Source organism: Gordonia sp. 34D, from assembly GCF_056682775.1.
The window spans coordinates 1,617,568-1,732,057 of sequence record NZ_CM155293.1 but is presented as its reverse complement, the minus strand read 5'-3'; the positions used below and the strand labels follow the sequence as shown (position 1 = coordinate 1,732,057).

The following is a 114,490-nucleotide window of genomic DNA, read 5'->3' as shown; positions in this document are numbered from 1 at the left end:
GCCCCCGAACCAGCAATGGTTCGGGGGCTTGACTCATTTGCAGCCAAAGTAGCCGTGCCTGCACTTCCCGCCGTATTCCGCGAATGACGGCTAGGCTGCCAAGATGACGGAACTCGACGAGGCGGACCTCGGTGGACAGGGGAGCGCGTCGACCCTCGAGTTGTTTTTCGACCTTGTCTTCGTCTTCACCATCACCCAGCTAACACATTCATTCAGCGTCGCTCCCAGTTGGAAGACCGCTGGAGAAGTTTCGTTGATCTTCATGATCGCCTGGTGGATGTATAGCGGTTACGTGTGGCTGACAAACGAGATCGCACCGTCGACCACAGGGCGGCGCTCGGCCCTCATGGTGGGGATGTTCGGGTTCTTTATCGTTGCGCTAGCGGTGCCAGATGCTGTGGAAGGCCGCGGACTTGTGTTCGGGTGGGCGTTCCTGGGGGTCACGTTAATCCACGGACTCCTCTTCCGGGTATCGGGAGGGCCATCGTCAGCTCAAGCCGTAATGCAGATCTTGCCGCTCAATCTCGGGGCTTCGCTTCTGGTGGTTGCCGGCGGATACGCAAGTTCGCCACTCAGCTATCTCCTGTGGGCGACGGCGGTACTCGTTCTCATCATCGGGCCGTCTCGACGTTCACGATCGGTCGACGGATTCGTTGTCCGACCCGGGCATTACAGTGAGCGACACGGCGGGGTTCTTATCATCGCCATCGGCGAGTCGATCGTGGCGATCGGTGCCAGTCTCGCAGGGATGGAGATGGACCTAGCCTTCTTCATCGACGTCGGGCTGGGTCTGGCAATCTGCTATGTGCTGTGGTGGTCATTCTTCGGCGTCGACGACGAGCAGGGCCGCCACGCGTTGGAATCGCTTCCTGTCGTGCAGCGAAACCGACCGGCACTGCTTGCCTATGGTTATGCCTTCGTGCCAATGCTGCTGGGTGTCCTGTTCACTGCTGCCGGCCTCGGCATGACGATCTCGCACTCCGGTAGCCACGCTTCCTGGCCCCAAGCCGTCGCACTGTCTGGTGGTGTTGCCCTCTACATGATGGGTCAAACGCTGTTCCGGATAGTTTTACGTCTACCCCGACCTTGGACCAGGCTCCTCGCCGCGGCGATAGCTGCCTTCACAATTCCGATCGGCGTCTATGGTGGCGTCTGGATGCAACTCGTCAGCATTCTGATCTTTGTCTATGCCATCATCATTGCCGACGACGTCATTGGCGTCAGGGCCGGCCAACACGGGCAATACCTGTAGCGGCGACTAAACGGGCGGGAGCGCCACGTACTTCGTATTCAAGTATTCGCCGATCCCCTCAGACCCGCCTTCGGAGCCGAGGCCTGATTGCTTGATGCCGCCGAACGGCGCAGCGGGATCGGACACCACACCACGATTAACTCCGACCATGCCAGCTTGAAGCCTGCTTGAGACTCGTTGAACTCGGGACAGATCGGTGGAATAGAAGTACGCCGCCAGCCCATACTCGGTGTCGTTCGCAAGTCGCAGTGCTTCCTCTTCGGTGTCGAAACTGACGATGGTGGCGATGGGGCCGAAGATTTCCTGCGTCAAGATGTCAGACCCCTGCGGAATGCGGTCGATGACGGTAGGAGCGTAGTAGAAACCATCGCCCGGCAGCGATGTACCGCCAGTATGGACTTGCGCGCCCTTGGCGACGGCGTCCTCGACCAGGGCGGCCATCCGCGTGCGCTGACGGTCGTTGATGATGGGGCCAAGTTGCGACGCCTCGTCCCAGCCCGGGCCAACCTTCATCGCGGCAATCCGGGCGGTGAGCTTACGGGTGAATTCTTCGCGCACCGACTCTTGGACCAAGAGCCGATTGGCGGCCGTGCAGGCCTCACCGCCATTGCGGAGTTTCGCGCTCATCGCGCCTTCAACTGCGGCATCGAGGTCGGCGTCCTCGAACACCAGGAAGGGCGCATTTCCCCCGAGTTCCATAGATGTTCGCAACACATGCTTCGCGGCCTGCGCGAGCAAAGCGCTGCCGACCTGTGTGGAACCGGTGAACGAGACCTTACGTAGGCGCGGGTCGTCCATCACTGCCGCGACGACCTCCGGTGCCCGCACCGTTGGGATAGCCGCGAGGACACCCGCCGGTAGGCCCGCCTCGGCCATGATTTTCATAAGCAGCATGGTGGTGAGGGGAGTGTCCTCGGACGGCTTGACGACCATCGTGCAGCCAGCAGCCAAGGCGGCACCAATCTTCCTGGTTCCCATCGCGAGGGGGAAGTTCCACGGAGTAATTGCCAAGCAGATTCCCACCGGCTGCTTGGTAACCACGATCTGTCCGTTACCTGCCGGGGCAGTGGTGACACGGCCGTTAATCCGGGCCGCCTCCTCGGAAAACCATCGGAAGAACTCGGCGCCGTACGAAACTTCCGCGAGGCTCTCCGGGATGGTTTTACCCATCTCGAGGGTCATGAGGAGAGCAAAGTCGTCGCGCCTCGCGGTGATCAGGTCGAAGGTGCGCCGAAGGATCTCGCCGCGCTCGCGTGGAGGGGTGTTGGCCCAAGTCTCGGCAGCCGCCTCGGCAGCGTCGAGAGCTGCGATTCCGTCGTCGACGGTGGCATTGCTAACGGTCGCTAGAACACTGCCGGTAGCGGGATTGATGACGTCGAACGTCGAGCCATCCGAAGCCGGGCGTTCGACGCCAGCCACCCACAATTGGGTCGGCACATCGGCCAGCAAAGTTGCAGCAGCGTCGGGTAGTTCAGTCTGAGATACGGTGCGCTCGCTCATGAGTCCCGAGGGTAGTCCCGTATCAAGGGTGCCGGGGCCCCGCGGACGGACTGGCCGAGGAAACTGTCGGAGGGCTCCACTAGACTCGCGGTGTGCGTCTCGTAATTGCTGATTGCAAAGTCGACTATGTTGGTCGCCTCACCTCACACCTGCCGATGGCCAAGCGCCTGCTGCTGGTGAAATCCGACGGGTCCGTCAGTATCCATGCCGACGACCGTGCCTACAAGCCGCTGAACTGGATGAGTCCACCGTGCTGGCTCGCCGAGGAACCAGCGCCAGAAGGCAAAGACGACGTCAAGGCCGTGTGGGTCGTGGAGAACAAGGCCGGTGAACAACTGCGCATCACGATCGCGGAGTTCCACCTCGATTCGAGCCACGAACTGGGGTTAGATCCCGGGCTTGTGAAAGACGGTGTTGAGGCACACCTGCAGGAACTGCTCGCCGAACACATTGAGACGCTCGGTGCGGGCTACACGTTGATTCGACGTGAATACATGACGGCCATCGGACCGGTCGATATCCTGTGCCGCGACGCCGATGGGCAGACTGTCGCCGTCGAAATTAAACGTCGCGGCGAAATCGATGGTGTGGAACAGCTGACCCGCTACCTGGAGCTCCTGAACCGTGACGCCACAATTGCCCCGGTCGCTGGGATCTTCGCCGCACAAGCAATCAAACCGCAGGCCAAAACCCTCGCCAACGACCGCGGAATTCGGTGCGTCACTCTCGATTACGAGAAGCTTCGCGGCACCGAGAACAACGAATTTAAGCTGTTTTAGCGGACCTGAATTGTTCCTGGCGGGCCCTGCGGGGCCTTGTTAGGCGGTCGCTTGATCGTCGTCTTCTTTTTTCGCCGCCGAGCCGAACAGGCCGCCCAAGAACTTGTCGTCCCCAAAGCTGTCGTCCCCGTACTCGTTGTCGATGGCGTCGAGGACGTCGGTCTGCTCTGATGCTTCACCCGAGGAAGAATCATCAGTCGTGGTAAATCGATCGCGACCAACCAAGTTGCGATTGAGAAGAGCAAGATCGTCGCTCTCGGTGAGAGACACCAGGTCGAGTTCCTCGTCCGACAGCGCTAGGGCATCGGGGAGATTGGTGATGTGTTCGCGCAGTGCTGCGAGATGATCCAAGATCTGGGTGTGCGCGTCTTTCGCCGACGATGCGAGTTCGCGGGATCGTCCCAATCGGGCCATCGCGATGCTGTGGGCCGACCCCCGCAGGCTGGCAGCATCGCGTTCGGCAGCGGCGATAATTTCGTTGGCGCGTTCACGGGCAGACTCTTGATCGCGTTGGGACTGCTGCTCGCGTTGCTTGGCTTCGGCGTCGATTTTCGCGGCGCGCTCTTCGGCGTCCGTGATGATGGCGTCGGCGTGATCCTGCGCCAATTCCTTGGTCCGAACGGACGCCGCGGCGGCCTCGGATCGAATGTCTTCGGCTTCTTGCCGAGCTACCGAGAGGCGCTCATCGGCCTCATCGCGGGCGTTCGCCCGAACTTCGCTGGCTTCGTCGGTCGCCAATTGCAACATGCGGGAGACGCGATCGGTCATCCCGGCGACCGTCGTCGGCGGAACAGACAAGACGTTCACTTCGTCTTGCAGATCACGGATCCGGTGCCGTGCGTCGTCGAGCCGACCCTGCAAATCCTCGGCACTGGCGTGTGCAGAATCACGGTCGGAGGCCATCATGCGCAATTCGGCATCGAGCCGCCGCAAGTGATCGGTGACCTGATCGCGGTCGTAACCGCGCATGACGATGGGGAAGGGGCTTTGGCGATGTCCAGGGGCTGACATGCGAGCCAGTCTAGGGCGAGTGAGCCGGATTACTCAGGACCTGGCGCGGGGTGTTGGCTGCAGATTGATAACGAACCGATCAGGATGCGGGCGACCAATCCGTGGAAACCGCCCGCATCCTGCGATGAAATCAGTGACCAGCGGCAGGCTCAACCAGTTCCAGGAGGACGCCGCCAGCATCCTTCGGGTGCACAAAGTTGATCCGCGAATCGGCCGTGCCACGCTTGGCCGCCGGGTACAGCAGGCGCACACCCGCCGAGGTCAGACGCTTGGCGACCTCGTCGAGGTCGGTCACGCGCACCGCCAGTTGCTGCAGGCCGGGGCCGCTGCGATCGATGAACTTGGCGATCGTCGACGCCTCATTGAGTGGCGCCAGCAGTTGGATCATCGTTTCGCCGCCAGCGGGGCCAATCATGGCCTCCCGCACGCCTTGCTCCTCGTTGATCTCCTCGTGCTGATTAACGAAACCAAGGTTGTCGAGCCACCAGGCGGCTGCCACGTCAAGGTCGGGAACAGCGATGCCGACATGGTCGACGGTGGTCACAAGGTCACCGATCGCTGCCATCGGTCCGCTCGCGGTGGGGTTTGTCACGTCATTTGATGCGGAGTTGCTCATGCCATAACGGTAGCGTTATTAGCAGGCGGGGCGCTCATTACGGCTGCCCCGAGTAAGACAGCAGCGTCTGCGTCGTAGTTCGATTGGATGGACGCTGCCAACGCCAAGGAGCTGATTCATGTCCGACAACACCACTGTGATCGTATCCGGCGCGCGCACCGCGCAGGGACGACTGATGGGGTCTCTGAAAGACTTCTCCGCCGTTGATCTCGGCGCGATCGCCATCAAGGGGGCCCTCGAACGGGGCGGTGTTGACCCGGCCGTCGTCGATTACGTCATCATGGGCCAGGTTCTGACCGCCGGCGCCGGACAAATGCCTGCGCGTCAGGCTGCCGTCAAGGCTGGCGTCCCGTGGGACGTGCCTGCGCTGTCAATCAACAAGATGTGCCTTTCGGGCATCGACTCGATCGCCCTCGCCGACCAGTTGATCCGCGCAGGCGAGTTCGACGTCGTCGTTGCTGGCGGTATGGAATCCATGACGCAGGCACCGCACGTGCTGCCCGGAAGCCGTGGCGGTTTCAAGTACGGCAACACTGAACTCGTCGACCACATGGCGTTCGACGGGCTGCACGATGCGTTCACCGATCAGCCGATGGGTGGCCTCACCGAGCAGGGCAACGACGACAACGGCTTCACCCGCGAGCAGCAGGATGAGTTCTCGGCCCGTAGCCACCGACTCGCCGCCGAGGCCATCGCCAACGGGACTTTCGACAATGAGATCGTTCCCGTGCCGGTTCCGCAGCGCAAGGGTGACCCGGTGAACTTCGTCGCCGATGAAGGTGTTCGCGCCGACACGACCGCAGAGTCGCTGTCCGGGCTGCGGGCAGCGTTCCGCAAGGGCGGCACCATCACCGCAGGCAACTCGTCGCAGATCTCTGACGGTGCCGCAGCCGTGGTCGTGATGAGCAAGGCCAAGGCTGAAGAGCTTGGGTTGACCTGGCTGGCCGAGATCGGCTCGCACGGTGTTGTCGCAGGCCCCGACTCCTCGCTGCAGTTGCAGCCCGCCAACGCCATCAAGAAGGCGTGTGAGCGTGAGGGAATTGCCCCGACCGACCTCGATCTGCTCGAAATCAACGAGGCGTTCGCTGTCGTCGGTCTGGCATCGACTCGTGATCTCGGTGTCGACCCGGAAAAGGTGAACGTTAACGGTGGTGGCATTGCGCTCGGCCACCCGATCGGCACTTCCGGCGCCCGCATCACGTTGCATCTCGCGCTCGAACTGGCCCGCCGCGGAGGCGGCGTCGGCGTTGCCGCACTGTGCGGTGCCGGTGGCCAGGGCGACGCACTCATCATCCGAGTCCCGAAGGCGTGAACTTCTCAATGAACAGCTTTTTTGATCTCTCCACCCCGGCCAAGCGATTCCGCTTCATTGCTGTCATCGAAGCGATCACCTGGGGCCTTTTGCTGATCGGCATGGGCATCAAGTACGGCGCAGGCATCGATTCGGCGACCATGGTCCCCGGCATGCTGCACGGTGTCGCGTTCATCGCTTACGTCATTCTCGCCCTGCTCGCTGCTCGCGCACTGAACTGGGACGTGAAGGTCTTGGGCCTGGCGCTGATTGCGTCGCTGCCACCGTTCTTCAGCATCATCTTCGAATGGTGGGCCAAAAAGAATGGGCATCTGGGCGAACTGTCCAGTACCGAGTTCAGCGTGCCGGAGGATCGTGACACACTGAATGTGTGAGTAGACCTTCGCGACTTCCCATGTCCGGAAGCGCCGCAATGGCGATGACCGGAGCAGTAGATTTGCAAGTGCTCAAGGAGCGGGCCGAAGCGCAGCGTGCAGCTGCGACGCGGCCCGCTCCTTCGTCGGTTCCGGGCCGAAGTGCCCCGGCCGTCATCGACGTTGTCGAGTCCAATTTCGAAAGCGACATCGTCGAACGGTCGATGAGCCAGCTCGTCGTCGTTGATCTTTGGGCGGCGTGGGCTGAGCCGTCGGCGCAGTTGTCGCCAGTGCTTGCTCGGTTGGCCACCGCTGCTGGAGGGCAGTGGACGCTGGCCCGAGTTGATGTGGACGCCAGCCCCGGCATCGCCCAGGCGTTTGGTGTGCAGTCAGTACCGATGGTGATCGCCATGGTTGCCGGGCAGCCGGTGACCGCGTTCAATGGCGCGCAACCGGAAGAGCAGATCCGCGCCTGGATTGACGACATCATCGCCAAGACCGCACACATGCTGCCCGACGGCGGTGGTGCGGGTGCGGCCGCCGAGCCTGACGACGATCCGCGGATGGTGGCTGCCGAAGGGTTGATGGACGCTGGCGATATGGATGGTGCGCTTAATGCCTACCGTGCGATCGTCGCTGAGGAGCCTGGCAATGTGGAGGCCGCGGCGGCGGTCCGAAACCTGGAGTTCGTCATGCGGGCGCAGGCACACGATCCGTCAATTGTGGGTAGCGCGGAAGCTGGCGACGTCGACGGTCAGTTGGCGGCTGCCGACGTACTGCTCCTGGGTCAGCGGCCAGAGGCAGCGTTCGACCGAATCATCGACCTCATCAAGGTCACCCGCGACGACGACCGCACCAAGGCGCGAGCACGTCTGTTAGAACTTTTCGAATTGTTCGACCCCGCCGAGCCCTTCGTCGTGGCAGCACGGCGCAAGCTCGCGACCGCCCTGTACTAGGGCACCCCGTACCGGTGAGCCCCGCGCTCTCGCATGATGCGTCGATTCCCGCACTATGTCAGACATAGTGCGGGAATCGACGCATCATGCGAGAACAGCGGCCGGGGGTGTTGCTGGGGTGAAGAACACGGCCGAGGCGGCGGGAAGGGTGAGGGCCGCACTGTAGGGGCGGCCATGGCTGGGGACTTCGTCGACGACGATGCGACCCAGGTTCCCGACGCCGTGGCCACCGTATTCGAGGGCCCCGGTATTGAGGATTTCACGCCACGGCCCGGCGACTGGAAAGCCCAGACGGTAGTCGTACAGGTCACGGTCGGAGAAGTTGAACACGCACGCCACCACCTGGCCGTCAGTGTTCGCATGCTCGTCAGCTCGGCGTAGAAATCCGATGACAGTGTTCCGGGTGTCGGTGGCGTCGAGCCACGCGAAACCGCGGGCGTCGGTGTCCATCGCGTGCAGCGCAGGCAACTCCGCGTGAAGGCGAGCGAGATCGCCGACCGCTAGCGCGAGTCCGCGGTCGGCAGCGTCCCAATCGAGGCAGCGATCGTCGGCCCATTCGCGGACCTGGCCGAACTCCTGACCCATGAACAACAGCTTCTTCCCCGGATGTGCCCACTGGAAGGCCAAGGTGAGCCTGACGTGCGCGGCACGGTCGACGCCGGTCGGCATGCGAGAGATCAAGGTGCCCTTGCCGTGCACCACCTCGTCGTGGCTGATCGGCAGAATGTAGCGCTCCGCGCTGGCATGAGTTAGACCGAACGCGACGTGCTCTTGGAGTTGTGACCGCTGGTCGGGGGCGAGCGCGACAAACGACAGCAGGTCGTGCATCCAGCCCAGATTCCACTTGAAATCGAATCCGAGCCCGCCACGGTTCGTCGGCGTCGTCACGCCCGGCCACGTGGTGGATTCCTCGGCGATCATGATGGCGCCGGGGCAGGCGTCTCGGACAGCGTCGTTGAGGTCTCGGAGAAAGTCGACGGCCTCGTCGTTCTCGTGGGTGCCCCGTGAATTAGGTCGCCACTGGCCGTCACCGCGCGAGTAGTCGAGGTACAGCATCGAGGCGACGGCGTCGACGCGCAGGCCATCGAGGTGGAACTCCCGACACCAGTAGACGGCGCTCGCGATCAGGAAGTCGCGCACCTCGGACCGCCCGAGGTTGAACGCATAAGTGCCCCAATCAGGCTGTTCACGGCGCAGCGGATCGGCGTGCTCGTAGAGTGGCGTGCCGTCGAATTCACCGAGCGCGAACGGATCCTTCGGGAAGTGGGCGGGTACCCAGTCAAGCAGGACACCGATGCCGCTGGCATGCAGATGGTCGACGAGGAAACGGAAGTCGTCCGCCGACCCCCAGCGGCCGCTGCACGCAAAGTAGGAACCCACTTGATATCCCCACGACCCGCCGTAGGGGTGTTCGGTGATTGGCATCAACTGCACATGCGTGAACCCGTGACTGTGCAGGTAGTCGGCAAGCGGAACAGCGATGTCGCGGTAGCCGAGGCTGCCGAACTGGTCGCCGATCCGCCACGACCCCAAGTGCATTTCATAGATCGACATGGGCTCGGCTTCGGGACGGCGCGTTGGACGTGCCACAGTCCACGCTGCGTCAGTCCAGGTGAACGCCGATTCGCCTGCGATAACCGACGCCGTCTCGGGAGGCAACTGGGCGGCGCGAGCGAGGGGGTCCGCCTTGTCCCGCACCAGGCCGTCGGCTCCGACAATCCGGAACTTATATGCCATTCCTTGACGTGCCTGCTCGATCACCGCGGTCCACACGCCGTCCGGCCCACGATCCATGGGGTAGTCGACGGCCACCCAGTCGTCGAAATCACCGAAGACGGTGACCGCACGAGCATTGGGTGCCCATACCGAGAAGACGGTCCCGGCCGGGCCAACGTGCGCACCGAGCCGTTCCCACAGTGGAGTCACGACTGCGCGGCCCCGGTGGTGAGTCGTGACAGGGCCGAACGCACGGCCTTCGGGTCTGTGGTCCGCCAGAAGGGCGGCAGACTCGCCAGCAGGTAGCCGCCGTAGCGGGCCGTGGCCAGTCGCGAATCGAGAACGGCGACGACGCCGCGGTCGCTGGTGGAGCGCAGCAGGCGTCCAGCGCCCTGCGCCAGCAGCAGTGCGGCATGGTTCGCCGACACCGTGAGGAAACCGTTTCCACCGTTTGCGTCGACCTCGCGCTGTCGTGCCGAAAGCAACGGGTCGTCGGGCCGGGGGAACGGAATTCGGTCGATCATCACTAAGCGCAACGATGGGCCGGGTACGTCCACGCCCTGCCACAGTGACAGGGTGCCGAACAGGCAGGTTGCCTCGTCGGCAGCAAATTTCTCCACCAGTGCTGACGTCGCATCGTCGCCCTGGCAGAGGATGGGGAACCCAACGCGCTCGCGGAGTTTCTCGGTCGCCTCTTTGGCAGCACGCATGGAGGAAAAGAGCCCGAGGGTACGACCGCCGGCGGCGTTCATCAGGTCGACCATTTCGTCAAGCGTGCTGTCGGCGATGCCGTCGCGGCCGGGCGGTCGAAGGTGCTTGCCGACGTACAGGATCGCAGATTTCGGGTAGTCGAAAGGGCTGCCAGCGTCCATACCGCGCCAACCGGCGGCTTCGACGTCTTTCTTATCCCCACCGTGTGCGGGTAGGCCCCAGGTGCGGGCGAGGGCGTCGAAGTTGCCACCGATCGTCAGGGTGGCTGAGGTCAGGATGACGGTGGAATCGGTGAAGAGGGAGGTCCGCAGCAGTCCGGCCACCGATAGGGGCGCGATCCGCAGGACTCGCCGGGTGGTGTTGCGGAGGCGATCCTCCGACAGCCACACCACGTCGTGACGCTTGGGGATGTCGCGTTGCTCAAACATGGTGAGGATGCGGACGACGGTGTCGTGCAGCGAGTCGGTCGCCGACAGTGCCATTTGGCGGGCGGCCGCTGCCTCGGGGTCGGCCGCCGCGGACGGTGCTGGTCCGACGGCGTTGCGCGCATTCCACAGGCGGTCGCGGAGCGATGCGAGGATCTCCGGTGCTCCGCTTGGCAGACGAATCCATTCACCTTCGGCGGAATCGTCGAGCAGCAGTTCCAACTGCTCGCCCGCGGTAACGAGGGCACTGGCGGTGTCGTCGTCGATCAGCTTGCCGAGCCTGCGCGATACCTGCGAGACGTTGGCGGCCGACACCTCCTCGGTGGTGACCGACGTGATCCGATCGACCAACTCGTGTGCTTCGTCAATCACGACGACTCTGTGCTCGGGCAGGATCGTCGCCGGGCTCATCGCGTCGATGGCGAGCATCGCGTGATTGGTGACGATGATGTCAGAATCGCCAGCTTTCTTACGGGCCAGCTCAGCAAAGCAGTCTTCACCGTAGGGACAGGTCGCGGCACCGATGCATTCACGGGACGAAACCGACACCTGGCGCCACGATTGGTCGCTGACACCGGGGGAAAGGTCGTCGCGGTCGCCAGTTTCGGTGTCCGACGACCATTCTCGCAGGCGAGTGACTTCGCGACCCATCCGTGACAGGTCGAAGGCATCGAACAATTCGGTGTTCGGATCGTCGTCGGCGACACCGGCATGCAGTTTGTTGAGGCACAGGTAGTTGGCGCGGCCTTTGAGGATCGCGAAGGTCGGTTCGGACTTCAGCGGTTTGGTCAACGCGGACGCGAGACGAGGGAGGTCCCGCTCGGTGAGCTGACGTTGCAGGGCAATGGTCGCGGTAGAGACGACTACTGTCTCGCCCGAGTCGACGGCGTGCCGCAATGAAGGCACCAGGTATGCCAACGATTTTCCGGTGCCCGTGCCAGCCTGGACCGCGAGGTGATGGTTGTTCGCGATGGCTTCGCCGACAGCTTCGGCCATCGCGAGTTGGCCCTCTCGCGGCGCACCGCCAAGCGCGGTGACGGCGTCGGAGAGGAGTTCAGGAACGTCAGGGAGGCTCACTCTGCGGGAGCATCCGTCGTCGACGCCCCACCGGGTACCGACCCGATCAGCTCCACACCGGCCGCGTGTAGTTGGGCGAGTGCGGTCTTGGTGGTCGGTTCGGCCACGGCGGCCGTGTACGACAAAAGCACACGGGTGGTGAAGCCTGCGGCGGCAGCGTCGACGGCAGTTGCACGGACACAGTGGTCAGTGGCGATCCCGACCACATCGACGTCGGTGGCACCCTGCTCGTTGAGCCAGTCCGCGAGAGATGTTCCCGCTTCGTTGACCCCTTCAAAGCCGGAGTAGGCAGCGGTGTATTCGCCCTTTGAGAAGATCGCCTGGACCGGGGCGGTGCTCAAATTCGGATGAAAGTCCGCGCCGACAGTTCCAACGCGGCAGTGCGGCGGCCAGGTATCGACGAAATCAGGATTGTCGGAGAAGTGTGCGCCGGGGTCGACGTGGTAGTCGCGAGTGGCGACCACCAGCGGATAGTCGCCGGGCAACGCATTAACTGCGGCCGCAACGGCGGCACCGCCAGCGACGGCAAGCGACCCGCCCTCGCAGAAATCGTTTTGAACGTCGACGACGATCAGCGCGCATTTGCGAGCAGCGGACTGCTGGTCGGTCATCGAGACTCCGGTTCGTTCAAGTAGCGGGTGGGGATCGCCGGGTCGCCGTGGCTGAGCCCGAGACCTTCCCACGGCAAGGTCACGAGACCGCGTGCGAGGTACCGGCGAGACTCCTCCAGTGTAGGCAATCCAGGTACGCGTTCGCCGTCACGGACCAGCGGGATCTGCATCTCAGTGACGTCGAGCCCGGCAGTGCCGGACACGGGCGCTTGGGAGTTGCTGGCGCGGACCAAGATTTCTTCGACGATGGTGCCGGTGGAGCGGGCCGCACGGACCGCTCGTTTTTCCCCGCCGTGGCTTTCTTTGCGGCTCGACCGCTTCGCGACGGGAACGCCGTCGACCTCGACCAGTTTGTAAACCATGCCCGCGGTGGGGGAACCGCTACCGGTGACGACGGAGGTACCGACGCCGTACAGGTCGACGGGCTCGGCGCGCAGCGAGGCGATCGCGTATTCGTCGAGATCGCCCGAGACGACGATCTGCGTTTTGTGTGCGCCAAGGTCGTCGAGTTGCTGGCGGACCTGCCGGGCGAGCACGCCGAGATCTCCGGAGTCGATGCGCACGGCACCGAGTTCGGTACCGGCTACTTCGATAGCGTTCTTGACTCCGGTGGTGATGTCGTAGGTATCGACGAGCAGGGTCGTTTCGGTGCCGAGTGCCTCTACCTGGGCGGCGAAGGCGGCACGCTCGTCGCTCCCGTCCGGCTGTGCAAACAGCAGGGTGAACGAGTGTGCCGCGGTGCCCGCGCTCGGGACGCCGTACGTCCGGGCCGCCTCCAGGTTGCTGGTGGCGTTGACGCCCGCGAGGTAAGCAGCGCGCGAGGCGGCGACCGCAGCCTGTTCGTGGGTGCGTCGGCTGCCCATCTCGATGATGGGGCGACCCGCGGCCGCATTGACCATGCGAGCGGCGGCGGAAGCGATCGCGCTGTCGTGGTTGAGGATCGACAAGACCACTGTCTCCAAGATCACCGCCTCGGCAAAGCCGCCGCGCACGGTCAAGATCGGTGATCCGGGGAAGTACAGTTCACCTTCGCGGTAGCCGTCGATCTCACCGCGAAAGCGGTAGTCGGCGAGCCATCCAATGGTGTCGGAGTCGACGATTCCATCCAGGGCGGCGAGTTCTGCGTCGCCGAACCGGAACTTCTCCACGGCGTCGAGAACTCGGCCAGTACCTGCGACGACGCCGTAGCGACGGCCGTCGGGTAGGCGCCTGGCGAAGGCCTCGAACACACAGGAGCGATTTGCGGTTCCGGCACGGAGTGCCGCCGACACCATGGTCAGTTCGTATTGGTCGGTCAGCAGCGCAGTAGTGGTCACTTCGCTACCCTATTACTCATGGCGCTCGAAGAGGCGACACCAGGTACAAGCACCGGTACCGCGGTGGCTGAGCCGGAGACGGTGCAAGACCGTCCATGGGTAACTTTGGTCTGGGATGACCCGGTAAATCTGATGAATTACGTGGCCTACGTCTTCCAGAAGATTTTCGGTTATTCGGAGGAGAAGTCGAAAGCCTTGATGATGCAGGTGCATACCGAAGGCAAGGCCGTCGTCTCCAGCGGCGACCGCACCGCCATGGAAGGTGACGTCCGCAAACTGCATGCGGCCGGACTGTGGGCGACAATGCAGCACGATTCCTGATGCGGACTTGGCGACGAACGGGTGCGGGCGATGACGTCCGCATCTGCTCAAACCTCGAAGTTTACGAATGCCAGTTGCTGGCATCGATGGTCGAATCGATTACCGACCTGCTCACCGAGCGAGCCGAAACGGCACCGCGCGACGAACTGTCGACGTTAACGGGGATCGTCACCGGTCACACCGATGCACCCGACGACGTGACGTTGGGCCGCCTACTGCCGGACTTTCACCGACCCGACCAGGAGTCCGAACTTACCGCCGGACCCATTGCCTCCGACCTCAACGGCGGCTTACGAAGTGTCAATGAGCCGAAGATTATCGATGCCAAACTCGAGGCGGCGCGCACCGTGCTTGAGACACTGCCCGCCGAGGGCGGCGATGTGGCCCTCACCGAAGCGCAAGCAGATCGCTGGCTCGCAGCGCTCACCGACATCCGACTGGCGTTGGGCGCGATGCTCGGCATCTCTGACCATCCGTCGAACATTCCGCCAGATCACCCGCACGCAGCACACCAAGACGTCTATGACTGGCTGTCGGTGGTGCAGGGACTGCTGGTGGACGCGTTGATGTCCGCAGAGTGGACTCAGCCGGAAGATCCAACACAGGAATGGGGCGCCTGGTAGCCATGACGGGATCGCACGCGGGCAATCGGATCACCGATGTCAACGGGATTGCCGTGGGGCACCATCATCGCCTGGACGATGACGTCACTCTCGCGACGTCCGCCGAACCCGGCAGCGGTTGGGCCACCGGCACCACGGTGGTGACCCTGCCGCGCGGCGCTACGACCGCCGTCGACGTGCGCGGCGGGGGCCCAGGAACCCGCGAAACTGACCTGTTAGATCCGGTGAATACGGTGCGCGGTGCCGACGCGATCGTCCTGACCGGCGGCAGCGCCTACGGTCTCGCCGCGGCCGACGGAGTGATGCTGGGACTGGAATCAGCGGGCATCGGATTGCCGATGGACCTGCAAGGCCACGTGGTGCCGATCGTCCCGGCAGCGGTCATCTTCGACCTTCCCGTCGGGCGGTGGGAAAACCGACCGACCGCGGACTTTGGTGCGCTGGCGTTGGCTGATGCCCGACGCGACTTCACGGTCGGGTCCGTGGGAGCGGGGGTGGGGGCCCGTGCCGGAGCGCTAAAGGGCGGCGTCGGGACCGCGTCGATCACCATCGGTGACGGTCCGGCGCGCGGACTCACGGTCGGTGCCCTGGTCGTCGCCAACCCGGTCGGGGGTGTCGTCGACCCCACGACCGGATTGCCGTGGGGCGCCGACGACCTCGATGTGCACCGCCTCCATGCGCCGAAACAGTTGGAGATCAAGAAGCTTGCCGAGCTGACCGCCAAGGGCACCGTCCTCAACACGACCATTGGCGTCATCGCGACCGACGCGACGCTCTCTGTCGCCAGTACTGCACGCCTAGCCATGTCTGGACACGACGGACTGGCACGAGCGATTCGGCCTGCGCACTCACCACTCGACGGTGACACACTGTTTGCCGTGGCCACGGGGGAGAAGAGCGCCGATCCGGAGGCCGCGGTGGTCGTGCCGCCGGGCATGGACCCCGACACAGCTATCGTCGCAGCACTGGCCGAGGTGTCGGCGACAGTGGTGCAACGCGCGATCGTGTCGGCGGTTGTCGCGGCAACGAGTGTTGCAGGCATCCCCGCTTACCGGGACATCTTGTTCTCTGCTTTCGGGGAGTAGAACTTTCCCGGACTGCCTTCAGAAAGGGCACCTATGACCAGCGGCTTCCCGCTGCCGACCAACCCCGGCGATCCCGTCCCGTCCGGAGGTCACTCGATCGACAACAAGCCGATGCCGCGATGGCAGCGGTCGGGCATCATCATGGCCGGGATTGCTGTCCTGCTCGTGGTGATCGAGTCTGTCGATGCGGTGATGAACTACGACCTCAACCAGGACGGCATCGTTCCGCGGCAGGTGTCCGGACTCGACGGCATTCTCTGGGCGCCGTTCTTGCATACCGACTTTGCGCACCTGTTCGGCAACTTGCTTCCCGGCGTGATTCTCGGTTTCCTGCTGCTGATGGCGCGTCGTTTTGTGGTGGTGACGGTCATCGTGTGGGTGATCAGTGGTTTCGGTGTCTGGTTGACGGCACCATCGGGGTCGGTCACGATCGGCGCATCCGGGATCATCTTCGGCTGGCTCGCCTACCTGCTGGTGCGGGGGTTGTTCAACCGCAATGTCTGGCAGGTGCTGGGAGGCGTCGTCTTGTTCGCCGTTTACGGCGGAATCTTGTGGGGCATACTGCCCCAAGGTGGGGGCGTTTCGTGGCAGGGCCACCTGTTTGGCGCGGCCGGTGGCGTGCTGGCAGCTTGGCTGATGAGACCCAAGAAGCCGCAGCCAAACGCGGCATAGTCCCAGCTTACGGGCCGTTCCGGGCAGATTTGCCCGTGATATAGTCGCCAGGTGGATTCTGCTCACGCATTCTCCCCGACTGAATACAATTCATTGATTCTGTCCGGGTACGAGATTCAAAATCGAGTGCTCCTGGTGAGTTACACCCTCGCGAGTATCAACCCGGGGTCGGACATCTCGTTTACCGAGACTTTCGATTTCAGTGAGATCGGCGACGGTTCCGACCCCGATCGGGTCATCGACGATCGACTCGCCCAACTCCTGGCGATCACCGCGTGCGTCAGCTACTACAAGTTGGCGGCCCCGCCTCGGATCGTGGTGGACTTCCCCGTGGCGCCCTTCGAGGTTGAGTACCTTCGCCAGGTAATTGAGGGGGGATTGGGCGAGTTTGCGTACGTCAACGACCTTCCCGCCGCGTTGACCCCGGTCATCGAGGTCCGATCGGAGCGGGCACCTGCCGAACGGGTCATCGACTCGTGGAACGGGACGGCGCAACCGCTCGTGGCCGTTGGTGGCGGCAAAGACTCGGTCGTAACCATCGAGGCGCTGAAGTCCGGCGGTTGGACCCCGGTCCTGTTCAGCGTCAACCGGTATCAGCCGATTGATGACTGCATCGCGGTGAGTGGTCTGGGATCGATCCACGTCCGCCGTCGCATTGATGCCGCCATGACGGACTTGAACAAGGCTGGTGCGTACAACGGGCATATTCCAGTCACGGCCATCAATAGTTGCGTGGCGCTCGTCGCCGCCGATCTACTTGGGCTCGGATCGGTCATTATGTCGAATGAGCAGTCGGCCGACATTGAGAACCTTGTGTGGCACGGGTTCAACGTCAATCACCAGTGGTCCAAGAGCATCGTTTACGAAGATCTCCTCCGGGCGACGCTGGCCGGCTACGGCTTCGATAGCAACCGCTATTTCTCACTTCTCCGTGCCCTCCCGGAATCGGAAATTGCGAATCGGTTCAGTGAGTGCGTCGAATACTTCGACGTCTTTGTGAGCTGTAACCGTTCGTTTGCGCTGGATCCGTCTCGCCGTCGCTCACGATGGTGTGGCGAGTGTCCAAAGTGCCTCTTCGTCTTTGTCATTCTCGCGCCGCGAATTCCTAAAGAACGGCTCGTCGGAATCTTCGCCGCGAACCTGCTCGATACCTCGGCCAATCTCGACCTGTATCGAGAACTCGCCGGGCTTGAAAAGCACAAGCCATTCGAGTGCGTCGGTGACTACTCCGAGGTCGCCGAGGCATTTGTCGATCTCTTGGATTCGGCCGACTGGGCGTCGGATTCGGTAGTTGCAGCCCTGGCGACCGAACGGACGAGCCTGGAAACAATCGCCGCCCGCAGGACCTCGATCATCGGATCGGGAAATGTGCCGGACGAGTTCGCGGGAGTATTTAATGCCCTCTTACCGTGAGGTCCTGGAAGGACGTCATGTTGGAGTCTGGGGGTTCGGCCGTGAAGGGCGAGCAGTCGCGGCCGCAGCTGTGGCCGCCGGTGCGTCGGCAGTAACGGTCGTTGACGCGAAAGCCGGGCCCGACACGTCCCTGGATGAGACGGTCTGTCTGCTGGTTGGCGACGAGTACCTCGATCGGTTGACCACCTGCGACATCGTCTTTGTGAGCCCGGGAATCCCGTGGCTGCACCCGGTCCTGCGGTCACTGCGGTCGTCGCAAGTTGCGGTGACCTCGGCTACCGACCTCTTCCTGTCGTCGGAGTGGTCGCGGACGATAGGAATCACCGGCACAAAGGGGAAGAGCACCACAGCGACGTTCCTCGCCCACGTACTTACCCGGCTGGGATCGCAGGCCGACCTGGCCGGAAACATCGGTGTGCCACTGCTCGACGTGCCGGACTCGGACCGATTTGTGGTCGCCGAGGTCTCAAGTCAGCAGTGTGCAGTCATCAATCGATCGCCGCGCGTGGCGGTCGTGACCAACCTTGGTGAGGACCACCTTGATTGGCACGGTGACGTGCACGAATATCACCGTGCGAAGGCGCGGCTGTTCGATGCGGGCGCGGCGGTTTTGGTCTGCGAAAGTGCCGCACTCGACACCCTGCGGCGCATCGACGGACCGCCACTGGCATTCCCCGAAGTGATCGTGACCGAGGAAGCCGTTGTGGACCGGTGGCCCACGTCGGAGTCCATCAGCCCGTATTCGCCGTTCCAGCATCGGCACAACCGTCGAAACGGTCAATTAGCTGTGCTGGCCGCCGAGTCCGTACTTGGCCGGCGCCTATCGACGGACGAAATTCGCGATGCCATCGAAACCTTTGCTGCGCTTCCGCACCGGTTGGAGCGGGTGCGAGAAGCAGGTGGGCGGGTGTGGATCGACGACACGCTAGCCACGACTGCCGATAGCGTTGTCGCGGCGCTGTCGGCAATGCCGGACGACGCGGAGGTCGCCCTCATCGTCGGTGGGCTGGATCGCGGCATCTCCTACGAACTGCTCGACGAATACCTGCTGTCGGAGGCGCGGAAGGTCGAGCTCATCCAAATCCCGTCCAATGGGGCCAAGATTGGCGAGAAGTTCGCGGCGCAATTCCCGTCGCGAGTCCACCCGGTGTCGGACCTGGAGGCCGCGGTTCAGTTCGCGGCCCAGGCGGACGTCGACGTGGTCCTGCTTTCTCCCGGCGCGCCGAGCTACGACGCGTATGCCAACTACGAACAGAAGTCTGCGGAGTACGTTGCCGCCATCGACTCCCTCCGCTGAACCCGCGGCCGGCACCGTCGGATAGTCGGAATAGATTGCGACAGTAGCGAAGTCGTCATCTTTGTGTCGTCTCATCGTCGTGTGCCGAGACTGGGGACGGCTATGCCGGTGCCGACAACGGGAGGTTTAATGACGAGGAGCGATTGCGACATGGCAGAGTGTGTGCCATGCGGTTGACGGTACTCGGTTGTTCGGGAAGCGTGAATGGTCCCGGTGCGGCTTGCTCGGGGTATCTCGTTCAAGCAGATGGCTACCCTCCGGTCCTGCTCGACTGCGGGCACGGCGTATTCGGAGAGCTTCTCACGCACGCCAACCCCAACGAGGTCGCCGTGCTGCTTAGCCATTTGCATGCCGATCACTGCCTCGACATTCCGGCAATGCTGGTGTGGCGCCGGTGGTCGCCAGTCCCCGCGACCGAACGGTCGCTGCTGTATGGCCCCACCGGTACGGCTCTGCGCTTGGGTGCCGCCTCGTCGGAATATGCTGGCGAAATTGACGATCTGTCGGACACGTACGACATTCGCGAGTGGACCGACCGGGAGGTCGTCGAAGTTCACGGACTGATCGTCGAGCCTTTCAAGCTGATGCATCCACCGTGCACGTTCGGTTTCCGGATCACCGGCCCCGACGGGGAAGTCCTTGTCTATAGCGGTGACACCGGGATTTGCGATGCGGCGGTCGAATTGGCTCGCGACGCCGACCTCTTCCTGTGCGAGGCATCGTGGACGCATGCACCCGGAGTTCGGCCTGAGGGACTGCACCTGTCCGGTCTGGAGGCCGGTCAAATCGCTACGCGGGCGAAAGTCCGATCCCTGGCGTTGACACACATCGTCCCCTGGACCGACGCCGACGCCATTTTGGACGAAGCTTCCGCCGCCTACGCGGGCCCCCTGCAGTTGGTCCACCAGGGCCAGGTCATCGAGGTCCGCAAGCCGATCTAGGCACCGAACGCGGGTGAACGACGAGTTCGGGCTGTCCCTCACCAGTCGAAAGGCTGGGCTTCGGATAAGGTCGAGGCGTGACTTTACGAGCAGACGGCAGGACCGACGACCAGCTTCGACCGATCAAGTTCACTCGCGGCTTCACCTCTCATCCGGCAGGTTCGGTGCTGGTTGAGTTCGGTAACACCCGGGTGATGTGTACGGCCAGCGTCACCGAAGGCGTGCCGTCGTGGCGTCGCGGTTCGGGCCTCGGCTGGCTCACCGCCGAGTACTCGATGCTTCCGGCCGCCACGCACGAGCGCTCCAAGCGTGAATCGGTGCGCGGCAAGATTGGTGGCCGCACCCATGAGATCAGCCGCCTCATCGGCCGCTCACTCCGCGCCTGCATCGACCTCGCCGCCCTCGGCGAGAACACCATCGCCATCGACTGTGATGTGCTGCAGGCCGACGGCGGAACCCGCACCGCAGCCATCACCGGTGCGTACGTGGCCCTTGCTGACGCCGTCACCTACCTCGGTGCGGCAGGCAAGCTCGCCGACCCGCAGCCACTCTCGACCGTCATTGCCGCGGTCAGCGTGGGTGTCGTCGACGGTCGTGTGCGCCTCGACCTTCCGTATGAAGAAGATTCGCGCGCCGAGGTCGACATGAACGTTGTCGCCACCGATGCCGGAACCCTCGTCGAGGTTCAAGGCACCGGCGAAGGCGCCACGTACTCGCGTGCCACCCTCGACAAGATGCTCGACGTTGCCGCTGCCGGTATTGAGCAGATCGTCTCCGCGCAGAACGAAGTGTTGGCGCAGCCGTACCCGGGAACCCTTCCGGGTAGCGAGAAGTGACCGCGCAGATCCTCCTCGCTTCCGGCAACGCCAAGAAGCTTGCGGAATTGCGGCGCGTCGTCGAGGCAGCGGGGATTACCGGTCTCGAGGTCTTGGGTCTCGGCGACGTCGCACCGTACCCGGAGCCGGTTGAAGATGGCGCAACGTTTGAAGAGAATGCGCTGATCAAAGCCCGGAAAGCCGTCGAGATGACGGGGCTGCCGTCGCTGGCCGACGACTCGGGTCTGGCTGTTGATGCGCTTAACGGGATGCCCGGGGTGTTGTCGGCGCGGTGGAGTGGCGGCAAGGGCGACGCTGCTAACAACGAATTGCTGTTGGCTCAGCTCGGAGACGTGCCCGATGGTCGTCGTGGGGCGGCCTTCGTCTCCATCTGCGCTCTTGCGCTCCCGCGTGGCGAAGAGACGGTGGTGCGAGGGGAGTGGCGCGGAACCATCCTCCGCGATCCTCGCGGCGTCAACGGGTTCGGCTACGACCCCCTGTTTATCCCGGACGACGAAATGGCCGCCGGACGCTCTTCGGCGGAACTGCCCGCCGAGCAGAAAGACGCGTTGAGCCACCGCGGCAAGGCCCTCGCGCAGTTGGTTCCCGCATTGCGCAAGCTCGCCGACCGCGGCTAGCCACCCCGTCCCTGCTCGTTCTCGCATGATGCGTCGATTCCCGCACTACGTCAGACGTAGTGCGGGAATCGACGCATCATGCGAGAACGAGCAGAGGGGCGCGTGCGTCCCTAGTCGAGTTTGAAGGTGCTCTTCACGTCCTGGGTGCGGATGTGCTCGAACCAGAACGACAGGAACGGGATGGTTCCGGCAATAGCGGTGGTGATGATCTTCGAGACGGGCCAGCGGACCTTGATAGCCAAGTCGACGGTGCAGATCAGGTAGATGAAGTAGATCCAGCCGTGGGCGATACCGACCCAACCGAAACCATCGACGTCAAAGCCGTACTTCGCGATCATTTCAGCGACCAGCAGCAATAGCCAGACGCCGGTGATCCAGGCGAGCAGGCGGTACCGGAACAGTGCAGTTTTGATCTGCGGGATGGTCGCGGTAACGGTGCCCTCGGGCTGTGCGTCGTTCGGCTTGGTGGTTTCGGTCACGTCGGGGTCCTTCATCACTTGCGCTTGGGGTTCTTATCGAGTTCAGCGAGGTATTGGTTGTACGCGGCGAGGTCCGAGTCGGGGGCGGCGTCGACGATCGCGGATACCGACGGATCGTTGGCCGTTGGACGCTCCGGCAGGATGCCCTCCGGGATCTCCGTCAACTCGCCGCGCCGTTCCACCTCGGGGTCGGCCTCCATCACCACAAACCGCCGGTAGGCGTACACGAAAGCGGCCGCGAATGCCGGCCACTGAAGGGCGTATCCGAGGTTCTGTCCGGTGCCGCCAGCTGACTCGTATCGACTCCACTGCCACCACGCGAGTGCCAAGCAGGTTATGGCCGCGACGGTAACGAGCGCGATCAACGCAGGGCGATGGCGTCGTTTGCCGGGCGACGTCGGGGAGTAGTTCACATAATCGACGGTACCCGGTCGCGTGGGACGAACCCACTTCGGCGACGGTCCTAAGCTGTGCCATCCGACACCACTCTGGTACAAATTAGCCAAGCCTAAACTTACTTAACGACGAGATGATGGGATTCGCATGGGCAAGGGACTGCAAGGGGCAATGCTGCGCGCCCTCGGGGCAAAGAATCATCCGGCGACGGTCGTGGGCGTCCGGTGGGTCACCGAGCACGTCGTTCGGATCGATTTCCAGTGCGACGAAATCCTCCACGCCGGCGGCGAAAAGCCGTCCGCGTGGATCCGCGCGTGGTTCCCGGACCTCGACGGCGGACCCAAATACCACCAACGCGGGTACACCCTGATCGACGCCGACCCGGCCGCAGGTACGTTCGGGATCTTTTTCCTCGTCCACGACCCCGTTGGACCAGCGTCGAAGTGGGCGCAGAGTGCGACCGTCGGCGATGAACTTCTGGTGACCAGGCTCGGTGGCAACGGCTACGACCTCGCAACCGGCGACGAAGCACCGCTCGGCTACCTCCTCCTGGGCGACGTGGCAGCCTGGCCGGCAATCTGCACTGTCGCCGAGAACGTGGCCGACGGGATTCCGGTCAAAATTGTCATCGAGTATCTCAACGACGACGACCGTGACCTGGCGATTCCCCATCGTTCCGGGCTCACGGTCGATTGGGTCCCTTCGACGCCGGATCGGCGTGCCTTGGCGCAAGCAATCGACCCGCACGACTACCGCGGCTGGCACACCTGGGTCACCGCGGAGTCAAAGGCGACGCGACTGGCGAAGAAGGTGCTCACACAGCATCACGAACAGAACAAGCGCACTCTGCACACGCAGGCCTATTGGATGGCGGGACGAGCGATGGGGAAGCAGGTCGACGGCTAACGCGAGTCGGCTACTTTTTCATCGCAAAAAGTTCGAGCGCAATATTGTCAGGGTCGCGGAACTCGAGTATCCAAGCGGTCCCGATGTCTTTGATTGGCTCGTGGGGAATGCCGCGCCCATCCAGTGTGACGACGGCATCGTCGAGCGCCGCCCGGTCGGCGACGTTCAACGATAGGTGGTCGAGGCCGACGCGATTCTCGCTGAAGCGGTCGTTTGCGGGGCTCCCCGCCGGGGCCGGTCGGAGTCCGAGGAGATTGTCGCCCACCTGGTACAGCACTCCGCCGAACAGGAACGACAGTTTCTCCCTGGTCGCCGCATCAGCGTCGGCCGGCACCTCGGCGTAGATGGGCAAGCCGAACACAGCGTCGTAGAAGGCACGCGAGCGGTGAATGTCGGTGACGGTGAGGCGGACGTGCGAGAGGCCAAGCGGGGTGAAAGGCATGCCCCGATTATGCTCCCGGTGACCAATTGTGACCCGAGCTTCGGAAGCGACGCGAACTGCGCAGCGAAGTCCGACGGGCAACTGCACGGTGATCTGTACCGAGAGGTTGAAACGAGAAGAGCCGCGACATTGCCTGGGCAATGTCGCGGCTCGTCACCGTGGTGCGCAAGAAGGGACTTGAACCCTCACGTCCGAAGACACTGGAACCTAAATCCAGCGCGTCTGCCAGTTCCGCCACTCGCGCGTGCACTGCCACTCTACCGGTACGCTCAGGCGGTGAATCGCTACCCTCTGGACTCGCCGGAATTCGTTGACGCGCTGGGCGCTGGCCTGCGTGCCGCAGGCTATTCCTCGGACGGGATTGACGCCTTGCTCGGCGACGACGCCAGTCGTGCGCTCGTATCCGGCGTGTGGTGGCCAGCCCTGCGTCAGACACGTCGGGCAGTTGCGGATCAGGCTCGGCTCGCGACGCTGATCCGACTGTTCCTGCTGGGGGCCACCGAGACCTCGGACGATGTGGCGGCGGCGCTACCCGAGGTCGACGTCGAGGCACTCCTAGACCAGCAGGTCATTGAGTCCACCGAGGGCGGTGTCCGTGCGGTGCTCGATATTCGGCCGCATGGCAGCGACTCGGGCGATTACCTCGTCGTTGCCGACCAGGATGCCTCGATGCGGCCGGGGCCGGTCGCGCACGACCACGTCCTCGGAATTGGAGGCGCTTCGATGTCGTTGGCGCAAGCGGTGATTCGCACTCCGTTCGGGTCGGCCCTCGATCTCGGAACCGGGTGTGGAGTGCAGGCGCTGCACATGTCGTCGCATTGCGACCGCATCGTCGCCACCGACACCAACGAGCGAGCTTTGGCGCTCGCCGCTGCCACCGCTCGCCTCAACGGGTTCGACTGGGACCTGCGGAACGGGAGCCTGTTTGATCCGGTGGCCGGTGACACCTTCGACCTCATCGTCTCCAACCCGCCCTTCGTGGTGGGTACCGGTGCGCAGGATTACATTTACCGCGACTCCGGCATGGTCGGCGACGACATCAGCCGCCAGCTCATCGAGCAGATCGGCGACCACCTAAACCCCGGCGGTATCGCTCAGATTCTCGCGAACTGGGTGGTGCGCGACGTCGACGCATGGGACGAACGCGTGCGGTCGTGGGTGGAGTCGACCGGTCTGGATGCATGGGTGGTGCAGCGTGAGCTGGCCGATCCGATCAGTTATGTGTCGCTGTGGGTTTCCGACGCCGGGGAGTCGGTCGTCGACGCCGCCGAGCGCGGTGCGCGTTGGCTCGACTGGTTTGAGGCAGAGGGCATCGTCGCGATCGGGATGGGGTCGATTATGTTCCGCAAGCCCATCGAGAGCCGCCCTGCCGATGTCGTTATCGAAGAGATCACGGCGGCCGGTCAGGAGGTGACCGGCTTCGAGGCCCAAGCGTTCTTTGCTCGCCGCGACTTTCTGCGCATCAACTCCGATGCCGACCTTCTCGCGGCGCGACTGTCGACGTCGCCGGTGTTCCTCGAAACTCAAGCCTTGCCGGGGGATGAGGGTTGGCAGCAAGTCGGTGCCGCTGTTACTCGCCCCGGCGGTCCGGGCGCGGTGTTGCCCGTCGACGAGGTTTTGACCTCGCTACTCGCTGGCTGTCGTGGGGTAGTGCCACTCGCCGCATTGATTTCCTTGCTTGCCGACTTCCACGGCGTCGCACCGGAGGCGCTCGCCGAAGCTGCGATGCCGTCGATCCGCGAGGCGATCGGCCGCGGAATTCTGTACCGCGCCGACTGACGCGGGCCCCGCTACTCGGTGGCCAACCGAATGCCGAAGCCGATTAGGACGCTGCCGGTCACCAGGTCAATGCGTCGACGGATTCGGGGCGCGGCCATCCAGGTACTGATCTGGTTAGCGGCAAGAACTAGCGCCGCGAAGTAGATGGCGGTGAGGGCAAGGAAGATGACGCCAAAGGCCAGCGTGGTCCAGGTCGCGGAGTAGCCCGACGGTACAAAGCCCGGCAGAAGCGTAATGAACATGACACCGATCTTCGGATTCAAGATGTCGGTCAGGAAGCCGGTGAGGAAACCTGCCGGGCGTGTCGCGCCGGTGTCCGCATTGGTGGCCTCGTCGGTGGCGTCGTTCCGGATTTTGCGGATGGACCGCAGTGTCTGGACACCGAGAAGCACGAGGTAGCAGGCTCCGACGACCTTGAGGATTTCGTAGCCGATCTCGCTCATCTGCAGAATCGCGGACAGGCCGAGTGCGGCGGCGACGATCCAAACGAGCAGTCCGCAGAGCACACCGAGTGAGGTCCGGATCCCGCCAGCCTTGCCGCCCTTGGCAATCCCGCGCATCACGACCAGCGAGTCAGGTCCCGGAAGGAGAACCAACAGCGCGGATGCGACGGTAAACGACGCGACAGACGACAACATTCGGCCATCGTAAGTGGTGCGACAGCATCGTCGAAATTCGTCCCTCGCACCCCAGTTTTCGCGTTCTCGCATGATGCGTCGATTCCCGCACTACGTCTGACATAGTGCGGGAATCGACGCATCATGCGAGAACGCGCCGGTGCCGGGGCCGGGGCCGGGGGTGGGGGTTGGGGGGCTAACGCCCGGTGGCGGAGTCGAGGGCGGCGGCGAGGTCGGCTTTCAGGTCTTCGACGTCCTCTAGGCCGACGGAGAAGCGCAAGTGGCCATAGGTGCGGAAACCTTCGGGGTAGGCAGCGACGCGGGGACCAGTGGTACCGACGTGCACAATCAGCGACTCGTCGTGTCCGACGGATACCGCCGAGGTGATGACCTTCAAGTCGTTGACGAAGCGGTTCTGCAGCGCGGGATCGCCCTTCAGCGCAAACGCCATGATGCCGCCGTAGCCACCCATGCCGCGCGAACCGTCGCCAAACTGGCGTTTGGCCAACTCGTGCTGTGGATGCGACTCCAGTCCCGGATAGGCGACGTACGCGATTCGGTCGTCAGCCTCCAAGAATCGAGCCAACTCCAACGCCGACTCCTGGTGCTGCCGCAAGCGTAGGGGGAGAGTCACCGAACCGCGCATAATCAGCCACGCATTGAACGGCGAAATCACGCCGCCGACGTCGACCATCGCCTCCGACCGGATCGGATCGACGAGCTTGGCGCTACCGATTACCGCGCCGCCCATCGCGTCGCCGTGACCGTTGATGTACTTCGTCAACGAATGCACGACGAGGCCCGCGCCGTCGTCGAGCGGGCGGTACAGGGGAGGAGGGGTAAATGTTGAGTCGACCATCAAGATGATGTTGTGCTCATCGGCGATCGCGGCCAGTGCCGCAATGTCGGCGACCTTCGTGGTCGGATTCGCAATCACCTCGGTGGCAATGAGTGCGGTGTTGGGACGAATAGCGGCGACCACCGCCTCGTGGTCGGTGATGTCGACGAACGTTGCCTCGATCCCATATTTGCGCGGCAGCAGGGACGTCCACAACTTGTAGGTCGCTTCGTAAGTGGTGTCAGAGACCACCACGTGATCGCCGACCGACACATGCCCGAAAAACACCGCGTGCAATCCGGCCACCCCGGATGCCAACGCCACCGCGTCCTCACCGTGCTCGAGGGCGCATAGTTTGTCCTGCAATGCGATCTGATTGATCCCGGTGTTTCGGGTGTACGTCAGGTGCTCGGGATTCGACCAGTCCATCGTCGACGGGTCCGGCGGCAGGTGATAGGAGTTCGCCATGATGATCGGCACTCGGATCGCCGCGCCTTCACCCTCGGCGTGATTCCCGCCGTGAACGCTCAACGTCCGTTCGCCGATCGATTCCGGCCTGAGCTTGTCCGGCCGGTTCATCTCGCTGCTCGCCATCTTTAAGGCCTCCGTTCCGGGACGATACCCACGCGTGTTGGACGGACGCGGCCAGCAGCATCGGCGCGCGATGCAACTTGTCGACGCCCAGCCGGGTTCGGATCTCCGCCCACACCCAGCACGCCGCGAACACTGCCACCGCTATGGCAACGGCCAGAGACGGCTTCCACGGGCGGTCGACGATCAACGTCGGGACGGCGAGCAAGCACAGCGCCTGCAACACGTAGGAGTCGAGACTGCGGGCACCGGTGGCTACCAGCGGCCGCAGCAGGTCGCGACGTAACCAGCGTAGGACGACCCGGAAGACGCCGTACACGCAGGTCACCACCAGGAATGCCAGCACGGCGCGAACGGGCCCGAGGTCGACCTTGTCGACCAGCAGCACCAAGTGCGGTCGGAGCGACGGCATCATCATCAGATCCTCGACGGTGATACCGACGATGAGGGTGACCATCAGCAACGGGGCGAGGAAGCGATCGATGCGTTCAGGGACGCGCCACGCATCCCATTTCCAGCCGATGACGAGCGCAGGAATGAACAGCACCTGCCAGGCCGCCCAATTCTGAATTGGCGGTCCGCCCGGAAATGACTGGATGGTTGTTGGGCCGGTCCCGTGGGTGCCGGTCGGCCAGATCATCGTCGCGGCGAACAGGACCAACGACGCACCGAGGACCAACGGCCACAGCCGTCGAGCCATGATCGGCAAAATCAGCGCAGCCAGACCCATCAGGATCAGATACAGCAGCAGAATGTTGCCGCCGCTGGGCAGGTACCGGAGCGTGAACGACCACTCGAGTTTGGTCCCCAAGTGATGGGCCCGGCGGCAAGATGGCGAGCCGACGAAATGTCCGGGCATCGACGAGGTATGACGCCGCCACCGCGGCCAGCGAAATCAGAAGCTGACACAGGTACAGGACAAACAGCCGCTTTCCGATCCGGCGATAGGCGTAGCCGAGTCCGAACCGACCGATCCACCGCTGGTAGACGATCCCAAGAACCAGCCCCGACAGCAGCACAAAGGCGCTCATGCCGTCGACATACGGAAAGAGATGAGTTGGCCGGGCGGCGATGGTGCCCGCCGAAAAATGCAGGCTGATCATGCTCCAGATGGCGACACCGCGAGTGGCGTCGACCGCGAGGTCGCGACCCCCCGACAGCGCCCCCGTTGGCCTCCGCGGAGCTAAACGAGAACGACGGCGCACCGAACCGAGGTCCGATGCGCCGTCGTAGGAGAGATGCGAAGGAATGATTGCCTTCTCACCTCCCGGGGCCTTACGTGTACAGGCTGGCGATTGCCTGCTGGTACGTCTCGTGAATCACGTTTCGCTTCAGCTTCAACGTCGGCGTCAGTTCACCAGTTTCAATCGTGAAGTCGGTATCGAGGATTTCATACTTCTTGATTGCCTCGGCCTTCGACACGGTCGCATTGGCACCCGCAATTGCCTCGTCGATCTCGGCCCGCAACTCCGCGTTGTTGAGCAACTCCGAAATTGGGGTGGAAGCAGGCAGCGAATGACGCTCCAACCAGCCCGGGACAGCTTCGGCGTCGATCGTGATGAGCGCGGCGATGAATGGCTTCTTGTCGCCGACAACCAGGCACTGGCTGACCATTGGGTGCGCACGGATGGTGTCTTCGAGCTGCGAAGGCGACACGTTCTTGCCGCCCGCCGTCACGATGATTTCCTTCTTGCGCCCGGTGATGAACAGGAATCCATCCTCAAGGCGACCTATGTCGCCCGTGTGGAACCATCCATCGCGGATGGAATCGACAGTCGCCGCTTCGTTCTGCCAGTACCCGCTAAAGATCATCGGGCCCTTGAGGAGAACCTCGCCGTCGTCGGCGATTCGGATGGTGACGCCGGGAACCGGCTGACCGACCGAGCCGATACGACTGTGCTGCTCGTTGTTCGCAGTGACGGCAGCAGTCGTCTCCGACAGGCCGTAGCCCTCGAAGATCGGGATGCCCGCGCCGCGGAAGAAATGGCCCAAGCGCGCACCGAGCGGTGCGCCACCGGAGATGGCGCCTTCGCAGTTGCCGCCGAGTGCCGCACGCAGCTTCGTGTAGACGAGCTTGTCGAACACGAAGTGCTTCAGCTTCAGGCCCAAACCGATGTTGCCGGACTCGATACCTTGGCTGTACGCGATGGACGTTTCGACCGCCTTCGCGAAGATCTTGCCCTTGCCGCCGTCGCTCGCGTTCTGTTCGGCAGTGTTGTAAACCTTTTCGAACACGCGCGGGACCGACAGGACATAGTTCGGCTTAAACACAGCCAGGTCGGGGATCAGGTTCGCGATGTCGTTGGTGTGTCCGAGGATCACGCCTGTCTCAATGCAACCGACGGCGACGACGCGCGCAAACACGTGTGCCAGCGGCAGGAACAGCAGCGTCGACTTGCCTTCCTCCAGGCCGTTGCCGACGGCGACTGCACTGGCGATGGTCTCGGCCAGGAAGTTCTCGTGCGTCAGGACCACACCCTTCGGGCGGCCGGTGGTGCCCGAGGTGTAAATCAGCGTTGCCGGGTCACTTGCTCGCGAATTGGCCTCGCGCTCGTCGAGAGCCGAATCCGGAACGTCCGCGCCGCGCTTGCGGAGCTCGTTTACCGCGCCATCTTCGATTGCCAGCGTCTCTTTGAGCGCCGGTGCGTTCGAAATCACTTCGGCGTGCGTCGCCGCGTTTGCCGGGGTTTCGACGATGAGCATCGTCGCGCCGGAATCGGTGAGGATCCACTCCACCTGATCAGGGGAGGAGGTCTCGTAGATCGCGACGGTGACAGCCCCCGCCCGCCAGATTGCGTAGTCGAACATCGTCCACTCGTAGCGCGTGGACGACAGGAGGCCAACGCGGTCGCCTGGATTGACTCCCGACGCGATTAGCCCCTTGGCCAGCGCATCGATCTCTTCGGCGAAGGTTGCGGCGGTGACGTTGACCCATTGACCGGATTCCGTGCGACGGCGCAATAGCGGCATCGTTGGACGGTTTTTCCGATAATTTTGAACCGCCGTGATGGTGGTGGCGTTCTCGTCGACGGACTTGACTGATGGAGTCGTGAACTCCTGCATGGTGCGGCCCCTTTAGATACGGATTCCCAGATTCGTCTAACTGCCCGGGCTATCGAAACCCTACCCCACGGTTCAGTGAGCAGCATCACAGGGCCTAAACGGGGTACTATCTACAGCCGATGACTATGAATGTTCGCCGATGAGCGAATCAGACAACAGCAGTTCCGCCGAGAATTCCGTCGACGTTCCGGGATTCGACGGTCTCGGAATCGATTCTCGAGTGCTCAAGGCGATTGATGGCCTGGGCTACGAATCGCCTTCGCCCATCCAGGCGGCCACGATTCCTCCCTTGATGGAAGGCCGCGACGTCGTCGGCCTGGCGCAGACCGGCACCGGTAAGACGGCCGCGTTTGCCATCCCGATCTTGACCAGGCTCAACACCAAAGCGCGAAAGCCTCAGGCACTCGTGCTGGCTCCGACTCGTGAGCTGGCACTGCAGGTCGCCGAAGCTTTTGGAAGCTACTCGGTGCACATGCCAGAGGTGAAGGTCCTGCCGATCTACGGTGGCCAGAGCTACGGAATTCAGCTCAACGGACTGCGTCGCGGTGCGCAGGTGATCGTGGGTACTCCGGGTCGCGTGATCGACCACCTCGACAAGGGCACCCTCGACCTGTCAGAACTGGAATACCTTGTCCTTGACGAGGCGGACGAGATGCTGACCATGGGCTTCGCCGAGGATGTCGAGCGGATTCTCGCCGACACCCCGGATGAAAAGCAGGTCGCACTGTTCTCGGCGACGATGCCTGCGGCGATTGGCCGTCTGGCACGTAAGTACCTGAATAACCCGCAAGAAGTCACCGTTAAGGCCAAGACGGCGACCGCGCAGAACATCACCCAGAAGTACCTGCAGGTTTCGCACCAGCGGAAGCTTGATGCGCTGACGCGCGTCCTTGAGGTTGAAGACTTCGACGGGATGATCGTTTTCGTCCGGACCAAGTCGGCCACCGAAGAGCTGGCCGAGAAGTTGCGTTCGCGCGGTCTCAGCGCGATGGCCATCAACGGCGACATGGTGCAGGCCCAGCGTGAGCGGACCATCAACCAGCTCAAGGACGGCTCGCTCGACATCCTCGTCGCTACCGACGTCGCCGCTCGTGGCCTCGATGTCGATCGCATCAGCCATGTCGTGAACTACGACATTCCCCACGACGTCGAGTCGTACGTTCACCGCATCGGCCGTACCGGTCGCGCTGGCCGCTCGGGAACCGCGCTGCTGTTTGTCTCACCGCGTGAGCGGCACCTCCTGCGATCGATCGAGCGTCATAACCGCCAGGACCTCACCGAGATCGACCTGCCGAGCGTCGACGACGTCAACGCCCAGCGCGTGGCCAAATTTGCCGATTCGATCACCTCGAACCTGGCGTCGGACAACCTGGACCTGTTCCGCGGCCTGGTGGAGAGCTACGCCCGGGAGAACGACGTCGCGATGGCCGATATTGCCGCGGCACTCGCACTCGAGACGCGCGATGGCGGCTTCCTAATGTCGCCCGATCCGCCAGCCGGCGCACGACGTGAACGCGATGACCATCGCGAGCGCGCACCGCGCGGAAGCAAGGGCGGACACTTTGCGACCTACCGAATTGCAGTTGGTCGCAAGCACAAGGTGTCGCCGGGAGCGATCGTTGGCGCGATTGCCAACGAAGGTGGCCTTTCACGAGGCGACTTCGGTAACATCAGCATCCGCGACGAGTTCAGCCTCGTCGAACTGCCCAACGATCTTGATGCAGGCACCCTCGCGATGCTCAAGCACACCAAGATCGGTCGCAATCCGATCGACTTGCGCCCCGACCTGGGCTCACCGCGCGGTCGTGGCGGGAGCAACCGGACCGACGAGCGTCGGAAGGGCGGCTACCGCAAGAGTGGTGGCGACAACTTCGGTAAGCGCTCCTCGCGCGTTGCCGGTCGCGGACGCGACGGTCGCTAGAAATCGCACAAGGAATGGCTCCCGATGCTTCGGTATCGGGAGCCGTTCTACTCTCTGGCGGCACTACCGCTCCGGGACGGCTGTTCCAAGTCGACGAGCGAGCCAAGCGTTGGCAGTTCGTTAACTGCCGAGTTCGGTGCGTGGTCAGATGATGTCGGGAAGTGCGGCGGCGGCGGTGGAAGGCAAATGTACGGTCGCCAGGTCGGTCAGTGCTGAACGGACGGGATTCACTTCAACGATGGGGGTTCCGGCGTCGGCCGCGAGCATCGGCAGCCCTGCCGCCGGATGAACGACACCGCTGGTTCCGATGATCACCAGCAGGGAGCAGCCTTCGATTGCGGCGGACGCGGCAGTCCATTCGTTCTCGGGCAGCACTTCGCCAAACCACACCACGTTCGGGCGCAGACTGCTTGAGCACTTGGGGCACGAGGGTCGCACGGCAGCGAGCGACAGGTCTGGCTCGCCGCGGTAGGGGCAGAATTCACAGCGCGGTCCGAGAAGGCTGCCGTGCAAATGTGCATCAACCATTGACCCGGCACGCTCGTGGAGGTCATCGACATTCTGGGTGACAATGCTGACCCGGCGGCCGTCGGCCCTCATCCGGCGCCCAAGTTCGGCGATCGCTTGATGGCCAGCATTCGGCTGCACGGTTCGGAGGCGGGTAGCGCGATCGCGGTACCAACCCCACACCAGGTCCGGGTCGCGGTGCCAGCCTTCGGGGGTGGCGAGGTCTTCGGGACGGTAGTTTTCCCAGAGCCCGGTGAGGCCATCGCGAAAGGTGGGGATGCCGCTCTCGGCGGACATCCCAGCACCCGAAAAGAAGCAGACATGCTCGGCGTCGCGAATCAGTTCTGCGGCGCGGGCGACGTCGGCGCGGCTCGGGCGGACTGTCACGGCTGCGACTCAACGGCCTCGCGAAGGCTCGCGGCCACCGTCTCGAGGTCGCGGGCGCGTCGGGTCAGGAAGCCCTTCACAAAACTAACCTTGTCACCAGTGTGGCGAGGAACCACATGCAGATGCGAATGAAAAACGCTCTGAAAGGCCGCACGACCATCGTTCATCGCGAGGTTGACCCCGTCGGCACCGATGGCCCCCGACCGCATCGCCGCAGCGATCCGCTGTCCTACGGCAAACACCTTGCCGCCAATGGCGGGGTCCAAGTCCGCTAATCCCGAGGAATGGCGACGGGGCACCACGAGGGTATGGCCGCTCGTGACGGGGGAGATGTCGAGGAACGCGACGACGTCGTCGTCGGAGTACACGATGTGGGCGGGACCGGTGCCCTCGACGATGGCGCAGAAGATGCAGTCGGACATGACTCAAGAGCCTAATACGCGACGCAACAAGAACGCCGGGTCACCTTTCGGTGACCCGGCGTTCCGGTTCTGGTTGCCGCTGGCCTACTGGTGGCCGGAGGTGCAAGCCCAGTCGTAGACGTAGCCGCCGCCCGAGTAGTACAGGGCGTTGGACTGCGCGGTGTACAGGTCCGCGGCCCACCCGTAACCCCAGTATGCGGAACCCTTGGCGATAGCGCCGCAGGCATTGCGCATCTGTACGACCACCTTGCAGTCGGTGTAGCCGCACCACGACAGTGCTGCGTTAGATGCACTCGAGTAGTCGGGGTAGTCGAGTGCGCGGCCGGTTGCGCCGGTGCTCGGCGACAGGGCGATCGCACCGTAATAGTTGGCGGCATTGGCCGGGGCCGGGGAAATCGCCGACGGGACCGTCAATGCGGCTCCGAGGCCCGCGCCCACCAGTGCAATGGTCGCGAGAGAGCGTCGAATTCGGTTAGCGCCGTTCTTGCTTGAACGAATCTTCATGGTCTTCTCTTCTCTGATGGGTGGCGACTTAGCCGACCGGGTTGCGGGTCGGTTCGCCGGACTTCGGTGCCTGCGACGGCTTCTGGCTCGGCGACTTAATGTCGGCCGGCTTCTTAACGGTCACGGTCTTGCCCCACTCGCTGAGGTTGATCGTGAGCGACGCACCTTCGGCGGGTTCCGAGGAAACCCGGGCGACGTTGTTTTTGCCGTCCTTCGTGATCCAGACGGTCACCGGGATTTCCGAGTCCAGGCCCTTGGCCTGCGGTGAGGTGCCGGTCAGGCCGGAGAGATCCTTGGCCTCGATGGTGCCGGTAATTTTGGTGGTGTCAGTACCGTCGATGTTTTCCGAACCGGCTTCCTTGGCGCCCTTGATGTTGCGCAAGATGAACGGAACACCTGATTCGGCGTCGAGAACCTTGGAGATGTCGTAGATCGAACGGCCTTCGCCATAGTCGAGGAAGCCCTTGTCGTCGACGTTGGCGTACATGTGGCCATCGACGAAGACGAACGGTGCGTCGACCTTCTTGTTGCCCATGTTGAGAACGGCGGTGCCCTCGCCGACGAGTTCGGGCTTGGTCGAGATATCGGCGGTCACTTCCGAGGCGTTGAGTCCCTGAAGCGAACCTTCGACGTTAATGACCAGATGGGCTCCGGTCAGGTTGGCCGTGGCATCGGCCGCGGCATTCAAGGTGCTGGTGGCACCGGAGTCGGATGCCGGGGTACCGGTGCTGCTGTCGTCGCTGCTGGAGCATCCCGTCAGGGCGACGGCGGCGGCGACGACAGCGGCTGCTGAGGCGATCGCGAATCGCTTTGAACGTTTCATGAAAAGGGTTCCTCCTGGTTGTCCTCGCTCCAGTGCTGCTTCGGGGTATGCCCGAAATTTACTGTCGCGTTTTCCCTGGTCGGAAACTTACCGTGGAATCCGAGATATGCGTGGAAATCGTCGATTAAGTAGATGACGAGCCCTCCGTGAAAACACTGTGACGACCCTCACGAAAAATTCTTTCACCGCTGGCTGGGGCTGTTACCTCCTGGTCTACCAGCGGGTATACCCGGGCGTCAGGGTAAACATGAGGGAAGCCTCACGTTTCTGTGTCAGAATTGGCTAGTTCCAGCGACGGTCTCGACCGACGCGACGCATCGACAGGAGAGCATGTGACCCTCGACCAGCACCGCACCGGCCAAAAGACAGACACGAACGATTCCGGCAGTTTGCTCGACAGCCTCGCGGCTGGCGAAAGCTACGCAATTTGCTTCGGCGGCCAGGGTGGCGCATGGTTGCCGACCCTCACCGAATTGGTGACCGACGCAGATCTCAGTCAGTCGATCGCGGCAATCGTCTCGCGCGCACAGGAGACGCTGGCTCCGGTTTCAGATGAGCTCGCCGCCGCAGGCAGCGACCGCTTCGCGCCGCTGGAGTGGATCCGCGCGTACGACGAAGACCTCGAAACCCCCAGTGAGGCCGCGCTCGCCGACGCGCTGGTATCGCTGCCCGGCATCCTGCTGACCCAGCTCGCCGCCGTCGCTAACCTCGGCAAGCAGGGGCTAGACACCACGGTTCTGCCGCCGAGCGCCGTGATCGGTCACTCGCAGGGCATCATCGCCTCCGAAGCTGTCGCCTGCGATGGTCAGTTCCCGACCGTTGCTGAAGCGGACCTCGTCGCCGTCGCCCAACTGATCGGCGCCGCCGCGACTGTCGTTGCCCGTCGCGGTGGCCTTCTCGGCACCCGTGACGCGTCACCCATGATCTCGGTCTCCGGTGCCAGTGTTGCGGCCGTCGCCGACCTGGTCGCCGAGTACAACGCCGCGCGCCCGGCAGACGCCACGGGCCTGCCGACCGTCGCGATCATCAACTCTCGCCGTAGCGTTGTCGTTTCCGGTTCGCCCCGTCACCTGGCTGGCTTCGCCGCTCTCGCCGAACTGCGTGCCGCAGCCGAGGCCGATGAGCGCAAGCGCAAGGTCACCGGCGGCAGCCCCTTCTCCCCGGTCATCGAAGACCTCAATGTCACCATCCCGTTCCACCACCCCGACTTGGCACCGGCCGTTGAACTCGCCGCCGACTGGGCGCAGCGTTGCGGACTCGACGTCGAGTTTGTTCGCCGCTACGCCTCAGCCACCCTCGTTGACCCGGTGAACTGGGTGGAGTACGTGGGTGACGTCGTCAGCTCGGGTGCCCGCTGGCTCATCGATCTCGGCCCCTCCGACCTGTCTTCCCGCTTGTCGGCCCCGACTCTCCGCGGCCAGGGCGTCGGCATGATTGCCGCTGCGACCCGTGGCGGTCAGCGCAACCTGTTCGTCCCCGGGTCGACACCTGACGTGCCGCGCCCGTGGTCGGTCTTCGCTCCTCGACTGGTTAGTCTGCCCAACGGTCGTACCGTGGTCGACACTGCCTTTACTCGTCTCACCGGCCGCTCGCCGATGTTGCTGGCAGGCATGACGCCGACCACCGTCGATCCCGCGATTGTCGCGGCTGCAGCCAATGCCGGCCACTGGGCCGAGTTGGCTGGCGGCGGTCAGGTCACCGAGGAAATCTTCGCCGACAATATCGCCCGACTGGAGGAACTCCTCGACGCTGGCCGCCAGGTGCAGTTCAACTCCCTGTTCCTGGATCCGTACCTGTGGAAACTGCAGCTCGGCGGCAAGAAGCTGGTGCAGAAGGCCCGCGCCAAGGGTGCGCCGTTCGATGGCGTCATCATCACCGCAGGCATCCCCGAACTCGATGAGGCCGTCGACCTGGTCCATGAATTCACCGAGGCCGGTCTGCACTACGTGGCCTTCAAGCCCGGCACGGTCGATCAGATCCGCCAGGTAGTGCGCATTGCCCTGCAGGTCCCGGACTTCCCGGTCATCGTGCAGGTTGAAGGCGGTCGCGCAGGCGGCCACCACTCGTGGGAAGACCTCGATGACCTGCTGCTGGCTACCTACGCCGAGCTGCGCGATCGCCCGAACGTCGTGCTGTGCGTTGGTGGCGGTATCGGCACTCCCGAGCGCGCCAGCGAATACCTGATCGGTGGATGGGCCACCAAGCACGGCTACCCACTCATGCCCCTTGACGGCATCCTGGTCGGCACCGCAGCCATGGCCACCCTCGAAGCGACCACGGCTCCCGAGGTAAAGCAGATGCTGGTCGACACCGAGGGCTGCGATACCTGGATTGGTGCCGGTCACGCCGAGGCGGGCATGGCCTCGGGCCGCAGCCAGCTGGGTGCCGACATCCACGAGATCGACAACACCGCATCCCGTACCGGTCGCCTCCTCGACGAGGTCGCGGGCGACGCGGAGGCTGTCGCTGAACGTCGCGACGAAATCATCGCCGCATTGGATGGCACCGCCAAGCCCTACTTCGGCGATGTCGCCACCATGACCTACCGTGCATGGCTTGATCGCTTCGCCGACCTGTCCGTCGGTGAGGAGCAGGCTCCGCTGCCGTGGGCCGACATCACCTGGGAGCAGCGTTTCGTCGAACTTCTGCGCCGCACTGAAGCCCGCATGAATGATCTCGACTCAGGTGATTTCACGTCCGCATTCGGCGTCGACTTCCCGAACCCGCACGCCACGATCGCCGAATTGGCGGAGCTCTATCCCGCCATCGAGGTCGACATCCTGCACCCGGCAGACGTCGCCTTCTTCCTCGACCAGTGCCGCACGCCCGGCAAGCCGGTCAACTTTGTCCCCGTCATCGACAAGGACGTTCGTCGTTGGTACCGCAGCGATTCGCTGTGGCAGGCGCATGACTCGCGCTACACCGCCGATCAGGTGTGCATTATTCCGGGCACCGTGGCCGTCGCGGGAATCACCGAGGTCGACGAACCGGTCGGCGATCTGCTGAATCGCTTCGAAGCCAAGGTCACTTCCGATCTGCGCGCCGCCGGCGAGCAGGCACAGGTGGTCGCTGCGCGTCGCAACCGCGACCTGGTGCCTTCCGCCGGACCGCTGAGCGTCCTCATTGAGGCCGAAGACGTGCTCTGGGCTGGCCGCCAGGTCCGCAATCCGATCGCACTGTTGGGTGATCGCGATGCCTGGAACATCTTCGACGGCGAGTACGCCGAGCATTCCAGCGGCGCGATGATCGCGTTCGTTCCGGAGGCCGAGACGGCCGACGACGAAATCCGGCTCGACCTGGTTGTTCCGGTTTCGGGATCGATCCTCCGCATTCCGTTCACCGGTGACCTCCGCGCCGTCGACGGCGGTAGCCCGCGGATCACGACTGCCGGTGCTGCCGATGCAATGCGTGAGCTCCTCACCGTCGCTGCTGGCGGTGCGCTCGCCGAGCCCGTCGAAGGTGTCGTGACCTCGACCGTTGCCTGGAAGGCCGACTCGGTCGCCGACCACAGCGGTGCCACCGCCGCCGGTCTGCCCGGTTCGCTGATCGCGACCACCCCCGCCTCGCCGAACGGTTTTGCCATTCCCGACACGCTCGTCGTGGCGTGCTGGCCCAGCGTCTTCAGCGTCATCGGTGCCGCTCGTACCGCCGATGGTTTGCCCGTCGTCGAGGGACTTCTGGACCTCGTCCACCTCGATCACGCTGTCGAATTGCTCGGCACCATCCCCGCCACCGACACCGAACTCACGGTGACGGCACGTCTGATGGGTGTTACCGACGCCGACGTGGGTCGCGTTGTCGACGTTGAGGTTCAGGTCAACTCGGCAGAGACCGCCATCGCTGTGCTCCGCGAACGCTTCGCTATCCGTGGCCGCACCGGCAGCGCCTCGCTGACCGATCCGAGCCGCGCCGGCGGTGCCGCTGCCAACGAGCACGCCGGAACTCGTAAGTTCCTGCGCGCCGCCACCATCACCGCGCCCGCACGGATGAACGGCTTCGCCGTTGTCTCCGGCGACCGCAACCCCATTCACACCGACGCGATGGCCGCCCGTCTCGCTGGCCTCGGCGACCCGATCGTCCACGGCATGTGGCTCTCAGCCGCCGCCCAGCAGATCGTCGCTGCCGCAGACGCGGAGAACCCGGTGCCCGCACCGCGTGCCATCATCGGCTGGACCGCTCGATACCTCGGCATGGTGCGCCTCGGCGACACCGTCGACATTCGCATCGATCGCGTTGGTATGGATAACGGTCGTGAGACCGTCGAACTGACCGCCAAGGTCGATGGCGAACTGGTCATGGCTGCAACGGCATTGCTTGCCGCACCGCGGACCGTGTACGCGTTCCCAGGTCAGGGTATCCAGCACAAGGGGATGGGCCTGGAGGCCAGGTCGCGTTCAGCGGCCGCCCGCGAGATCTGGGACCGCGCTGACAAGCACACCCGTGAGGCTCTCGGCTTCTCGATTCTGGCTGTCGTGCGCGACAACCCGACCACGCTGATCGCCGACGGCGTCACCTATCACCACCCGGACGGGGTGCTGTTCCTGACACAGTTCACCCAGGTCGCGATGGCGACGCTCGGCGTCGCGCAGGTCGCCGAACTTCGCGAATCCGGTTCGTTTGTTGAAGACTCCATCACCTGTGGCCACTCGGTCGGTGAGTACAACGCCCTCGCTGCTTGCGCTGGAGTGCTGCCATTGGAAGCCGTCCTCGAGGTCGTCTTCCAGCGCGGTTCGGCCATGCACCACCTGGTCCCGCGTGACAGCAACGGACGCTCCGACTACCGCCTGGCCGCAATCCGGCCGAGTCAGTTCGGACTCAAAGACGCCGACGTCGAGGATTTCGTCGGCGGGATTATGGCCGAGTCGGGCGAGTTCCTGGAGGTCGTCAACCTGAACCTCCTCGGCTCGCAGTACGCCATCGCAGGCACCGTCCGCGGCCTTGAACTCCTCGAAGCCGAGATCGTCGAACGCGTCGCCGCATTTGGTGGCAAGCGCGCCTTCATCGTGATCCCGGGCATCGACGTGCCGTTCCACTCCACCGTTCTGCGTGCAGGCGTGCCGGAGTTCCGCGGCAAGCTCGAAGACCTGTTGCCCGCCGATATCGACCCCGAAATTTTGGTCGGCCGCTACATTCCCAACCTGGTCCCGCGCCTGTTCAATCTCAGCCGTGACTTCGTCGCCGAGATCGCCGGCCTCGTGCCCTCCGATCCGCTCGACGCGGTTCTGGCCGAATGGGACGCCTGGGCGGCACGACCGTCCGAGCTGACCCGCGTTCTCCTCATCGAGCTCTTGGCCTGGCAGTTCGCCAGCCCGGTCCGCTGGATCGAGACGCAGGACCTGCTGTTCACGCCGGTCGCCGACGGCGGTTTGGGCATGGACCGGTTCGTGGAAGTGGGTGTCAAGAACGCGCCGACCCTGTGCGGTCTGGCTCGCAACACACTGAAACTGCCCAACTACGAGGCGGCCGCAGCCGAGGTGCTGAACGTCGAGTCCGATGCCGCGGTGCTGCGCGCAGAAGACTCCGCACCCGAGCCGGTCGAGGATGACGTCGTCGAGGAAGCGCCCGCAGCAGCCGATCAGGCCGCAGCCCAGGCAGCCCCCGTCGCCGCCGCCCCGGCCCCGGCAGCGGCCGCCGGCCCACGCCCGGATGACATCGCCTTCGGCCCGGCCGACGCGGTCCGCGCAGTCATCTCCCTGTGGACCAAGATGACGCCCGCGCAGATCGGCCCCGCCGACACCATCGAGTCGCTGTGCGACGGCGTGTCCTCACGCCGCAACCAGCTGTTGCTCGACGTCGGTACCGAACTCGGATTGGGTGCCATCGACGGTGCAGCCGAAGCTGACATGGGTGCCCTCGCCGGAACCGTCAACACGCTGGCACGCGGCTACAAGCCCTTCGGCGAGGTGCTCACCGACGCCGTCAGCGACCAGATTCGCAAGGTCGTCGGACCAATCGGCAAGCGCGCTTCGTACATCACCGATCGCGTCACCGACGCGTGGCAACTCGGTGACGGCTGGGCCAAGCACACGCTGGTCGCGGTGGCCCTCGGGTCCCGCGAAGGCGTCAGCGTTCGCGGCGGTGACCTCGGTGACCTCCTCGACGGTGGCGTTGGCTCGGCAGCCGATTTCGATGCTTTGATTGACCGCGCTGTCCGCAGCGTCGGTGGAGCCCGCGGTATCGCCGTGGAACTGCCCGCTGCCGCCTCGGCGGCCGGCGGCACTGTCGATGCTGCCGCGCTCGGCGAATTCACCGACCAGATCACCGGCCCCGATGGTGTGTTGGCGCAGGCCGCGCACACCATCCTCGGCAAGCTCGGCCTCACCGACATCGTCGACGCCTCCGGCGTGGACGAGGACCCGAACGCCGCCCTGGCGGACCTGGTCAGCAGTGAACTCGGCTCGGACTGGCAGCGGACCGTAGCACCGGCCTTCGACGAGGAACGCGCAGTGCTGCTCGACGACCGGTGGGCCAGCGCCCGCGAAGACTTGGCACGGCTGTGGCTCGAGGCGGAAGACGACGTTCACGCACGCCACGAGGAACTGTCCACGATGATGGCCGGTGCGGGAGAGCAAGTTGCTGAGCACGCCACCTGGTGGCAGGGCAAGGCACTCGCGCTCGGGATGCACCAGCACGCAGGTGTCTACGCGGCGATCGCGCACTCGGCGCAGCAGCCCGAGCCCGGCGAGTTCGCCGACGACATCGCTGTCGTCACCGGTGCCTCCAAGGGCTCGATCGCCGCATCGGTGGTCGGTCGACTGCTGGCTGGCGGTGCGACCGTCGTCGCGACCACGTCGCGTCTGAATGACGACCGCCTCGCGTTCTACAAGGAGCTTTACCGCACGCACGCTCGGCATGACGCCGCACTCTGGGTGATCCCGGCCAACCTCGCCTCCTACGGCGACGTTGACGGCATCGTCGACTGGCTCGGTAGCGAGCAGACCGAAAACCTCGGTGCCAGCACCGCGGTGGTGAAGCCGGTCATGCGGCCGACCATCCTCTTCCCGTTCGCTGCACCCCGCGTCGCCGGTGACCTCACCGACGCCGGTTCGCGCGCTGAACTGGAAATGAAGGTGCTGCTGTGGTCGGTGGAGCGGTTGATCGCCGGTCTTTCAGGTATCGGTGCCGATCACGACATTGCCGCCCGCCTGCACGTGGTGCTGCCCGGTTCGCCGAACCGCGGCATGTTCGGCGGCGACGGTGCCTACGGCGAAGCGAAGGCCGCGCTCGACGCCCTCGTCACCCGCTGGGGTGCCGAGGAGTCGTGGAACCAGCGCACCACCCTCGCCCACGCACTCATCGGATGGGTGCGCGGTACCGGTCTCATGGGCCACAACGACGGTCTCGTCGACGCGGTTGAGGCTGCAGGCGTCAAGACGTGGAGCACCCCCGAGATGGCCGAGGCACTGGTCAACCTCTGCTCTAACGACGCTCGAGCCGCTGCGGTGAGTGAACCGTTGATTGCTGACCTGACGGCAGGGCTGGACCCGGAGACCATCGACCTGCGTGCGCTGGCTGCCGAGGCGGCCGCTGCTGCGGAAGCCTTGGAGGTTGTCGAAGAGGCCGAGGAGATTCTCGAGGCCGCAGACGGCGTCACCGTCGCCGCGCTGCCTGCCCCGGCCCGCGCCGATGTTGCCCTCGCACACGCATGGCCCGAGCTGGATTCGCGTCCCGAAGACCTCGTTGTCATCGTCGGTGCGGGTGAGGTGGGCCCCTACGGTTCATCGCGCACCCGCTTCGAGATGGAGGTCGACGAGAAGCTTTCGGCCGCAGGTGTGCTGGAGCTCGCATGGAGCATCGGCCTGATCACTTGGGAAGAGACGCCCAAGGCAGGCTGGTACGACGTTGAGTCCGGTGACCCCGTCGCCGAATCGGAGATCGCCGACCGCTACCACGACACCGTCGTCGAACGCTGCGGCATCCGCCGCTATGCCGACGAGGGCGCCATGGTTGAGGCCACGTCGCCGCTGCTGGAGTCGGTGTTCCTGGACAAGGACCTCACCTTCACCGTGCCGAACGAGGCCGCCGCCCGCGAGTTCATCTCGTCGGACCCGGACCGCACCCGGATCGCACCGAACGCCGAAACCGGCGATTGGACGGTCACCCGTCTGGCGGGCACCGAGATCCGCGTCCCGCGCCGCTTTAGCCTCTCGCGCACCGTCGGTGGCCAGATTCCGACCGGCTTCGACCCCGTCCGCTGGGGTGTCTCGCCCGACATGGCCGAGTCCGTCGACCGCGTCGCGCTCTGGAACCTGGTCGCCACCGTTGACGCCTTCGTCACCGCCGGCTTCTCGCCGTCGGAGCTTATGCGCTGGGTGCACCCCGGTCTGGTTGCCAACACGCAGGGCACCGGCATGGGTGGCATGACGTCCATGCGGTCCCTGTACGTCGACACGCTGCTCGGCGAGTCGAAGGCCAACGACATCCTGCAGGAAGCCCTGCCGAATGTGGTTGCCGCGCACGTCGTGCAGTCGTACATCGGTAGCTACGGCGCCATGATTCACCCGGTCGCCGCTTGCGCAACCGCCGCCGTTTCGGTGGAGGAGGGCGTCGACAAGATCCGTCTCGGCAAGGCACTGTTCGCAGTGGCTGGCGGCTTCGACGACCTCGGCATCGAAGGCATCGTCGGCTTCGGCGACATGTCGGCCACTGCCGACTCGGCGAAGATGACGGCCAAGGGGATCGACGACCGTCGCTTCTCCCGCGCCAACGATCGTCGTCGTGGTGGCTTCGTCGAATCGGCCGGTGGCGGCACCGTGCTGCTGGCTCGCGGCGATGTCGCCGCGGAACTGGGCTTGCCCGTTCTCGGCGTGGTCGCATGGGCCCAGAGCTTCGGCGACGGCGTCCACACGTCCATCCCGGCACCGGGTCTGGGTGCCCTGGGCGCGGCTCGCGGTCAGAAGGCATCGCCGCTGGCTACCTCGCTGTCGGCGCTGGGTGTGAGCCCCGACGACGTCGCCGTGGTTTCCAAGCACGACACTTCGACGCGCGCCAACGACCCGAACGAGTCGGAACTGCACGAGCGTCTTGCTGAGGCGATTGGACGCAACACGGGTGCCCCGTTGTTCGTTGTCTCGCAGAAGTCGTTGACCGGTCACGCTAAGGGTGGTGCCGCTGCCTTCCAGCTGATTGGCCTGTGCCAGGTGCTCCGCGATGGCGTGATTCCGCCGAACCGCAGCCTCGATTGTGTCGATGAGAAGATGCGCGAGTACCCGCACCTGGTGTGGCCGCGTGAAACCCTGCGGATGGGGGAGCGGTTCCCGCTCAAGGCCGGTCTGCTGACGTCGCTGGGCTTCGGTCACGTGTCGGGTCTCATCGCCGTGGTCCACCCGGAGGCGTTCATCGCAACGCTCAGCGAGTCCGAGCGTGAGATCTACCGTGAGCGCAGCGCGACGCGTCTGCGTGATGGCCGCCAGCGTCTGCTGGAGGCCATGTGCGGTGGCGACGCCGTGTACCAGCGTCCGGCAGATCGTCGTCTGGGTGACGGCGACGAGCACGATGTCGAGGCTGGTCTGCTGCTGGATCCGAACAGCCGCTTGGGTGTCAACGGTGAGTATCGGGCGAACGGTTGCGCTCTGTGAGCGTTGTCGGAGTCGGGATTGATTTGGTGTCGGTGACTGAGTTCGCCGAGCAGCTCCGCACCCCGGGCTCGACGTTTGGCGCGCACTTCAGTGTGGGCGAGCGTCGGGACTCGGCGGAGCGGACCGGCGATGAGGCCAGGCACCTTGCGGCCCGCTGGGCGGCCCGTGAAGCGGTGATTAAGGCATGGTCGTCGAGCCGGTTCGGTTTGGCGCCGCTACTGCCGGAGACGGCCGTTCACGACGTCGAAGTCCAGACCGACGCACACGGTCGGCCACGGATTAGGCTGCACGGCGACATAGCCCAGGCCTTGTCCGGCCTGGACATCCATGTCTCCCTCACCCACGACGGCGACATGGCCGCGGCCGTCGCCATCCTCGAGGACCGAAACTAGGTCCGCCCAAGTTCCCCTTTTCTGTCACGATTCGACCAGACCGTCACCGATCACTGCGATCGGTGACGGTCTGGTCGACGTTCGACGACGCTTTGTGACAGAAAAGTGGCGATCCGACGAGCAAAAGATGCCACTTTAGGGCCGACCGTCCTGGGCGACTGTTAAGGTCCTTCGACCGACGGGTGCGTCCGGGGTGTCTCTTCAAGGAGCAAATACCGGCCGAGCATGCGCTTGAGTTCTTGGACGATCTCGTCATGATCGTGACCATCTTGCACGGAGAAACTGAGCAGTGAGAACGCCGTGTGGACCAGGAACTGCGCCATCATGGCCCGACGTTCCCGCTGATCCGGCGTCAGCGGCGCCAGCACCCGGCCCACCTGTTCGGCGAGGATCCGTTCGTTGATCGACGCTGTCGCACGTGTGGCTGGCGTTGACTGCACGGCCAGCCACACGGCACGACGAGACGGGTCGTTCTGCCACAGTTCGGCCAAGTGATCGAGAAACTTCTCAAGCAACTGCGGCCATTCGAGCGACGGAATCTCCGACGCGAACGCCGTTAACTCATCGCGAACCGTGCTGGAATCCTGCCGATCCAATTCGCACACGACGACGTACTTGTTGGCGAAGTACTGATAGATCGTGCCGATGGGCAATTCGGCGCGCGTCGCGATCTGCTCGCACGTCAGCGATTCAAATCCGACGTCGATCAGCACCTCGCGTGCCGCGTTCAAAATCGAGTCGAAGGTTCGCCGACTGCGTTCCTGCGTGGGACGCTTGCGCGGAACGAGTGGCTCGGCCGAATTGGTATCGGTCATGTGCGGGTGAGGTATCTACCGGGTCAGATCGACAAGTCGCGGCGCAGCTTGGCCACGTGACCGGTGGCGCGCACGTTGTATTGCGCGGCACCGATGGTGCCGTCCTCGTTCACCAGGAACGTCGACCGGATGACGCCGTTAACGATCTTCCCGTACAGCTTCTTTTCGCCGAACGCTCCCCACGCGGTGAGGACTTCCTTGTCCGGGTCGGAAAGGAGCGGAAAGGTCAGTTCGTCGCGCTCGACAAACTTGGTCAGCTTGGCGGGCTTATCGGGGGAGATGCCGATGACATCGATGCCTTGCCCGTTGAGTTCGGCGAGGTTGTCGCGGAAGTCGCACGCCTGCTTGGTGCAGCCGGGCGTCATCGCGGCGGGGTAGAAGTACACGATCACCTTGCGGCCCGCATAGTCAGCGAGCGACACGGGATTGCCCGATGCATCGGGAAGGGTGAATGAGGGGGCCTTGTCTCCGACCGAAAGTCGTCCATCTGCAGACATATGGCCAGGCTATCGGATTCGGAACCCGTCGCGACTCTGTAGGCTCAGACCGTTGTGTTGTGTCCGGTGCTTTAGCGGTGCCGCACGCACGTAAGTGACCGCCTGTGGACAGGCTGGACGAAGACGGAGGACTTGCAGTGGCTAATGAAACCGATCGCATCGAGCAGGAAATCGCGAAGGCTCGCGAAGAGCTGGCGGGAACGCTTGATCAGCTGGTTGATCGGGCAAACCCGCAGCGGTTGGCCGACGACGCCAAGGTCAAGGCTGTCGCTCTCGTTAGTACGCCGCCGGTGAAGTACAGCTTGGTGGGAGTTGGCGTACTCGTCGCGCTGGTGGTGGTTCGCAAGATCTTCCGCTGACGGACGCCTGTCTGCTTAGCGGGACCAGCAAAAGCGCCTGCGACCAGCCGATTTTTCATCTCGGTCAACTTGGTGTTAATGTTTTCCCCGCAAGGCCGCAGCGACCACGTCGCCGCGGCATGCAGCAAGGCCAGGCGCCATTAGCTCAATTGGCAGAGCAGCTGACTCTTAATCAGCGGGTTCGGGGTTCGAGTCCCTGATGGCGCACAAGAGAAATCCCCTCCCGATAATTCGGGAGGGGATTTTTCGTCGCTGGAGCGCTTGATGTCAACAATCTGGGAGTTCCCAGAACGCATGATTGCGTGCGCCGGAGATTGGCCTAGGTGGTACGGCCCTTGACTGCCTTGTAAATCCAGAGGAGCAGGATTGCGCCTAGCAAGCACGTGACGAAGCTAAAGATCCAGCCTCCGGAATTGACGTCCAAGAGCAAGCCCAAGATCATGCCGCCGACGAGGCCGCCGAGAACACCGACGACGATATTCATCAGGATGCCCTGCTGCTCGTCGGTGCCCATGATCTTGCTGCCGGCCCAGCCCGCAAGTCCGCCGATAATGATCCAACCCAAGAATCCGAGTGGCAACATAGTTTCGCCCTTCTCTCAAGAGCCCGTGTGGACCCGGTGGGGCCAATCCCCACACGCGCCATCCTGCCGCATATTTGTTTGGATCGGACACAGTTTCGCTGCGCGATTTGCGATTGTCGGGCGATGACTGGTCACGAACGTCGGTAGCCGCCAGACAATTCGGTGAGCAGGTCCGCGACGAGGGGGTTGGGGGCAGCGTCGCTGCGCAGCGCTGCCGATACCGTCAGGGTGAAGGCCGGATTGTGCCGGCACATGATTCCGGGCTGCTTGAGGTCGTCGTAGAGGATTGTCCAGGACTCGGGTTGATTGACGAGGTCGAATGAGACCGGGTGGCCGTCGCGGATCTCGGGGCCGAGCGTTCCGGTAACGCCAGCCTTGGTGAAGACCCGTTCGGTTAGGCGGTGCAAGAGGACCTGCTTGTCGACGGGTGGAAGTAGTAAGGGGTACTCGGCAAGTTCGGTGGGCGATGGTGGCCGACCTAGTTTGGCGAGTGGGTGACGTGGGCTAAAAGCCACGACCGGTTGCTCAATCCAGAGGGGGTCCAAGTACAGCTGACTCGCGTCGGGATTGTCGACGGGGAGTTTGCCGCGCACCAACGCCAGGTCGGCGTCTCCCGATACGACGGCTGCGATGCGCTGATTGAAGGGTTTGATGAGGAAGTCGACTTCGGCATCGGGATGGCGGTCGTGAATCGAGGACACCGCAGCCAGGGCCGCCCCGGCGAAGGACATGTTGGCGGCTATACGGACTTGGTTCGGTCGCGGGAGGACGGCAGCAATCGCGTCATCTCGCAAAGTCAGGAGTTCGCGAGCCCGGGGGAGGAGTACTTTGCCAGCCTCGGTCAGTTCGACGTGCCGGGTGGACCGATCGAACAGTTCGGTGCCAAGTTCGCGTTCGAGCGAGGCTATTTGATGACTGATCGCCGACTGTGAGACGAAGCAGCGCGTCGCGGCCTTGGAGAAGCCGCCGGTTTCGGCGACGGCGGCGAGATATTCGAGCTGACGGAACTCCATTCCAGCATTATATGAACAAAACAGATCAATGACATATCCAAACCGGTGGTTGACGCGGTTGAGTAGAGATCCAGTCATTTGCCAGAGTAATCACCAAGAACATCAACGGAGATGACCGTATCTACGGGTGCGGGTGGAGGGATCGCAGACACATGCGTCACACACAGGTTGTGGTGGTTGGCTCGGGATTCGGTGGGCTCGCCGCCGCGAAGCAGCTCGCGAAGTCGAACGTCGAAACGGTCCTGATCTCGGCCACTCGAGAACACCTATTCCAGCCGTTGCTGTACCAGGTCGCCACCGGCGTGCTGACCACAGACGAGATTGCCCCGCCGATCGCCGAAGTCCTGGAAAACAAGGAGTCGATCAGCGTCATCGAAGGGCTTGTCACCGCCGTCGACGCCAAGGCCAAAATCCTCACCTATACGACCACCGATGGCGATGAGCAGATCGGATATCAGTACCTAATCGTCGCCGCCGGTGCCGCGCAGGGCTACTTCGGTCACGACGAATGGGCCGACAAGACCTTCTCGCTCAAGACGCTCGACGACGCGGTAGCGCTCCGTGCGCACTTGAAGGACTGCTTTGCGGCGCCAGCGAACGACGAAGCCGCGCACACGTTTGTTGTTGTCGGTGGCGGCGCAACCGGTGTTGAGATCGCCGGCCAAATCCGGGAACTGGGATTGCGGTACTTCACCGAAGCGCCGGCGACCGTGCACCTCGTTGAAGGTGCGGGCAACCTGCTGCCCGTCTATGGCGGAAAGCTCTCGGACTTCGCTCGGAAGACGCTGGAGGGCACCGGAATTGATGTCCTGACCGAGACCTTCGTAACTGACATCGACGGTGAAAACGTGACGGTTCGCGCCGCAGATGGCACTGAGCGCACACTCCGCTCTAGGACCATCGTGTGGTCGGCCGGCGTCAAAGCGACACCGCTGGCCCAGGTGATCGCCGACGCAACCGGTTGCGACACCGACCGCGCGGGTCGCCTTCTCATCAACCCCGATCTGACGGTTGGCGGTCGGGCCGACATCTTCGCCATCGGCGATATGACGAGCCTGAACAACCTGCCGGGGCAGAGTCCGGTAGCCATGCAGCAGGGGCGCCACGCCGCGGACATGATTCGCGGCGCAACGGTGCGGGGGACGAGATTCGCCTACATCGACAAGGGCAGCATGGCCGTCGTCAATCGCCACAATGCAGTGGTCGACGCGCCGATGGGTGTCAAGCTGACCGGCTTCGTCGGCTGGCTGACGTGGCTCGGCGTTCACCTCTTCTATCTGGTCGGGTTCCGCAATCGCGTGGGTGCGGTCCTGTCGTGGTTCCGGTCGTTCGCTGGTAAAGCCCGCCCTGGATTTGCCGAAATTAGCGAGTCAGCGGTTGCTCAACCTGAGCATGACGGTGACAAACCGCGCGGCGGTCGTCGGAGTGCTGGGGACACGCAACCGGACATGGCCGAAACGGCTGCCTAGCTGCGATCGCGTGGGCTTTTGTCGGCGAAGTACACACCGACGGACGATGCCGCGTCAGACGGTTGAATGAAGTATGCAGTCCTCGGCATGGGTGGATGTGGAGCAAGCCCCATACCTCTCGTATAGTGGGCATCCGGAGCAGGGGCCGTTTTCGCGGACCCCGAGTTATTCGCTGGGAGCACAATGCGTTTTCGTCGGAATCGTGACCGTCGGCTGGGAGCTAAGGTCGCGGCCCTTTTCTCGTTCTTGGTAGCAGTTCTGATGCTGTCGTCGTGCAGCAGTTATGCCACCGAGGTCAACGCTAGCGGCGAGTTCAGCGACATGATCAAGCCGGCTATTGCGGTCACCGACGAAGCGGGCAAGCCGCTGACCAAGGGTGCGGTTGGTGTGCAGCCGGGTGAGCCGATCGTTGTGACCGCCACCGAAGGCACCATTAGTGCGGTCACCATTCCGACCGCTGATGGCTCGCCGATCAAGGGTGAGTTCAGCGAAGACGGCACCAAGTGGACCAGCACGCAGCCTTTTGGATACGGCAAGAAGTACACGGTCACTGCTGACGCGATTGGCGTCGGCGGCAAGACCGTCACCAAGAGCAGCTTCGTGACTCGCGAGCCGAACAACGTCACGCACGCTTACATCAGCCCGCCCGCGGGTGAGACGGTCGGCGTTGCGCAGACGGTCGGCGTTCGCTTTGACGAGTCGATCCCGGACCGCAAGGCGGCACAGAACGCCATCAAGATCACCGCGAACCCGAGTGTCAAGGGTGCCTTCTACTGGATCAGCGACACTGAAGTTCGCTGGCGCCCCGAGAACTACTGGAAGCCGGGAACCAAGGTCAGCGTGAAGGTCAATACCTTCGGCATTGACCTCGGCGACGGCCTGTTCGGTGACGAGAATGTCTCGTCGTCGTTCACCGTGGGACGCCAGTTGGAACTCTTCGCCGACGACAACACCAAGATGGTTGTCGTCAAGCGTGACGGCAAGGTCATCCGCAGTATGCCGACCTCGATGGGCAAGGATGCCGCACCCACCGATAACGGTGTCTACATCATCGGTGACCGCCTTGACCACATCATCATGGATTCCTCGACGTACGGTGTGCCGATCAATTCGGCCGACGGCTACCGCACCCCCGTCGACTACGCAACGCAAATGTCGTACAGCGGCATCTACCTGCACTCGGCACCGTGGTCGGTGTGGGCGCAGGGCAGCACGAACACCAGCCACGGCTGCCTTAACTTGAGCCCCGACGACGCTCTCTGGGTGGTTCGCAATACGCTGCGAGGCGATCCTGTCACGGTCACGAACACTGTCGGCCCAGAACTTTCTGGCACCGATGGCCTCGGAGACTGGAATATTCCGTGGTCGACATGGTCGAAGGGTAATGCCTGACCTGCACTGAAGAGCTTAAGAAAGACGCCTGGAACCTCATGGTTCCGGGCGCCTTTCGTCTTGTGTGGCCGGTCCGGAGGGCACTGGGTTGGCGCTCCGTCGAAGGTGCCAACGGGCACTGTTAAGCTAGCGGACGAAATCGAATCCAATACGTCTGTATAGCCACCCGGTGGCGAGACGCTAGCAAGATAGGTAACCGACTCATGGCACGTCCTTCGTGGGAGACAGAAGACCTGACTGCACTGCGCGAAATGGCCCGCGCATTCTGCGAGAAGGAAATCGCGCCCAATACCGAGCGTTTCATCGAGCAGCATCACGTCGACCGTGAACTCTGGAACAAGGCTGGCGAGGTTGGCCTGCTGTGCATGTCGATCCCGGAGGAGTACGGCGGTGGCGGCGGCACGTTCGCCCACGAGGCGGTTCTGATTGAGGAGCAGGCACGCGTCGTCGATTCCTCGTGGGGTTCGAGTCTGCACAACGGGATCATCGCGCACTACATCCTCGCCTACGGATCCGAGGAACAGAAGAAGCACTGGTTGCCGAAGCTGGCATCGGGTGAAGTTGTTGGCGCTATCGCGATGACGGAACCGGGCACCGGCAGCGACCTCCAGAACGTGAAGACCAAGGCTGTCAAGGAGGGCGACGACTACCTCATCGACGGTTCAAAGACCTTCATCACCAACGGTGGTCAAGCGGACCTGGTGATCGTCGTCGCGAAGACGGACAGCACCGCAGGCGCCAAGGGAATCTCGCTGATCCTTGTGGAGACAGAGCGCGAAGGGTTTAGTCGGGGCCGAATCCTCGACAAGGTCGGTATGCGCGGTCAGGACACGGCCGAACTGAACTTCACCGGTGTCCGCGTTCCGCAGTCGAATCTGTTGGGTGACCAAGAGGGTCTCGGCTTCATCCAGTTGATGACCCAGCTTCCGCAGGAGCGACTGATCATTGCTGTTGCCGCAGTAGCAGGCATGGAAGTGGCCTTGGAGAAGACCCTGGCGTACACGAAGGAACGCACCGCGTTCGGTAAGCCGGTGTTCGGCTTCCAGAACACCAAGTTCAAGCTCGCCGAGGTAGCAACTGAGACGCATATTGCGCGGGTCTTCCTTGACGACTGCATTGAGAAGCACCTGCGCGGCGAACTCGATATCCCCACCGTCGCCATGGCCAAATGGTGGACCACCGACCGGGCGATGCAAGTGGCCGACACCTGTCTGCAACTTTTCGGCGGCTACGGCTACATGAACGAATACCCGATCGCTCGCCTGTGGGCCGACAACCGCGTCCAGCTGATTTACGGCGGCACAAACGAAATCATGAAGGAAGTCATTTCGCGTTCGCTCTAACCACGAGTCGCCGCCTCCTCCTTTTCTGCCACATTTGAGGTCCGTGCGTCTGCCAAACCGTCACCGAATGCCTTGCTCGGTGATGGTTTGGTTGAATCGCGACAGAAAAGCGCGACGGCGCTAGCCGGGGTTGGTGAACGCGGCGAGGAACTCGGTGAGCATCTTTGCAGTTACCGGCCGCGGCAAGGTCTCGATCGCGGCGACAACCGCCGCCATATCCAACGAATCGGAGGCGTCGCCGGGCGCGACACGGGGATCAATCCCCGCGCCGATCAGTACCTGCTCGGTTGCTTCCGAACCGATCGCTAGGGCGTCATCGACGCTGAGCACGCCATCGTTGAGAGCTCCGGCGAGGTCGGCGAGGGCCGCGGGTGGATCAGCCGCCGGCATTCCGCGCACCGCATCGGCTGCCGTCCGCATAGTCTCGACCAGCCGATCTACGACCGCCGCGGTCACCGGGGTCACGGTGAGGTGAGTGCTGGAGGGCAGGTCGGTGCCATCGGTTTGGGTAAATCGCGGCTGAGCCTGCAACGTGAAACCCGCCTCTGCGACGGCCCCGGCCCATCGGTGCGGGTCGACGGGCGATGCCGATTCCAGGTCGGCCGCGACGGCAAACACCGGACCGATAGGACTGCCGACCAGGCGCAATCCCTCGATTTCTTCGACGACGGCGCGCAGGGGGCCGGTCGCACGATAGATATCGGCGACGAGGTCGCGGAAGCCCTCATGACCCAGGTACTGGGTGATGGCCCAAGCCGCGGCGAGGCCGGAGGCGGTCCGGGATCCAAGGAGCGTGGGATTCACGATCGGATAGCCGGGCCAATCGGTGGTGGCGAAGTAGCCTGCACGGTGTCGATCGCGATCGGTGTGCAGGATGATCGACGCGCCTTTCGGTGCGTACCCGTACTTGTGGAAGTCGGCGGAGAGACTGGTGACGCCCGGGACGCGAAGATCCCACTCCGGTAACGGTTCTGGCCACCACGGGAGGACAAATCCGCCGAGGCATGCATCGACATGCAGCGGAAGGTCGTGCATGAGTGCGAGCGCCCCCAGTTCGCCGATCGGGTCGAGGCCGCCGGTCGGGTAATCGGGGGCCGACGCCACAATGAGGAACGTGTCGTCGCGCAGCGCGGCAGCCATCGCGGCGGCCGTGACCTGAGATTTCGACGGGTCCACCGGGACACGAATTGGGGTGGCCCCGAGAAGTCGGGCCGCCTTATCGAAGGCGGCGTGCGCTGTCGACGGGAGAACGATGCTGCCGGTCCCGGGATGCACCCCGGCGTGATCGCGTGCCGCTTTGACCGCCAGAATGCAACTCTCAGTGCCGCCAGAGGTGACGGAGCCGACGGCGGTGGGGTCGCCGAAGACCGTCCGGGTGAACGCGATGAGGTCGCGTTCCAAAGCGGCGACCGATCCAAACACCGTCGGATCCAGTCCGTTGACGGGCCGGACGAGTTCAGCTGCATTGGCGACGAGGGCGTCGAGTTCGGCGATTCCGGAGTCATAAACGTACGACAGGATTTCACCGCCGTGTGTCGGTGAATCGGTGGCGCGCAGGTCGGCGAGTGTGGAGAGGACGCCAGCAGCGTTGCCGCGCAATGACGTTGGCGAACTTGGGGTGGAAGGCGTCATGCAGGGACCTCTTTGTTGTAACCGCGGAGAAGGATGATGCTGAGGGCAACCAAGGCTGCCGGTAACAGTGAGAAGCCGCCGGCGATTCCGGCAGTCGCCAGCGATGACTGCGCAACGCTCTCGCCGGATGACGAAACGAATCCCGTGGCCGCGAGGACTAGCAGGTAGCAGCCCGGGCCCAACGCCAGGCCGAGGGTTTCGCCGGCCGTCCACAGTCCCGACATGGCGCCGCCTTGATCACGGCCGTGGGCGGTACTCCGTTCATCAATCAGATCGGGAAGCATCGCGAGCGGGAAGGTCTGCATGCCCGCATAGCCGATGCCTGCCACGGCGACGGCCCCGAAGATCCAGGCCCCCGGCGTCACCATCGCGAACGACAGCCCCAGCGCAGCGGCACCAAACAGGGTCGACGCGAGCACGAGGCCGCGGGTCTTGCCCGCTTTCCCGATCCGCACCCACACGGGAGTCACGATTAGCGCCGGAGCCACCAACGCGATGAACAGCGGTGTCAGCGCACCCTTGTTGTCGAGGACGTACGTTGCCACGTATTGCGCGCCTGCCAGCATCACGGCCGTGGCCAGCGCTTGAATCACATACACCGATAGCAGGATGCGGTACCGCCGTTGTTGACGGAAGGCGTCGAAGGCGTCGCGGTGACTGCCAGGTTCTTCGTCGTCGTGGATGGCGAGGGGAGCATGACGGGCGGCGGTCCCCGCGATGTGGGTGGCGACGGCCATGCCGGCCGCAATGATGAGGGCGGCGGCAGTTGCCATAACCGCGTAGCCGAGGGGGCCACCGCCGAAGGCGTCGCGCAGCGCGGGGGCTCCGGCGCCGATGATCAGGATGGTCAATGCCAGTACGGCGATCCGGGTACCGATCAGCCGGGTCCGTTCGTGGTAGTCGGCTGTCAAGTCGGTGGGAATGGCGATATACGGGACCTGGAAGCATGCGTAGGCGACAGCGGCAATGGTGAAGAAGACCAGCACCCACGCCGCTCCCACCCAGGGCGACGCGTTGGCCGGGGCGGAGAAGATGAGGATAAACGCGGGCAGCAGCGCTGTGGTGCCGATCCACATCAATCCGGTACGACTACCGCTGCGTCGAGATTGACGGTCGCTGCGGGCCCCGATTATGGGGTTGACGATGACGTCGACCAGCTTTGGGATCACGACGACGAACGACGCGAGCAGCGCGGCGACGCCGAGGGTGTCGGTGAGGTAGTAGGCGAGGACCAGGCCGGGGAGCACCCCGAATCCACCGGTACCGACGCTGCCTGCGGCAAAGCCTGCGGTGACGCGGCGGGACACGCGCACGGGACTGGTCATTGGCCGGACGCTACTGCAGCGGTGTGGGCACCGCCGCGGTTTTGGGTGCTGCGTCCTGGAATCGGCTGCCTATGCTGGACGGCAATGTGGGGCGACTGCGGGGAGACGGTATGAAGCAGATCTTGGGGTTCGCGGTTTTCGGAGGTTGGCTAACGCTGTTGGCCTCGGCGCTGACGTCTCGATCGGACTGGGGGACGTCGTATGTCAATGCGAGCTTCGTCGCCGGTTCGGCGGATGCGTCGGGGATGAACCCCTGGGTCGAGACTGCGCTGATCGGCCTGCTCGGTGGTGCTGTGACCGGTGCGGTCTTGCGCATCCTCGGCTTTACGATGGCCGGACCGTTAAACAACAAGGTAACGCGGGTGGTGCTGGCAGGCCTCGCCGGTTCGGGACTTGGCGTTGGAATTGCGGTGGCAGTCGCGTTTGGGTCATCCCGGTACCCGGGAACGGTCGGGGTCCTCGCGATTTATGCCGCATGCGGGATTCTCGCCTATGTGTTGGCGCTCACCGCGATTTGGCTGGTGCTGCGCCTGTCGGGTGTCGCCGAGGTTCGAAAGACCTTGCAGACCACAGCAATTGCTTTGATTCCCGGCGCCGTCGTGGCGATTGCGGCCGGTGTTGGTACCGCGTGGATGCTCGATTTCACCACCGACGAGTCGACGTGGGTGGCGGTCATTGCGGCCGTGATCGCGGTCTTGGCGATCACCTTTGCGGTGGCGCAGACGTTGGCGAATGGTCGAGGCCAGGACTCGGGTACGCCGATGCCTGCACCGCGGGCCGATCAATAACCCCCAATCTGATACCCGCGCGTGCTGGGTCGGCCACAATTGGTGCTGGTGGTCGGGGGACCAGTGAGGCACGACGAGCGCGTTAGAGGGTGGAATTGGTGGGAGAGATTGTCCTGGCCGATGTGCGGACCGCGATCGAGCACGAGATTCTCTCCGAATGGTCGGCTAAACACCACCCCGGAGTCAGTATTCGCACGCTCGACGAGGTCGACTTCGACGATGCTGATGCCGATACGCTGCTGATTCCGGCGCGCGTGGTGTGGTTGCCACCCGTCCGTCGCGGCGAGCGCAAGGTCGCGTTAGCCGACGTCATCGCTTTGTCGAATCCCCGTCGACCACCGGCGTTTCGGCAGGCGGCGATTCGGAAGCTGGGGCCCGACCGGGTTCGTGTTGTGGAAGGCGAACCCGCTACCGTCGCCGACCTTCGCGTGCAGCATCGCGAGCGCCAGGCCAGTGGCACCACGTTGTCGGCGTTCGTCGGGTTGCAAGCGTCCATTGCCGCTGAGCGCGCGGAACTGGAGTTGGTGGGTACGCGATACAAGGTGCCGCGCTTGGTGGCCGAGCAGATTACCTCGTCCGCCGGATTCCAAGCAGGTGCCGCCCAATTGGCGGGGGAGTTGGGCCGCACCACATCGTCGGTGTTGCAGGAGGCGACGGACAAGCTGGGTTCATTTGTCGCCACGCAGAGCCGGTTGATGCGCGATATTTTTACCTCCACTTTCAGTGGCCTGTATGAGCGCGCATGGTCGGTATCCGTCGACCTCGACACCCTCGGCGAGTTGCGGGCCCTCAATAAGTCCAGCTCCCTGGTCTTTTTGCCGTCACACCGGTCGTATGTCGATTCCTTGATCCTGGCCAGCGTGTTGCATCAGCACGACTTTCCCCCCAATTTGGTGCTAGGCGGGGAGAACCTGGCCTTCTGGCCGATGGGGCCAATTGCCCGACGTGCGGGCACCATCTTTATTCGCCGGAAGTTCGGTTCCGATCCTGTCTATAAGTATGCGATGCGCGCGTATTTGGCGTTTATCGTCGACAAGCGATTCAACCTCGAGTGGTATATCGAGGGTGGGCGCAGTCGCACGGGAAAGCTGCGACCGCCGATGCTGGGTTTGCTGGCGTACGTCGCCGATGCGGTGGAGGCGCTCGACGGTGCGGATGTGATGGTGGTACCGACGTCTATCGTGTACGACCAACTCCCCGAAATCACGACGATGGCGCGGGAGTCGGCGAGCGGAACCAAGACGCCCGAGGACCTGAAATGGCTGCTCGGATACGCCCGGGGCCAGCGTGAATACCGCGGAGAGGCGCGCGTGCGCTTTGGTGCGCCGTTCTCGCTGCGTGAGGCGCTGGCGAAAGCGGGTGACGGCCGTTCGCGGCTCGACAAAGTCGCCTTCCAGGTGATGGATGAGATCAATGCGGCGACGCCGATTTCGGCCACCTCGCTCGCGAGTTTTGCGCTGTTGGGTGCTGAGGATCGCGCGTACACGGCGCACGAGGTGGAAGTTATTTTGGCGCCGCTGCTCACGTATATCGCGGCCCGGGAACTCCCTGGACCTGATCCGGCACTTTGCCGCGGTGCCGGTTTGCTGACAACTTTGCGGGAACTCACCGATGCCGGCGTGCTGGAGACCTTCGACGGTGGTCCGGACCAGGTGTGGACCATCGCCCCCGACAACCATGCGGTCGCGGCCTACTACCGCAATGGGGCGATTCATCATTTCGTGGATCGGGCGATCGTTGAACTTGGGATGCTGGCGATCTCCGACGGTGATGTGGTGCAAGGGGCTCCGGCTCCCGATGCGGTTGCCTCGGAGGGCGACGGCTTGCTGGGCCCGGCCCAACAGGAAGCATTGCGCATCCGTGACCTGCTGAAGTTTGAGTTCTTTTTCCCCGCCAAGGTTGAGTTCCTTCATCGCTTGGGTGGGGAGTTAGACCTGATTGCGCCCGACTGGCGTACCACGAAGTACACCCAAGAATGGGTTCACCAGACACTTCTTTCGAGTGCCGGGATGCTGCTGGCTCGCCGCACTTTGCAAGCGTTCTTCGACGCTCAACTCGTTGTCGCGCAGTGCCTTGTCTCCACGGAGTCCGACAATCCGGATAAGGACGTCGTGCTGACCGAATGCCTTGGCTTGGGCAAACAACTGTCGATGCAGGGCGTGATCCAAAGTAAGGACTCGGTATCGAGGGAGCTTTACGACGCTGCCTACCAGTTGGCCGACAATCGCGGCGCGGTTCACGGGGACTCTTCCGATCAGGTGACGCTGAACCGTCAGCGATGGTTGGGCGAGGTGCAGCAACTGCGTTCTCGCTTGATTCGTCTGGCGGCTATTGAAGCCGAACAGGTTGCGGCCCATCAGATGGACACACAAGTGGGGGACGGCAAGTAATGGGCGCGTTGACCGACCGGCTGCAGCAGATTAGATCGGCACCCGAAGGTAAACAGATCGGTGCGTTTTTCGACTACGACGGCACGTTGCTGGAGGGATTCTCGGCCACGGCTATTCTTCGGGCCAGGCTAAAGAGTCTGGAATTCACGGCCGGTGAGCTGCTGGACGGGCTGATGATCGGTCTGCGCGGGTGCGAGTCCGAGCAGGACTATGCGGAGGTGCTCGAAGCGACCCGGCCAGCGTTCGCAGGCAAGACCTATGTGGAACTGCTGGCCATGGGCGAGCAACTGTTCAAGCAAGACACCGCTGCGAAATTGCGGCCCCAAATGTGGCAGATCCTGCGTGCCCATCGGGCTCGCGGGCACCGGATCGTGATCGCCTCGTCGGCCACGCGTTTTCAGATTGAGCCGATCGCGAAGGAGATCGACGCCGATCACGCCTTGGCGACCGATGTGGAAGTGATTGACGGGATCGTTACCGGCCGCACCTTGGGACGTCCGCTGTGGGGACCGGGCAAGGCAGCCGCAGTCCGACGGTTGGCGGCCGAGCACGATATGGACTTGGCGGGGTCGTTTGCCTATAGCGATGGCAATGAAGACGTCCCGTACTTGGAGTCCGTGGGTAACCCCGCGGCGGTGTCTCCGCAACGCGGCCTGCGGGCTGTCGCCGAGTCGCGCGGTTGGCCGATTCTCGACATGACCAATCCGTCGTACAACAAGCTCGGAATGATCGTCCGCACGAGTGCCATGTACGGCAGCTTCTTGGGTGGCGCAGCGTCGGGCTTTGCGCGGTCACTGTGGAGTGACGACAACACGATGACCATGCAGGACGCGATCTCGTCAGGCGTTGATGCGGGACTATCGCTCGCCGGGATCGACGTGGCCGTTCTTGACGGGAAAGAGTACCTGACCTCGGCAAGGCCGTGCGTTTTCGTCTTCAATCACCAATCCAAGCTTGACCTCCCGGTACTTATTCACTTGATTCGCGACCATGCGACGGGGGTGGCGAAGAAGGAAATCGGCCAGCTCCCGGTGTTGGGTCAGATCCTCGATGCTGGCGGTCTGGCCTTTATTGATCGCGGCAATTCCGACCGCGCGATTGAACAGCTTGGACCCGTTGTTCGCAAGATCAACGAGGAAGGCTATTCGTTGGTTGTGGCACCGGAGGGAACGAGGTCGTCGACGCCGCGGATTGGGACTTTCAAGAAGGGGCCCTTCCACATCGCGATGGCCGCCGGGGTGCCCGTCGTTCCGGTAGTTCTCCGCAATGTGGGCGAGTTGATGTGGCGCGGTGCGCAATTGGTGAAGCCGGGCACCGTCGAAGTTCGGGTCCTACCCCCGATCGACACGTCGGAGTGGGTGCCCGAGCGTGCCGGAGAGTACGCCGAACAAGTGCGGCAGCAGTTTCTTGTGGCCCTGGAGAGTTGGCCGGTCACTGCCTTCGCCGACGGTCAGATGACGCGAACGATGGGGATCTTTGAATGGCAGGAGTCGGCTCGTGACGAATGAGAATGATGCGGATCAACCGCTGGCCTGGGGCAGCGACTTGGAAATGAGTCCCGTCGACACCGTGATGTGGCGCGGTGACTCCGACCGGCGGCTGCGGTCGACGATCTGTGTGCTTGAGGTGTACGACACCGAACCCGATTGGAACCGGTTGATCGCGGCCCACGACTGGGGGAGTCGGATGGCCCCGCGGTTCCGGCAGCGGGTCGTCGAATCTCCGTTGCGTACGGGTACACCGAGCTGGCAGGTGGATCCAGACTTCGACCTGCACTATCACGTGCGCCGGGTGCGTGTTGCTGGCGACGGCTCGATGCGGGAGGTGTTTACCCTGTGTGAGCAGCTCGCGATGACTCCGCTCGATCCGGCACGACCGCCGTGGGAGGGCTATCTCATTGATGGTCTGGCCAGTGGCAAAACGGCGTATTTCTTGAAGGCGCACCACGCGCTCACCGATGGAATGGGTGCCATTTTGGTGCTGGCGCAGCTGCATTCCAAGAGTCGGGATCCGATTCCGGGTAAGCCGCAGCCACCGGCCCCGCCGGTGAAAGATCTGTCGGGACTGGGGGTGCTGACGCGTCAGGTAGAAGAGGAGATTGCGCGGATTCCTCGACTCGCGGGCATGGCGTTCGATGGCGTCAAGGCGCTTACCGATCCGAAGAAGGCGTTGAGCAGGGTACTTCGCTACGGTCGTTCGGTTCCGCGGGTTGCCGGAATGATCAGCCCGCCCGGGTCGCCGTTGCTGGCGGGGCGGAGTGTTTCGTGGCGGTTCAGTGCCTTCGAAGTGCCATTCGACGCGATCCGCGCGGCCAGTAAAGCCTCTGGTGCTTCGGTGAACGACGTCTACTTGGGTGGGCTTATTGGTGGGTTCCGGCTGTATCACGAGCGGATGGGGCAACCCGTTGAAGCGATCCCGGTCGCCATCCCCATTTCGGTGCGCCAACCCGACGACCCGGAGGGCGGCAACCGGATCGCCGTCGGACGACTGTCAGGTCCGACGGGAATCCGCGATCCGTTTGAGCGGGTCCTGACGATCCGCGAGCAGGTTCGCGCGGCTAGATCAGAACCGGCCGTCGACATTTTCAACACCATCGGCCCGGTACTTGCGTGGATCCCGGGACCGGTTCTCACCCAGTTCAGCGCGACTACCTCGCAGAACGACCTGCAGGCCAGCAACGTGCCCGGTATCCCGTGGGAAACCTTTGTTGCCGGTGCCAAGGTGGAACGCATGTACCCGTTCGGTCCGCTGCCGGGCTGCGCGGTAATGGCGACAATGATCACCCACAACGAAACGGCCTGCCTCGGTCTCAACTTCGACGCCGCCGCCATCACCGAATCCGAGTTGTTTGCCGACTGCGTCGTCGACGGGTTCAATGAAGTGTTGGAATTGGGGGAGAGTGCGGGACGGTTGGAGCGGGTGATCTAACGACGTCGCTCAACGGGCGATGCGGGTGAGTTTCTCGCGGTTTCGGACCGCATCGGTCCGCGTGATCCGATCGACGTCCACCTGCGGTCACACAGTTCTGCGGTTTGCGTGGCCACGACCGCCAGCATTGTGAAGGTGCGCACCAAGTCCGCAATCTGGCTCTAACCCGGCCAGTACATGCTGTCCGGCGTCGCTCGCGCACCAAAGATGGCCTGTCCCACGCGGACACAGGTGGAGCCCTCTTCGATGGCGAGTTCGTAGTCGCCAGACATGCCCATCGACAGGCCGCCGTCACCAATCAGGTCGGGAGTCTCCTCGCGGATCTGGTCGCGCAGCGAGCGAAGGAGTTGAAAGCACGGGCGGACGCGGTCAACGTCGTCGGAGAAGAGCGCCAACGTCATGAGGCCGCGCACACGAAGTGCCGAGTAGTTCGGGAGCTGGGTCAGTAGGTCGCGCACATCGCTGGGGTCGAGGCCGTACTTGCTGTCTTCATCGGACGTGTTGACCTGCACGTACACGTCAATGCTGCGCCCCGCGGCCTGCAGTCGGCGGTCGAGGGCCTCGGCGACGCGGAGGCTATCGAGGGCTTGGAACTCGTCGGCAAACGCAGCGACATCCTTGGCCTTGTTGGTCTGCAGGTGGCCGATCACCGACCACGACACGTCGAGGTCGGCGAGGTTGCCGTGCTTACGCTTGGCTTCTTGAACCTTGTTCTCACCCAACTGATGACACCCCGCAGCAATGGCGTTGACGATCCGTTCTTCCGGGACCGTCTTGCTGACGGGCAGCAGTCGTACCTCTGCCGGGTCACGTCCAGCCTTACGCGCCGCAGCATCAATCTTGGCCTGGACGGCGTCGATGTTTCGGCGGAAGTCGGCGACCTCCACGGCGGTCCGGAATTCAGGATGCGACGGTGCAGCAGGATCGGTCATGTATCGATTATCCCGCGCTGGCAAATTGGAAAGCTGCGATGCCTGGCCGCGAACTTCAGTCCGCCCCTTCGTCGACTGCCTAGGGTGGGGTGAGGCCCGTGAGATTCCGAGAGTGGAGAGCCCTTGATGAGTAGTCCCGCGAAAAACAACGGCAGTCCGGTTAGCGAAGCGGTCCTCGAACGCGATGGCCTGATCTTGCGGGCAGGGGTCTACGGCGACTCCGCAGCACCGGTCGCGCTGCTCGTGCACGGCTTTCCCGACACCCCGCACAGTTGGGACGCCGTCGTGCCGAGGCTTGTCGCTGGCGGCTATCGCGTGGTGGTTCCGTGGCTCCGGGGCTACACCGCCGAGTCTGTGAATCCCAACGCTCGCTACGACATTCCGACCGTGGCCAGCGATCTCATCGCCTGGCAGGAGTGGGCTGGTGGAGAACCGGTGCACTTGATCGGGCACGACTGGGGTTCGGTCGCGGCGACTATCGCGGTCAAGCAGGCACCGGAGCGTTGGCGATCGGTCAGCTTGCTCGCCGTGCCGCCGATGGGTGGACGTGTTACGAGTGCGGCGGTCCTACGTGCCGTTCCGCGTCAGCTGGTGATGTCGTCGTACATGTTGGTGATGCAGTCGGGCCTGTCTCCGCGACTCCTCGCCCGCAACGATGCGGCGTTTGTGCGGTGGCTATGGCGACGATGGTCGCCGACTTGGGATTTCACTGACGCGGACTTCGCGCCCACGCGGGAAGTTTTCGTCGACAAAGAACGTGGCTGGGCTACGACCCGTTACTACCGATCGATCTTTACCCCGAACCGGGCCTATACGCGTGAGTTCATGCGCCTAGCGCAAGCCGACTATCCGGTGCAGGTGCCGACTTTGTCACTCGCGGGCGAGAACGACGGGTGCATGAGCGCGGCGTTCCATACGGCAATGAATCAGCTGCATCCGCAGATCGACGCCGTGCTTTTGCCCGGATGCGGGCACTTCTTGCATGCCGAGAAGCCGGCGGTCGTCGCCGATGAAATGCTCAAGCATTTGGGCAGGCACTCGTGACCGGCGGAATACTTCAGGAGCGAAGGGGGCTGGACTGACTATGAAGAAGATTGGCTTTCTATCCTTTGGTCATTGGTCTGATACGCCTGGCTCCCAAGTGAATTCAGCGTCGGATGCGCTCTTGCAATCGATCGATCTGGCGGTCGCCGCAGAAGAACTGGGCGCCGACGGCGCGTACTTTCGGGTGCATCACTTCGCACAACAACTAGCGTCGCCATTCCCGCTGCTATCCGCGATTGGCGCGAAGACTTCTCGCATCGAGATCGGCACCGGGGTGATCGACATGCGCTAGAGCATGTCGCGGTTGTGACACTCGTTCCGTAAGCTTGGTTGCATGGTCGAACTGGTAGCGCTGAGGAAGACGAACGAGGTGGCCGCGTACGTCCGCGCCTCCATGGACCGCAAGGGCGACCGCTGGACGGTCGATACGCAGCTGAGGAAGATCAGGGCGCTGGCCGAGGCCAAGGACTGGAACGTCGTCGAGGTCTACGAGGACAACGCCGTGTCGGCGACGAAGAAGCGCCGCGCTGGCACCCGCTGGGCCGAGATGCTGGACGACGCCCGCGCGGGCCGCTTCTCGATGGTGGTCGCCGTGGACATGGACCGGCTGCTGCGCAGCACGAAGGACCTCAACACCTTGATTGACCTGGGGCTGCGGGTCGTCACCGTGGACGGCGAGATCGACCTCTCGACGGCCGACGGTGAGTTCCGAGCGACGATGCTCGCGGCACTGGCCCGGTTCGAGGCCAGGCGTAAGGCGGAGCGTCAGATCAGGTCGAACGAGCGCCGACGCTTCGAGGGCATCCCGACGAGCGCCTGGAAGGCGTTCGGGTGGACGCGAGAGGGCGAGCTGATCCCGGAGGAGGCCGACGCCGTCCGGCGGGCCTTCGCCGCGTTCCTCGGCGAGCCGTCGCTGTCGATCCGGCGAATCCGCGAGGATCTGAACGGTGCCGGTCATCTCACCGCCCGCGGGTCGGAGTTCTCCGTCGATGCCGTGCGCTACCTCCTGGCGAACCCGCTCTACGCTGGCTACATCAAGCACTACGCGTCGGGCGAGCTGTACCCGGTGCAGGGCGACGCGTTCCCGCCCATCGTCGGCGAGCAAACGTGGCGGGCCGCGGTGGCGAAGCTGGAGGACAACGTGCGAAGGTCGGCGAGGCAGGGTAACCAGCCGAAGTACCTTCTGTCCACGATCGGGCTGTGCGGGAAGTGCGGCGCGACGCTCGTCTCCGGGACGAACAGTCGCAAGCAGCCGACGTACCGCTGCGGCGAGCAGTTCCATCTCACCCGCCAGCGCGAGCCCGTCGATGCGATGGTGACCGAGGCGGTGCTCACCCGCTTGTCCTCGGTGGATGTGCACAACCTCGTGATGCCGCAGGAGGACGATGGGCCAGATCACGAGGAGTTGCTGACGGAGCGGAACGCCCTGGTCGAGCGGGTGAAGGAGCTGAGCCCGCTGCTGCGTGACATCCATCAGCCGGTCCTGGAGATCACGGCGGCGATCAACGACGTGAAGGCCCGCATCGATGAGATCGACGCGGAGCTGCTCGACCGTTCGGTGTCGGTGGCGGCGAAGTTGCTCGCGGACGTGGACGAGCCGGTCGGCACCGCGGAGCGCCGCGAGGTGGTCGAGGCGAAGTGGAAGACGTTGGACGTGGACCGCCGCCGGATGCTCGTGGACGAGCTGGTGACGGTGACCATCGAGCCCATCGCGCCCGGTCACGTGAAGTTCGACCCCGACCTCATTCGTATAGAGCCGCGTCGCGACTGACACGCGAGTCGACTCGTCAGTGGACTGGTGAGTCGACTCGTGGGAGAATGGTTGCAGACAAGAAGATCCCACCGGGGGCCAGACTTTGAAGCTGGCGGTACTACTCCCGGATGAGTAGCCGGTCAAACAGCCCAATTACCGTGGCGGGGAACCGGAAGCACACTCATGTTTGAGGACTTCCGATGTCTGTCGTTATCGACGCTCCCCGCGCATCTGCGCTGGACTGCCCTGGGCTCGACCAGGATTCGACCCCCGATCCGCAGGCTGATGGGCTCGATCCCGTCATCGCTGCCGCCCTCGCCGCCGGTCGCCGAGCTGGTGAGCGCCTGGCCCGCACGCCGCTGACTCCGCGCCAGCGGGCCGCGGTCGCCGCCGTGATGGGTGGTGATCGCTGATGAGCGCCAACTCCGCCGCCTTCGCCCACGTGAACGGCTTCCGCTGGCGTGTGGGCGACCCCACCCTCGCCGACAGCGAAGCGCACCTCTACGACCTCGGCGTGCTCCGCTCCGTGCTGGAGGAGGCCGTCGAGATGGCCGTCGCCGATGCCCGCGCCGACGGGGTGACCTGGGCCAAGATCGGCGACGCCCTCGGCGTCACGCATCAGGCCGTCATCAAGCGTTACCGCAAGGGTGGTGCCCGATGAACGCCGCCGAACGCACCAGCGCCACCGCTCCCGCTGACCTGACCAGCCCGACCGATGGGCCTGGCCTGGCATCCGCCGGAGGCGGGCTGCCCGTCGTCGTGATGCCCGTCCTCATCCGTGCTCCGCACTCCAAGAGTTCTGGAAGCCTCATCCGTTCCTACGGGCGCGGCAAGGGCTTGTCGATTGCCGCGCCATGCAACAACATGCCTGGTCAGCTGCCGGTTTCGCCTTAGCTCCACCGCGTGACCCCGCAGGATCATTTGGGGGTCAATAGGGGGTCATTTAAGGCGCCGCACGCTCCTTCCGACGTCCTGGGCGGTGGTCGCCGTGGCTAAGCAGGAGAACAACCCGACGAGCATCGGGCTCACGCAGTACCTCGATCCGTCGTACTGGACCTGGGCCGCCGAGGACGCGAACGGGGCCGCGCTGCTCCAGCAGGGAGCCGGGGCGATCCTCGCCTACGTGGTGCAGCGGCTCGAGGCGATCGGCTGTGAGGTCGTCGAGGCCTACGGCATCGTGCACGACAAGGACGAGCGCGAGGTCTGGAGCGACACCGAGAAGACCCTCGTGGTCGAGCCGAAGCCGGATCACCTGCACGCGGTGATCAAGTTCGCCAGCCGCGCGAAGAGCGCGCCTCTGGATCGGCTCGCGTTTGGCATCGGCGTCGAACCGCAGTACGTCGAGAAGCCCGGTCGCGGGCGGTACGCCTTCGACAACATGCTCTCGTACCTGACGCACGTGAAGTACGCGGACAAGCACCAGTACGCGCCTTCGGAGGTCGCCACGGTGCGCGGGCCGGACTACCTCGGCATCGACGCCCAGCGCCGGGAGACGTGGCTCAAGGGTCGCGCCCACGTGAAGAAGAAGGTCGTCGCCGAGAACTTCGAGGACATGCGCGAGCGCGTGCTCCAGGGCGAGATCACGCGCGATCAGATCATGCTTACCGATGAACTGTTCGACATCTACTCGCGGCATCAGCGGGAGATCGACGATGCCCTGTCCGCCTACGGTCAACGCCGCGCGTACCGGGCGGCGGCGAAGCTCCGCGCCGGTGAGTTCTCGACGCACGTGGTATTCGTGCACGGGGATGCCGGTATCGGCAAGACCCGGTTCGCCACGGACTTCATCACCGAGGCGATCAACGCGGCGAACGCCCACGGCGAGCGGTGGCAGGTCTACCGGGCCGCCACGGGGAACCCCCTCGATGACTGGCGCGGGGAGGAAGTGCTGCTGCTCGACGATCTGCGCGCCTCGGCGATGGACGCGAACGACTGGCTGCTGCTGCTCGATCCGTACAACGCCTCCCCGGCGAAGGCGCGCTATAAGAACAAGGGCGAGGTGGCCCCGCGTCTCATCGTCATCACGGCGACGATCGAGCCCGTCGAGTTCTTCTACTACGCCCGTCAGAAGGGCAACGTGGACGAGGCGCTGGACCAGTTCATCCGCCGCCTGGCCTCGGTCGTGAAGGTCTACCGTGCCGACGAGATCAACCGCTACCTCGTGCAGCAAATCGGAAGGATCGAGCCCTACGAGTGGCATCAGTGCAGCGTTCCGGCCGCCGCGCACACGCCCGGCATGTACGGGAACGCGTACCACCGGAACGCCGGGTCGCGGGAACTGACCTACGGTCCGGAGACCTCGGCCGACCACGACGCGGACGGCGCGGTCGCGGAGCTGCTGAGCGGGCTCGCCGTGCGGAGTCCGGACGTGCCGCTGGCACTGATCGGAGGTGCCGCATGAGCACCGAACTGGACGCGCTCTTCCAGGGGGTCGAGGGGGCCGGAGGCCCCTCGCAAGCAGGCATGGAGGACACGAGCGTCAGCGATGTGTCCGACATGCCTACTGCTTGCCACTCTGGCGTACAGGTGGAGCAGCAGACCGACTCCCAGGTGAACACGGGTCGGGCTGATGCGGAGGCTGTGCGGCAGAGTCACGGCGGCGCGAAGCGTCGTCGTGGGGGCCGCGCGAAGCTCGATACCGACTTCGGAGAGGCCACGCTCGCGGCGCTTCGCACTCGTGCGAAGCGGCTCGGGCTGGCTCCGAGCACGTGGGTGCGGGCCGTCGTGCGCGATGCCCTCCACGCCTCTCGGAGCGAGGAGCTGGACGCCGCCGTGGCCGCGCACCTGCTCGGCGTCGAGGCGCGCGCGCAGGTGTCGGCGGACGCGCGCGAGCTGGCCGCGCAGATCCGCCCGCTGGCGATCAACGTCAACGACCTGGACCACCGAGCACGTGCCGGTGAGGCGGTGGCGCTGTCGTCGGAGGTGCCCGAGCTGATCGAGCTGCTGCGCGAGGTCCGCGCCCTGCTCGGTGATCGGACGGCGTCATGAGCACGACGCACTACAGCCCGAGCGCCAGCGCCGCCGACACGGAGCGCTATATCCGGGGCAAGGAGGACGAGCGGGGCGTCGCGATCACGTGCGATGTGCCGGGAGGCCCCGGCGCGTTCTCGGCGCGCGCTCGGGCGCTCACGCAGAACACGACGCGCGAGGTCGAGGCGCTGCACTACCGCCAGTCGTTCAGCGACGAGGAGTTCGACCCGAAGAACCCCGAACACGTGCAGCGGGTGAACGACCTGGGCTACCAGCTCGCCAAGAAGATGCACCCGGATTCCGACTGCCTCGTCGTCAGTCATGTGGATGGGCGGGGAAAGAAGCCGCACAACCATATTTTGGTTCTCAATCACAACCACCGCACGGGAAAGGCGCTCTCGGACTATCGCACGTTCCACGACCGCAAGGCCGGGAATCAGAAGGGCGTGCAGTCGGCGAACGACGAGCTGATGCGCGAGCACGGGCTCTCGGTCGTGAAGCGGCTGGAGCACGCGCCGAAGGACTGGGAGCTGCGCCGCGAAGACTTCGCCGAGGGGTCGCTCGACCGCGAGATGGGCGACCGGATGAGTGCGGCGCTGGCCGATCCCCGCGCGGTGGACAAGGCCGGTCTGGTCTCGGTGATCGAGGAGCAGAACCAGCAGCTCGGTGATGACGGGGATCGGGTGCCACGGATGCGGCTGCACAGCCCCGTCAGCAAGAAGGGCAAACGCGCCGGGCAGGAGACCTGGACGCTCTACATCGAGGACCGCCGCGGCGAGTCCGGGCGTGCCGAGCGCCGCAAGCGCACGAGCGCACTCTCGGCGGACTTCACCCCGGAGGGCGCGCAGGCGTTCTTCGACTACCACCAGCAGCAGAAGGAGCAGGAACATGAGCGCAGCACTCGACAGGCTGAAGCAGCAGAACGGGCCCGTGCAGTCGCCGCAACCGCTCGGCAGTCCGGAGACGATGGAGCTGTTGACCTCGATCCTCGCCGCCGTCGAGGCGCAGAATTCGAGGATCGCCACGCTGACCGAGCAGCAGAAGAAGCTCGCGGGGTTCGTGAAGGTGGACAGCGAGGAGCAGGAGAAGCAGCTCTCCGCGATCTCGCATCAGCTGACCTCAACGTCGCCGCCGCCGGAGTCGAACGAGAACAGCGAACTGCTCGCCGGAATCGCGTCCACTCTCGCGGGTATGAGCGTGAACCTCAACGGGGAGAGTCTGAAGGGCTCAGCCTCTAAGTCCGAGGCTGCCGCCAAGCATCTCGATGAGAGCCGGGCTAAGTTCGAGCGGGCCGCGAACGGTGCGCAGAAGGCCTGGCGGGAGTCGATCACCCAAGCCAGCGCCGAGGCGACGAGTGCGATCAGCACGGCCCGGGATCAGGCTGTGCAGTCGATCGAGAGGGCCGCTGCCGACGCCGGGGCCGTGGCAACAACCAAGATTGACGCCGCGAACGAGCGGGCCGAAAAGATCATCGCCACAACGGCGAAGCTGGAGGCCCGTCAGCTTTGGTCTGTCGCCGCGTCGATGTGCCTCGCGCTGCTGTCGGTCGCAGTGATCGTCGCGGGTGTTTGGATGGCCGTCGCCGGGCTTATCACGGGCGCTCAGTGGGCCCTCGACGTGGACGGGAGCGTGTGGCTCGGGATCGGTCGCTGGCTCGTGGTCTCCATGGGCCTCGCCGGGGCCGGCTACGGACTCTTCGCGTCCGTCCGCTGGGTCGCCGGTCTCGTGGAGACCTGGAAGGGCCGCGGGATGCCGAGGTGGCCCCGTTGGCGGTGATGGCTGGATCCGATCGAGCTACCGGTTCCGATCAGCAGTCGAAGGATTTTCGCAGCAGCCAGTCCTGCGGCCTCGGTGCCGCCGCCGTAGCCTGACGAGCATCCCGGCCGTGACGGCCATCGCGACGGCGATCCCGGCACCGATGATCCAGGGATTGCCGAGGAGCCCTCCGACGCCTGCGAGTGCTCCGCCCGCCGCGATGAGCGGCAGGCCGCAGCAGAGCAGCAACGGAAGCGCGCAGCATGCCAGTAGGAGCAGCCCGGTCCCTGCGGCGACGATGGGACCGGCGCGCCGTTCGTCGCGGTCGTGATCGGCGCTCATCGTCTGCACCTCTTCCGGATGAGATCTCCCCGATTGCATGCGTTGCCGTTCATGCGCAGCACGAGAGCAGTGACGGGTCGGTGGTGAAGGACTTCGCGGCGATCCGGATGCCTTCGGTCATGGTCAGGTAGGGGGCCCAGGCGTCGGCGACTTCGGCGATGGTCTTGCCGAGCACGTGGACGCCTGCGGCGGCGAGTTCCCCGGCGTCCTTGGCGACGGCGGTGAGGCCGAGGATCTCGCTCGTATCGGCGTTCACGACGATCTTGATGAACCCGCGGGTGTCGCGGTTGATCACCGCCCGGGGCACATACTCCAGGGGCAGCACGCGGCAGTCGCAGCGGATCCCCGCGGCGACGACCTCCTTCTCGGTCATCCCGACCGCGCCGATCGCCGGTCCGGTGAACGTCACCCGCGGCAGATGGGAGTAGTCGACGGACCGGTCGGCGTCGGCGAACGCGTTCTCGGCAACGAGGGTGCCGTGGTGGGCCGCGACGTAGACGAACTCCGGGTGCCCGGTCACGTCGCCCGCGGCCCAGATCCGCGGGTTCGACGACTGCAGATGGTCGGAGACGACCACCTCGCCGGAGTCCCCGGTCTTCACCCCGACCGCATCGAGGTTCAAGCCGTCGGTGACGGGACGGCGTCCGAGGGCGACGAGCACCTGGTCGGCGCGGAACTCCTGCGAGCCGCCGGACACGTCCGCGGTAACCACGACCTGCCCGGTCGCCGCGTCCCGGGACACCCGGGTCGGCACCGCGCGGCGGACCACCCGGATGCCCTCGTCGGCGAACACCTCCTGCAGTGTCCGGGACACCTCCGGCTCCTCCTTCGACGCGAGCCGGGACCGCACCAGCACGGTGACCTGGGAGCCGAGGCGGGCGAACAGCTGCGCCTGCTCCAGGGCAACGTAGCCGCCGCCGAGCACCAGCATCGACTCGGGGACCTCGGTCAGGTCCATCGCCGTGGTCGAGGTCAGGTACCCGGCCTCGTCCAGGCCGTCGATCGGCGGAGCCCACGGCCGCGCACCGGTGGCGACCAGGTAGTGCTCGGCCTCGATCGTCTCGACCGCTCCGTCTGCGGCGGTGACCTCCAACACCGGCGCGTCCGGGGTGCCCGCGAACCCGGCGTCTCCCCGCCGGACGTGCCACCCGTATGAATCGGCGACGTCGGCGTACTTCTCGCCCCGCATCGTCTCGACCAACGCCTGCTTCCCGGCGATCAGCGCGGGCATGTCCACTGGGCCTGCCGTCGTCGCGATCCCCGGGAACCGGTCGGCGGCGTCGGCGGCGACGTGCCGTGCATCGGCGGCGGCGATGAGGGCCTTCGACGGCACGCAGCCCGTGTTCACGCAGGTGCCGCCGAGCGTGCCACGCTCGATCATCACCACCGACTTCCCGAGCATGGTCGCGCGAATCGCGGCGGCGAACGCTCCGCCGCCCGATCCGATGATGGCGAGATCGTACTTCGTAGGCATCGCTGCTCCCGTCAAGGCTTGGACTTCTGTTCCGTTTCAGCCATACTGGACCTTCCAGTGCAGGGGAAGGTCAAGCGTGGCCCCTGCCGAATGATCGGAGGCCGCAATGCGCATCGGAGAACTCGCCGAACGCGCGGGCACCACCTCGAAGACGCTCCGGTTCTACGAAGAGCAGGGACTGCTGCCCCCGGCCGACCGGACGCCATCCGGGTACCGCGACTACGCGCCCGACGCCGTCGCCCGGATCGACTTCGTTCACCGTGGCCAGGCCGCAGGCCTCACCCTCGCCCAGATCCGCCAAATCCTCGACATCCGCGACAGCGGCCACGCGCCCTGCGAGCACGTGCGAGACCTCCTCGACGCGCGCCTGGCCGAGATCGAGCAGCAGATCGCCCAGCTCACCGCCCTGCACGGCACCATCGCCGACCTCCGGCACGACGCCGCGCACCCGGACCCCGACACATGCAGCCCAGACCAGGTCTGCCGGTACCTGTAGAGGGACGCGGACCGAGAAAACGAGAGCCATAACACGAACATGCGCTATGAGAATCCGCTCTACACGGCCGAAGATGCCGGCGCTGCCGACCTCATCTCCGGCGGCCGACTCCAGTTGGGGATCTCGCGCGGCTCGCCCGAGCAAGTGCAAGAAGGCTACAAATACTTCGGGTACGCACCCGAAGAAGGCCATACGATCGCCGACATGGCGCGCAAGCGTGCGGATGTCTTCATGCGCGTGATCTCGGGAGAGAAGTTCGCCAAGCCCAACCCCAGTCCGATGTTCCCGAACCCGCCCGGCCCACTCCGCATCGAGCCGTACTCGCCCGGCTTGCGGGACCGCATCTGGTGGGGTGCGGCAACGCGCGCGACTGCTGAATGGACTGCACGCCAGGGCCTCAATCTCATGAGTTCGACCCTCCTCACCGAGGACACCGGCGTTCCGTTCCACCAGTTGCAGGCCGAACAGATCCAGCGTTTCCGCGATGAGTGGAAAGCTCACGGATTCGAGCGGGAGCCTCGGGTTTCGGTGAGCCGCAGCATCTTCCCGCTCATCGATGACACTGACCGACTCTATTTCGGTGCCCGTGGTCGTGACAGCGAGGACCAGATCGGTGTCATCGAAGGGGAAAGGTCCCGATTCGGCCGCAGCTACGCCGACGAGCCCGACAAACTCATCGAACAACTGCGGGGCGACGAAGCTATCGCCGCCGCAGACACGCTGCTGTTGACGGTGCCGAACCAGTTGGGCGTCGACTACAACGCCCACGTCATCGAATCGGTTCTGACTCACGTGGCACCGGCGTTGGGCTGGCGGTGATCGGCAACTTGGATGAGTGCACTACTCGATTCGAACCGCGACCTCGTTCGACCTCGCTGCAGCAGCGCACACACTTGCGCTGGCCTTTGACCAGTACCCGTGGACACGGTGGTCGATCCCGACGGACCACTACGCCGCGCGCCTTGAGGAACCGCAACGAATCTATCTGGAGCACGGACTTGCCCATGGCCTTGTTCTGGTAGATGACGAAGTATAAGGCGTCGGAGCATTCTTGCCGCTCAATGCTCCGGACCCGCCCGAGGCTGCACGGGCCCGCATTGCTGAATTGCATGGCGACCGGCTCAGTCGCCTTATGAGTGCAGAACTCCCTTTCCCGCCCTCAAACGCATGGATGCTCGCCACACTCGGTGTTCGGCCCAGCGCGGGCAGAAACGGCCTCGGTTCAGCGATCATCAAGACCGGGCTTCGCGAGATCAGCGGCATGGGTTCGGTGGTCGCATTAGAGACGTCTGACGAGTCGGCAACAACGCGGACGAGGGAACTCGACAGCTGATCCTTAAGGTCGTTTCGGTCCACATCGGCGTGGGCAGCCGGCGCACTTGCGAACACCAATGCGAGGCACGCGGTGAACACCGCGACGACCTTAAGAACACGAGACTGCACGACACTTCCCCTGTGAAACAGATTGCCGCCGAATAGATTCGACGAACTGGCTGTCCGAATATGGCGAATTGGTCGAAATCTTCGTGGCTGGGGTAGGTCGCTTGAACGACGGCCAGGTGTTGCCTGTGCTGGCAGCGTCGATGGTGAGCGGGGCGATCGACGAAAATTCGAATCGAACACTTGTGCTAATTGAATCTCCGGAGTAACGTAGATCACATCAACTACTCGACTTTGTTCGAGTGGTTGGTGTTCTTTGAAAACTTAAAAGCGCGTCGCGGCACACGGCGACACCAACTGCTTCCACGGCACTGCCGAGGAAGTACGGGTGAGTGTTGCGACGGCAATGGGTGGTACCGCTGGCCCGGCGGCATGGGGTTGTCGGGCGCGGTTACTGCCTGCTTGACGGCCCTGTTGGTGGGGTCAAAATTGCTGCCGCGCTGGCTTGGTGGTTTCCGGTGATCCGGGGGGCTCGGGCGGGTGCGGTGGGTGGCTGAATACTTCGTTTCTTGAAAGAGGGGGAATGTCATGAGCGTTTCTGAAGTGGTCAGGGAGTTCGCCGATCGGCTTTCCGATGACCTCTCCGGGGTGGAAGAGCAGGCGGGTGGTGGGTCGTTGGCGGGGTTGCTCGCCAACGCTTCGCCTGCCGGGGTCGACGACGGTGAAGTCCTCGCGGTGTTGGTCGAGGGGGTGCGGTTGCTGAATGTGGCGAACACGCTGCTCGCGCAGACGGTGCAAAGTGCGGTGCGGGTTGGGGTTCCGATGCGAAAGCGTTTGAAGACCGGGGCTGATCTGCTGTTGGGGTTGGGGGTTCCGCCGGCGGTCGCGTATCGGCTGGCGCGCGTGGGGAAGTCGTTTGAGTCGGTGGAAGCCCTGTCCGGGTTGGCTTCGCAGGCTCGGGTTGGTGGGGTGCCGATCGAGCACGCTGATGCGGTGGGGGAAGGGCTCACCTTTGTGGGGAAGCGGGTTGAGCTCGACACTGAGGCTGAGGCGCAGGTGGCGCGCAGGCTGATCGTGCAGGAGCGGCCGGGGGACGTTAGGAATCGGGCGCGGGAGATCGCGATCGAGCTGGCGCCGGACGCGGAGGAGTTGGATCCGGAGGCGGTTCCGGTGGCTGAGGACGCTGAGCTCAATGAGATGAGTGTGGTGGTCGGGGCTGATGGTCGTACCAGTGTGGCGCTGGATGTGGATGTGGTGTTGGGGGAGGAACTGCTGCAGGCTCTCGATCCGCTGTGTCGGCCAGTGTTGGCACCGGATGGGGGTCGGGATCCGCGGAATGTGGGGCAGCGTCGGGCTGATGCGTTCGGGCAGATTGTGCGGACGTATCTGTCTGGTAGTGAGCGGCCGACGAATGGTGGGGTGTTGCCGCACGTGAGCCTTTTGGTTCCGGTGGTGGCCGAATCTGGTTCGGGGAGTGCAGGTTCGGGCTCGGTCCCAGGTGCTGGTGGTTCTGTTGGCTCGGGTCGGGTGGCGTCGCTTGGGTTTACTGGGCCGGTGTCGGACCTGACCGTCGGGTTGGTTTTGTGTGATTCGGCGTTACGTCGGATTGGCGTTGATGGTGAGGGTGCGGTGTTGGACGTGGGGCGTGAGCATCGGACGGTGACGGTCCCGATTCGCAAAGCGTTGGAGGCCCGTGATCGGGGGTGTGCGGCGCCGGGGTGTGGGCGCCCGGTTGGTTGGACTGATGCGCACCATATTGTTCCGTGGTCGCAGGGCGGGGCGACGAGTGTTGAGAATTCGGTGTTGTTGTGCCGGATGCACCACACGATGGTTCACCACGGAGGCTGGGAAGTGTTCATGGGCCACGACCATCACCCGTGGTTTCGGGTGCCGGCCGATCCGGCTCGGCCGGGCGAGAAGGTTCGGGTGGTGCGTTCGCACGCTAGGCGCACGATGACGATCGCCAACGACGCCGCGGCCTGAGGCATTGCAGTGTAACCGGGGTGCTGCAAGGGTGGGAAAGGTGAAGAGGCTCGGAGCTAAACCCGTTCGATGATCGCGGCCAAGCCCTGGCCGCCGCCGATGCACATGGTCGCGAGGCCGTACAGGGCGTCGCGTCGCTGCAGCTCCCGGGCCAGTGTCCCGATCATGCGAGTGCCTGTCGCACCAACGGGATGTCCGAGGGAGATGCCCGAGCCGTGAACGTTGATACGGGCGAAATCGTCTGCGACCAAACCCCATTCCCGTGTGCAGGCGAGAGCCTGCGCGGCGAAGGCCTCATTGAGCTCGATGACATCCATGTCCTCCAACGACAACCCAGCGCGCGCTAGTGCTGCATTGCTGGCAGGGACGGGGCCAATGCCCATGTAGGCCGGATCGACGCCAGCCACAGCCCACGACACCAGCTTCGCGATCGGCCGCAAACCCACGCGTTCGGCGTACTCCGGATGGGTCACGAAGCAGACAGCGGCGGCATCATTCTGTCCACTCGCATTGCCCGCAGTGACCGTTGCTTCAGGGTCGGACGCGCCGAGCATCGGCCGCAGGCGAGATAGGCTCTCCATAGTTGTGTCCGCACGGGGATGCTCGTCAGAATCAACGACAATGTTGCCCTTCTTGGAGCGGACGGTCACCGGCACAATCTCCTCGGCAAACACGCCCGAGTGCTGCGCAGCAACAGCGCGACGGTGCGACTCCACTGCCAACTCGTCTTGCTCGATTCGGGAAATCGAGTACTGGCGTCGGAGGTTTTCGGCAGTCTCGATCATCCCGCCAGGCACCGGATAATTCCGACCGCCCGCCGTAACCCGCCCGCGCGCCAAACCATCGTGCAACATCACGCCGGGACCACGTACACCCCACCGCATATCGGTGCTGTAGAAAGGCACATTGCTCATCGACTCGGCACCGCCAGCGACCGCAATGTCGTTGACGCCGCTGGCCACTTGCATTCCAGCCATGACCACCGAATACAAGCCCGACCCGCACCGACGATCCACCTGCGCGCCAGGCACGGTCACCGGCAGACCAGCGTCGAGCGCGACGACGCGACCGATCGCCGGAGCCTCGCTGGTCGGATACACGTGCCCGAGAATCACATCGTCAATCGAGGCCGGTGCAACCCCGGTTCGATCGAGGAGGCCTCGCAATGCAATCTCGCCGAGTTCAGCGGCCGAGAGTGTTTTCAACGCACCGCCGTATCGACCGATCGGGGTACGGACCGGCTCGCAAATAACGACGTCCCTCATGGCTGACGCAGTGCTCATGACAAACACTGTGCCACCGCAAGGGGCAACTAAGAGGACTGTTGCCCCGAAGAGAACGCCGCCAGCCACGTCGCGAGAACCTGCTTCTCCCGATCGGGTCGGTCGCGCAACACCGCGCCAATGGCTAAGCCGCGAAGCAAACTGAGCAGTCCATCGAGGAAAATCAGATAGTGCTCGCCGTCGATATCGCCGTCAACGCTGAGTCGATCGACAAACGGTGCCAGCGAGTCATGCAGGTCGCGGAACAGTCGGTGCGCGCCGGGCTGCAAAGCTTCCCGGAGCGCAGGTTCTGTGCGTGCCGCCATCCACAGTTGTAGGCCAGCCACGAAGGTCGGCCGTCGCGTGATCTCATGAACGATATCGACCGCTTGCTCCGCTGAGGTGTTTGGACCAACCGCGCCGCGAATCTCCTCGCCCTGGTTCTCGGCGATGAAATCAATTGCGGCAACAGCGATTTCGGTCATCGAACCGAAGTGGTGGGTGAGCGCGCCGCGGCTAACTCCCGCAGCCGTCTGCACCCGCTGCATGGTCATTCCGGCATATCCGAACTCCACCAAAACCTCCACGGCTCCGGACAGGATCTGGTCGCGGGTGCGGACTGCACGTTCTTGACGAGGCTGAATGCTCACAGAGCAATCTTGGCAGGAGTTGGGCAATCTTGGCGGGAGGTGGGCAGCCTTGGCAGAGGAAGGGTCTTGACAGAAACTAAAACAGACTGAATGATCTGTTTTAAGAATCGGGCATCACGAACTGCAACACAAAGGAGCCAGCCATGGTCATGGCAGCTACGCACATTCGACGCGGCGCCCTGGCGCACGCCGACCGCACTGCCGTGTACTTCGGCGACGACACTCTCACGTTCCGTGAAGTGAACGACCGCGCCAACCTCATCGCACACCGACTGATCGAAGCGGGAATCGCCAAGGGCACCCATGTCGCGCTCTTGGTCAACAATGGACTGCACTCTCTGCCCGTTGATTTTGCCGCCATCAAGTCCGGTGTCGTACGCGTCCCGCTGAACGCACGACTGTCGCTCGATGAACACGCCGCCATGTTGGAAGGGTCCAAAGCGACTGTCGTCGTTGCTGATTCGACCCTGGCCGACCGCGCTGCCGAACTGGCCACCAGGATTCCTGAACTGCGGGTGTTCCGCGTCGGAACGAGTGACCCCGCTGACCTCTTGTCGCCGTCGTCGGACCCGATAGGTGAGCCGGACGTGGCTCTGACGCCTGATGATCCGACGCTCATGCTCTACACGTCTGGGACCACAGGCAAGCTCAAAGCGGTCGTGCACACGCAGGCGTCATACGGAGCAATCTGCTCCAATATCCTTGGCAATTTGCTTAATCCGCAACCTGATTCGGTGATGCTGCATGCTGCGTCGCTGATCCATGCCAGCGGAACGTTTGTCCTGCCGTACTGGATCCGCGGCGGTGCGTCCGCCATCCTCCCCGGATTTGAGCCAACGGGATTCGTCGACGCAATCAGCCGCTACCGAGTCACCGAAACCAACCTGGTCCCGACGATGTTCGCAATGCTCCTCAACACGGGAGTCCTCAACGGTGCCGATCTGTCATCGATGAGGAAGGTCATCTACGGTGCCAGCCCGATGCCAGCGCCCGTCTTGGAACGGTCGATCGAAGCGTTTGGTCCGATCCTCGCGCAGTACTACGGGCAGACTGAATCCCCGCTGGTTATCGCGAGCCTGGACGAATTTGCGCATGCAGACCGCACGCTGTGGGGCGCATGTGGAATGCCAGCCAACGATGTGGACCTGAAGCTCATCGACGAGGACGGTCATGAGGTGCCGCAGGGGGAGATCGGCGAAATTACGTTGAAGGCACCCTTTCAGATGGCGGGCTATTTTGACGCGGACGAACTCAATGCCGAGACGATCACCGCCGACGGTTGGCTACGCACACGCGATTTGGCCCGATTCGACGATCGCGGCTATCTGTTCCTCGTTGACCGCACCAGCGACATGATCATCTCCGGCGGCTACAACGTGTACCCGCGCGAAGTGGAGGATGCGCTCGCTTCGCACCCGGCGGTCGCCGAATGTGCAGTTGTCGGCGCACCCGACGACACGTGGGTCGAGGCAGTGACCGCCTTCGTCGTACGAAAGCCGGGTGTCGATGTCACCGAAGCCGACTTGATTGCACACGTTCGTTCGCAGATCGCTGCGCACAAGGCACCGAAATCCGTGATGTTCATAGACGCCATTCCGAAGTCTGCGGTCGGCAAAATCTTGCGCCGAGCCCTGCGCGAGCCGCTGTGGAACAAGTAGCGGCAACCAATGGCAACTGGAAACGGGGAGGCTCGAAATATGAAAGATATCCGAGTTGAGCGCGACGGCGACGTCACGATCATCATCATGGCGCGACCCGACCGCCACAATGCGGTCGACGGGATCATGTCACGTGAACTGGCCGAGGCCTTCCGGGCGTTTGAAGACTCCGACTCACAGGTGGCAGTCTTGGCAGGCGACGGGCCGTCGTTCTGCGCGGGCGCCGACCTTAAAGCAGTCGGGACTGACCGGAGCAACCCGCTGAATCTGGAAGGCGACGGCCCAATGGGGCCGACCCGAATGGACTTGAGCAAGCCGGTCATCGCCGCAATCAATGGCCACGCAGTGGCGGGAGGCCTGGAACTCGCCATCTGGTGCGACCTCCGCGTCGCCGACGAAGATGCCACGCTCGGGGTGTTCTGTCGACGCTGGGGTGTACCGCTGATTGACGGTGGCACAGTCCGACTCCCACGCCTGATTGGGCACAGCCGTGCAATGGATCTCATCCTTACCGGCCGCCCCGTCGACGCCCCAGAAGCCTTGAGTTTTGGCCTCGTCAACCGAGTGGTCCCAGCAGGTACCGCACGTGATGTCGCAGTGGCATTGGCACACGAGATCGCGCGAATGCCCGCCGTCTGCATGCGCGGAGACCGTCGGTCGGCCAGGGCCCAATGGTCCGACACCGAAGAAGCGGCCCTGCGGCACGAGTTCGCGATTGGTATGACCTCGCTGCAAGTTGACGGCGTCGGAGGTGCAGGCCGATTTGCCTCCGGTAAAGGCCGCGGCGGATCATTCGACGACATCTAGCGTTGACGTTCCCGTATCGACCGCATGCAACGTAGGGTCGAGACATGTCTGACGCCACGATTTCGGAGAGGTTTGCCGCACCAACCCTCCGTGCGCTTGAACAATCCGATCTGCCGTTCATCCATGCGCTCTTCAACGATCCAGACGTGATGCGGTTCTGGTTTTCGCCAGCTCACCTGACCCTTGCCGATCTTGAGGATGCGCACACGGCGAACCACCATGACGACCGTGACCGACGATTTATCGTTGACTCCGCTGGTCGCAGAGTTGGGCTGGTCGAACTGGTGAATATCGATCTGTTGCACCGGCATTGTGAATTCCAGATCATCATTGCGCCGGGTGAGCAGGGACGCGGTTTCGCGGGAACCGCAACCCGAGCAGCACTCGACTTTGCTTTCCGCTCGCTCAACCTGCACAAGGTGTACTTGCTCGTCGATAACGACAATCCGTCGGCCATCCACGTGTACGGCAAGGCCGGATTTGGTGTGGAAGGGGTGCTCAAGGAGGAGTACTTCGCCGATGGTGCCTACCGAGACGTGACCCGCATGGCGATCTTCCAAGCCGACCACCTCGCCGCCACCAACTGAGCAGCAAACGCCCGAAGAAGTAGCGAAGCAATGAGGACCGGCCGCGCGATCAACGTCCTGGTCTCCGCTGTAGTGACAGTCGTCGTTGCCGGGCTGCTGGCGACCCCGGTGGCAGCGGCTCCGGGGGCACCGAACAAGCTGCCGGTCACCTACAACTTCCTCGACGGTATTCGCGCTGAACTGTCGAACCCCGGCGGATCCCTTCCCGGAACCAACGACTTGACCTGCCGCCCCACACAGCAGCATCCGCGCCCGGTAGTTCTGCTGCACGGCAGCGGTGGCGGTCGCCAAACCAACTGGGTAACCCTCGCCGCAGTCCTCAAGAACGAGGGCTACTGTGTCTTCGCGCCCACCTACGGTGCCCTGTCACCGGTCTGGCCCGCGTCGGCTCTGGGCGGTCTAGGCCCCAAGATAGACAGCGCCTGGGATGTGAAGACGTTTATCGATCGCGTCCTGGCAGCGACCCGCACCGACAAAGTCGACATTGTCGGTCACTCCCTCGGCACCGAGATTCCAACCTATTGGATGAAGTATTTGGGTGGCCGAGGCCATGTGGCGCACTACGTGTCGCTCGCACCCTACTGGCGGCAAGGACCGGATGACGACGATGCCCGCGGCGAAGCGGTCGCCGAATTTAGAAAAAGTCTCGGAATCCTGGAGCCAACTCGACCGGCGTGCCCCGCGTGTTCGACGCCGCCTGCCGATCTCAACTTCAACCGCGCGGTCCGTGAACCGACGCCCTACCTGCCAGGCGTCGCTTACACCAACATCGTGACCCGCCACGACGAGATCGTGACCCCGTACAGCGTTGGCCTGCTCGACGGGCCACCTGGCACCCAAGTCCGTAACATTGTGGTGCAGGACGGTTGTGCACGTGATCACTCCGATCACATGTCCATCACTTCCAACCGCCGCAGTGCCGCACTGGTCCTGAATGCGCTCGACCCCGCGCATCCGCGCCGCGTCCCGTGCGTCGCTGTGGAACCGTTCACCGGAGGTTAGCTCATGGAACAACACAATCCAGATCCCCATCTGCCCGCCCGACTCACCGAGGCTGAGGCAATGGCACAAACCTCGGAAGCCTGGGCCGTCGTCGATGGGGAACTCGTGGCGAGTTTCTGGCCCGGCACCATGGTCAGCGGGCTCGACCTGGTCACCGCCGTGGTCGCCGCAGCCGAAGCGTCCGGGCATCATCCCGACATCGACCTTCGCTACTCCACGGTCGCCTTCCGAATCGTCACCCACAGTGCCGGACAATTGACGGAGCTCGACGTCGCGCTCGCACAATGGATCGACGAGATCGCCGCAGCGCAGGGTGTAGTCGCGGTGCCGCGCGACTGATGCCGACACCCGAATACGTCCTTAAGCTCCGCGAGCACATCGGTCACGAGCCACTGGTCTTGATCGGTGTCACCGCGGTGATCCTGCGCGAGTCGCCGGCGGGCATAGCAGTTCTCCTCGGAACACGGTCCGACGACGGTGCGTTGACGCCAATCACCGGGATCGTTGATCCAGGGGAGGAGCCCGCGCTCGCCGCACGCCGGGAGGCGATGGAAGAGGCGGGCGTCGAGATTGCGGTGGAGCGACTCGCGTGGGTCCACCAACTGCCGCGAAAGACACACGTCAACGGCGACCAAGTGGACTACTTCGACCTCACGTTCCGATGCCGCTGGATCTCCGGAGACCCACACCCGGCCGACGGTGAGATGACAGCGGTCGGCTGGCACGATCTCGATGACCTCGCGGCTGTGGCATCCGACGACCTGCGTGAACGAATCCGCCTCGCGGCCACCGGGTCCGGCGACACGCTATTCCATGGCTAGCTGCCGGTTCTTATCGTAGAAATACCGACGCGGAGTCGGCGATGTCGAGCAGCCACTGCGGGAAAATGCCGAGGACCAGTGTGATGGCCGCAGATACTGCGATCGGCACGGTGGTCAGCAGACTCGGCACCACCACATCCGGCACAGTGTTCTCGCTGCCCGCTTCGGAGTCGGTAAAGAACATCGCCACGATGACGCGAATGTAGAAGTACGCGGCGATGGCGCTGCACACCACACCAACGATCACCAGAGCCCACGCTCCGTCGTGGCCCGCCGCGCTGAACGTCGCGAACTTGGCGATGAAGCCGCTGGTGAGCGGAATGCCCGCGAATGACAGCAAGAACAGCGACATCATCGCGCCGACCAGTGGGCGGCGCCGCCCGATGCCAGCCCATGACGCAAGGTCGGTCGCTTCGCGTCCGGTGGAATCGCGCACCACCGACAGCAAGGCGAAGGCACCGAAGGCGGAGATCGCATAGGCCGCGACATAGAAGAGGGTGCTGGAGACCCCAGCGCGCGAAATGGTGATGGCACCGACTAGCGCGAAGCCGACATGACTGACGGACGAATACGCGAGCATGCGCTTGATGTCGTTCTGCGTTACCGCCATCAGCGTCGCGATCACCATTGTCGCGATCGTGATTACCCACAGTGCCGGTCGCCAATCTTGTTGCAATGCAGGGAAACCGACATGGAATACGCGCAAGAGTGCACCGAACGCGGCGACCTTGGTGGCAGAGGCCATCAGAGCCGTCACCGGAGTTGGCGCGCCCTGATACACGTCTGGCACCCACGATCCGAAGGGCACCGCACCGACCTTGAATAACAGGCCAACGGCGATCAATGCGAGTGCCGTGAGCGCCAGCGTGCGATCAGTGGCGGGCTCGAGGCTACTGCCGATCAGCGCCCGCCCAATCTCGGACAGTGACAGTGACCCGGTCGCGCCGTAAGCAAAGGACGCACCGAAAACAAAGATCGCCGACGAGAATGCTCCCAGGAGGAAGTACTTCAGCGACGCTTCTTGCGAGAGCAAGCGGCGGCGTCGCGCCAGGCCGCACATCACGTACAGGGGAAGTGACAGCACTTCTAGTGCGATAAACATCGTAAGGAGATCGCCGCACGCACCGAACAGCATCATGCCGCCGATCGCGATCAATGCCAGGGGATACACCTCAGTGGTGATCGACCCCGCGCGACCGGCGAGCAACTCCTCGGGGGAGCCCGGCACGGTGGCGCCGGATGGGGTAAATGCGTCAGCGGGCAGATCAGCATCGTCGATCGCGCTGCCGCCGGAGTCGTCGTCCTGTCCTCCGCCGCCGCCGACCGAGATTCGCCGACCAGCCGCAGTTTGCACCTCAACTGGTGCCCACACGCGGTCCAGGTGCCGCTCGCCCATCAGGGCCACGGCACCCAGCGACACGACCAGTACCGCGCCCTGTAAGAACAGCGTTGGCCCGTCAATCACGACGGCACCGGACATTGCCTTCGACGGCCCATCGGACCGGTACGACGCGACCACGAACATCAGCGCGACAAAGGACGCGACGAGGCCACCGCAGGCTAGTGACAACTGGACGATGTACCGCGATGCGGCCGATGCGAACGCCTCGACGAGGACGGCAATCACGGCGACGCCAAACACGATCAGCATCGGGGACAGGCGGAAGTAGTCGATGCTGTGCGGGTCGAGGGCGAGGGTCATCGCGGTCCTTCCACGGAACTGTCGGCCGGGCCGATCGTGACGGAGCGTTCAACGGCTGGCGGCTGGTGCGAATGGTCGACAGCAGGATTGATGTAGTTGAGAGCCAACTGCGGGAAGATGCCCAACACCAGCAAGCCAACGATCAGCGGTGCAACGACGGCCTTTTGCCGGAGATTCAGATCGACGATCTGGGTATCGGAACCGGTGTCAACGGTCGCACTTTTACGTACCGGACCACCCATCATGCGCTGGTATGTCCACAGGATGTACATCGCAGAGAGCACCAGTGCAGACGTCGCGATGATGGCAGCTACGGGATAGCGAGTGAAGGTGCCGATGATGACCAGGAACTCACTGACGAAGGGAGCTAGGCCAGGCAGCGACAGCGTCGCCATTCCCGCGACGAGGAAGGTGCCCGCCAGTATCGGGGCGAGCTTCTGGACGCCGCCATAGTCGGCGATTAGCGCGGTACCGCGCTGGGTCACCAGGAACCCGGCGATCAGGAATAGTGCGGCCGTGGATAGTCCGTGGTTGACCATGTAGAGCGTCGAACCGGACTGACCCTGGCTGGTAAGAGCGAAAATACCCAGCACAATGAATCCGAAGTGCGAGATTGAGGTGTAGGCGATCAGGCGCATCACGTCGCGTTGCCCAACAGCACAGATCGCGCCGTAAACAATGCTGATGACCGCGAGCGTCGAGATCACTGGCGCAAAGGTCTCGGAAGCCTCCGGGAACAGTCCGATGCAGAAGCGCAGCATCGCGAACGTGCCGACCTTATCCATTACTGCCATCATCATCACGGCTGCAGCCGGGGTGGTTGAGACGGCGGCGTCGGGGAGCCACGTGTGCAGGGGCCACAGGGGTGCTTTGACCGCGAACGCGAACACGAATCCCAGGAAAATGATGTTCATCGTCGTCGACGAGGCGTCTAGCCCGCCGGTTCTCGCCGCAGCCTGCAGGGCGGTGAAACTAAAGGTGCCGCCACCGTCGTTCCCGAGGTTTGACTGCGCGCTCACCACATACAACCCGATCACCGACGCCATCATGATGAGGCCACCGAACAGGTTGTACAGCAGGAATTTGAGCGCCGCCCGCGACCGGGCCTGCTCGGTCGCCGACCCAAAGCCGCCGATGAGGAAGTACATCGGGACCAGCATCGCTTCAAAGAAGATATAGAACAGCAGGACGTCGATGGCGACGAAACTCATCAGCACCATCGCCTCGACTGCCAGCATCAATGCCAAATACGTGTGAACCCGTCGCGGTGAGCCAGCATCGTCGGCCGTGCTGTCGGCATCGCGCCAGCCTGCGAGCAACAGGATCGGCGTCAGCACCACGGTCAGCAGAATGAGGGCGAGTCCGATCCCGTCGAGCGCCAGTGAATAGCGGGCACCGAACGCCGGAATCCAACTGACATCCTCGACAAGTTGGAACTTACCGTCACCGATGTCGAACTGCGTCGCCACCACAATCGACCACACCAGCGTGAGCAGTGCCGCACCTATCGCCACCTGCTTGGCGCTCACGGTGCGGCGAGCGGGCAGCAGCATCACCGCGATCGACGAGACGGCCGGAATGAGCCAGAGGACGGTGAGCCAGGGGATCGTCACAGGACACTCACCACCATCGTCAGTGCGGCCACCACGACAGTGCCCGCGAGAATTGAGAGCGCATAGGTACGGACGAAGCCGTTCTGCGCCTGGCGCGTCACTTGCGAAACTCCGGTGACGCCAGCACCGATTCCGGTGGGAACCACGCCGAATCCACGATCTTCGACGCCGACCAGTGCGGTCGTGAGCAGCTGGCCGGGACCGGCTACGACGCGCTCATTGAAGACGTCTCCGTAGAGGTCCTCACGCGCGGCGCGCGTCAATCCCGACACTCTTTCCGGCGGGCTTTCCGGTATCGGTGCTCGACCGTATTGCTGCCAGGCGATGGCGATTCCCACCGCGACCACCGCGAGTACGACCACGGTGACCGCCCACGACGGCAGCGGGCCGCCGTGGTCCGGGGCCACCCCGACTACGGGGGATAGGAAGTCGCTGAGCGTGCCGCCAATGGCGAGGAGTCCGCCGGAGAATACCGAGCCGATGGCGAGCAGGATCATCGGCCAAGTCATCGATGCGGGTGACTCGTGCGGTTCGGCCGGGGTGTTGCCTGCAGCGTCGCTGGTCGCCCAACGCTTCTCGCCGAAGAACGTCATGATCATGACGCGCGTCATGTAGAAAGCGGTGATTCCCGCGCCGAGGATCGCGGCCCCGCCGAGTAGCCAACCGCGGAGCCCGCCAGCGCCAAGTGCCGCTTCGATGATGTGGTCTTTGGAGTAGAAGCCCGAAAACGGTGGAACACCGATAATCGCGAGGTAGGCAAGACCGAAGGTCACGAAGGTGACCGGCATGAACGCCCGTAGCCCACCGAGGCGCCGCATATCGGTTTCGTCGTTCATGGCATGCATCACCGAACCCGATCCGAGGAAGAGTCCGGCCTTGAAGAAGCCATGTGTCAGCAAGTGCATGATCGCCACCGCGTAACCCGCGGGACCGAGCCCGGCGGCAAGCACCATGTAGCCGATCTGGCTCATCGTCGAGGCGGCAAGCGCCTTCTTGATGTCGTCCTTGGCGCAACCGATGATGGCACCGAATAGGAGCGTTACCGCACCAATAACGACGACGCCCGTCTGCGCGTGCGGCGCAAGGTTAAACAGCGGGGCGGACCGAGTAATCAGGTAGACACCCGCTGTCACCATGGTGGCGGCGTGAATGAGAGCCGACACCGGTGTTGGGCCTTCCATCGCGTCGCCGAGCCAAGCCTGCAGCGGCACCTGTGCCGACTTGGCGCAGGCACCGAGAAGCAACATGAAGCAGATGGCCGTCAACGCGGCCTCGCTGGTGGTGCCGGCGGCACCGAAAACCCCGTTGAAGTCGACCGAGCCCATGGTGGCAAACATGATCGCAAGAGCGATGACCATGCCGATATCGCCGACGCGATTCATCACGAAGGCCTTTTTGGCTGCGGTGGCCGCGACCGGCTTGTGCTGCCAGAACCCAATCAGCAAGTACGACGCCAAGCCGACGCCTTCCCAGCCCAGGTAGAGGCCGAGGTAAGAGTCGGCGAGCACCAAGATCAGCATCGCAGCTAGAAACAGATTCAGGTAGGCGAAGAATCGACGCCTCCCGGGATCGTGAGCCATGTACCCGAACGAGTACACATGGATCAGTGTGCCGACCACGGTGATCAGGAGGACAAAGCACATGGACAACTGGTCCAGGCGCAGGCCAGCGTCGACGCTGAAACTGCCGGTTTCGATCCAGCGGTAACTGCCGCTGGAAACGCCCCGCGCGGACTCGTCGCGCCCGATCATGCCGATCCACATGAGGATGCCGAGGATTGCCGAGCCACCGGCGAGGACGGTTGCCGCGATGTGACCCCACCGATCGGTGCGCCGCCCGGCCACGAGCAGGAAGAGCGCCCCAAACGCGGGTAGGCCCGGAATCAACCAGAGGAGCGTGCTGGTGAGGTCAGCATTCATACGGTCACCGCCTCAACAGGTTCTCGTCGTCGACCGAGGCGGAACGACGGGTACGGAAAATCATCATGATGATCGCGAGACCAACGACCACTTCGGCGGCGGCGACCACCATGGTGAAGAAGGCGATCACCTGCCCGTCGAGACTGCCGTGCATCCGCGCGAACGTGACGAACGACAGGTTCGCGGCGTTGAGCATCAACTCGATGCTCATGAAAACGACGATGGCGTTGCGCCTCAGGAGCACCCCCGACGCGCCGATCGCGAATAGGGCGGCCGCCAGGTAGAGGTAATTTTCCGGATTCATCGACCGTCCTCTACCTCGGGTTCGCCCGGTATTTCAGGTTTGCTCACCGTAGTGATCTCGTGCCCGTTGGCGGCGAGATCGCGGGCTTTGATCATCGCGTTGACGGACAGCTTGGACGGGCTTCCGTCGGGTTCGCGGGCTGGCACGTCGACGGCGTTGTGCCGGGCGTACACACCGGGAGGCGGCAGCGGCGTCACATGGCCCCCCGATGCGAAGCGCTCAATGGATTGCTCTCGCTGCCCCAAAATTCGACCGACCCGCTGGCGGTGCGCCAACACCATGGCGCCGAGAGTTGCGGCAATCAACAGGGCCCCCGTTAATTCGAAGGCCCACAGATAGCGCCCAAAAATGAGGACGGCGAGTTCGCGGATATTCTCATTGCCGCCACCGGGCGCGGTCCCAAAGCTGTAATCGGGTGCACCGACGAACGCGGCCAGCGAGGCACTGCCGATGCCTGCGATTAGCAGGATTGCAAAACCCACACCCAATCCGACGGCGATGAAGCGCTGCCCGCGGATAGTTTCGACGAGTGACTCGGAGGAGTCGACGCCGATCAGCATCAACACGAACAGGAACAGCATCATCACCGCGCCCGTATAGACGACGACTTGGACGACGCCTAAGAACAGGGCACCCTGCATCACGTAGAACACGGCCAGGATGATCATCGTCATTGCGAGAAAGACCGCCGAATAGACGGCCTTCGCGCTGAGGATGACGCCGAGCGCCCCGATGATGACGATCACGCCGAGCACCCAGAAGGTGACCGCTTCGGTGTTCGAGGTGCGCGTCAGCTCTTGCGCCAAGGAGGCCGCCGTCATTGCCGCTCCCGAACACTTGGGTCAGTAGGGCCCAGACTGCCAGGTGTCGGCTTCACGCCGTCTTTGAGCCCATCGGGTCCAATGTCCCCGCGATAGTAGTTTTCGGGACGGGACCCGGGGGCCATATCGTGCGGTGCCGGAGTCATCCACGGTTCCATCGGTGCGAGGAGTTGGTCTTTTTCGTAAATCATCCCGACCCGGGAGTCGCCAGCCATCTCGTAGTCATTGGTCATCGTGAGTGCGCGGGTGGGGCAGGCCTCGATACACAGGCCGCAGCCGATGCACCGCAAGTAGTTGATCTGGTAGACGCGCCCATACCGTTCACCGGGCGAGAATCGTTCGTCCTCGGTGTTGTCGGCACCTTCCACGTAGATCGCATCGGCAGGGCACGCCCACGCACAAAGTTCGCACCCGATGCACTTTTCCAACCCGTCGTCGTACCGGTTGAGCTGATGTCTGCCGTGATAGCGACGGGAAGTCGGCTCCTTGTGCTCGGGGTATTCCTCGGTGATGGTTTTGCCGAACATGCCGCTAAACGTGACGCCGAAGCCAGCGAGCGCATCGGGGATCTTGAATCGCGAGGCGGGCGGCAGCTTCGAACCGGTGGACTTGGATAGCTCAGACATTGGGTGCCTCCGGTGCAGACGTGGTGCCGGTCGGATTGCGCGCGCCAGCAAGCTGCGGGCCCGCGAGCTGCGGGGTGGGCAGTACCTGGCCTGGGAGCGGCGGTACCGGGAACCCGCCAGCCATCGGATCAAACGGCGAGCCAGGTGGCGGCAGTTCGGGTTTCACCGAGGCCGGGCCGCCGACGATTTCTCGGCGGATCGCGTACAGCAGTGCGGCGGTGACAACGATGCCCGCGGCCGCCACGATCAGACTCGACGTCCATTCCGATGCGCCACTGGTGGCTTGGTGAATCACCGCGACCACCATTACCCATCCGAGCGCGAACGGGATCAGGACTTTCCAGCCGAACGCCATGAATTGGTCGTACCGCAGGCGCGGGAGCGTGGTCCGAAGCCAGAAGAAGACGAACATAAAGATCCACATTTTGATGACGAACCACAGCATCGGCCACCAGCCAGAGTCGGCGCCGTCCCAGATGGAGATGGGCCATGGCGCTTGCCAGCCGCCAAGGAAGAGCGTGGTCGCCAGTGCAGATACGGTTGCCATATTGACGTACTCGGCGAGCATGAACATCGCGAACTTCAGCGATGAGTACTCGGTGTGGAAGCCGCCCACGAGTTCGCCTTCGGCTTCAGGAAGATCGAATGGTGCGCGGTTGGTTTCACCAACCATGGAGATCGCGTAAATAACGAACGACGGCAGCAGCAGCAGAATGTACCAGTGGTGCACCTGGCTCGACACGATCTCCGATGTGGACATCGTCGTCGACAGAATGAAGACGGCCGCGAACGTCAGCCCCATCGCGATCTCATAGGAAATCACCTGGGCCGTCGACCGGAGGGCTCCGAGCAGCGGGTACGTCGATCCCGACGACCAGCCAGCAAGGACGATGCCGTAGACACCGATCGACGCCATGGCCAGCACATACAGCACGCCGATCGGGAGGTCGGTGAGTTGCAGCGGGGTGCGGTGTCCAAAGATGGAGACCTCCGGGCCCATCGGGATCACAGCGAAGGCCATGAACGCCGGGACCACCGAGATCACCGGTGCCAGCAGGTAGAGGGCCTTGTCGACGCCAAACGGGGTCAATCCCTCCTTGAGAGCAAGTTTGACGCCGTCAGCGAGAGACTGCAGCGCACCGTGCCAGCCGACACGGTTTGGGCCGATCCGGTACTGCATGCGCGCCATGATCTTGCGTTCGGCGAGGATCGCGACGAGGACGGTCAGAACGAGGAACGCGAAGATGCCGACGGACTTAAGGAGCATCAACCACCAGGCGTCGTACCCGAAATTGGCGAGGTCGGGGAACACCGTTTGGGCGACGGGAATCTCACTCATGCTGGTCCTTCGCGATCGTGACAACCTGCCCCGGCTCGGCTTCGAGCATCGGATACACGCGGGAACCCGGCGAATTCATGGGCAGCCAGACCACGCGGTCGGGCATCTCGGTGATGGTGAGCGGCAGAGCCACGGTGCCGTGATCTGTGGAGACGCAGACCCGCTCGCCGTCGGCGACACCAATTTCGGTGGCTGTCGAAGCTGAAAGTCGGGCGGTCGCGCGGTGCGCGGTCCCCGCGAGGTGCGGTTCGCCGTCTTGCATGCCGCCAAAATCCAGGAGCATCCGCCACGACGCCAGCACGGCTTCACCGGCTGCGGGCTCGGGCAACGGTGCCCCTTCGACGGGCGGCGCAAGGTGTCGTTCGCCCGCCCAACTGCCGAGCTGACCGAACTCGCGGTGAATGCTTGCCACATCATTGCAGCCGAGGTCGACGCCCAGTTCAGCGGCCAAATTGTGCAAGACCCGATGGTCGGATACGCGCAGCGTGCCACCGTCCGATTCAGCGGGCGGCAATGCGACGTCGAAGGCCCGTGGACGGCCCTCCCAATTGACGAACGTACCCGCTTTCTCCGCGACCGCAGCCACGGGAAAGACGACGTCGGCGAGGGCTGTCGCTGCACTGTGTCGCATTTCGAGGCTGACTACGAAGTCGGCGTTCGCCAGCGCAGTTTCTGCGGCGGAGGGATTGGGAAGGTCGTCAAGCTCAACACCGCCGACGACCACCGCGGAAAGTTCGCCGCGGGTGAGCGCTTCGACGATCTCGGCGGTGTTGCGTCCCGGTGTTGCCGGTGGTCGCACACCCCAGATCGCGGCGACATCTCGGCGAGCGCGCTCGGACTCCAGCGGTCGACCCGCGGGAAGCAAGTTGGGAGCGGCCCCAACATCGAGTGCACCGCGTTCACCAGCGCGTCGCGGAATCCAAGCGATTCGCGCACTCGTCGCCGCGGCCACCTCGGCCGCGGCGACAAGTGCACCGGCGCACCCCGCAAGACGTTCTCCACAGAGGAGAACAGCGCCGGGCTCGGCGAGCAGTGCGCGCAAGCGAGGGTCGCGCAGCACCGCGGCCTCGCTTCCCGGCACGCACTGCATGAGAGTTCCGCCGGCCTTGGTGACTCCCGGCGATGCCCACGAGGCGATGGAGTAAATCTGCTGCCCATGCTTGCGGTGGGCTTTCCGCAGGCGCAGGAACAGCATCGGGCATTCTTCTTCGGACTCCAGACCAGCCAGGACCACCACCGGTGCCTGCTCGAGTTCGGCATACGTGAGGCCGATCCCGGTGCCCGCGATGTGCGCGGCGAGGAAGTCTTCTTCTTCAACCGAATGGGTCCGCGCACGGAAGTCGACGTCGTTGCTGGCGAGCACCGCTCGCGCGAACTTGCCGTAGGCGTAGGCGTCTTCGACGGTCGAGCGCCCGCCGACCAGCACTCCGGTGCGACTTCCCGCAGCGCGCAAGCCCTCCGCTGCGAGGGCCATCGCGTACGACCACGGTGCCTCGTGGAGTTCGCCGTCGTCGCCGCGAACCAGCGGGGTGGTGATGCGGTCGGGCCGGGTGGCGTAGGTGAACGCCCACCGACCCTTGTCGCAGTTCCATTCTTCGTTGACTTCCGGATCGTCACCGGCCATGCGCCGCATGACTTTTCCTCGTCGATGGTCGGTGCGTTGCGCGCAGCCTGCCGAACAGTGCTCACACACACTGGGCGAGGAAATGAGATCGAACGGGCGCGACCGGAAACGGTACGCGGTGCCCGTCAGTGCGCCGACTGGGCAGATCTGCACGGTGTTGCCCGAAAAATACGACTCGAATGGTTCGTCTTCGTAGGCGCTGACCTGCTGCAGTGCGCCGCGCTCGGCCATCTCGATGAGGGGATCACCCGCGATCTCGGTCGAGAAGCGGGTGCACCGCGCGCACAGGACACACCGTTCGCGGTCCAGCAGGACCCCGGTCGAGAGGGGAACCGGCTTGGTGAACGTACGTTTGACGCCGCCGTAGCGCGACTGCGGACGGCCCGTCGACATCGACTGATTCTGCAGGGGGCACTCGCCACCCTTATCGCAAGTGGGGCAGTCGAGCGGGTGGTTGATGAGGAGCAATTCCATGATCCCCTCCTGCGCGCGTTTGGCGACTTCGGAGGAGTGCTGGGTGCGGACCACCATGCCGTCACTGACGGTGATGGTGCACGACGCCATGGGTTTGCGTTGACCTTCGATGTCGACCAGACACTGCCGGCAGGCACCAACTGGCGCGAGAAGCGGGTGGTCGCAGAAACGGGGGATTTCCACGCCGATCAACTCGGCGGCTCGAATCAGCAGCGTGCCCTTGGGAACGGTCACCTCGGTGTCGTCAATCGACAGTGTCACCATGTTGTCGGGTACCGCTTCGGTCGGGCTGGACTCGGTATTTTTGCCGGGGGCGGTCATGGCGTGACTCCTTCGGGGGAATCAAAGACGGTGCTCTTATCCGGATCAAACGGGCAGCCGCCGGGATGGCCGTCGTGGGGGAAGTGCGCCAGGTATTCGTCGCGGAAGTGCTCGAGAGAACTCATGATCGGGGCACCTGCCGCGTCACCGAGTGCGCAGAAGGCCTTCCCGACGATGCTGTCGGTGATCTCGGTCAGTGTGGTGAGGTCCGCTTCCGTGGCGTCACCGGACTCCAGCCGCCGCATCATCTGGACAAGCCAGTAGGTGCCTTCACGGCACGGGGTGCACTTGCCACACGATTCGTGTGCGTAAAATTCGCTCCACCGCAAGACTGCCCTGACCACGCAAACGGTCTCGTCGAAGATTTGCAGGGCTTTGGTGCCGAGCATGGAACCGGCGGCACCGACCCCCTCGTAGTCGAGCGGAACGTCGAGGTGCTCGGGCGTGAACATCGGCGTCGACGATCCGCCCGGTGTCCAGAACTTGAGCTGGTGACCTTCGCGGATCCCGCCTGCCCGATCAAGCAGCTCACGCAGGGTGATCCCGAGTGGAGCCTCGTACTGTCCGGGGTTCTTGACGTGCCCGGACAACGAATACATGGTGAATCCGGGGGACTTCTCGGTCCCGAACTCGCGGAACCAGTCGGGTCCGTTGCGGAGAATCGAGGGGACGCTGGCGATCGATTCGACGTTGTTAACGACGGTCGGGCTCGCATATAGCCCAGCGACGGCCGGGAATGGCGGCCGCAGACGCGGCTGACCGCGTTTACCTTCCAACGAATCCAGAAGCGCGGTTTCCTCACCGCAAATGTAGGCCCCGGCCCCGGCGTGCACCACAAGGTCCATGCCGAATCCGGAGCCGAAGATGTCGGACCCAATCAATCCGGCCTCGTAGGCTTCGGCGACGGCGGCGCGCAACCGCCGAACGACGCCAGCGACTTCGCCGCGGATATAGATAAAGGCGTGCTGGGCGCGGATCGCGTAGGCCGCGATGATGGCACCCTCAATCAGGGTGTGGGGCGATGCCAGCATCAGTGGCATGTCCTTGCAGGTCCCGGGCTCGGATTCGTCCGCATTCACCACGAGGTAATGCGGCGTATCAGCTCCGCCGGGCTTGTCGCCCTGCGGAATGAATGACCACTTGGTGCCCACGGGGAAACCCGCACCGCCTCGACCGCGAAGTCCGGAAGCCTTCACCTGATCAATTACTTCGTCCGGGGGGAGGCGCAGCGCGGCTTTCAGGCCCTGGTACCCGTTCTGGCGCAGGTAGCTTCGGAGCGTCCACGATTCCGGCTCGGACCAGTATCGACTTAGTTGGGGCACCTCGGCGGGCTCAGGGGTAGACGACGGCAAGCTGACGGCAATCATGGTTGCGCCTCCTCGCCGGAATTGGCAATCTCGGGCAACCCGGCCAGCAGTCGAGCCGCCTGCCGGAACGTACACAGCGTTTCGGGTCCACGGCTGGGGGTGCGCGGCACTCCGGCACGCAGGTCGTCGACCAACTGTTTCACCGATTCGGGTGTCTGGTTGTCGAAGAACTCCCAATTGACCATTACGACGGGTGCAAAGTCGCAGGCGGCATTGCATTCGACGCGCTCAACGGTGACGCGCCCGTCGGAGGTGGAATCGCCAGGATTGATCCCGAGACTGTCGGTCAGTTCGGACAGGATGGCATCGCCGCCCATTACTGCGCACAGGGTGTTGGTGCAGACTCCGATCAGGTACTCGCCGGTCGGTTCGCGCCGATACATCGAGTAGAAGGTCGCCACGCCCGCGACCGTCGCGGCCGTCAATTGCAATTGATCGGCGCAGAACATGATGCCTGCACGCGTGAGGTAGCCGTCATGGCTTTGCACGAGGTGCAGCAGTGGCAGTAACGCCGACTCCGACTGCGGGTAGCGGCTGATGATGGTGGACGCCTCGACAGCTAACGCTGCCGTCTCCTCGTCGGAATAGGCGGCCGGGCCGTCGAATCCAATGGGCGGATGCGCCATGCCGGTCGAGAACGGCATCACCGACGATGTGGGCGGACCCGTCGAAATCTCCACAAAGACCGGTTCGCTCATCGGTCCACACCTCCCATCACGGGGTCGATACTCGCCACTGCGGTAATGACATCGGCGACCAGACCGCCCTCGCACATCGCCGCGACAGCCTGCAGATTGGTGAATGACGGATCGCGGAAGTGAACGCGGTAGGGGCGGGTACCACCGTCGGAAACCATGTGGACACCGAGTTCGCCTCGCGGTGACTCGATGGCGACATAGCACTGGCCGGCGGGGACGCGCATCCCCTCGGTCACCAATTTGAAGTGGTGAATTAACGACTCCATCGACATGCCCATGATTTCGGCGATGTGTTCGGGAGAGTTGCCCATTCCATCCGGACCGACAGCCAGGTCGGCTGGCCAGGCGAGTTTGCGGTCGGCAATCATGACCGGCCCCGGTTCGAGGGCGTCCAGGCATTGCCGTGCGATCCGTACCGATTGCTTCATTTCTTCGATGCGGATCAGGTAGCGGCCGTATGAGTCACACGCGGTGTCGGTGATGACGTCGAAGTCGTAGTTCTCGTAGCCGCAATAGGGCTCGGACTTGCGGAGGTCGTAGGGCAATCCGGTTGACCGCAGGACTGGCCCGGTAATGCCGAGGGCCATGCAGCCAGTCAGGTCCAAATATCCGACGCCCTGGGTGCGGGCCTTCCAGATGTAATTTTCCGTAAGCAGGGCCTCGACGTCGCCGATCTGGCCGGGGAGGCCGTCGAGCACGGCGGCGATTTTGGCTTCGGCGCCTTCGGGGAGGTCTTGCGCGATGCCGCCGGGCCGGACAAACGCATGGTTCATGCGGAGTCCGGAAATGTCTTCGAACAGGTCAAGGATGGTTTCACGGGCTCCGAAACCCAAGAACATCGGCGTCACCGCGCCGAGTTCCATTCCGCCGGTCGCGAGCGCCACCAGGTGCGAAGCGATCCGGTTCAGTTCCATCAGCAACACGCGAATCACGGTGGCGCGCGGCGGGATGTCGTCGGTCACACCGAGAAGTTTCTCGACTGCCAAACAGTAGGCGGTCTCGTTGAAGAAGGGGGACAGGTAGTCCATTCGCGTCACGGAGGAGACGCCTTGCGTCCACGTCCGGTATTCGAGGTTCTTCTCGATCCCGGTGTGCAGATAGCCGATACCGCAGCGAGCCTCGGTGACAGTCTCACCCTCCAACTCGAGGATGAGACGCAACACCCCGTGCGTCGACGGATGCTGTGGACCCATATTGACGACGATCCGCTCATCGTTGGGGCCGGCCGAAGCGCGTTCGTGGACTGCTGCGACGACATCTTCCCAGTCGCGGCCGGCGACACTGAAGGTGGACCGGGGAGCCATTAGTTGTACCGCCTTCGTTGATCGGGCGGCGCTATGGTCGCGCCCTTGTACTCGACCGGGATGCCGCCTAGCGGGTAGTCCTTGCGCTGGGGATGTCCTTCCCAGTCGTCTGGCATTTCGATTCGGGTCAACGACGGGTGTCCGTCGAAGATGATGCCGAAGAAGTCGTAGGCTTCGCGCTCGTGCCAATCGTTTGTCGGATACACCGGCAGCAGAGTGCTCACGTGGGGATTGGAATCGGGGATTGCCACTTCCAGTCGGATTCGGCGGTTGTGGGTGATGGACCGCAGCGGGTAAACCGCATGCAGTTCGCGGCCGGTCTCGTCCGGGTAGTGCACGCCGCTGACGCCGAGGCACAGTTCAAATCGCAGTAGCGGTTCGTCCCGCAGAGCCGAGGCGACGGGCAGCAGGTGCGTGCCAGTCACGAAGACGGTGAGGTCGCCGCGGTCGACGATGTACTTCTCGATGGCGTCGTCGACGACGATGCCACGACGTCCCAACGCTGCCTCCAGCTCGTCGACGACCTCATCGAAGTAGCCGCCGAACGGCCGAGAGGTATTGCCGGGCAGCGTGATTGGAGCCACCATGCGGCCGTAGCCGGACGTGTCACCTGGTCCTTCGGCGCCAAAGAGGCCGTGGCGAGTGCCGATAACTTCGTGGCCGCTTCCCGGCCGGATAACTTCGCCCGTCATCGGAGAAGACCCTTGAGCTCGATCTTGGCCGGTGCCGACAAGGCGGCCGCCTCGACCCGACGGATTGTCTCTTCCCGATGCACTCCGAGTGGGGTTTCCTGAATCTGTTCGTGCAATTTCAGAATGGCGTGCAGCAGCATTTCCGGGCGTGGCGGACACCCGGGCAAGTAGATGTCGACTGGAACGACATGATCGACACCCTGCACGATCGCGTAGTTGTTGAACATGCCACCCGAGGAGGCGCACACGCCCATCGCTAGGACCCACTTTGGCTCGGCCATCTGGTCGTAGATTTGCCGAAGCACCGGCGCCATCTTTTGGCTTACGCGACCGGCGACGATCATGAGGTCAGCTTGGCGAGGAGACGCGCGGAAGGCTTCCATGCCAAAGCGGGCGAGGTCGTAGCGGCCAGCGGTGGTCGCCATCATTTCGATTGCGCAGCAGGCCAATCCGAAGGTCGCGGGCCAGAGCGAACCTTTTCGCATATAGCCTGCGAGGCCTTCAACGGTGCTCAGTAGAAAACCACCAGGTACCTGTTCTTCGAGTCCCATGATGCTTCTCCTTCTCCTCGTGCGCTGCCGCGCCTGCGACATCCCACTGGCGCGGGGATGGGTGCGCGGTCGGTATTCGTTTAGCGGCTGTGGTGTTTGGGCCAGGTCAGTCCCAGCGCAGTCCTCCGCGTCGCCACTCATAGGCGTAGGCAACGGAAACGTTGATGAGGAACAGCGCGACCGCGATCAGTCCGAACCAGCCGAGGCTGTCGGACGCGACTGCCCACGGATAAAGGAAGACGATCTCGATGTCGAAGATGATGAACAGCATGGCGGTCAGGTAGTACTTCACTGGGAAGCGCTGGACCAGGCCCGCTGTTGGGGGAAGCGGTTCGATGCCGCATTCGTAGGCTTCGAGTTTTGAGCGGTTGTAGCGGCGGGGGCCGATGACGGAGGCGATTACCACCGAAACCACTCCGAAGGCCAGTGCGATGCCGCCGAGAACCAAGATCGGTCCGTACGCATTCATGCCCGCACGCCTCCACTTTCACTACGCGCGGTGAGTGGCTACTCACCAAGACGATTAACTGTGACTCACTGCACACCCTACTCACGTAATTGCGTGCGCTGTGGGACTTCTCGGCGAATTTGTCCTTCCGTGAAGGTGGCTGCCGCGCGGTGACTTTCGGGATATAACGACAAGGGTTACGCGGTCGCCGCATCGGCTGGCCGCCCTTCGATAGGAGTCCGCCTTGACGCGTCTTGCACAGACCCCGGGCCTCACCGAGTTTCAGACGGATGTGCTTGCTGCAGTGCGAAGCTTCGTCGACAAAGAGGTGATTCCGAATGCCCAAGAACTGGAACATTCGGACACGTACCCGCAGGAAATTGTCGACCACATGGCGAACATGGGCCTGTTCGGACTCATGATTCCGACCGAGTACGGGGGCCTGGGCGAATCACTGTTGACCTATGCGCTGTGCGTTGAGGAATTGGCCCGCGGATGGATGAGCGTGTCGGGTGTCATCAACACGCACTTCATCGTCGCCTACATGATCGGCCAGCATGGAACGCAGGAGCAGAAGGATCGTTTCCTGCCTCGGATGGCTACGGGCGAAGTACGCGGAGCGTTCTCGATGTCCGAGCCAGCGTTGGGTTCAGACGTTGCCGCGATTAGCACGCGCGCCACGCGCGATGGCAGTGACTACGTCATCAACGGGCAAAAAATGTGGCTCACCAACGGCGCGTCCTCGACGCTGGTTGCCGCCCTCGTCAAGACCGAGGAAGGGGCTGAGAAGCCGCACAAGAATCTCACCACCTTCTTGATCGAGAAGCCCGCCGGATTTGGCGAGGTCGTCCCCGGGATTACGATCCCCGGGAAAATTGAGAAAATGGGTTACAAGGGTATCGACACCACCGAACTCATCTTCGACCGTTATCGGGCCCCAGCGTCGGACATTCTCGGGGGAACCCCCGGTCAGGGCTTCGGCCACATGATGGATGGCGTCGAGGTGGGGCGTGTCAACGTCTCGGCACGGGCCTGCGGCGTGGCCTTGCGGAGTTTTGAATTGGCGGCTCGCTACGCGCAGCAGCGGGAGACATTCGGCAAGCCGATCGTGGAACATCAGGCCATCGCTTTCAAACTTGCCGAGATGGCGACCAAGGTTGAGGCCGCTCACCTCATGATGGTTAACGCCGCCCGCCTCAAAGACTCTGGCGACCGCAACGATGTAGCTGCCGGGATGGCCAAATACTTGGCGAGCGAATACTGCTCGGAGGTCACGCAGGAGGCCTTCCGGATTCACGGTGGCTACGGCTACTCGAAGGAGTATGAGATCGAGCGGCTCATGCGCGAAGCCCCATTCCTACTTATCGGTGAGGGAACCAGCGAGATTCAGAAGACCATTATCAGCAAGGGCGTCCTTCGCAGCTACCGACTTTGACGGCGTCGATTTCCTGACGGCGATGCAGGCCACCGGTGAAGGCGTGCACGCGATCATCGCGAAGAACGTAGGGCGGTGCGGCCAGGGAAAGCACCGAACTCGCCTGGCCGAGGTCGGCTACTGCAGTAAACCCACAACGGTCCGCGGCAATGCGAGCGGATCGATCGGGAGGGTGGCGGTGGCGTCGGCGCGTGACCAGTCAGCGAGCCAGCGGTCATCCTTTCGGGCAATCAGCAGCAGGATGGGCGGGCATGGCTCGTACTCGTCACGAATCTGCTTCGCCAAACCCATACCGCCGGTGGGCGCGGCTTCACCGTCGAGAATGGCCAGGTCAACGGTCCGCTCGTCCAGATGGGAGAGGACCATCGGTGCGGTCGCTACCTCAACAAACTCAAGATCGGGCAGATCGGGATGGAGTTGTTCACCCAACGCTCCCAGAACTTGACGCCGCGTTCCGGGATTGTCGGAGTAGACGAGGACCCGAAGCGTGACACGGTCGTCAGTGGGGGAAGTGTTCGCGCGACTCACGCCTTCGACACTAATGCTGAACTACGACTGCGCGGGGCCGTCTGAGGCGTTTGCCTTCGCGATCGCCGCACGTACGCGACCAGCAGCAGCATCAACGGCGTCGCGAAGCGAGTCGCCGGCGAGCGTTCGGCTGACCAGTCGAGCAGCAAAAGTGTCACCGAGGCCTTTGGCCACGGTCGACAATTCCGGTCCGGTCACCACCTCGCTGTCGCTCCCGGAGACGATGAGATTGCCGATGGTCGCCGGCGCTGTCGCCAACCCGGTGATGACGACCCGGGCACCCGGCGCTGCGGCAGTCCGCAAGGTCTGTGCGCGGTCGATGACGTCAGCGACATCGGCCCCGGCCTGCCGTGCGGCCTCCGCGTCCGGGCGTGCCGAAAGGTGCTCAAGCTCGAAGGTATTCGGTGTGACGATCATGGCCAGTGGAACTAGTGCGTCGCGGACGGCAGGCGCGACGGCCGGGTCGGTGTAGAAGCCCACGTCGGCGTCGCCGAATGTCGGATCCAGTATCAATTGGGGCCGAGTTTCGGCGTCGAGCTCGCGGTACCAGTCGGCGATTGCATGTGCCTGGTCCGGTGCGGCGAGGTACCCGACGGCGATCGCCCGAACGGACCGCAGTGCGCCGGTGGCGGCGAGGTCGTGCAGCGTATCGGTGATCCACTGCGCCGGTACGTCGATGCCGTGCACCGACGGGTAGTGCGGCAGGTTGCTCAAGATGACCGTTGGGATCGCGGCACACCGCACCGCCGATTCCGCGTAAACGGGGAGACCGGCATTGAGGCCGACTGAACCGAAGGCCAGCTGTGATCCGAAGACCACGACTTCCGCGGGGCGCACATCAAGTTCCAAGGCATTGGCACCAGCTGTCGACAGGATCGTTTCGCTGGGTGATGTGGGGTGCTCGGCGGAGGCTGGCATCAGGTCTCATTCTGGTAGATATCGTCGGTCGCGTGAGTGTCCGCGCCAGCGTCGAGGATAGTCACGAGGTTTTCGATGCGTCGTCTCACGTTCGACGTTCCCGACGCGTCTGCTCTATGAATGGAGATAGGAGGCTGTCATGAAGGGGCTGGAAAAGGCGCGACGGCACGCGGTCGTGCAGACCGCGCTGGGCGAACTCACCATGGTTGCCGACGGACCGGCACTGGTGGGGATCTACTTTCCGAATCACTGGCACCTGCCGCCGGAGTCCGATTACGGAATCGTTGGCGACTCGTCCGACGAGGTTTTTGCCGCCGCGATCATCGAGTTGAACGAATACGCGGCGGGGGAGCGACGTGAGTTCGACGTACCCATTGCCACCTCCGGCGATGACTTTTCCGAACGAGTGTGGGAAATGCTCCGGGAGATTCCGTACGGCCAAACCACCACTTACGGGGCACTCGCCGTTCGCCTGGGGAATCGGCATCTGGCGCAGCGGGTCGGGCAATGCGTCGGTCACAACCCGATCAGCGTGATTATCCCGTGCCACCGCGTCGTGGGTGCGGACGGATCGTTGACAGGTTATGCGGGCGGATTGGGCAACAAGCGTCGCTTGCTGGAGATCGAAGAACCGCCCGAAGTCGCTGAGTCGAGACTGTTCTAAGGATGAATAGACCGTTCGAGCGGGCCGTGGAGCAATACGGGACCACCGTGTTGCGGGTGTGTCGCGCAGTCTTGGGGGCTGGCGCGGACGCGGACGATGCGTGGTCGGAGACCTTCCTATCGGCGTTGAAGGCCTGGCAAGCGTTGGACGAAGGCACCAACATTGAGGCGTGGCTGGTGCATGTCGCCAAGCGCAAAGCCATTGACGTGGCACGGGCCCGGGCGCGGCAAGCGATCCCCACCGACGACCTTCCCGAATCCGTGTCGACCGAAGGTATCCCCGGCACCGAAAACCGGGACGTGTGGACCGACGTCGCGGCACTGCCCGAGCGGCAACGACTCGCCATTGGCTACCACTACCTCGGTCGCCTCACGCACGTCGAGACCGCGGAACTTATCGGTGGGACACCCGACGCCGTTCGCCGCGCCGCCGCCGACGGCCTGAAATCGCTACGCAAGACCTACCGGAAGCGTGATGAACCATGACTGATATCGACCTATTTGCCGTCGATTCTGCCGATCTGGCTCGATTGCGGGCGCGCTTGGTTAACGCCGCGGACTCCTTGCAACTCCTTGATCTGGCGTACCGCATCGTCGACACCCCAATTGGCCCACTCCTGCTCGCGGCGACCGATGCCGGTCTGGTGCGCGTCGCCTTTCAGCGTGAAGATTTCGACGCGGTCCTGGAGGATCTCGCAACCACGATAAGCCCCCGAATCCTGCGTGCCCCAACAAGATTGGATGAGATCGCGACGGAGCTCGACGAGTATTTCGCGTCGCGTCGCCGCGTGTTCGACGTCCCCCTGGACCTGCGGCTGTCGTCCGGATTTCGGCAGACCGTGCAGCGATTTCTGCCGCATATCAAGTACGGGCAGACCGCGTCGTACAAGGAGGTTGCGGCCTCGGTCGGCAACCCGAACGCGGTGCGGGCCGTCGGGACTGCCTGCGCAACTAATCCGCTGCCGATCGTCGTCCCCTGTCACCGTGTGTTGCGGGCCGACGGGAGCCTGGGCGGCTACCTCGGCGGTACAGCGGCCAAGGCCGCACTACTGGAATTGGAGCGTGCGGCGTGAGCGATGATTCAGGCCTCGTGGTGGGCGACGACGGACTTGGCCGCCCGGTCTGGGCGAGTGTGGATCCGCTGCTCCGCGACTACTACGACACCGAATGGGGCATGCCGATTCGCGACGAACAAGGCATGTTCGAGCGCTTGAGCCTCGAAGCCTTCCAGTCGGGCTTGTCGTGGGCCACCATCCTCCGCAAACGACCAGCCTTCCGGAAGGCGTTCGCCGCCTTCGACCCCGAACGGGTGGCACGGTTCGACGACGGTGATGTTGAACGACTCATGGGCGACGCAGGCATCGTCCGCAATCGGATGAAGGTGAACGCAGCGATCACCAATGCTGCCGCTACCCTGCGCTTGCGGGAGCAGGGTGGGCTCGCCGACTTTATCTGGGGCTTCCAGCCAGACGTGACGCCCGAACCACAGACGCAGGCCGACGTGCCGACGCAGTCGCCGGAATCGGTGGCCTTGGCCAAAGCACTGCGCAAAAAAGGATTCTCGTTCGTCGGGCCGACCACCATGTACGCCTTGATGGAGGCGGTCGGCATCGTCGATACGCATCTGCTCGGGTCTCACCGTCGCGGTACGTCGGGTGTCTGGAACCGGTGACGGTTTTCCGCGTGAACGCGAACGGGCCGTTCGACCATGCTGCCGCGATCGCCGTTCTGGCAGCGCATCGCATTGAGGGGCGCATGCGGGTCGACGTCGAATCGGCTGCCGTCACCCGACTGTTCACCGTCGACGACGCCGTGCATGCGGCCTCCTGCGAACTGGACCCTGGGGGAGTCACGATCTCAACCAACACCGTCGACGACGGCGTGGTCGAAGTGATCGCCGGCGAGGTTGAGCGCTGGTTTGATCTCGCCACCGATCTGGGGCCGATCAACGCGCACCTGGCGACCGATCCCTTGTTCGCGGGGCATGTCGCCGACCATCCGGGTCTGCGGATCACGGGCAGCCCGGAGCCCTTCGAAGCCGTGGTACAAACAGTCCTCGGTCAGCAAGTGACGCTCTCGGCCGGGAGATTGTTCGGTGCCCGCCTCGTCGCGGCGTTCGGAACACCCGCCCCAAACGGACTCCTGACCTTCCCGACACCCCGAACGCTTGCCCGAGTTCCGGTTGACGATCTGCAGTCAACTTTGCGACTCACCGGTGCCCGTGCTCGCACGGTGCACGGAGTGGCCGACTTTTTCGCGGCTCGTCCATCGAGTGCCACATTGCCGCCACGATCGGAGCTCGCCGGTCTGTACGGCATCGGCCCGTGGACCCTCGACTACCTGGCGGTGCGTGCTGGCGGCGACCCCGATGCGTTCCCGCATTCGGACGCGGTGCTGCGTCGAATGATGCGAAAAGCGAACCGAGGTGATGATGCGGACGCGCGGTGGCGGCCCTTCCGCAGCTATGCCGCGGCGAGGCTGTGGGCCCTATCTGGAGCCCTCGACTAACCTGGGACATGGCTCATCGCCCGCAATACCGCGGTTAGACGACGTAAATTGCGACGCGCCTGACTGCTTGCTACAGCTAGCGGGCCAGGTCACAGGATTCAGGAATGTGTGTATCGTCTCGCATTCGCGGGTCCGCTCGATTCGCGTCACGATCAGCGGGACAATACAGGGCGACTGACCTATCCATGAGTTCCACAAGAACGATAATTCAGAAGAGGTTGCCACAGATGGCCTCACAGCCGAACACAATCATTTACACACTGACTGACGAAGCTCCGCGACTCGCGACGGCCTCGTTCCTTCCGATCATTCGGACTTTCACCGAGCCCGCAGGCGTCGATGTCGAAACCTCTGACATCTCCGTTGGTGCCCGCATCCTCGCGGCGTTCCCCGACTTCTTGACCGAGGAACAGCGCGTCCCGGACAACCTGGCGGAGTTGGGTCGCCTGACGCAGGACCCCAGCACCAACATCATCAAGCTCCCCAACATCAGCGCCTCGGTCCCGCAGCTGCACGCCGCGATCGCTGAGTTGCAGGACAAGGGCTACGCGGTTCCGGACTATCCGCAGGATCCGAAGACCGAAGAAGAAAAGGCGATCCGCGACCGCTACTCGGCTTGCCTCGGCAGCGCCGTCAACCCGGTTCTCCGCGAAGGCAACTCCGACCGTCGCGCGCCGAAGGCCGTGAAGGAATACGCGCGGAAGCACCCGCACAGCATGGGCAAGTGGTCCATGGCGTCGCGTTCGCACGTCGCGCACATGACCCACGGCGACTTCTACGCCGGTGAAAAGTCGATGGTCGTCGACCACGACTGCGACACCCGCATGGAGATCGTCACGAAGAGTGGCGAGACGATCGTGCTGAAGGAGTCCGTCCGCGTCGACGCTGGCGACGTCATTGACAGCATGTTCATGAGCAAGAAGGCCCTCCTCGAGTTCTACGAGGATCAGCTCAACGATGCCCGCGACACCGGTGTGATGTTCTCGCTGCACGTCAAGGCGACCATGATGAAGGTCTCGCACCCGATTGTCTTCGGTCACGCGGTCAAGGTTTTCTACAAGGACGCCTTCGCCAAGCACCACGAACTCTTCGAGGAGTTGGGCGTCAACGTCAACAACGGCCTCGTTGACCTGTACGACAAGATCGACAAGCTGCCGTCCTCGCTCCGTGAGGAAGTTCGGCGCGACATGCACGCCTGCCACGAGAATCGCCCCGAACTGGCGATGGTCGACTCGGATAACGGCATCAGCAACTTCCACTCGCCGAGCGATGTGATTGTTGACGCCTCGATGCCGGCGATGATCCGCGCGGGCGGGCAGATGTACGGCGCCGACGGTCGTCTGAAGGACACCAAGGCAGTGATGCCGGAGTCGACGTTCGCCCGTATCTACCAGGAGATCATCAACTTCTGCAAGACCAACGGTGCCTTCGATCCGACCACCATGGGCACAGTCCCGAACGTTGGCCTGATGGCGCAGAAGGCCGAGGAGTACGGCTCGCACGACAAGACCTTCGAAATCCCGGAGGACGGCGTCGCCAACATTATCGACCTGTCGACCGGCGAGGTCCTGCTGTCGCAGGACGTCGAAGAGGGCGATATCTGGCGCATGTGCACCGTCAAGGATGCGCCGATCCGCGACTGGGTGCGGTTGGCGGTTGAGCGGTCCCGTGAGTCGGGCATGCCCGCCGTGTTCTGGCTTGACCCGTACCGCCCGCACGAGAACATGCTCATCGGTAAGGTTCGCGAGTACCTCAAGGACCACGACACCGAGGGCCTCGACATCCAGATCATGTCGCAGGTGCGCGCGATGCGTTACACCCTGGAGCGTTTGGTCCGCGGCCTCGACACGATCTCCGTCACCGGCAATATCCTGCGCGACTACCTCACCGACCTGTTCCCGATTTTGGAACTGGGTACCAGCGCCAAGATGCTGTCGATTGTTCCACTGATGGCCGGCGGCGGGCTCTACGAGACCGGCGCAGGCGGCTCGGCACCGAAGCACGTCAAGCAGCTCGTCGAAGAAGACCACCTGCGGTGGGATTCGCTCGGTGAGTTCTTGGCACTCGCGGTGAGCATCGACGACCTGGGACGCAAGTCGGGGATCCAGAAGGCCCGCATTGTGGGCCAGGCCCTGGATGTGGCGACCGGAACGCTGCTCGACAACAGTAAGTCGCCGTCGCGCAAGACCGGCGAGCTCGACAACCGTGGCAGCCAGTTCTACCTCGCCCTGTACTGGGCGCAGGAACTGGCCGCACAGACCGAAGATGCAGAGCTCGCGGCCTACTTCAAGCCGCTCGCCGAGAAACTGGCGGCGCAGGAAGAAACCATCATCGCCGAGCTGGCCGCAGTGCAGGGCGGCGCGGTGGATCTCGGTGGCTACTACCTCGCCGACGAGGAAAAGCTCGACGCTGCAATGCGTCCGAGCGCAACCTTCAACGAAATTCTCGCTTCCGCCGGTAGCTAGCGGCCGGTAGGCCAAAGTAAGCGAATGTGCGCTGTTGCCGCTGAGCGGTAACAGCGCACATTCGCATTTCCGGGCTCCTTGCCCCGCATCGAGGAGCCCCCAGTCCGAGAGTGAATAAACTGGGTTGGTGACAACTTCGCTGAAGTCTCCGTTGGATCGGCATTTGTCGGCGGTGCTCGCTGACTTTCTGGACCAGCGTCCGTCGTCGGCTGAGGAAGATGTTCACATGATCGCCGACATCGTCGATCACGTGATTACTCGCTGCAGTCGTCCGGGAGAGATAGTGTTCGATCCGTTCGCCGGTTTCGGAACTACGATCGCCCGCGCCGTGGAACTCGGCAGGGAAGCACTCGGTATCGAGCTGCTTCCCGAGCGGGTGGACTATCTGCGGGAGCGGACGCCTGCGGCGCGAATCTATGAGGGTGATGCCCGGGGCATGGTTCGCGTTTTGCGGGCGGCGGGGGAGAGCTCAGATGGATCTGTTGGCCTCATCCTGACGTCGCCGCCGTATATGACTAGGGAGAATCACGACGCCGACCCCTTGACTGCGTACGAGGAACAGGACGGCAACTATACCCAGTACCTGAACGAGCTTGGATTCGTCGCGGCGCAATGCGCGCACCTGGTAGCGCCCGGCGGGTACGTCGTCTGGAATGTGGCCGACATTCACCACATGAGCGACACCACGCACCTGATCGACGATTGTCGGCAGGTCCTCGCGCAGCATCTGGTCTACATCGGGACCACCGAGATCGTGTGGGATCAGTACCCGCACGACCTGGTTGCCGACGCGCTGCTGGTATTTCAGCGACGCTGAGGGATCTCATTCAAGGCAGTCGGCGAGTGCGGCTGCCAGATAGTCGTCCTCGAAAATCGAACGGCCGACAGAAACCGAACGGCCGACAGCGACCGCATGACCCAACTTCACCACCGGGCTCGGATCCTTTGTCTCCAGGAGTTGGTACAGCACCGCGATCTGAGCCCAGTCCGTCGCGTCCATGCTGGGTGCTTCGGCATGGACCGCGGCGATCGCTGCCTGAATGGCGTAGGGGCCTGCAACTCCGCTGTTGCATCGTTGCGGTGGCCACGAGCAAAGCGTGGGCGATCTCCGCGGTCGTGAGCCCGGCAACAAAGCGCAAGGTGAGCGCGATGCGGTCTTCCAGTGGCAAGACGGGGTGTGCGCACGCGAAGAACATTCCAAGCCGGTCATCGGTCACCATATCGGGTCCAATTTTCCCGACAGCCTCGTAAGGGTGGCGAGCAACCTGGATCTGGCCTCACGGTCGACGGCTGCGACCGCCCGGCGGGCCTCAGCGGGGGGAGGCTCCCGGACGGTGCGGAGGGACCGTCATCGGTCATTACGGCGCCCGCGGGCTGATCTCGACGTGCCCCCCCGGTGCCGCGCCAGAAGCATCGGTGTGGACGTAGACGCACTCGTCTTCGAGGGAGAACGAGCTGACGACCACGCCAGCATCGGTGATCTCCTTGTCGAAGGCGAAGAACTCTTCCGGGTCGGCACCGCCGTCTCGCCCGCAGGCCGGATCTTCGACATATGGCCGATCAGTAACAGTGCATGTTTCATGACTACTCCCTGTGGTTCTTCCGGGCCGAACTACCCGACACCATGGCGACGTACGCGGAGCGACGAAATCGACAGTTCTCGGTGCACAGAAACGAAAGAACGCCTGACCCTTGCGGGTCAGACGTTCTCTCTAGGGGTGGATGACGGGACTCGAACCCGCGACAGCCAGGATCACAACCTGGTGCTCTACCAACTGAACTACATCCACCATCGACTCAGTTCGCAACGGATATCCGTTGTTCCCGAGCCAGGACCATACTCTAGCGGAGTTACCGTCCGAAACTCCAATCGGTTTAGCTACCAGTGACTTTACGCCGGGCCAAGCTTTTCGACGATCGCCTCAAGCGTCTTGGCATCCGGTCCGGGAGCGGCGACAAAGGCCGCCTCGCGGTAGTAGCGGAGTTCGCGGATCGACTCGCGAATATCGGCCAGTGCGCGGTGTGCGAGGCCCTTTTGTGGCTGACCGAAGTAGATCGGCGGGAACCAGCGGCGGCACAGTTCTTTAATCGAGCTGACGTCGACCATCCGGTAGTGGAGGTATGCATTCAGCTCGGGCATATCGCGCACGATGAAGCCGCGGTCGGTGGCAATTGAGTTGCCAGCGAGTGGTGCGGCACCGGCCGTGGTGATGTGCTCGCGGAGATAGTCCAGGACCATCTTTTCGGCCTCGGCGAGAGTGACCGTGGACGCGCGGACCTCCTCCGTCAGCCCGGAATCGGCATGCATCTTGGTCACGACGTCGGGCATGTTTGCCAGGGCCTCGTCGTCGGCATGGATCACCACGTCGACGCCGTCTCCGAGAATGTTGAGGTCGCTGTCGGTGACGAGAGCGGCGATTTCGATGAGTTTGTCGGATCCGACATCGAGACCGGTCATCTCGCAGTCGATCCACACCAGTTTGTCTTGCACGCAGTCAACTGTAGTGCCGTCACAGCACGACTGTCCGGGGGGATCGAGGACGATGACTACTCGGGCTCCCCCATCTTGCCGTAAAACCTCCCGACAATCGGCGCGACGATCGCGCGCGGCGAGTAGCCACCCGCCACCGACATGGCCTTGCTTAGCGTGCCCGGCACGACGCGCATTTTGTTGCGCGCCAACGCATCAAGGCTCATCTCCGCGACCTTGTCGGACGAGTGCCACAGGAAGTCGGGGACCATCTTGTCGACGATCGACTCGTCTTCAGGTGCGGGAGTCTGGGTGCGGACCGGACCGGGTGCCAAGAGGGTCACATGGACGCCGGCGCCCCTGAGTTCGCCGCGCAACGATTCGCTGAAGGTATTGACGAAGGCCTTCGATGCGGCATAGGTGGCGTTGTTCGGGATCGCCATGTTGCCAGCGGCCGACCCGACCATCAGGATGCCGCCCGAACCGCGCTGAACCATCTGCGGAAGTACTGCGAGCGTCAACTCCTGCACGGCGTTAGCGTTGAGACGCAACTGGGCTCGCTCGTACGCCGCGTCCAACTCGGCGATCGGACCGAACGTCGCGATGCCCGCGTTGTTGCAAAGAATGGAGATTTCACGGCCTACGAGTTCGTCGCAAAGGGTTGCGACGGCGGTCAGATCAGACAGGTCGACGGCACGCACTTCGGCTTCGACACCGTGGTTGGTCGTCAATTCGGCGGCCAGCTCGGCGAGAATCTCACCGCGCCGTGCCACGAGGATCAGCGAATGACCACGGGCCGCGAGTGCTCGGGCTAGGGCCATTCCGATACCCGACGAGGCGCCGGTGATGACTGCGCGGGCCGTGGGCTGAGGAGCGGGAACAGACATGCCGGTCATGGTACTGCGGGGCGGCTAGGAAGCGATCTCCGGTTGGGTCAGGATGGGCAGATGAAAAAGCTTGGCAAATGGCTCACGTGGTCCGGACTCGCCATCGCGATCGCGACCGTCGTCGCGGGAACGGTGCTGGCTGTGATGGGGTTCGGCAAGATGAGCGACTTCCAATCCGATGCATTCGGTGTTGACGGACCCACGGAGTTCGTCGCGGAGGCAGACGCGATCCTGGTGCTGTATTCGTCGCAGGTCGGCTTCGACGCACCAAAGTGCACTGCTACCGGCCCGGCCCGGGTGGAGTCGGGGCTACAGCGGACCAATTCTTCGGTGACCTACAACAACCGTTCGGTGTCCAGCTTCCAGTCCTTCCGTTTCACCAAGGCTGGTACTTACACGATCGTGTGCGACGCCCCCGACGTCATTGCGGGCCCTCGAGATCTGGCGGCCGGCATTTTCACCGGCGTGGGCGGCATTCTGCTGGCGGTATTTGGCGGTGGGTTCGGTGTGTTGCTTCTGGTGATCGGCGCAATCTTGTGGATCATCGGGGCCAACACAGCCAAGGCTCCGCCTTCCACGGTCTGGGTATCCGGTCCACAGCCGTACGGGACACAGCCGTACGGGACACAGCAGACTGGGATGTCGAGCTACCCAAACGACGACGATCTCAATCGGCCGGGCAACTAGGACCGAGCGAAACCTAGCTGCTCGTTTGGGCTTCGGTGAATCCGGCATTACCTATGATTGGACACGCCGTCACCCGTCCGGAGCGGCGGTTCCGCACCGTGAAAGGCTTTGTGAATGACCGAATCTCACGCAGCTGTCACTTACGCCAACTACGTCCGAATCGAAAGCGCGCGAATGTTCGCGGGCATCACGGCCTTTGCTGGCGGCACCAACAAGTGGGGGCACTACCGGGTCCCGACGCCCATCGACCAGCAGACCGTCATCCGAATGAATCGGGACACCCTTTACAGTGCGGCGATCGTCGACGTTTCGCGCGGCGCGACACTGACGATCCCCGAGGTCGGTGACCGGTACGTCTCGGTGATGATCGTCAGCGAGGACCACTACGTCAATCGCGTTTTCCACGGCGCGGGCGAATACTCGCTCACCGCAGCCGAATTGGGGAGCGACTTCGTCCTGGCTGCGGGACGGGTCTTAGTTGATGCCGAAGACCCGGCCGACGTTGCCGCCGTCAACGCAATCCAGGATGGGTTCGGGCTGCACTCCGTGGCAGGCGGAACCTTTGTACCGCCGACCTACGATGAACCCTCCTTCGAACGCACCCGAAATGCGCTCCTTGAACTGTCCCGCGGGCTCGGGGGATTGGACGGTTGCTTCGGTCGGCGCGAGGACGTTGACCCGATTCGGCACCTCCTGGGGGCAGCATCGGGATGGGGCGGCCTGCCGGAGCAGGAGGCCTACTATGTGATGGTCGACCCAGGTCTGCCAGTAGGGGAGTACACCCTGACGGTGGGGGACGTCCCGGTCGACGGTTTCTGGTCAGTCTCGATGTACGACGCCGCAGGCTACTTCTCGGAGAATGAGGCCGGCGCGTACAGCGTCAACAACATCACCGCCGACCGCAACGACGATGGCACCGTCACCATCAGATTCGGCGGCGACCCAAGTCGGCCGAACACGCTGCCCATCGTGGAAGGCTGGAACTACTTGGTCCGCCTGTACCGGCCGCGACCAGAAATCCTCGACGGCACCTGGCAGTTCCCCACCATCCGGCAGGAGACAGCGGCATGACAGGAGACAACGGCATGACAGGCGACAGCGGCATGACCGGCAACCTCTCTGATCTCATCGGCGCCTACTTCTACGGGTTCCCCGTCGTTTTCAACATTGAGCAGGTTGAGCGATACCTGACGACAGGCGTCGGTAAGAACCCGGCAGCCGACTTCAACACCTTTAGCCATGCGCGAGGCCTCGCTGGCCCCGAAGACACCTTCGTGACCATCAACAACGACACGCTGTACTCCATGGCTCAGCTCGATATGAGCGTCGGACCGATCCTGCTTGAGGTACCCGAGACTGCGGGCCGGTACTTCGTCCTGCAGTTTGTGAGTGCGTGGACCGAGAACTTCGCGTACATCGGACATCGGGCCACCGGGCCGCGCGCCGGTCGTTTCCTCTTGGTTCCGCCGAACTGGGCGGGCCCGATCCCCGACGATGCCATGCTGGTGCGGGTCCCGACACGGGTCGCTTCGATCGTCGGGCGCTGGGCGGTCGCCAACGACGATGATCTGCCGAACGTGCACGCACTGCAGGACGCCACCACGTTGACCCAGATCGATCCGGCAGCTGTGCCCGCCGGAGTGCCCTCGATCGACGCCGGGTTGTCGGACTCGGCGGCATTCTGGCAGCGATTTGCGCGATGGAGCGAGGCGTTCGCACCCGCTGACCGTGACCGCGAGATGCAGGAGCGCTACGTCGAACTCGTCGCCGCGGCCAGCGCGGAGGACCTTGAAGCGGCCGTCGAACAGGGGCAAGCCAAGCTCGAGGAGATCCTGGGCGCGGGCGGCGGCAACGACGTGGTGAATGGGTGGAACCTGGCCTACCACTCGTTCGACTACAACCTGGATTACTTCGAGGTCGGGACGCTGGATCTTCCCGAGTTCAAGATTGCCGATCCGCAGCGTCGCGTCGTCCAGCGGGCAGCGGCCGCCCTCGGCGGGCTATGGGGCAACCACGCGTACGAGGCCGCCTACATTGCGACGTACGTCGACGATGCGGGTGAGCAGTTGGTCGGCACCAACACCTACCAGCTCCACTTGCTGGAGTTGCCGCCGGTCTCGGCGTTCTGGTCGTTGACCATGTACGACGTTCCCGACTACTTCCTGGTCGCGAACGCGGCGAATCGCTACTCGATCGGTGATCGGACCGCGGGGATCGAATTTGAGGACGATGGTTCGCTCATCATCACCATCTCCCACGACGAGCCCGACGACGCGCGTGCCCGGGCCAACTGGCTCCCCGCCCCAGCGGGGCCTTTCCGCCCGATCCTGCGCATGTACGAACCGGCTAACTCCGTCTTGGACGGCACGTACACGATCCCAGCAATCACAAAGATCTAACGTCGGGACGCTCCTAAGCGCAGACTGTAAGGACAGCTATGCGGTAGGCGGTCAGGGAAATCGGTGAGGTGGACGTAAGGCGGACCGATATCGAGGTATGACCATGGGAGCGTTCCTAACGGTGCATCGGCGGGCGGGCTTGTGGCTGTCTGCGTTAATCGGAATTGCTGGGTTTATCGCGCTGTCCGAAGTGGATCGGCTCCTCCTGCGGACGACCGACGGCGCGCTCTCGCTCAGTGCGGCGCATGCCCCGGGAGGGGTCTTTCAGTCCGACCCGCAACAGTGGTCGGGCTGGAGTTCCGGCGCGGCCACCATCGTCGAACGACTGACCGCCTGGTACGTCGGACTCGACGCGGTCTTCACCATCGGTTACGTGACGGCGCTGCTCCTGGGCTCAAGTTTCATCGCCCACCCGATCGTGAGGCGCGCGGTTCGGGCCTGCATCGTGGCCGCAATTGCAGGTGAAGCCGTGGAGTCGATCGCGGTACTTGCCTTGGTGCACGACGCACCCGAGATGCTGCAGTGGCTGCTCAGAATCGGTAGCGCAGTGAAGTGGCTGTCGTTGCTGATCGCGGCGGTCCTGGTGGTCGCCTCACCGCAGGTTCGTCGCCAATTGACCGTGGCTGTGCGGGTTCTGTGGACAGGGCTCTGGGTGCAACGACTGTCGGTCTTCGTCGTGCTGGTCGCCGCAGTGGCCGGTGTGGTGTCGGCGGCGGGTCCGCTCGACCAGTTTCCCGACGCTCAACGACGTTGGTTGGACGACCTCGGGAGCGGCGATCATCTGTGGTCGCTGTTGGCGGGCGGAGTGGCAGTGGCGGTCGTCGCCGGATCCTTGTACGTCGTCGGGACTGCACGGGCCAATCGTGTCCGCCGCAGGTACACCGACCTAGATTCCGGCGGCCTCCGCCGTGCACGACCGCCCGCCTTGCTGCTCCCCTGGACGGTGGTGCCCCTCGCATTGGTTAGCGGCATGCGATTCCTCGACTGGCGCGGTCACGAGAACCTCGTTGACGTTCACACCCTCGTCAACACCGGAACTGTGCTCGTGGTGATTGTTGCAGCGTCGGCGTCGGCACGTTTGGCCACGTTCGACCCCAAACTACGCACCCCACGCTGGCCGGTAATTGACGCGGTCATCTCTCTCATCGCCTGCCTGGCGTTCCTCGGGCTGGCCGGGATGCCCGGTTGGGCT

The 114,490-nt window shown here is 63.7% G+C and carries 103 protein-coding genes, 3 tRNA genes and 5 pseudogenes (1 of these 111 cut by a window edge); 60 read left to right on the top strand and 51 right to left on the bottom strand.

All coding sequences use genetic code 11. The features are described 5' to 3' along the window. Positions 1 to 103: 103 nt before the first annotated feature. The gene (locus tag AC1L34_RS08025) at positions 104 to 1,252 is read left to right on the top strand and encodes a low temperature requirement protein A (protein ID WP_424293347.1); all 1,149 of its coding nucleotides are present in this window, start codon (positions 104 to 106) and stop codon (positions 1,250 to 1,252) included. A 6-nt stretch (positions 1,253 to 1,258) separates the two neighbouring features. Here the strand turns inward: AC1L34_RS08025 and AC1L34_RS08020 are convergent, their stop codons facing one another. Beyond that, on the bottom strand, positions 1,259 to 2,752 hold the full coding sequence (locus AC1L34_RS08020; protein WP_424323021.1) for an NAD-dependent succinate-semialdehyde dehydrogenase: 1,494 nt from the start codon (positions 2,750 to 2,752) through the stop codon (positions 1,259 to 1,261). A gap of 92 nt (positions 2,753 to 2,844) precedes the next feature. On the opposite strand from AC1L34_RS08020, the gene nucS reads away from it, so the two are divergent. Then, positions 2,845 to 3,531 carry an endonuclease NucS gene (gene nucS / locus AC1L34_RS08015; protein ID WP_424294949.1) on the top strand — a complete coding sequence of 229 codons (687 nt, stop codon included), beginning with the start codon at positions 2,845 to 2,847 and terminating at the stop codon, positions 3,529 to 3,531. 39 nt (positions 3,532 to 3,570) lie between these two features. Here the strand turns inward: nucS and AC1L34_RS08010 are convergent, their stop codons facing one another. Both AC1L34_RS08010 and mce read right to left on the bottom strand, forming a co-directional pair. Further along, positions 3,571 to 4,542 carry a DivIVA domain-containing protein gene (locus AC1L34_RS08010; RefSeq protein ID WP_424294948.1) on the bottom strand — a complete coding sequence of 324 codons (972 nt, stop codon included), beginning with the start codon at positions 4,540 to 4,542 and terminating at the stop codon, positions 3,571 to 3,573. A gap of 130 nt (positions 4,543 to 4,672) precedes the next feature. Beyond that, a complete protein-coding gene (mce, locus tag AC1L34_RS08005) occupies positions 4,673 to 5,158 on the bottom strand; it encodes a methylmalonyl-CoA epimerase (RefSeq protein WP_424323022.1) in 486 nt (161 codons plus the stop codon). 118 nt (positions 5,159 to 5,276) lie between these two features. Between mce and AC1L34_RS08000 the strand changes: the two genes are divergently transcribed. From AC1L34_RS08000 to AC1L34_RS07990, 3 genes are read left to right on the top strand one after another with little or no spacing between them, the layout of a single operon-like run. Continuing rightward, on the top strand, positions 5,277 to 6,470 hold the full coding sequence (locus AC1L34_RS08000; RefSeq protein ID WP_424294944.1) for an acetyl-CoA C-acetyltransferase: 1,194 nt from the start codon (positions 5,277 to 5,279) through the stop codon (positions 6,468 to 6,470). An 8-nt stretch (positions 6,471 to 6,478) separates the two neighbouring features. Then, positions 6,479 to 6,844 carry a DUF3817 domain-containing protein gene (locus tag AC1L34_RS07995; protein ID WP_424294954.1) on the top strand — a complete coding sequence of 122 codons (366 nt, stop codon included), beginning with the start codon at positions 6,479 to 6,481 and terminating at the stop codon, positions 6,842 to 6,844. 44 nt (positions 6,845 to 6,888) lie between these two features. Continuing rightward, the gene (locus AC1L34_RS07990; RefSeq protein ID WP_424294952.1) at positions 6,889 to 7,779 is read left to right on the top strand and encodes a co-chaperone YbbN; all 891 of its coding nucleotides are present in this window, start codon (positions 6,889 to 6,891) and stop codon (positions 7,777 to 7,779) included. Between the two features lie 84 nt (positions 7,780 to 7,863). Here the strand turns inward: AC1L34_RS07990 and glgB are convergent, their stop codons facing one another. From glgB to AC1L34_RS07970, 4 genes are read right to left on the bottom strand one after another with little or no spacing between them, the layout of a single operon-like run. After that, positions 7,864 to 9,705, bottom strand: a complete 1,842-nt coding sequence (gene glgB / locus AC1L34_RS07985; protein WP_424325518.1) for a 1,4-alpha-glucan branching protein GlgB — start codon at positions 9,703 to 9,705, stop codon at positions 7,864 to 7,866. After that, positions 9,702 to 11,708 (bottom strand): ATP-dependent DNA helicase, encoded by a 2,007-nt coding sequence (locus AC1L34_RS07980; RefSeq protein ID WP_424322309.1) that lies wholly within the window; start codon positions 11,706 to 11,708, stop codon positions 9,702 to 9,704. The genes glgB and AC1L34_RS07980 overlap by 4 nt, the downstream gene beginning before the upstream one ends. Beyond that, complete coding sequence (locus AC1L34_RS07975; RefSeq protein ID WP_424296411.1) at positions 11,705 to 12,319, bottom strand: isochorismatase family protein; 615 nt, start codon at positions 12,317 to 12,319, stop codon at positions 11,705 to 11,707. The genes AC1L34_RS07980 and AC1L34_RS07975 overlap by 4 nt, the downstream gene beginning before the upstream one ends. Further along, positions 12,316 to 13,635: a nicotinate phosphoribosyltransferase gene (locus AC1L34_RS07970; RefSeq protein WP_424296409.1), complete on the bottom strand. Its 1,320-nt coding sequence runs from the start codon at positions 13,633 to 13,635 to the stop codon at positions 12,316 to 12,318. The genes AC1L34_RS07975 and AC1L34_RS07970 overlap by 4 nt, the downstream gene beginning before the upstream one ends. A gap of 18 nt (positions 13,636 to 13,653) precedes the next feature. On the opposite strand from AC1L34_RS07970, the gene clpS reads away from it, so the two are divergent. The 9 genes from clpS (at position 13,654) to rdgB (ending at position 21,440) form a co-directional block, all read left to right on the top strand. After that, positions 13,654 to 13,956, top strand: a complete 303-nt coding sequence (gene clpS, locus AC1L34_RS07965; RefSeq protein WP_424296407.1) for an ATP-dependent Clp protease adapter ClpS — start codon at positions 13,654 to 13,656, stop codon at positions 13,954 to 13,956. Beyond that, positions 13,956 to 14,579, top strand: a complete 624-nt coding sequence (gene aosR, locus AC1L34_RS07960; RefSeq protein WP_424296418.1) for an oxidative stress transcriptional regulator AosR — start codon at positions 13,956 to 13,958, stop codon at positions 14,577 to 14,579. Before clpS ends, aosR begins: the two co-directional genes overlap by 1 nt. Positions 14,580 to 14,581: 2 nt before the next feature. Next, on the top strand, positions 14,582 to 15,664 hold the full coding sequence (locus AC1L34_RS07955; RefSeq protein WP_424296405.1) for a P1 family peptidase: 1,083 nt from the start codon (positions 14,582 to 14,584) through the stop codon (positions 15,662 to 15,664). A gap of 111 nt (positions 15,665 to 15,775) precedes the next feature. Beyond that, positions 15,776 to 16,336 (top strand): rhomboid family intramembrane serine protease, encoded by a 561-nt coding sequence (locus tag AC1L34_RS07950; protein ID WP_424296416.1) that lies wholly within the window; start codon positions 15,776 to 15,778, stop codon positions 16,334 to 16,336. A 135-nt stretch (positions 16,337 to 16,471) separates the two neighbouring features. After that, positions 16,472 to 17,749 (top strand): MurL-like N-terminal domain-containing, encoded by a 1,278-nt coding sequence (locus AC1L34_RS07945; protein WP_424296403.1) that lies wholly within the window; start codon positions 16,472 to 16,474, stop codon positions 17,747 to 17,749. Beyond that, a complete protein-coding gene (gene murD, locus AC1L34_RS07940) occupies positions 17,733 to 19,046 on the top strand; it encodes a UDP-N-acetylmuramoyl-L-alanine--D-glutamate ligase (RefSeq protein ID WP_424296402.1) in 1,314 nt (437 codons plus the stop codon). Before AC1L34_RS07945 ends, murD begins: the two co-directional genes overlap by 17 nt. A gap of 167 nt (positions 19,047 to 19,213) precedes the next feature. Further along, positions 19,214 to 19,987 (top strand): cyclic nucleotide-degrading phosphodiesterase, encoded by a 774-nt coding sequence (locus tag AC1L34_RS07935; RefSeq protein ID WP_424322310.1) that lies wholly within the window; start codon positions 19,214 to 19,216, stop codon positions 19,985 to 19,987. A gap of 77 nt (positions 19,988 to 20,064) precedes the next feature. Then, positions 20,065 to 20,823, top strand: coding sequence for a ribonuclease PH (gene rph / locus AC1L34_RS07930; RefSeq protein ID WP_424296397.1), 759 nt, complete (start codon positions 20,065 to 20,067; stop codon positions 20,821 to 20,823). Further along, the gene (rdgB, locus tag AC1L34_RS07925; RefSeq protein ID WP_424296394.1) at positions 20,820 to 21,440 is read left to right on the top strand and encodes an RdgB/HAM1 family non-canonical purine NTP pyrophosphatase; all 621 of its coding nucleotides are present in this window, start codon (positions 20,820 to 20,822) and stop codon (positions 21,438 to 21,440) included. Before rph ends, rdgB begins: the two co-directional genes overlap by 4 nt. Positions 21,441 to 21,550: 110 nt before the next feature. On the opposite strand, the gene AC1L34_RS07920 is transcribed toward rdgB, so the two are convergent. Beyond that, entirely contained in the window at positions 21,551 to 21,919 is a 369-nt protein-coding gene (locus AC1L34_RS07920) for a DUF3817 domain-containing protein (protein ID WP_424296104.1), read from the bottom strand. Between the two features lie 14 nt (positions 21,920 to 21,933). Then, positions 21,934 to 22,332: a transcriptional regulator gene (locus AC1L34_RS07915; RefSeq protein WP_424296105.1), complete on the bottom strand. Its 399-nt coding sequence runs from the start codon at positions 22,330 to 22,332 to the stop codon at positions 21,934 to 21,936. 130 nt (positions 22,333 to 22,462) lie between these two features. Here AC1L34_RS07915 and AC1L34_RS07910 point away from each other — a divergent pair, with 130 nt between their 5' ends. Beyond that, entirely contained in the window at positions 22,463 to 23,221 is a 759-nt protein-coding gene (locus AC1L34_RS07910; RefSeq protein WP_424322224.1) for a siderophore-interacting protein, read from the top strand. Between the two features lie 10 nt (positions 23,222 to 23,231). Here AC1L34_RS07910 and AC1L34_RS07905 read toward each other — a convergent pair whose 3' ends face one another. Both AC1L34_RS07905 and AC1L34_RS07900 read right to left on the bottom strand, forming a co-directional pair. Next, complete coding sequence (locus AC1L34_RS07905) at positions 23,232 to 23,663, bottom strand: VOC family protein (protein WP_424296108.1); 432 nt, start codon at positions 23,661 to 23,663, stop codon at positions 23,232 to 23,234. A gap of 159 nt (positions 23,664 to 23,822) precedes the next feature. Further along, positions 23,823 to 23,907, bottom strand: a tRNA-Leu gene (locus tag AC1L34_RS07900). A gap of 32 nt (positions 23,908 to 23,939) precedes the next feature. On the opposite strand from AC1L34_RS07900, the gene AC1L34_RS07895 reads away from it, so the two are divergent. Then, positions 23,940 to 25,442 carry a DUF7782 domain-containing protein gene (locus AC1L34_RS07895; RefSeq protein WP_424293810.1) on the top strand — a complete coding sequence of 501 codons (1,503 nt, stop codon included), beginning with the start codon at positions 23,940 to 23,942 and terminating at the stop codon, positions 25,440 to 25,442. An 11-nt stretch (positions 25,443 to 25,453) separates the two neighbouring features. On the opposite strand, the gene AC1L34_RS07890 is transcribed toward AC1L34_RS07895, so the two are convergent. The 5 genes and pseudogenes from AC1L34_RS07890 to AC1L34_RS07870 all read right to left on the bottom strand — a co-directional run bounded on the left by AC1L34_RS07890 (position 25,454) and on the right by AC1L34_RS07870 (position 30,551). Beyond that, on the bottom strand, positions 25,454 to 26,080 hold the full coding sequence (locus AC1L34_RS07890) for a LysE family translocator (RefSeq protein WP_424293809.1): 627 nt from the start codon (positions 26,078 to 26,080) through the stop codon (positions 25,454 to 25,456). Positions 26,081 to 26,255: 175 nt separating this feature from the next. After that, the gene (locus tag AC1L34_RS07885) at positions 26,256 to 27,476 is read right to left on the bottom strand and encodes a trans-sulfuration enzyme family protein (RefSeq protein ID WP_424323273.1); all 1,221 of its coding nucleotides are present in this window, start codon (positions 27,474 to 27,476) and stop codon (positions 26,256 to 26,258) included. Continuing rightward, entirely contained in the window at positions 27,394 to 28,347 is a 954-nt protein-coding gene (opgC, locus tag AC1L34_RS07880; RefSeq protein ID WP_424323270.1) for an OpgC domain-containing protein, read from the bottom strand. The genes AC1L34_RS07885 and opgC (AC1L34_RS07880) overlap by 83 nt, the downstream gene beginning before the upstream one ends. A gap of 49 nt (positions 28,348 to 28,396) precedes the next feature. After that, positions 28,397 to 28,591 (bottom strand): annotated as a pseudogene (opgC, locus tag AC1L34_RS07875) (OpgC domain-containing protein); the annotation flags it as partial. A gap of 172 nt (positions 28,592 to 28,763) precedes the next feature. Continuing rightward, positions 28,764 to 30,551, bottom strand: coding sequence for an AMP-dependent synthetase/ligase (locus AC1L34_RS07870; protein ID WP_424323269.1), 1,788 nt, complete (start codon positions 30,549 to 30,551; stop codon positions 28,764 to 28,766). Between the two features lie 139 nt (positions 30,552 to 30,690). On the opposite strand from AC1L34_RS07870, the gene AC1L34_RS07865 reads away from it, so the two are divergent. Continuing rightward, positions 30,691 to 32,472 (top strand): DEAD/DEAH box helicase, encoded by a 1,782-nt coding sequence (locus AC1L34_RS07865; protein ID WP_424295301.1) that lies wholly within the window; start codon positions 30,691 to 30,693, stop codon positions 32,470 to 32,472. A gap of 144 nt (positions 32,473 to 32,616) precedes the next feature. On the opposite strand, the gene AC1L34_RS07860 is transcribed toward AC1L34_RS07865, so the two are convergent. The 4 genes from AC1L34_RS07860 to AC1L34_RS07845 form a co-directional block, all read right to left on the bottom strand. Further along, on the bottom strand, positions 32,617 to 33,366 hold the full coding sequence (locus AC1L34_RS07860; protein ID WP_424295303.1) for an SIR2 family NAD-dependent protein deacylase: 750 nt from the start codon (positions 33,364 to 33,366) through the stop codon (positions 32,617 to 32,619). After that, positions 33,363 to 33,788, bottom strand: coding sequence for an HIT family protein (locus tag AC1L34_RS07855; RefSeq protein WP_424295305.1), 426 nt, complete (start codon positions 33,786 to 33,788; stop codon positions 33,363 to 33,365). Before AC1L34_RS07855 ends, AC1L34_RS07860 begins: the two co-directional genes overlap by 4 nt. 84 nt (positions 33,789 to 33,872) lie before the next feature. Beyond that, a complete protein-coding gene (locus tag AC1L34_RS07850) occupies positions 33,873 to 34,292 on the bottom strand; it encodes a DUF4189 domain-containing protein (protein WP_424293707.1) in 420 nt (139 codons plus the stop codon). Between the two features lie 28 nt (positions 34,293 to 34,320). Continuing rightward, positions 34,321 to 35,115, bottom strand: coding sequence for an LppX_LprAFG lipoprotein (locus tag AC1L34_RS07845; RefSeq protein WP_424323268.1), 795 nt, complete (start codon positions 35,113 to 35,115; stop codon positions 34,321 to 34,323). Positions 35,116 to 35,447: 332 nt separating this feature from the next. On the opposite strand from AC1L34_RS07845, the gene AC1L34_RS07840 reads away from it, so the two are divergent. Then, positions 35,448 to 44,693 (top strand): fatty acid synthase subunit beta domain-containing protein, encoded by a 9,246-nt coding sequence (locus tag AC1L34_RS07840; protein WP_424323272.1) that lies wholly within the window; start codon positions 35,448 to 35,450, stop codon positions 44,691 to 44,693. Further along, entirely contained in the window at positions 44,690 to 45,085 is a 396-nt protein-coding gene (gene acpS, locus AC1L34_RS07835; protein WP_424295117.1) for a holo-ACP synthase AcpS, read from the top strand. Before AC1L34_RS07840 ends, acpS begins: the two co-directional genes overlap by 4 nt. A 161-nt stretch (positions 45,086 to 45,246) precedes the next feature. Here acpS and AC1L34_RS07830 read toward each other — a convergent pair whose 3' ends face one another. Further along, entirely contained in the window at positions 45,247 to 45,900 is a 654-nt protein-coding gene (locus AC1L34_RS07830; RefSeq protein ID WP_424294312.1) for a TetR/AcrR family transcriptional regulator, read from the bottom strand. A 23-nt stretch (positions 45,901 to 45,923) separates the two neighbouring features. Continuing rightward, positions 45,924 to 46,397, bottom strand: a complete 474-nt coding sequence (bcp, locus tag AC1L34_RS07825; protein ID WP_424294311.1) for a thioredoxin-dependent thiol peroxidase — start codon at positions 46,395 to 46,397, stop codon at positions 45,924 to 45,926. Positions 46,398 to 46,534: 137 nt separating this feature from the next. On the opposite strand from bcp, the gene AC1L34_RS07820 reads away from it, so the two are divergent. Both AC1L34_RS07820 and AC1L34_RS07815 read left to right on the top strand, forming a co-directional pair. Further along, positions 46,535 to 46,756 carry a DUF3618 domain-containing protein gene (locus AC1L34_RS07820; RefSeq protein WP_424294310.1) on the top strand — a complete coding sequence of 74 codons (222 nt, stop codon included), beginning with the start codon at positions 46,535 to 46,537 and terminating at the stop codon, positions 46,754 to 46,756. 134 nt (positions 46,757 to 46,890) lie between these two features. Next, positions 46,891 to 46,963: transfer RNA gene (locus tag AC1L34_RS07815), tRNA-Lys, on the top strand. A gap of 112 nt (positions 46,964 to 47,075) precedes the next feature. Here the strand turns inward: AC1L34_RS07815 and AC1L34_RS07810 are convergent. Next, entirely contained in the window at positions 47,076 to 47,339 is a 264-nt protein-coding gene (locus AC1L34_RS07810; protein ID WP_424293736.1) for a GlsB/YeaQ/YmgE family stress response membrane protein, read from the bottom strand. Between the two features lie 131 nt (positions 47,340 to 47,470). Further along, positions 47,471 to 48,352 carry a LysR family transcriptional regulator gene (locus tag AC1L34_RS07805; protein ID WP_424323267.1) on the bottom strand — a complete coding sequence of 294 codons (882 nt, stop codon included), beginning with the start codon at positions 48,350 to 48,352 and terminating at the stop codon, positions 47,471 to 47,473. A 152-nt stretch (positions 48,353 to 48,504) separates the two neighbouring features. On the opposite strand from AC1L34_RS07805, the gene AC1L34_RS07800 reads away from it, so the two are divergent. From AC1L34_RS07800 to AC1L34_RS07790, 3 genes are all read left to right on the top strand, one after another. After that, positions 48,505 to 49,821 (top strand): NAD(P)/FAD-dependent oxidoreductase, encoded by a 1,317-nt coding sequence (locus AC1L34_RS07800; RefSeq protein ID WP_424293738.1) that lies wholly within the window; start codon positions 48,505 to 48,507, stop codon positions 49,819 to 49,821. 183 nt (positions 49,822 to 50,004) lie between these two features. Continuing rightward, a complete protein-coding gene (locus tag AC1L34_RS07795) occupies positions 50,005 to 51,213 on the top strand; it encodes a L,D-transpeptidase (protein ID WP_424293739.1) in 1,209 nt (402 codons plus the stop codon). Positions 51,214 to 51,416: 203 nt separating this feature from the next. Then, positions 51,417 to 52,556 (top strand): acyl-CoA dehydrogenase family protein, encoded by a 1,140-nt coding sequence (locus AC1L34_RS07790; protein ID WP_424293740.1) that lies wholly within the window; start codon positions 51,417 to 51,419, stop codon positions 52,554 to 52,556. 120 nt (positions 52,557 to 52,676) lie between these two features. Here the strand turns inward: AC1L34_RS07790 and AC1L34_RS07785 are convergent, their stop codons facing one another. Further along, on the bottom strand, positions 52,677 to 54,188 hold the full coding sequence (locus tag AC1L34_RS07785) for a pyridoxal phosphate-dependent decarboxylase family protein (RefSeq protein ID WP_480035259.1): 1,512 nt from the start codon (positions 54,186 to 54,188) through the stop codon (positions 52,677 to 52,679). Then, a complete protein-coding gene (locus AC1L34_RS07780; RefSeq protein WP_424323266.1) occupies positions 54,185 to 55,513 on the bottom strand; it encodes an MFS transporter in 1,329 nt (442 codons plus the stop codon). The genes AC1L34_RS07785 and AC1L34_RS07780 overlap by 4 nt, the downstream gene beginning before the upstream one ends. Before the next feature lie 110 nt (positions 55,514 to 55,623). Here AC1L34_RS07780 and AC1L34_RS07775 point away from each other — a divergent pair, with 110 nt between their 5' ends. From AC1L34_RS07775 to AC1L34_RS07760, 4 genes are all read left to right on the top strand, one after another. Next, positions 55,624 to 56,301: a hypothetical protein gene (locus AC1L34_RS07775; protein WP_424293743.1), complete on the top strand. Its 678-nt coding sequence runs from the start codon at positions 55,624 to 55,626 to the stop codon at positions 56,299 to 56,301. Between the two features lie 98 nt (positions 56,302 to 56,399). Continuing rightward, positions 56,400 to 58,691, top strand: coding sequence for a glycerol-3-phosphate 1-O-acyltransferase (locus AC1L34_RS07770; RefSeq protein WP_480035258.1), 2,292 nt, complete (start codon positions 56,400 to 56,402; stop codon positions 58,689 to 58,691). Beyond that, the gene (locus AC1L34_RS07765) at positions 58,691 to 60,199 is read left to right on the top strand and encodes an HAD-IB family hydrolase (protein WP_480035257.1); all 1,509 of its coding nucleotides are present in this window, start codon (positions 58,691 to 58,693) and stop codon (positions 60,197 to 60,199) included. The genes AC1L34_RS07770 and AC1L34_RS07765 overlap by 1 nt, the downstream gene beginning before the upstream one ends. Positions 60,200 to 60,242: 43 nt before the next feature. After that, on the top strand, positions 60,243 to 61,619 hold the full coding sequence (locus tag AC1L34_RS07760) for a wax ester/triacylglycerol synthase domain-containing protein (RefSeq protein WP_480035323.1): 1,377 nt from the start codon (positions 60,243 to 60,245) through the stop codon (positions 61,617 to 61,619). A 161-nt stretch (positions 61,620 to 61,780) separates the two neighbouring features. Here AC1L34_RS07760 and AC1L34_RS07755 read toward each other — a convergent pair whose 3' ends face one another. Further along, positions 61,781 to 62,551 carry a YggS family pyridoxal phosphate-dependent enzyme gene (locus AC1L34_RS07755; protein ID WP_480035256.1) on the bottom strand — a complete coding sequence of 257 codons (771 nt, stop codon included), beginning with the start codon at positions 62,549 to 62,551 and terminating at the stop codon, positions 61,781 to 61,783. 126 nt (positions 62,552 to 62,677) lie between these two features. On the opposite strand from AC1L34_RS07755, the gene AC1L34_RS07750 reads away from it, so the two are divergent. From AC1L34_RS07750 to AC1L34_RS07705, 10 genes and pseudogenes are all read left to right on the top strand, one after another. Next, positions 62,678 to 63,595: an alpha/beta fold hydrolase gene (locus tag AC1L34_RS07750; protein WP_480035255.1), complete on the top strand. Its 918-nt coding sequence runs from the start codon at positions 62,678 to 62,680 to the stop codon at positions 63,593 to 63,595. Between the two features lie 40 nt (positions 63,596 to 63,635). Continuing rightward, a pseudogene (locus AC1L34_RS07745) lies at positions 63,636 to 63,884 on the top strand (LLM class flavin-dependent oxidoreductase); the annotation flags it as partial. Between the two features lie 45 nt (positions 63,885 to 63,929). After that, positions 63,930 to 65,366: a recombinase family protein gene (locus AC1L34_RS07740; RefSeq protein ID WP_061225161.1), complete on the top strand. Its 1,437-nt coding sequence runs from the start codon at positions 63,930 to 63,932 to the stop codon at positions 65,364 to 65,366. A 182-nt stretch (positions 65,367 to 65,548) separates the two neighbouring features. After that, positions 65,549 to 65,761, top strand: coding sequence for a hypothetical protein (locus tag AC1L34_RS07735; protein ID WP_053446998.1), 213 nt, complete (start codon positions 65,549 to 65,551; stop codon positions 65,759 to 65,761). Beyond that, the gene (locus AC1L34_RS07730; protein WP_035123395.1) at positions 65,761 to 66,009 is read left to right on the top strand and encodes a helix-turn-helix domain-containing protein; all 249 of its coding nucleotides are present in this window, start codon (positions 65,761 to 65,763) and stop codon (positions 66,007 to 66,009) included. The genes AC1L34_RS07735 and AC1L34_RS07730 overlap by 1 nt, the downstream gene beginning before the upstream one ends. Beyond that, a complete protein-coding gene (locus AC1L34_RS07725) occupies positions 66,006 to 66,242 on the top strand; it encodes a hypothetical protein (RefSeq protein WP_480035254.1) in 237 nt (78 codons plus the stop codon). Before AC1L34_RS07730 ends, AC1L34_RS07725 begins: the two co-directional genes overlap by 4 nt. A gap of 94 nt (positions 66,243 to 66,336) precedes the next feature. Then, positions 66,337 to 67,749, top strand: coding sequence for a Rep family protein (locus AC1L34_RS07720; RefSeq protein ID WP_480035253.1), 1,413 nt, complete (start codon positions 66,337 to 66,339; stop codon positions 67,747 to 67,749). Then, positions 67,746 to 68,336, top strand: coding sequence for a hypothetical protein (locus AC1L34_RS07715; RefSeq protein ID WP_035123391.1), 591 nt, complete (start codon positions 67,746 to 67,748; stop codon positions 68,334 to 68,336). The genes AC1L34_RS07720 and AC1L34_RS07715 overlap by 4 nt, the downstream gene beginning before the upstream one ends. Next, positions 68,333 to 69,556, top strand: coding sequence for a relaxase/mobilization nuclease domain-containing protein (locus AC1L34_RS07710; protein WP_480035252.1), 1,224 nt, complete (start codon positions 68,333 to 68,335; stop codon positions 69,554 to 69,556). The genes AC1L34_RS07715 and AC1L34_RS07710 overlap by 4 nt, the downstream gene beginning before the upstream one ends. Further along, entirely contained in the window at positions 69,510 to 70,094 is a 585-nt protein-coding gene (locus AC1L34_RS07705) for a hypothetical protein (RefSeq protein WP_480035251.1), read from the top strand. The genes AC1L34_RS07710 and AC1L34_RS07705 overlap by 47 nt, the downstream gene beginning before the upstream one ends. Before the next feature lie 18 nt (positions 70,095 to 70,112). Here AC1L34_RS07705 and AC1L34_RS07700 read toward each other — a convergent pair whose 3' ends face one another. Together AC1L34_RS07700 and merA are read right to left on the bottom strand one after the other, a co-directional pair. Further along, positions 70,113 to 70,415, bottom strand: a complete 303-nt coding sequence (locus AC1L34_RS07700; protein ID WP_081275423.1) for a hypothetical protein — start codon at positions 70,413 to 70,415, stop codon at positions 70,113 to 70,115. Between the two features lie 49 nt (positions 70,416 to 70,464). Then, positions 70,465 to 71,889, bottom strand: a complete 1,425-nt coding sequence (merA, locus tag AC1L34_RS07695; protein ID WP_061225165.1) for a mercury(II) reductase — start codon at positions 71,887 to 71,889, stop codon at positions 70,465 to 70,467. A gap of 106 nt (positions 71,890 to 71,995) precedes the next feature. On the opposite strand from merA, the gene AC1L34_RS07690 reads away from it, so the two are divergent. From AC1L34_RS07690 to AC1L34_RS07675, 4 genes and pseudogenes are all read left to right on the top strand, one after another. Then, a complete protein-coding gene (locus AC1L34_RS07690) occupies positions 71,996 to 72,385 on the top strand; it encodes a heavy metal-responsive transcriptional regulator (RefSeq protein ID WP_042529932.1) in 390 nt (129 codons plus the stop codon). Between the two features lie 36 nt (positions 72,386 to 72,421). Beyond that, positions 72,422 to 73,204: pseudogene (locus tag AC1L34_RS07685) on the top strand (LLM class flavin-dependent oxidoreductase); the annotation flags it as partial. Positions 73,205 to 73,517: 313 nt separating this feature from the next. Further along, positions 73,518 to 73,718, top strand: coding sequence for a hypothetical protein (locus AC1L34_RS07680; RefSeq protein WP_424322416.1), 201 nt, complete (start codon positions 73,518 to 73,520; stop codon positions 73,716 to 73,718). A 635-nt stretch (positions 73,719 to 74,353) separates the two neighbouring features. Continuing rightward, positions 74,354 to 75,748: an HNH endonuclease signature motif containing protein gene (locus tag AC1L34_RS07675; protein ID WP_424293576.1), complete on the top strand. Its 1,395-nt coding sequence runs from the start codon at positions 74,354 to 74,356 to the stop codon at positions 75,746 to 75,748. 56 nt (positions 75,749 to 75,804) lie between these two features. On the opposite strand, the gene AC1L34_RS07670 is transcribed toward AC1L34_RS07675, so the two are convergent. Both AC1L34_RS07670 and AC1L34_RS07665 read right to left on the bottom strand, forming a co-directional pair. Next, complete coding sequence (locus AC1L34_RS07670; protein WP_424293591.1) at positions 75,805 to 77,013, bottom strand: acetyl-CoA C-acetyltransferase; 1,209 nt, start codon at positions 77,011 to 77,013, stop codon at positions 75,805 to 75,807. A gap of 47 nt (positions 77,014 to 77,060) precedes the next feature. Then, positions 77,061 to 77,660: a TetR/AcrR family transcriptional regulator gene (locus AC1L34_RS07665; protein WP_424293577.1), complete on the bottom strand. Its 600-nt coding sequence runs from the start codon at positions 77,658 to 77,660 to the stop codon at positions 77,061 to 77,063. A gap of 143 nt (positions 77,661 to 77,803) precedes the next feature. Between AC1L34_RS07665 and AC1L34_RS07660 the strand changes: the two genes are divergently transcribed. Genes AC1L34_RS07660 through AC1L34_RS07635 form a run of 6 tightly spaced genes read left to right on the top strand, consistent with a single transcriptional unit; the run spans position 77,804 to position 82,535 of the window. Continuing rightward, a complete protein-coding gene (locus AC1L34_RS07660) occupies positions 77,804 to 79,318 on the top strand; it encodes a class I adenylate-forming enzyme family protein (protein ID WP_424293578.1) in 1,515 nt (504 codons plus the stop codon). Between the two features lie 39 nt (positions 79,319 to 79,357). Continuing rightward, entirely contained in the window at positions 79,358 to 80,125 is a 768-nt protein-coding gene (locus AC1L34_RS07655) for a crotonase/enoyl-CoA hydratase family protein (RefSeq protein ID WP_424293579.1), read from the top strand. A 44-nt stretch (positions 80,126 to 80,169) separates the two neighbouring features. Continuing rightward, the gene (locus AC1L34_RS07650) at positions 80,170 to 80,712 is read left to right on the top strand and encodes a GNAT family N-acetyltransferase (protein WP_424293580.1); all 543 of its coding nucleotides are present in this window, start codon (positions 80,170 to 80,172) and stop codon (positions 80,710 to 80,712) included. Between the two features lie 30 nt (positions 80,713 to 80,742). Then, the gene (locus tag AC1L34_RS07645; protein ID WP_480035250.1) at positions 80,743 to 81,714 is read left to right on the top strand and encodes an esterase/lipase family protein; all 972 of its coding nucleotides are present in this window, start codon (positions 80,743 to 80,745) and stop codon (positions 81,712 to 81,714) included. A gap of 3 nt (positions 81,715 to 81,717) precedes the next feature. Continuing rightward, a complete protein-coding gene (locus AC1L34_RS07640; protein WP_424293582.1) occupies positions 81,718 to 82,053 on the top strand; it encodes a 4a-hydroxytetrahydrobiopterin dehydratase in 336 nt (111 codons plus the stop codon). Further along, positions 82,053 to 82,535, top strand: a complete 483-nt coding sequence (locus tag AC1L34_RS07635) for an NUDIX hydrolase (RefSeq protein WP_424322419.1) — start codon at positions 82,053 to 82,055, stop codon at positions 82,533 to 82,535. The genes AC1L34_RS07640 and AC1L34_RS07635 overlap by 1 nt, the downstream gene beginning before the upstream one ends. Before the next feature lie 10 nt (positions 82,536 to 82,545). Here the strand turns inward: AC1L34_RS07635 and nuoN are convergent, their stop codons facing one another. The 13 genes and pseudogenes from nuoN to AC1L34_RS07570 form a co-directional block, all read right to left on the bottom strand. After that, positions 82,546 to 84,237 (bottom strand): NADH-quinone oxidoreductase subunit NuoN, encoded by a 1,692-nt coding sequence (gene nuoN, locus AC1L34_RS07630; RefSeq protein WP_424324034.1) that lies wholly within the window; start codon positions 84,235 to 84,237, stop codon positions 82,546 to 82,548. Then, positions 84,234 to 85,790 (bottom strand): NADH-quinone oxidoreductase subunit M, encoded by a 1,557-nt coding sequence (locus AC1L34_RS07625; RefSeq protein ID WP_480035322.1) that lies wholly within the window; start codon positions 85,788 to 85,790, stop codon positions 84,234 to 84,236. Before AC1L34_RS07625 ends, nuoN begins: the two co-directional genes overlap by 4 nt. Before the next feature lie 56 nt (positions 85,791 to 85,846). After that, complete coding sequence (gene nuoL, locus AC1L34_RS07620) at positions 85,847 to 87,769, bottom strand: NADH-quinone oxidoreductase subunit L (RefSeq protein WP_424322421.1); 1,923 nt, start codon at positions 87,767 to 87,769, stop codon at positions 85,847 to 85,849. A 4-nt stretch (positions 87,770 to 87,773) separates the two neighbouring features. Further along, a complete protein-coding gene (gene nuoK, locus AC1L34_RS07615) occupies positions 87,774 to 88,073 on the bottom strand; it encodes an NADH-quinone oxidoreductase subunit NuoK (protein WP_424293587.1) in 300 nt (99 codons plus the stop codon). Next, positions 88,070 to 88,894 (bottom strand): NADH-quinone oxidoreductase subunit J, encoded by an 825-nt coding sequence (locus AC1L34_RS07610; RefSeq protein WP_424293588.1) that lies wholly within the window; start codon positions 88,892 to 88,894, stop codon positions 88,070 to 88,072. The genes nuoK and AC1L34_RS07610 overlap by 4 nt, the downstream gene beginning before the upstream one ends. After that, positions 88,891 to 89,568 carry an NADH-quinone oxidoreductase subunit NuoI gene (gene nuoI / locus AC1L34_RS07605; RefSeq protein ID WP_480035321.1) on the bottom strand — a complete coding sequence of 226 codons (678 nt, stop codon included), beginning with the start codon at positions 89,566 to 89,568 and terminating at the stop codon, positions 88,891 to 88,893. The genes AC1L34_RS07610 and nuoI overlap by 4 nt, the downstream gene beginning before the upstream one ends. Further along, positions 89,513 to 90,859 carry an NADH-quinone oxidoreductase subunit NuoH gene (gene nuoH, locus AC1L34_RS07600; RefSeq protein ID WP_480035249.1) on the bottom strand — a complete coding sequence of 449 codons (1,347 nt, stop codon included), beginning with the start codon at positions 90,857 to 90,859 and terminating at the stop codon, positions 89,513 to 89,515. The genes nuoI and nuoH overlap by 56 nt, the downstream gene beginning before the upstream one ends. Continuing rightward, positions 90,852 to 93,278, bottom strand: coding sequence for an NADH-quinone oxidoreductase subunit G (locus AC1L34_RS07595; RefSeq protein WP_424322422.1), 2,427 nt, complete (start codon positions 93,276 to 93,278; stop codon positions 90,852 to 90,854). The genes nuoH and AC1L34_RS07595 overlap by 8 nt, the downstream gene beginning before the upstream one ends. Further along, positions 93,275 to 95,343, bottom strand: a pseudogene (gene nuoF, locus AC1L34_RS07590) (NADH-quinone oxidoreductase subunit NuoF). The gene AC1L34_RS07595 and the pseudogene nuoF overlap by 4 nt, the downstream one beginning before the upstream one ends. Beyond that, complete coding sequence (gene nuoD, locus AC1L34_RS07585; RefSeq protein ID WP_480035248.1) at positions 95,340 to 96,647, bottom strand: NADH dehydrogenase (quinone) subunit D; 1,308 nt, start codon at positions 96,645 to 96,647, stop codon at positions 95,340 to 95,342. Before nuoD ends, nuoF begins: the two are co-directional and overlap by 4 nt. After that, a complete protein-coding gene (locus tag AC1L34_RS07580; RefSeq protein ID WP_424325598.1) occupies positions 96,647 to 97,339 on the bottom strand; it encodes an NADH-quinone oxidoreductase subunit C in 693 nt (230 codons plus the stop codon). The genes nuoD and AC1L34_RS07580 overlap by 1 nt, the downstream gene beginning before the upstream one ends. Further along, the gene (locus tag AC1L34_RS07575) at positions 97,336 to 97,890 is read right to left on the bottom strand and encodes a NuoB/complex I 20 kDa subunit family protein (protein ID WP_424294436.1); all 555 of its coding nucleotides are present in this window, start codon (positions 97,888 to 97,890) and stop codon (positions 97,336 to 97,338) included. The genes AC1L34_RS07580 and AC1L34_RS07575 overlap by 4 nt, the downstream gene beginning before the upstream one ends. 106 nt (positions 97,891 to 97,996) lie before the next feature. Further along, positions 97,997 to 98,359: an NADH-quinone oxidoreductase subunit A gene (locus AC1L34_RS07570; protein WP_424294437.1), complete on the bottom strand. Its 363-nt coding sequence runs from the start codon at positions 98,357 to 98,359 to the stop codon at positions 97,997 to 97,999. Between the two features lie 223 nt (positions 98,360 to 98,582). Here AC1L34_RS07570 and AC1L34_RS07565 point away from each other — a divergent pair, with 223 nt between their 5' ends. After that, positions 98,583 to 99,773, top strand: a complete 1,191-nt coding sequence (locus AC1L34_RS07565; RefSeq protein WP_424294438.1) for an acyl-CoA dehydrogenase family protein — start codon at positions 98,583 to 98,585, stop codon at positions 99,771 to 99,773. Between the two features lie 117 nt (positions 99,774 to 99,890). Here AC1L34_RS07565 and AC1L34_RS07560 read toward each other — a convergent pair whose 3' ends face one another. Next, positions 99,891 to 100,301 (bottom strand): DNA-binding transcriptional response regulator, encoded by a 411-nt coding sequence (locus tag AC1L34_RS07560; RefSeq protein WP_424294439.1) that lies wholly within the window; start codon positions 100,299 to 100,301, stop codon positions 99,891 to 99,893. A gap of 21 nt (positions 100,302 to 100,322) precedes the next feature. Continuing rightward, positions 100,323 to 101,219 carry a PfkB family carbohydrate kinase gene (locus tag AC1L34_RS07555; protein ID WP_424325597.1) on the bottom strand — a complete coding sequence of 299 codons (897 nt, stop codon included), beginning with the start codon at positions 101,217 to 101,219 and terminating at the stop codon, positions 100,323 to 100,325. 139 nt (positions 101,220 to 101,358) lie between these two features. Between AC1L34_RS07555 and AC1L34_RS07550 the strand changes: the two genes are divergently transcribed. The 7 genes from AC1L34_RS07550 (at position 101,359) to AC1L34_RS07520 (ending at position 107,672) form a co-directional block, all read left to right on the top strand. Then, entirely contained in the window at positions 101,359 to 101,883 is a 525-nt protein-coding gene (locus tag AC1L34_RS07550) for a methylated-DNA--[protein]-cysteine S-methyltransferase (RefSeq protein WP_424294441.1), read from the top strand. 2 nt (positions 101,884 to 101,885) lie between these two features. Continuing rightward, a complete protein-coding gene (locus AC1L34_RS07545) occupies positions 101,886 to 102,368 on the top strand; it encodes an RNA polymerase sigma factor (protein WP_480035247.1) in 483 nt (160 codons plus the stop codon). Next, positions 102,365 to 102,955: a methylated-DNA--[protein]-cysteine S-methyltransferase gene (locus AC1L34_RS07540; RefSeq protein WP_424294443.1), complete on the top strand. Its 591-nt coding sequence runs from the start codon at positions 102,365 to 102,367 to the stop codon at positions 102,953 to 102,955. Before AC1L34_RS07545 ends, AC1L34_RS07540 begins: the two co-directional genes overlap by 4 nt. After that, on the top strand, positions 102,952 to 103,554 hold the full coding sequence (locus AC1L34_RS07535; protein WP_424294444.1) for a DNA-3-methyladenine glycosylase I: 603 nt from the start codon (positions 102,952 to 102,954) through the stop codon (positions 103,552 to 103,554). Before AC1L34_RS07540 ends, AC1L34_RS07535 begins: the two co-directional genes overlap by 4 nt. A gap of 11 nt (positions 103,555 to 103,565) precedes the next feature. Next, complete coding sequence (locus AC1L34_RS07530; RefSeq protein WP_424294445.1) at positions 103,566 to 104,390, top strand: DNA-3-methyladenine glycosylase family protein; 825 nt, start codon at positions 103,566 to 103,568, stop codon at positions 104,388 to 104,390. 227 nt (positions 104,391 to 104,617) lie between these two features. Continuing rightward, complete coding sequence (locus AC1L34_RS07525) at positions 104,618 to 106,855, top strand: NADP-dependent isocitrate dehydrogenase (protein ID WP_424322427.1); 2,238 nt, start codon at positions 104,618 to 104,620, stop codon at positions 106,853 to 106,855. A 127-nt stretch (positions 106,856 to 106,982) separates the two neighbouring features. Continuing rightward, a complete protein-coding gene (locus tag AC1L34_RS07520; RefSeq protein WP_424294214.1) occupies positions 106,983 to 107,672 on the top strand; it encodes a DNA methyltransferase in 690 nt (229 codons plus the stop codon). Positions 107,673 to 107,678: 6 nt separating this feature from the next. Here AC1L34_RS07520 and AC1L34_RS07515 read toward each other — a convergent pair whose 3' ends face one another. From AC1L34_RS07515 to cmrA, 5 genes and pseudogenes are all read right to left on the bottom strand, one after another. Continuing rightward, a complete protein-coding gene (locus AC1L34_RS07515; RefSeq protein ID WP_424294222.1) occupies positions 107,679 to 107,855 on the bottom strand; it encodes a hypothetical protein in 177 nt (58 codons plus the stop codon). Between the two features lie 118 nt (positions 107,856 to 107,973). Beyond that, positions 107,974 to 108,051, bottom strand: a pseudogene (locus AC1L34_RS07510) (hypothetical protein); the annotation flags it as partial. 521 nt (positions 108,052 to 108,572) lie between these two features. Then, positions 108,573 to 108,645 (bottom strand) — tRNA-His (locus AC1L34_RS07505). 101 nt (positions 108,646 to 108,746) lie between these two features. Further along, positions 108,747 to 109,346 (bottom strand): oligoribonuclease, encoded by a 600-nt coding sequence (orn, locus tag AC1L34_RS07500; RefSeq protein WP_424294215.1) that lies wholly within the window; start codon positions 109,344 to 109,346, stop codon positions 108,747 to 108,749. Between the two features lie 56 nt (positions 109,347 to 109,402). Continuing rightward, positions 109,403 to 110,212 carry a mycolate reductase gene (gene cmrA / locus AC1L34_RS07495; RefSeq protein ID WP_424294216.1) on the bottom strand — a complete coding sequence of 270 codons (810 nt, stop codon included), beginning with the start codon at positions 110,210 to 110,212 and terminating at the stop codon, positions 109,403 to 109,405. 60 nt (positions 110,213 to 110,272) lie between these two features. On the opposite strand from cmrA, the gene AC1L34_RS07490 reads away from it, so the two are divergent. The 4 genes from AC1L34_RS07490 to AC1L34_RS07475 all read left to right on the top strand — a co-directional run. Next, positions 110,273 to 110,899 carry a hypothetical protein gene (locus AC1L34_RS07490; protein ID WP_424294217.1) on the top strand — a complete coding sequence of 209 codons (627 nt, stop codon included), beginning with the start codon at positions 110,273 to 110,275 and terminating at the stop codon, positions 110,897 to 110,899. Between the two features lie 114 nt (positions 110,900 to 111,013). Further along, positions 111,014 to 111,970, top strand: coding sequence for a DUF1214 domain-containing protein (locus AC1L34_RS07485; RefSeq protein WP_424294218.1), 957 nt, complete (start codon positions 111,014 to 111,016; stop codon positions 111,968 to 111,970). A gap of 32 nt (positions 111,971 to 112,002) precedes the next feature. After that, positions 112,003 to 113,298 carry a DUF1254 domain-containing protein gene (locus AC1L34_RS07480; protein WP_424322440.1) on the top strand — a complete coding sequence of 432 codons (1,296 nt, stop codon included), beginning with the start codon at positions 112,003 to 112,005 and terminating at the stop codon, positions 113,296 to 113,298. A gap of 97 nt (positions 113,299 to 113,395) precedes the next feature. After that, positions 113,396 to 114,490 carry the 5' portion of a hypothetical protein gene (locus tag AC1L34_RS07475; RefSeq protein ID WP_480035246.1) on the top strand. Its footprint extends 2,067 nt past the window's final position, so 1,095 of the gene's 3,162 nt are visible here — the first part of the coding sequence; the start codon lies at positions 113,396 to 113,398; its stop codon lies beyond the right edge, outside the window.

Coding starts and splice junctions, on each gene's coding strand:
- AC1L34_RS08025 (WP_424293347.1), top strand. CDS start 104: ATGACGGAACTCGACGAGGCGGACCTCGGTGGACAGGGGAGCGCGTCG.
- AC1L34_RS08020 (WP_424323021.1), bottom strand. CDS start 2,752: ATGAGCGAGCGCACCGTATCTCAGACTGAACTACCCGACGCTGCTGCA.
- AC1L34_RS08010 (WP_424294948.1), bottom strand. CDS start 4,542: ATGTCAGCCCCTGGACATCGCCAAAGCCCCTTCCCCATCGTCATGCGC.
- mce (WP_424323022.1), bottom strand. CDS start 5,158: ATGAGCAACTCCGCATCAAATGACGTGACAAACCCCACCGCGAGCGGA.
- AC1L34_RS08000 (WP_424294944.1), top strand. CDS start 5,277: ATGTCCGACAACACCACTGTGATCGTATCCGGCGCGCGCACCGCGCAG.
- AC1L34_RS07995 (WP_424294954.1), top strand. CDS start 6,479: ATGAACAGCTTTTTTGATCTCTCCACCCCGGCCAAGCGATTCCGCTTC.
- AC1L34_RS07990 (WP_424294952.1), top strand. CDS start 6,889: ATGACCGGAGCAGTAGATTTGCAAGTGCTCAAGGAGCGGGCCGAAGCG.
- AC1L34_RS07975 (WP_424296411.1), bottom strand. CDS start 12,319: ATGACCGACCAGCAGTCCGCTGCTCGCAAATGCGCGCTGATCGTCGTC.
- clpS (WP_424296407.1), top strand. CDS start 13,654: ATGGCGCTCGAAGAGGCGACACCAGGTACAAGCACCGGTACCGCGGTG.
- aosR (WP_424296418.1), top strand. CDS start 13,956: ATGCGGACTTGGCGACGAACGGGTGCGGGCGATGACGTCCGCATCTGC.
- AC1L34_RS07955 (WP_424296405.1), top strand. CDS start 14,582: ATGACGGGATCGCACGCGGGCAATCGGATCACCGATGTCAACGGGATT.
- AC1L34_RS07950 (WP_424296416.1), top strand. CDS start 15,776: ATGCCGCGATGGCAGCGGTCGGGCATCATCATGGCCGGGATTGCTGTC.
- murD (WP_424296402.1), top strand. CDS start 17,733: ATGCCCTCTTACCGTGAGGTCCTGGAAGGACGTCATGTTGGAGTCTGG.
- AC1L34_RS07935 (WP_424322310.1), top strand. CDS start 19,214: ATGCGGTTGACGGTACTCGGTTGTTCGGGAAGCGTGAATGGTCCCGGT.
- AC1L34_RS07910 (WP_424322224.1), top strand. CDS start 22,463: ATGGGCAAGGGACTGCAAGGGGCAATGCTGCGCGCCCTCGGGGCAAAG.
- AC1L34_RS07905 (WP_424296108.1), bottom strand. CDS start 23,663: ATGCCTTTCACCCCGCTTGGCCTCTCGCACGTCCGCCTCACCGTCACC.
- AC1L34_RS07890 (WP_424293809.1), bottom strand. CDS start 26,080: ATGTTGTCGTCTGTCGCGTCGTTTACCGTCGCATCCGCGCTGTTGGTT.
- AC1L34_RS07885 (WP_424323273.1), bottom strand. CDS start 27,476: ATGAACCGGCCGGACAAGCTCAGGCCGGAATCGATCGGCGAACGGACG.
- opgC (WP_424323270.1), bottom strand. CDS start 28,347: ATGCCCGGACATTTCGTCGGCTCGCCATCTTGCCGCCGGGCCCATCAC.
- AC1L34_RS07870 (WP_424323269.1), bottom strand. CDS start 30,551: ATGCAGGAGTTCACGACTCCATCAGTCAAGTCCGTCGACGAGAACGCC.
- AC1L34_RS07865 (WP_424295301.1), top strand. CDS start 30,691: ATGAGCGAATCAGACAACAGCAGTTCCGCCGAGAATTCCGTCGACGTT.
- AC1L34_RS07855 (WP_424295305.1), bottom strand. CDS start 33,788: ATGTCCGACTGCATCTTCTGCGCCATCGTCGAGGGCACCGGTCCCGCC.
- AC1L34_RS07850 (WP_424293707.1), bottom strand. CDS start 34,292: ATGAAGATTCGTTCAAGCAAGAACGGCGCTAACCGAATTCGACGCTCT.
- AC1L34_RS07845 (WP_424323268.1), bottom strand. CDS start 35,115: ATGAAACGTTCAAAGCGATTCGCGATCGCCTCAGCAGCCGCTGTCGTC.
- AC1L34_RS07830 (WP_424294312.1), bottom strand. CDS start 45,900: ATGACCGATACCAATTCGGCCGAGCCACTCGTTCCGCGCAAGCGTCCC.
- bcp (WP_424294311.1), bottom strand. CDS start 46,397: ATGTCTGCAGATGGACGACTTTCGGTCGGAGACAAGGCCCCCTCATTC.
- AC1L34_RS07810 (WP_424293736.1), bottom strand. CDS start 47,339: ATGTTGCCACTCGGATTCTTGGGTTGGATCATTATCGGCGGACTTGCG.
- AC1L34_RS07805 (WP_424323267.1), bottom strand. CDS start 48,352: ATGGAGTTCCGTCAGCTCGAATATCTCGCCGCCGTCGCCGAAACCGGC.
- AC1L34_RS07800 (WP_424293738.1), top strand. CDS start 48,505: ATGCGTCACACACAGGTTGTGGTGGTTGGCTCGGGATTCGGTGGGCTC.
- AC1L34_RS07795 (WP_424293739.1), top strand. CDS start 50,005: ATGCGTTTTCGTCGGAATCGTGACCGTCGGCTGGGAGCTAAGGTCGCG.
- AC1L34_RS07790 (WP_424293740.1), top strand. CDS start 51,417: ATGGCACGTCCTTCGTGGGAGACAGAAGACCTGACTGCACTGCGCGAA.
- AC1L34_RS07785 (WP_480035259.1), bottom strand. CDS start 54,188: ATGACGCCTTCCACCCCAAGTTCGCCAACGTCATTGCGCGGCAACGCT.
- AC1L34_RS07780 (WP_424323266.1), bottom strand. CDS start 55,513: ATGACCAGTCCCGTGCGCGTGTCCCGCCGCGTCACCGCAGGCTTTGCC.
- AC1L34_RS07775 (WP_424293743.1), top strand. CDS start 55,624: ATGAAGCAGATCTTGGGGTTCGCGGTTTTCGGAGGTTGGCTAACGCTG.
- AC1L34_RS07765 (WP_480035257.1), top strand. CDS start 58,691: ATGGGCGCGTTGACCGACCGGCTGCAGCAGATTAGATCGGCACCCGAA.
- AC1L34_RS07760 (WP_480035323.1), top strand. CDS start 60,243: ATGAGTCCCGTCGACACCGTGATGTGGCGCGGTGACTCCGACCGGCGG.
- AC1L34_RS07755 (WP_480035256.1), bottom strand. CDS start 62,551: ATGACCGATCCTGCTGCACCGTCGCATCCTGAATTCCGGACCGCCGTG.
- AC1L34_RS07750 (WP_480035255.1), top strand. CDS start 62,678: ATGAGTAGTCCCGCGAAAAACAACGGCAGTCCGGTTAGCGAAGCGGTC.
- AC1L34_RS07740 (WP_061225161.1), top strand. CDS start 63,930: ATGGTCGAACTGGTAGCGCTGAGGAAGACGAACGAGGTGGCCGCGTAC.
- AC1L34_RS07735 (WP_053446998.1), top strand. CDS start 65,549: ATGTCTGTCGTTATCGACGCTCCCCGCGCATCTGCGCTGGACTGCCCT.
- AC1L34_RS07730 (WP_035123395.1), top strand. CDS start 65,761: ATGAGCGCCAACTCCGCCGCCTTCGCCCACGTGAACGGCTTCCGCTGG.
- AC1L34_RS07725 (WP_480035254.1), top strand. CDS start 66,006: ATGAACGCCGCCGAACGCACCAGCGCCACCGCTCCCGCTGACCTGACC.
- AC1L34_RS07715 (WP_035123391.1), top strand. CDS start 67,746: ATGAGCACCGAACTGGACGCGCTCTTCCAGGGGGTCGAGGGGGCCGGA.
- AC1L34_RS07710 (WP_480035252.1), top strand. CDS start 68,333: ATGAGCACGACGCACTACAGCCCGAGCGCCAGCGCCGCCGACACGGAG.
- AC1L34_RS07705 (WP_480035251.1), top strand. CDS start 69,510: ATGAGCGTGAACCTCAACGGGGAGAGTCTGAAGGGCTCAGCCTCTAAG.
- AC1L34_RS07700 (WP_081275423.1), bottom strand. CDS start 70,415: ATGAGCGCCGATCACGACCGCGACGAACGGCGCGCCGGTCCCATCGTC.
- merA (WP_061225165.1), bottom strand. CDS start 71,889: ATGCCTACGAAGTACGATCTCGCCATCATCGGATCGGGCGGCGGAGCG.
- AC1L34_RS07690 (WP_042529932.1), top strand. CDS start 71,996: ATGCGCATCGGAGAACTCGCCGAACGCGCGGGCACCACCTCGAAGACG.
- AC1L34_RS07680 (WP_424322416.1), top strand. CDS start 73,518: ATGAGTGCAGAACTCCCTTTCCCGCCCTCAAACGCATGGATGCTCGCC.
- AC1L34_RS07675 (WP_424293576.1), top strand. CDS start 74,354: ATGAGCGTTTCTGAAGTGGTCAGGGAGTTCGCCGATCGGCTTTCCGAT.
- AC1L34_RS07670 (WP_424293591.1), bottom strand. CDS start 77,013: ATGAGGGACGTCGTTATTTGCGAGCCGGTCCGTACCCCGATCGGTCGA.
- AC1L34_RS07660 (WP_424293578.1), top strand. CDS start 77,804: ATGGTCATGGCAGCTACGCACATTCGACGCGGCGCCCTGGCGCACGCC.
- AC1L34_RS07655 (WP_424293579.1), top strand. CDS start 79,358: ATGAAAGATATCCGAGTTGAGCGCGACGGCGACGTCACGATCATCATC.
- AC1L34_RS07650 (WP_424293580.1), top strand. CDS start 80,170: ATGTCTGACGCCACGATTTCGGAGAGGTTTGCCGCACCAACCCTCCGT.
- AC1L34_RS07645 (WP_480035250.1), top strand. CDS start 80,743: ATGAGGACCGGCCGCGCGATCAACGTCCTGGTCTCCGCTGTAGTGACA.
- AC1L34_RS07640 (WP_424293582.1), top strand. CDS start 81,718: ATGGAACAACACAATCCAGATCCCCATCTGCCCGCCCGACTCACCGAG.
- AC1L34_RS07635 (WP_424322419.1), top strand. CDS start 82,053: ATGCCGACACCCGAATACGTCCTTAAGCTCCGCGAGCACATCGGTCAC.
- nuoN (WP_424324034.1), bottom strand. CDS start 84,237: ATGACCCTCGCCCTCGACCCGCACAGCATCGACTACTTCCGCCTGTCC.
- AC1L34_RS07625 (WP_480035322.1), bottom strand. CDS start 85,790: ATGCTGCTGCCCGCTCGCCGCACCGTGAGCGCCAAGCAGGTGGCGATA.
- nuoL (WP_424322421.1), bottom strand. CDS start 87,769: ATGAATGCTGACCTCACCAGCACGCTCCTCTGGTTGATTCCGGGCCTA.
- nuoK (WP_424293587.1), bottom strand. CDS start 88,073: ATGAATCCGGAAAATTACCTCTACCTGGCGGCCGCCCTATTCGCGATC.
- AC1L34_RS07610 (WP_424293588.1), bottom strand. CDS start 88,894: ATGACGGCGGCCTCCTTGGCGCAAGAGCTGACGCGCACCTCGAACACC.
- nuoH (WP_480035249.1), bottom strand. CDS start 90,859: ATGAGTGAGATTCCCGTCGCCCAAACGGTGTTCCCCGACCTCGCCAAT.
- AC1L34_RS07595 (WP_424322422.1), bottom strand. CDS start 93,278: ATGACCGCCCCCGGCAAAAATACCGAGTCCAGCCCGACCGAAGCGGTA.
- nuoD (WP_480035248.1), bottom strand. CDS start 96,647: ATGGCTCCCCGGTCCACCTTCAGTGTCGCCGGCCGCGACTGGGAAGAT.
- AC1L34_RS07580 (WP_424325598.1), bottom strand. CDS start 97,339: ATGACGGGCGAAGTTATCCGGCCGGGAAGCGGCCACGAAGTTATCGGC.
- AC1L34_RS07575 (WP_424294436.1), bottom strand. CDS start 97,890: ATGGGACTCGAAGAACAGGTACCTGGTGGTTTTCTACTGAGCACCGTT.
- AC1L34_RS07570 (WP_424294437.1), bottom strand. CDS start 98,359: ATGAATGCGTACGGACCGATCTTGGTTCTCGGCGGCATCGCACTGGCC.
- AC1L34_RS07555 (WP_424325597.1), bottom strand. CDS start 101,219: ATGCCAGCCTCCGCCGAGCACCCCACATCACCCAGCGAAACGATCCTG.
- AC1L34_RS07550 (WP_424294441.1), top strand. CDS start 101,359: ATGAAGGGGCTGGAAAAGGCGCGACGGCACGCGGTCGTGCAGACCGCG.
- AC1L34_RS07545 (WP_480035247.1), top strand. CDS start 101,886: ATGAATAGACCGTTCGAGCGGGCCGTGGAGCAATACGGGACCACCGTG.
- AC1L34_RS07540 (WP_424294443.1), top strand. CDS start 102,365: ATGACTGATATCGACCTATTTGCCGTCGATTCTGCCGATCTGGCTCGA.
- AC1L34_RS07525 (WP_424322427.1), top strand. CDS start 104,618: ATGGCCTCACAGCCGAACACAATCATTTACACACTGACTGACGAAGCT.
- AC1L34_RS07515 (WP_424294222.1), bottom strand. CDS start 107,855: ATGGACGCGACGGACTGGGCTCAGATCGCGGTGCTGTACCAACTCCTG.
- cmrA (WP_424294216.1), bottom strand. CDS start 110,212: ATGTCTGTTCCCGCTCCTCAGCCCACGGCCCGCGCAGTCATCACCGGC.
- AC1L34_RS07490 (WP_424294217.1), top strand. CDS start 110,273: ATGAAAAAGCTTGGCAAATGGCTCACGTGGTCCGGACTCGCCATCGCG.
- AC1L34_RS07485 (WP_424294218.1), top strand. CDS start 111,014: ATGACCGAATCTCACGCAGCTGTCACTTACGCCAACTACGTCCGAATC.
- AC1L34_RS07480 (WP_424322440.1), top strand. CDS start 112,003: ATGACCGGCAACCTCTCTGATCTCATCGGCGCCTACTTCTACGGGTTC.